Annotated in this window: 81 protein-coding genes (2 of these 81 running past the window's edge); 48 read left to right on the top strand and 33 right to left on the bottom strand. The window is 71.3% G+C overall.

Annotated elements, in window-relative coordinates; translation table 11 throughout:
* The 4 genes in view from MRB58_RS21430 to MRB58_RS21415 are tightly spaced (each overlapping or abutting the next) and all read left to right on the top strand, a layout consistent with a single transcriptional unit that may run on beyond the window.
* Positions 1 to 991, top strand: the 3' portion of a protein-coding gene (locus MRB58_RS21430; protein WP_244779112.1) for an efflux RND transporter periplasmic adaptor subunit. The gene continues 128 nt to the left of window position 1, outside the view; only the last 991 of its 1,119 coding nucleotides appear in the window; its start codon lies off the left edge, out of view; it ends in the stop codon at positions 989 to 991.
* Positions 988 to 2,055 (top strand): efflux RND transporter periplasmic adaptor subunit, encoded by a 1,068-nt coding sequence (locus MRB58_RS21425; protein ID WP_244779111.1) that lies wholly within the window; start codon positions 988 to 990, stop codon positions 2,053 to 2,055. The genes MRB58_RS21430 and MRB58_RS21425 overlap by 4 nt, the downstream gene beginning before the upstream one ends.
* Positions 2,052 to 5,207 (top strand): efflux RND transporter permease subunit, encoded by a 3,156-nt coding sequence (locus MRB58_RS21420; protein WP_256461690.1) that lies wholly within the window; start codon positions 2,052 to 2,054, stop codon positions 5,205 to 5,207. The genes MRB58_RS21425 and MRB58_RS21420 overlap by 4 nt, the downstream gene beginning before the upstream one ends.
* A complete protein-coding gene (locus MRB58_RS21415) occupies positions 5,204 to 5,998 on the top strand; it encodes an SDR family NAD(P)-dependent oxidoreductase (RefSeq protein ID WP_244779110.1) in 795 nt (264 codons plus the stop codon). The genes MRB58_RS21420 and MRB58_RS21415 overlap by 4 nt, the downstream gene beginning before the upstream one ends.
* 35 nt (positions 5,999 to 6,033) lie before the next feature.
* Here MRB58_RS21415 and MRB58_RS21410 read toward each other — a convergent pair whose 3' ends face one another.
* Positions 6,034 to 7,743 carry a thiamine pyrophosphate-requiring protein gene (locus MRB58_RS21410; RefSeq protein WP_244779109.1) on the bottom strand — a complete coding sequence of 570 codons (1,710 nt, stop codon included), beginning with the start codon at positions 7,741 to 7,743 and terminating at the stop codon, positions 6,034 to 6,036.
* Between the two features lie 253 nt (positions 7,744 to 7,996).
* Between MRB58_RS21410 and MRB58_RS21405 the strand changes: the two genes are divergently transcribed.
* Entirely contained in the window at positions 7,997 to 10,678 is a 2,682-nt protein-coding gene (locus MRB58_RS21405; RefSeq protein WP_244779108.1) for a hypothetical protein, read from the top strand.
* A 12-nt stretch (positions 10,679 to 10,690) separates the two neighbouring features.
* Here the strand turns inward: MRB58_RS21405 and MRB58_RS21400 are convergent, their stop codons facing one another.
* The 11 genes from MRB58_RS21400 to MRB58_RS21350 form a co-directional block, all read right to left on the bottom strand.
* A complete protein-coding gene (locus MRB58_RS21400) occupies positions 10,691 to 11,107 on the bottom strand; it encodes a SufE family protein (protein WP_244779107.1) in 417 nt (138 codons plus the stop codon).
* A 62-nt stretch (positions 11,108 to 11,169) separates the two neighbouring features.
* Entirely contained in the window at positions 11,170 to 11,943 is a 774-nt protein-coding gene (locus tag MRB58_RS21395) for a DUF6456 domain-containing protein (RefSeq protein WP_244779106.1), read from the bottom strand.
* On the bottom strand, positions 11,940 to 12,344 hold the full coding sequence (locus MRB58_RS21390) for a helix-turn-helix domain-containing protein (RefSeq protein WP_244779105.1): 405 nt from the start codon (positions 12,342 to 12,344) through the stop codon (positions 11,940 to 11,942). The genes MRB58_RS21395 and MRB58_RS21390 overlap by 4 nt, the downstream gene beginning before the upstream one ends.
* Before the next feature lie 777 nt (positions 12,345 to 13,121).
* Positions 13,122 to 13,565 (bottom strand): MucR family transcriptional regulator, encoded by a 444-nt coding sequence (locus MRB58_RS21385; protein WP_244779104.1) that lies wholly within the window; start codon positions 13,563 to 13,565, stop codon positions 13,122 to 13,124.
* Between the two features lie 244 nt (positions 13,566 to 13,809).
* Positions 13,810 to 14,163 carry a monovalent cation/H(+) antiporter subunit G gene (gene mnhG, locus MRB58_RS21380; RefSeq protein WP_244779103.1) on the bottom strand — a complete coding sequence of 118 codons (354 nt, stop codon included), beginning with the start codon at positions 14,161 to 14,163 and terminating at the stop codon, positions 13,810 to 13,812.
* Entirely contained in the window at positions 14,160 to 14,483 is a 324-nt protein-coding gene (locus MRB58_RS21375; RefSeq protein WP_244779102.1) for a cation:proton antiporter, read from the bottom strand. The genes mnhG and MRB58_RS21375 overlap by 4 nt, the downstream gene beginning before the upstream one ends.
* Positions 14,480 to 14,956: a Na+/H+ antiporter subunit E gene (locus MRB58_RS21370; protein ID WP_244779101.1), complete on the bottom strand. Its 477-nt coding sequence runs from the start codon at positions 14,954 to 14,956 to the stop codon at positions 14,480 to 14,482. The genes MRB58_RS21375 and MRB58_RS21370 overlap by 4 nt, the downstream gene beginning before the upstream one ends.
* A gap of 1 nt (position 14,957) precedes the next feature.
* A complete protein-coding gene (locus MRB58_RS21365; RefSeq protein WP_244779100.1) occupies positions 14,958 to 16,547 on the bottom strand; it encodes a proton-conducting transporter membrane subunit in 1,590 nt (529 codons plus the stop codon).
* 4 nt (positions 16,548 to 16,551) lie between these two features.
* The gene (locus tag MRB58_RS21360) at positions 16,552 to 17,148 is read right to left on the bottom strand and encodes a Na+/H+ antiporter subunit C (RefSeq protein WP_256461689.1); all 597 of its coding nucleotides are present in this window, start codon (positions 17,146 to 17,148) and stop codon (positions 16,552 to 16,554) included.
* A complete protein-coding gene (locus tag MRB58_RS21355; RefSeq protein ID WP_244779099.1) occupies positions 17,148 to 17,564 on the bottom strand; it encodes a Na(+)/H(+) antiporter subunit B in 417 nt (138 codons plus the stop codon). Before MRB58_RS21355 ends, MRB58_RS21360 begins: the two co-directional genes overlap by 1 nt.
* Positions 17,561 to 19,915: a putative monovalent cation/H+ antiporter subunit A gene (locus MRB58_RS21350; RefSeq protein WP_244782069.1), complete on the bottom strand. Its 2,355-nt coding sequence runs from the start codon at positions 19,913 to 19,915 to the stop codon at positions 17,561 to 17,563. The genes MRB58_RS21355 and MRB58_RS21350 overlap by 4 nt, the downstream gene beginning before the upstream one ends.
* A 140-nt stretch (positions 19,916 to 20,055) precedes the next feature.
* Between MRB58_RS21350 and msrB the strand changes: the two genes are divergently transcribed.
* The 4 genes from msrB to MRB58_RS21330 all read left to right on the top strand — a co-directional run bounded on the left by msrB (position 20,056) and on the right by MRB58_RS21330 (position 24,974).
* A complete protein-coding gene (gene msrB, locus MRB58_RS21345) occupies positions 20,056 to 20,472 on the top strand; it encodes a peptide-methionine (R)-S-oxide reductase MsrB (RefSeq protein ID WP_244779098.1) in 417 nt (138 codons plus the stop codon).
* Positions 20,472 to 22,586: a S9 family peptidase gene (locus MRB58_RS21340; RefSeq protein ID WP_244779097.1), complete on the top strand. Its 2,115-nt coding sequence runs from the start codon at positions 20,472 to 20,474 to the stop codon at positions 22,584 to 22,586. The genes msrB and MRB58_RS21340 overlap by 1 nt, the downstream gene beginning before the upstream one ends.
* Positions 22,587 to 22,639: 53 nt before the next feature.
* On the top strand, positions 22,640 to 22,936 hold the full coding sequence (locus MRB58_RS21335) for a hypothetical protein (RefSeq protein WP_244779096.1): 297 nt from the start codon (positions 22,640 to 22,642) through the stop codon (positions 22,934 to 22,936).
* A 406-nt stretch (positions 22,937 to 23,342) separates the two neighbouring features.
* Complete coding sequence (locus MRB58_RS21330; protein WP_244779095.1) at positions 23,343 to 24,974, top strand: hypothetical protein; 1,632 nt, start codon at positions 23,343 to 23,345, stop codon at positions 24,972 to 24,974.
* Positions 24,975 to 25,058: 84 nt separating this feature from the next.
* Here MRB58_RS21330 and MRB58_RS21325 read toward each other — a convergent pair whose 3' ends face one another.
* Entirely contained in the window at positions 25,059 to 25,655 is a 597-nt protein-coding gene (locus MRB58_RS21325) for a superoxide dismutase (protein ID WP_244779094.1), read from the bottom strand.
* A gap of 217 nt (positions 25,656 to 25,872) precedes the next feature.
* Positions 25,873 to 26,727, bottom strand: coding sequence for a branched-chain amino acid aminotransferase (locus MRB58_RS21320; protein WP_244779093.1), 855 nt, complete (start codon positions 26,725 to 26,727; stop codon positions 25,873 to 25,875).
* Between the two features lie 142 nt (positions 26,728 to 26,869).
* Here MRB58_RS21320 and MRB58_RS21315 point away from each other — a divergent pair, with 142 nt between their 5' ends.
* Positions 26,870 to 27,526 carry a haloacid dehalogenase type II gene (locus tag MRB58_RS21315; protein ID WP_244779092.1) on the top strand — a complete coding sequence of 219 codons (657 nt, stop codon included), beginning with the start codon at positions 26,870 to 26,872 and terminating at the stop codon, positions 27,524 to 27,526.
* 43 nt (positions 27,527 to 27,569) lie between these two features.
* Here MRB58_RS21315 and MRB58_RS21310 read toward each other — a convergent pair whose 3' ends face one another.
* The 14 genes from MRB58_RS21310 to MRB58_RS21245 form a co-directional block, all read right to left on the bottom strand.
* Complete coding sequence (locus tag MRB58_RS21310; RefSeq protein ID WP_244779091.1) at positions 27,570 to 28,214, bottom strand: HdeD family acid-resistance protein; 645 nt, start codon at positions 28,212 to 28,214, stop codon at positions 27,570 to 27,572.
* Between the two features lie 200 nt (positions 28,215 to 28,414).
* Entirely contained in the window at positions 28,415 to 29,137 is a 723-nt protein-coding gene (gene flgF / locus MRB58_RS21305) for a flagellar basal-body rod protein FlgF (protein ID WP_244779090.1), read from the bottom strand.
* Positions 29,138 to 29,923, bottom strand: a complete 786-nt coding sequence (locus MRB58_RS21300) for a DUF1217 domain-containing protein (protein ID WP_244779089.1) — start codon at positions 29,921 to 29,923, stop codon at positions 29,138 to 29,140.
* 165 nt (positions 29,924 to 30,088) lie between these two features.
* On the bottom strand, positions 30,089 to 30,850 hold the full coding sequence (locus MRB58_RS21295; protein ID WP_244779088.1) for an alpha/beta fold hydrolase: 762 nt from the start codon (positions 30,848 to 30,850) through the stop codon (positions 30,089 to 30,091).
* Between the two features lie 37 nt (positions 30,851 to 30,887).
* On the bottom strand, positions 30,888 to 31,925 hold the full coding sequence (locus tag MRB58_RS21290) for a patatin-like phospholipase family protein (protein ID WP_244779087.1): 1,038 nt from the start codon (positions 31,923 to 31,925) through the stop codon (positions 30,888 to 30,890).
* Positions 31,922 to 38,149, bottom strand: a complete 6,228-nt coding sequence (locus tag MRB58_RS21285) for an SDR family NAD(P)-dependent oxidoreductase (protein ID WP_244779086.1) — start codon at positions 38,147 to 38,149, stop codon at positions 31,922 to 31,924. The genes MRB58_RS21290 and MRB58_RS21285 overlap by 4 nt, the downstream gene beginning before the upstream one ends.
* On the bottom strand, positions 38,146 to 45,828 hold the full coding sequence (locus MRB58_RS21280) for a type I polyketide synthase (protein WP_244779085.1): 7,683 nt from the start codon (positions 45,826 to 45,828) through the stop codon (positions 38,146 to 38,148). The genes MRB58_RS21285 and MRB58_RS21280 overlap by 4 nt, the downstream gene beginning before the upstream one ends.
* Positions 45,825 to 53,756 carry a non-ribosomal peptide synthetase gene (locus MRB58_RS21275; RefSeq protein ID WP_244779084.1) on the bottom strand — a complete coding sequence of 2,644 codons (7,932 nt, stop codon included), beginning with the start codon at positions 53,754 to 53,756 and terminating at the stop codon, positions 45,825 to 45,827. The genes MRB58_RS21280 and MRB58_RS21275 overlap by 4 nt, the downstream gene beginning before the upstream one ends.
* A gap of 139 nt (positions 53,757 to 53,895) precedes the next feature.
* Positions 53,896 to 59,484 (bottom strand): type I polyketide synthase, encoded by a 5,589-nt coding sequence (locus MRB58_RS21270; RefSeq protein WP_244779083.1) that lies wholly within the window; start codon positions 59,482 to 59,484, stop codon positions 53,896 to 53,898.
* Positions 59,481 to 65,657, bottom strand: a complete 6,177-nt coding sequence (locus tag MRB58_RS21265) for an SDR family NAD(P)-dependent oxidoreductase (protein WP_244779082.1) — start codon at positions 65,655 to 65,657, stop codon at positions 59,481 to 59,483. Before MRB58_RS21265 ends, MRB58_RS21270 begins: the two co-directional genes overlap by 4 nt.
* Positions 65,658 to 65,699: 42 nt before the next feature.
* Positions 65,700 to 67,457, bottom strand: coding sequence for an AMP-binding protein (locus MRB58_RS21260; RefSeq protein WP_244779081.1), 1,758 nt, complete (start codon positions 67,455 to 67,457; stop codon positions 65,700 to 65,702).
* 159 nt (positions 67,458 to 67,616) lie between these two features.
* Positions 67,617 to 68,354 (bottom strand): 4'-phosphopantetheinyl transferase superfamily protein, encoded by a 738-nt coding sequence (locus tag MRB58_RS21255; RefSeq protein ID WP_244779080.1) that lies wholly within the window; start codon positions 68,352 to 68,354, stop codon positions 67,617 to 67,619.
* The gene (locus MRB58_RS21250; protein ID WP_244779079.1) at positions 68,332 to 69,549 is read right to left on the bottom strand and encodes a nucleotide disphospho-sugar-binding domain-containing protein; all 1,218 of its coding nucleotides are present in this window, start codon (positions 69,547 to 69,549) and stop codon (positions 68,332 to 68,334) included. Before MRB58_RS21250 ends, MRB58_RS21255 begins: the two co-directional genes overlap by 23 nt.
* A gap of 60 nt (positions 69,550 to 69,609) precedes the next feature.
* Positions 69,610 to 70,848, bottom strand: a complete 1,239-nt coding sequence (locus MRB58_RS21245; RefSeq protein WP_244779078.1) for a glycosyltransferase — start codon at positions 70,846 to 70,848, stop codon at positions 69,610 to 69,612.
* A 245-nt stretch (positions 70,849 to 71,093) separates the two neighbouring features.
* On the opposite strand from MRB58_RS21245, the gene MRB58_RS21240 reads away from it, so the two are divergent.
* Complete coding sequence (locus tag MRB58_RS21240) at positions 71,094 to 71,807, top strand: alpha/beta fold hydrolase (RefSeq protein WP_244779077.1); 714 nt, start codon at positions 71,094 to 71,096, stop codon at positions 71,805 to 71,807.
* Entirely contained in the window at positions 71,804 to 73,387 is a 1,584-nt protein-coding gene (locus MRB58_RS21235; RefSeq protein WP_244779076.1) for an MFS transporter, read from the top strand. The genes MRB58_RS21240 and MRB58_RS21235 overlap by 4 nt, the downstream gene beginning before the upstream one ends.
* A gap of 15 nt (positions 73,388 to 73,402) precedes the next feature.
* Here the strand turns inward: MRB58_RS21235 and MRB58_RS21230 are convergent, their stop codons facing one another.
* Together MRB58_RS21230 and MRB58_RS21225 are read right to left on the bottom strand one after the other, a co-directional pair.
* The gene (locus MRB58_RS21230; protein WP_244779075.1) at positions 73,403 to 74,365 is read right to left on the bottom strand and encodes a patatin-like phospholipase family protein; all 963 of its coding nucleotides are present in this window, start codon (positions 74,363 to 74,365) and stop codon (positions 73,403 to 73,405) included.
* 58 nt (positions 74,366 to 74,423) lie between these two features.
* On the bottom strand, positions 74,424 to 76,091 hold the full coding sequence (locus tag MRB58_RS21225) for an AarF/ABC1/UbiB kinase family protein (RefSeq protein ID WP_244779074.1): 1,668 nt from the start codon (positions 76,089 to 76,091) through the stop codon (positions 74,424 to 74,426).
* Between the two features lie 545 nt (positions 76,092 to 76,636).
* Here MRB58_RS21225 and MRB58_RS21220 point away from each other — a divergent pair.
* From MRB58_RS21220 to fliP, 18 genes are all read left to right on the top strand, one after another.
* The gene (locus MRB58_RS21220) at positions 76,637 to 77,389 is read left to right on the top strand and encodes a thioesterase II family protein (protein ID WP_244779073.1); all 753 of its coding nucleotides are present in this window, start codon (positions 76,637 to 76,639) and stop codon (positions 77,387 to 77,389) included.
* A gap of 436 nt (positions 77,390 to 77,825) precedes the next feature.
* On the top strand, positions 77,826 to 78,722 hold the full coding sequence (gene motA, locus MRB58_RS21215; RefSeq protein WP_244779072.1) for a flagellar motor stator protein MotA: 897 nt from the start codon (positions 77,826 to 77,828) through the stop codon (positions 78,720 to 78,722).
* Positions 78,723 to 78,730: 8 nt separating this feature from the next.
* Positions 78,731 to 79,654 (top strand): flagellar motor switch protein FliM, encoded by a 924-nt coding sequence (locus MRB58_RS21210; protein ID WP_244779071.1) that lies wholly within the window; start codon positions 78,731 to 78,733, stop codon positions 79,652 to 79,654.
* Complete coding sequence (locus MRB58_RS21205; protein ID WP_244779070.1) at positions 79,635 to 80,654, top strand: hypothetical protein; 1,020 nt, start codon at positions 79,635 to 79,637, stop codon at positions 80,652 to 80,654. Before MRB58_RS21210 ends, MRB58_RS21205 begins: the two co-directional genes overlap by 20 nt.
* Positions 80,655 to 80,748: 94 nt before the next feature.
* Positions 80,749 to 81,066, top strand: coding sequence for a flagellar motor switch protein FliN (gene fliN / locus MRB58_RS21200; protein ID WP_371747211.1), 318 nt, complete (start codon positions 80,749 to 80,751; stop codon positions 81,064 to 81,066).
* Positions 81,067 to 81,069: 3 nt separating this feature from the next.
* Positions 81,070 to 82,116 carry a flagellar motor switch protein FliG gene (locus tag MRB58_RS21195; protein WP_244779068.1) on the top strand — a complete coding sequence of 349 codons (1,047 nt, stop codon included), beginning with the start codon at positions 81,070 to 81,072 and terminating at the stop codon, positions 82,114 to 82,116.
* A 125-nt stretch (positions 82,117 to 82,241) separates the two neighbouring features.
* Positions 82,242 to 83,336 carry a flagellar biosynthesis protein FlhB gene (gene flhB, locus MRB58_RS21190; protein ID WP_244779067.1) on the top strand — a complete coding sequence of 365 codons (1,095 nt, stop codon included), beginning with the start codon at positions 82,242 to 82,244 and terminating at the stop codon, positions 83,334 to 83,336.
* A gap of 137 nt (positions 83,337 to 83,473) precedes the next feature.
* Complete coding sequence (locus MRB58_RS21185; RefSeq protein WP_244779066.1) at positions 83,474 to 84,079, top strand: sugar O-acetyltransferase; 606 nt, start codon at positions 83,474 to 83,476, stop codon at positions 84,077 to 84,079.
* Between the two features lie 144 nt (positions 84,080 to 84,223).
* A complete protein-coding gene (locus MRB58_RS21180) occupies positions 84,224 to 84,643 on the top strand; it encodes a flagellar basal body protein (protein WP_244779065.1) in 420 nt (139 codons plus the stop codon).
* Positions 84,640 to 85,071: a flagellar basal body rod protein FlgC gene (flgC, locus tag MRB58_RS21175; protein WP_244779064.1), complete on the top strand. Its 432-nt coding sequence runs from the start codon at positions 84,640 to 84,642 to the stop codon at positions 85,069 to 85,071. Before MRB58_RS21180 ends, flgC begins: the two co-directional genes overlap by 4 nt.
* Positions 85,068 to 85,364, top strand: a complete 297-nt coding sequence (locus tag MRB58_RS21170; protein WP_244779063.1) for a flagellar hook-basal body complex protein FliE — start codon at positions 85,068 to 85,070, stop codon at positions 85,362 to 85,364. Before flgC ends, MRB58_RS21170 begins: the two co-directional genes overlap by 4 nt.
* Before the next feature lie 94 nt (positions 85,365 to 85,458).
* A complete protein-coding gene (gene flgG / locus MRB58_RS21165) occupies positions 85,459 to 86,247 on the top strand; it encodes a flagellar basal-body rod protein FlgG (RefSeq protein ID WP_244779062.1) in 789 nt (262 codons plus the stop codon).
* Positions 86,247 to 86,726, top strand: a complete 480-nt coding sequence (gene flgA / locus MRB58_RS21160) for a flagellar basal body P-ring formation chaperone FlgA (RefSeq protein WP_244779061.1) — start codon at positions 86,247 to 86,249, stop codon at positions 86,724 to 86,726. The genes flgG and flgA overlap by 1 nt, the downstream gene beginning before the upstream one ends.
* On the top strand, positions 86,723 to 87,838 hold the full coding sequence (flgI, locus tag MRB58_RS21155; protein ID WP_244779060.1) for a flagellar basal body P-ring protein FlgI: 1,116 nt from the start codon (positions 86,723 to 86,725) through the stop codon (positions 87,836 to 87,838). The genes flgA and flgI overlap by 4 nt, the downstream gene beginning before the upstream one ends.
* The gene (locus tag MRB58_RS21150) at positions 87,835 to 88,332 is read left to right on the top strand and encodes a MotE family protein (protein ID WP_244779059.1); all 498 of its coding nucleotides are present in this window, start codon (positions 87,835 to 87,837) and stop codon (positions 88,330 to 88,332) included. The genes flgI and MRB58_RS21150 overlap by 4 nt, the downstream gene beginning before the upstream one ends.
* Complete coding sequence (locus tag MRB58_RS21145; RefSeq protein ID WP_244779058.1) at positions 88,329 to 89,039, top strand: flagellar basal body L-ring protein FlgH; 711 nt, start codon at positions 88,329 to 88,331, stop codon at positions 89,037 to 89,039. Before MRB58_RS21150 ends, MRB58_RS21145 begins: the two co-directional genes overlap by 4 nt.
* Positions 89,039 to 89,548 carry a flagellar basal body-associated FliL family protein gene (locus MRB58_RS21140; RefSeq protein WP_244779057.1) on the top strand — a complete coding sequence of 170 codons (510 nt, stop codon included), beginning with the start codon at positions 89,039 to 89,041 and terminating at the stop codon, positions 89,546 to 89,548. Before MRB58_RS21145 ends, MRB58_RS21140 begins: the two co-directional genes overlap by 1 nt.
* A 16-nt stretch (positions 89,549 to 89,564) precedes the next feature.
* Positions 89,565 to 90,317, top strand: coding sequence for a flagellar type III secretion system pore protein FliP (gene fliP / locus MRB58_RS21135; protein ID WP_244779056.1), 753 nt, complete (start codon positions 89,565 to 89,567; stop codon positions 90,315 to 90,317).
* Between the two features lie 42 nt (positions 90,318 to 90,359).
* On the opposite strand, the gene MRB58_RS21130 is transcribed toward fliP, so the two are convergent.
* The gene (locus tag MRB58_RS21130; RefSeq protein ID WP_244779055.1) at positions 90,360 to 91,124 is read right to left on the bottom strand and encodes an SDR family NAD(P)-dependent oxidoreductase; all 765 of its coding nucleotides are present in this window, start codon (positions 91,122 to 91,124) and stop codon (positions 90,360 to 90,362) included.
* Positions 91,125 to 91,452: 328 nt separating this feature from the next.
* Between MRB58_RS21130 and MRB58_RS21125 the strand changes: the two genes are divergently transcribed.
* The 13 genes from MRB58_RS21125 to MRB58_RS21065 all read left to right on the top strand — a co-directional run bounded on the left by MRB58_RS21125 (position 91,453) and on the right by MRB58_RS21065 (position 107,605).
* Complete coding sequence (locus tag MRB58_RS21125) at positions 91,453 to 92,346, top strand: flagellin (RefSeq protein WP_244779054.1); 894 nt, start codon at positions 91,453 to 91,455, stop codon at positions 92,344 to 92,346.
* Between the two features lie 193 nt (positions 92,347 to 92,539).
* A complete protein-coding gene (locus MRB58_RS21120; RefSeq protein ID WP_244779053.1) occupies positions 92,540 to 92,773 on the top strand; it encodes a hypothetical protein in 234 nt (77 codons plus the stop codon).
* Between the two features lie 277 nt (positions 92,774 to 93,050).
* A complete protein-coding gene (locus tag MRB58_RS21115) occupies positions 93,051 to 93,308 on the top strand; it encodes a hypothetical protein (RefSeq protein WP_244779052.1) in 258 nt (85 codons plus the stop codon).
* 64 nt (positions 93,309 to 93,372) lie between these two features.
* A complete protein-coding gene (locus tag MRB58_RS21110) occupies positions 93,373 to 94,278 on the top strand; it encodes a flagellin (protein ID WP_244779051.1) in 906 nt (301 codons plus the stop codon).
* A gap of 267 nt (positions 94,279 to 94,545) precedes the next feature.
* Positions 94,546 to 95,478: a flagellin gene (locus tag MRB58_RS21105; RefSeq protein WP_244779050.1), complete on the top strand. Its 933-nt coding sequence runs from the start codon at positions 94,546 to 94,548 to the stop codon at positions 95,476 to 95,478.
* 258 nt (positions 95,479 to 95,736) lie between these two features.
* Positions 95,737 to 96,732: a flagellin gene (locus MRB58_RS21100; protein ID WP_244779049.1), complete on the top strand. Its 996-nt coding sequence runs from the start codon at positions 95,737 to 95,739 to the stop codon at positions 96,730 to 96,732.
* A gap of 252 nt (positions 96,733 to 96,984) precedes the next feature.
* The gene (locus MRB58_RS21095; protein ID WP_244779048.1) at positions 96,985 to 97,938 is read left to right on the top strand and encodes a flagellin; all 954 of its coding nucleotides are present in this window, start codon (positions 96,985 to 96,987) and stop codon (positions 97,936 to 97,938) included.
* Between the two features lie 260 nt (positions 97,939 to 98,198).
* Positions 98,199 to 99,158, top strand: coding sequence for a flagellin (locus MRB58_RS21090; protein WP_244779047.1), 960 nt, complete (start codon positions 98,199 to 98,201; stop codon positions 99,156 to 99,158).
* A 367-nt stretch (positions 99,159 to 99,525) separates the two neighbouring features.
* A complete protein-coding gene (gene fliF, locus MRB58_RS21085) occupies positions 99,526 to 101,142 on the top strand; it encodes a flagellar basal-body MS-ring/collar protein FliF (protein ID WP_244779046.1) in 1,617 nt (538 codons plus the stop codon).
* A complete protein-coding gene (locus MRB58_RS21080; RefSeq protein WP_244779045.1) occupies positions 101,139 to 102,077 on the top strand; it encodes a hypothetical protein in 939 nt (312 codons plus the stop codon). Before fliF ends, MRB58_RS21080 begins: the two co-directional genes overlap by 4 nt.
* Complete coding sequence (locus tag MRB58_RS21075; RefSeq protein WP_244779044.1) at positions 102,067 to 103,449, top strand: flagellar motor protein MotB; 1,383 nt, start codon at positions 102,067 to 102,069, stop codon at positions 103,447 to 103,449. The genes MRB58_RS21080 and MRB58_RS21075 overlap by 11 nt, the downstream gene beginning before the upstream one ends.
* Complete coding sequence (locus MRB58_RS21070; protein WP_244779043.1) at positions 103,446 to 105,923, top strand: hypothetical protein; 2,478 nt, start codon at positions 103,446 to 103,448, stop codon at positions 105,921 to 105,923. Before MRB58_RS21075 ends, MRB58_RS21070 begins: the two co-directional genes overlap by 4 nt.
* On the top strand, positions 105,920 to 107,605 hold the full coding sequence (locus tag MRB58_RS21065) for a flagellar hook-length control protein FliK (RefSeq protein WP_244779042.1): 1,686 nt from the start codon (positions 105,920 to 105,922) through the stop codon (positions 107,603 to 107,605). The genes MRB58_RS21070 and MRB58_RS21065 overlap by 4 nt, the downstream gene beginning before the upstream one ends.
* A gap of 146 nt (positions 107,606 to 107,751) precedes the next feature.
* On the opposite strand, the gene MRB58_RS21060 is transcribed toward MRB58_RS21065, so the two are convergent.
* A complete protein-coding gene (locus MRB58_RS21060) occupies positions 107,752 to 109,932 on the bottom strand; it encodes a mechanosensitive ion channel family protein (RefSeq protein ID WP_244779041.1) in 2,181 nt (726 codons plus the stop codon).
* A 144-nt stretch (positions 109,933 to 110,076) separates the two neighbouring features.
* Between MRB58_RS21060 and MRB58_RS21055 the strand changes: the two genes are divergently transcribed.
* From MRB58_RS21055 to MRB58_RS21035, 5 genes are all read left to right on the top strand, one after another.
* A complete protein-coding gene (locus tag MRB58_RS21055) occupies positions 110,077 to 110,631 on the top strand; it encodes a deaminase (protein WP_371747307.1) in 555 nt (184 codons plus the stop codon).
* Between the two features lie 62 nt (positions 110,632 to 110,693).
* The gene (gene purL / locus MRB58_RS21050; protein WP_244779039.1) at positions 110,694 to 112,874 is read left to right on the top strand and encodes a phosphoribosylformylglycinamidine synthase subunit PurL; all 2,181 of its coding nucleotides are present in this window, start codon (positions 110,694 to 110,696) and stop codon (positions 112,872 to 112,874) included.
* Positions 112,875 to 112,932: 58 nt separating this feature from the next.
* Positions 112,933 to 113,169: a BolA family protein gene (locus MRB58_RS21045; protein WP_244779038.1), complete on the top strand. Its 237-nt coding sequence runs from the start codon at positions 112,933 to 112,935 to the stop codon at positions 113,167 to 113,169.
* A 233-nt stretch (positions 113,170 to 113,402) separates the two neighbouring features.
* Complete coding sequence (gene grxD / locus MRB58_RS21040; protein ID WP_244779037.1) at positions 113,403 to 113,741, top strand: Grx4 family monothiol glutaredoxin; 339 nt, start codon at positions 113,403 to 113,405, stop codon at positions 113,739 to 113,741.
* Between the two features lie 66 nt (positions 113,742 to 113,807).
* A complete protein-coding gene (locus tag MRB58_RS21035; protein WP_244779036.1) occupies positions 113,808 to 114,656 on the top strand; it encodes a hypothetical protein in 849 nt (282 codons plus the stop codon).
* Here MRB58_RS21035 and MRB58_RS21030 read toward each other — a convergent pair.
* On the bottom strand, positions 114,628 to 115,343 hold the 3' portion of the coding sequence (locus MRB58_RS21030; RefSeq protein ID WP_244779035.1) for a hypothetical protein. Its footprint extends 583 nt past the window's final position; 716 of the gene's 1,299 nt are visible here — the last part of the coding sequence; its start codon lies off the right edge, out of view; it ends in the stop codon at positions 114,628 to 114,630. The genes MRB58_RS21035 and MRB58_RS21030 overlap by 29 nt on opposite strands.

Raw genomic sequence — 115,343 nt, 5'->3', positions numbered from 1 at the left:
GGAGCCGCTGGTGGTCGAATTCGTGACGGTGGAGACGAGGCCGGTCTCGACCCGCTACGAGGCCACCGGAGAAGTCGCCGCGCGCGAGACCATCAGCGCCGCCTTCCCGGACGGGGGCCGCGTGGTGGAGGTCCATTTCGACGAGGGCGACCGGGTGAAGGCCGGCACGGTGCTCGCCCGGATCGACGATACGCAGCAGCGCGAGAGCCTCAACGCCGCCCAGGCGACGCTGCGTGCCGAAGAGGCGACCCTCTCGGAGGCGAAGGCCGACGAGGCGCGCCAGGCCCGCTTGCTGGACCGCGGCTTCACCACCCGCGCCACCCGCGACACCGCGTTGCAGACATTGCGCGCCGCCCAGAGCGCCGTCGCCCAGGCACGCGCCGAGGTCGAGCAGGCGCAGACCGACCTCGACGATACCGTGCTCAAAGCCCCGGTCGACGCCGTCGTCACCGACCGCACGGCCGAGGAGGGGCAGGTGCTAGGCGCCGCCGAGGCCGCCTTCACCCTCGCCCCCCAAGGCCAGCTCGACGCGGTCTTCGACGTGCCCGATTCGCTCTTTATCGACCCGCCCGCCCGCTTCGATATCTCGCTGCGCCTCATCGAGGATCCGGCCGTCGAGATGACCGGCGAGGTGCGCGAGGTCTCCCCCCTCGTCAACGAGGAGACCGGCGCGGTGGAGATCACCGTCACGATCACCGACCCGCCCGCCGGCGTTCAGATCGGCGCGCCGATCCGTGGGGCGATCACCCTTCCGGCGCGCCCCGTCATCCAGCTCCCCTGGACGGCGCTGACCGCCACGGACAGCGGTCTTGCGGTCTGGATCGTCGGCGACGACGAGACCGTCTCGCTGCGCAACATCGAGGTGAGCCGCTTCGAGACCGGGCGCTTCACGGTCGCCGCCGGCCTCGAAGTCGGTGAAACGGTGGTCGGCGAGGGGTCGAGCTTCGTCTTTCCCGGCCGGCACGTCGTCGCCGCGCAGGTGCGGCCGTGAGGGCCGCGCTCGCCGCCCTGGCGGTGGCCGCGCTGACGCTGGCCGGCTGCCAGGAGGAGCACGAGGCCGCACCGACGCCGCCGCGCCCCGTCATCTCCGAGATCCTCAGCCTCGCCCCGCTCGACACCTCCTCCTGGGTGGGCACGATCGCCCCGCGCATCGAGACCGATCTCGCCTTCCAGGTCACCGGCCGCGTCGTCGAACGCCTCGTCGACGTCGGCGACGTCGTCTCCCGCGGCGAGGTCGTCGCCCGGCTCGACATCGAGGAGCTGACCGCGGCCGAGCGGTCCGCCGAGGCGAGCCTCGCCCAGGCCGAGGCGCAGTTCGTCAGCGCCCGCGACAATGCGGGCCGCACCCGCCAGCTCTTCGAACGCGAAGTCGAATCCCAGGCCAACGTCGAGGATGCCGACCAGCAGGTCGCGGTGGCGCGCTCGCAGGTGGAGCGGGCCCGCGCCCAGCTCGCCCAGGCCCGCGACCGGCGCGAGGACGCCACGCTCGAGGCCAGCATGAACGGCGTCGTGACCCGCGCCCCCGTCTCCGCCGGCGCCACCGTCTCCGCCGGCCAGGCCGTCCTGCGCCTCGCCGGCACCGAAGACCTCGAGGCCGTCATCGACCTCTCCGAGCCCGCCCTCGCCACCATCGACGACGACGCCGCCTTCGTGGTCGCGCTGGAGGCGGCGCGCGACGTGACCACCGTCGGCCGCCTGGATTCGGTCGAGCCGGTCGCCGAGGAATCCACCCGCACCCGCCGCGTCCACATCGCGCTGGACGATGCGCCGCCCGCCTTCCGCCTCGGCTCCCTCATCTCCGCCCGGCTGAAGACGGAGGCCGACGCCGTCCTCTCCCTGCCCACCGCGGCGCTCTTCGAGCGGGACGGCGCGACGATGGCGTGGCGGGTCGAGCGGCCGGCCGGCATCGTCCACGCGGTGCCGGTGGAATTGGGCGCCACCTACGGCCCGCGCACGCAGCTCGCCGGCGGCCTCGCCGAGGGCGACGAGGTCATCACCCGCGGGGTTCACAGCCTCGAGGACGGCGCGAGCGTCGGCGAGAGGATTGCACAGTGAAGGGTTTCAACCTGTCCGACTGGGCTCTGCGGCATCGTTCGCTGGTCTGGTACTTCATGATCGCCTCGCTGATCGCCGGGGCGATGGCCTATATGTCGCTCGGCCGGGCCGAGGACCCGAACTTCACCATCAAGACGATGGTGATCGCCGCCGCCCTCCCCGGCGCCAGCATCGATCAGACGCTGAACCAGGTCACCGACCGCATCGAGCGGGAGCTGGAAGACCTCGACGAACTGGACGTCTCCCGCTCCATCACCACCCCCGGCCAGACGGTCGTCTACGTCGACCTGTTGCCGACCACGCCCGCCAAGGAGATCCCCGGGATCTGGCAGCGCGTGCGCAACATGATGAACGACATTCGCGGCGAGTTCCCCGAGGAATTCTCCGGCTTCCAGTTCAACGACACGTTCGGCGACGTATTCGGCAACCTCTACGCCTTCACCGCCGACGGCTTCTCCCGGCGCGAGCTGCGCGACTATGTCGAGGACGTGCGTATCCGTCTCCAGGGCCTCGCCGACGCGGGCAAGATCGAGATGTTCGGCGAGCGCGACGAGCGCATCTTCCTGGAGTTCTCGCCCGCCCGCCTCGCCGCCTTCGGCATCGACCGCGACCAGGTGATCGAGACGCTCTCGGCGCAGAACGCCATCGTCCAGTCCGGCGTCATCAATGCCGGACCGGAGCGCGTGCTGGTGCGCGTCGGGGGCCAGTTCTCCAGCGAGGACAGCCTGGAGGCCGTCAACCTGCGCGTCGACGGGCGATTCTATCGCCTGACCGATATCGCCGAGATCCGCCGCGGCTACGTCGACCCGCCGGAAAACATCTTCCGCCTGGACGGCCGGGAGGCCATCGGCCTCGCCGTCGGCATGCGTGACGGGGCCAACATCCTGGAGTACGGCGAGGCGCTGCAGGCCGAGCTCGACGCCGCGGTGGCCGATCTGCCGGTCGGCATAAGGGTGACCCAGGTCGCCAACCAGCCCCATGTCGTCGACGAGGCGGTCGGCCACTTCGTCCAGGCGCTGATCGAGGCGGTGGCGATCGTCCTTCTGGTGAGCTTCGTCAGCCTCGGCGTGCGGGCCGGCCTCGTCGTCACGCTGACGATCCCGCTGGTCCTCGCCATCACCTTCCTCGTGATGCAGCAATACGGCATCGTCCTGCAACGCATCTCGCTGGGCGCGCTGATCATCGCGCTCGGCCTGTTGGTGGACGACGCGATGATCGCCATCGAGACGATGATCTCGCGCCTGGAGGTCGGCGAGAGTCTCGAGAAGGCCGCGTCCTACGCCTGGACGTCGATCGCCTTCCCGATGCTGTCCGGCACGCTCGTCACCGTCGCCGGCTTCATTCCGATCGGCCTCAACAACTCCAACGCGGGCGAGTTCACCTTCTCGCTCTTCATCGTCATCGCCGTGTCGCTGCTCGTCTCGTGGATCGTCGCGGTGCTGTTCGCGCCGCTGATCGGCGTCACCATGCTGCCCAAGAAGCTGAAGCACGCGCACCAGCCGCCGGGCCGGGTTCGCCGCACTTTCCAGCGCGTCCTGCTGCTGGCGATGCGCTTCCGCTGGATCACCATCGTCACCACGGTCGCCCTTTTCGCGGCCTCGGTCGTGGGCATGTCCCAGGTGCAGCAGCAGTTCTTTCCCACCTCGGACCGGCCGGAGGTGATCATCGACGTCACCTTGCCGCGCAACAGCTCCATCGCCGGCACCGACGCGGTGATGCAGCGCCTGGAGGCCTACCTCGCCGAGCAGGAGGAGGTGGAGTTCTTCACCACCTATGTGGGCCAGAGCGCGCCCCGCTTCATCCTCTCCTACGACGTGCAGACCGCCGGCCCCTACATGGGCCAGATCGTGGTGCAGACCGCCTCGGTCGAGGCCCGCGACCGGCTGAAGGCCAAGGTCGACAAGCTGGGGCTGGAGGAGATCCCCGGCGCCGACGTCTTCGTCAAGAACCTCGAGGTCGGCCCGCCGGTCGGGCGGCCGGTGCAGTATCGCCTCTCCGGCCCGAATCCGGAGGTCGTGCGCAAGCATGCCCGCGATCTCGCCTCGCTGATGGGCGCCGACCCGCATCTGAAGGACGTCGTCCTCGACTGGGAGGAGCCCGCCCGCGTCATCCGCGTGGAGATCGTGCAGGACAAGGCGCGCCAGCTCGGCGTCTCGCCGCGGGAGATCGCACAGTCCCTCCAGGCCGTCTATGAAGGCGTGACGGTGACCGAGCTGCGCGACGACATCTACCTCGTCGACATCGTCGGCCGCGGGGCGGAGGCGGAGCGCACGTCGGTGGAATCGCTCTACGACCTGCAGATCGCCCGGTCGGATGGCGATTCCATCCCCCTGTCGAGCCTCGCCGCCTTCCGCTTCGACTCCGAGCCCCCGATCGTCCAGCAGCGCAACCGCCGGCCGACGATCACCGCCAAGGCGTCCGTCGCCACCGCCGACCAGCCCGCCGCCATCGTCACCCTGTTGGCGGACAAGATCGCCGCCTTCCAGGCGGACCTTCCGACCGGTTACCACGTCGAGGTCGGAGGAGCGGTGGAGGAGAGCGCGGAGTCGCAAGGGCCGATCGCCGCCGTGGTGCCGTTGATGGTGGTCATCATGCTGACCCTCATCATGTTGCAGATGCAGGGCTTCCGCCTCGGCTTCATCGTGCTGTGTGCGGCGCCGCTGGGGCTCATCGGCGTGGTCGCCGCGTTGCTGCCCTCCGGCACGCCGCTGGGCTTCGTCGCCATCCTCGGCGTCCTGGCGCTCGTCGGCATCCTGATCCGCAACTCGCTGATCCTGATCCATGAGGTGGAGGTGATCCACGCCTCCGGCGCGTCGCGCTGGGAGGCGGTGTTCCGCGCCTCGGACTCGCGCGCCCGGCCGATCGCCCTGACCGCCGCCGCCGCGAGCCTGGCGCTGATCCCCATCGCCCGGCAGATCTTCTGGGGGCCGATGGCGGTGGCGATGATGGGCGGCATCATCGCCGGCACGGCGATCACGCTCCTCTTTATCCCCGCGCTCTACCTGGCGGTCTTCCGCGTCCCGCGCGAGGATCCGGGCGAGACGATCGCCCACGCCGACGAACCGGTGACCCCGCCCCGCGACGGCCCCGACGCCGCGCCGAGCGAGGCCCCCACCGCTCCGGGCGCGACACCCGCATCGGAAACGCCATGACCCGTCCTGCCGACGCACCGGATCCCGCTCCGCTCGCCGTGGTCACCGGGGGCGCCGGCGGCATCGGCCGCCACCTCGTCGGCGCGCTCACCGAGGCGGGATACCGCGTGGCCTTCACCCACCACGCGACCCCGCACGAGGCCGCCGCGGCCGCCGCCGAAGAGACCGCGCGTGGTCACGACGTCGCCGCCTATGCCTGCGATGCCGGCGATGAGACGCAGGTCGCCCGCTTCTATGACGCCCTGGAGCGCGACTACGCGGCCGCGCCCGCCCTCCTCGTCAACAATGCCGGCGTGCAGGTCCTGGCGCCGCTCCTCGACCTCGCCGTCGACGATTGGGACCGCGTCGTGCGCACCCATTTGCGCGGCACCTTCCTCAACACCCAGTCGGCGGCCCGCGCCATGGTCGCCCACGAGCAACCCGGCGCGATCGTCAACATCGGCTCCGGTTGCAACAAGCTCGCCTTCCCCGGCCTCGTCGGCTACACCGCGGCCAAGGGCGGGATCGAGCAATTCACCAAGGTCGCCGCCGTCGAGCTGGGCCCGCACGGCATCCGCGTCAACTGCGTCGCGCCCGGCGCCATCGAGGTCGACCGCACCGCCGGCAGCACCGCGGATTACGGCGCCAAGTGGGGCGCGGTCACGCCGCTGCGCCGCGTCGGTCGCCCGGCCGACATCGCCGGTCCGGTGCTCTTCTTCGCGTCCCCGGCCGCGAGCTACGTCACCGGGCAGACCTTGTGGGTCGACGGCGGCGTCTTCTCGCGGCCCGTGTGGCCCGAGGCGGAGGGCTGAGGCCGCCCCCCGACGCCCCCTTTCCGGCGAACCGCTCAGTCCGGCAGCACCGCCACGTCGAGGAGGGCCTGCCGGCCCCGGTCGGCCGCGGCCAGCGCCTCGGCGAGCGCGGCCGGGAGCGCGGCCGGGTCCGTCACCCGGCGGGTAAAGGCGCGGCTCGCTTCGGCCGTCTTGCAGAAGTCGGGGCTCGGTTTCAGCGCCGTCAGCGGCATCTGGTTGGCGCTCGCCGCGACACCGTCCGGGTACATCCCGGTCACCGACGCGCGCACCGCGCCCCACTCCTCGTTGTTGAGGATCACCACCACCACGCCGAGCCCCAGCGCCTCCGCCACCTGGTGGCAGGCGGTGGGGTTGGCGAACATGTACGACCCGTCGCCCATCGTCGCCATGCACGTGCGCTCCGGATCGGCGAGCTTGGCCCCCATCGCCGCCGGGAAGCTCCAGCCCAGGCCACCCGAATGCGGCTCCTGGAACCACGATCGCGGCTCGCTGCGCGGCAGGAAGCCGAGCTTGGTGCCCAGCTCGGAGAACACCGAGGACGTGCGCCCCGCCAGCGCCTCGCCCAAACAGTGGCTGACATAGGCCTTCGTCATGCCGCGCTCGACGTCCGCGGTCGCCGCCGTCACCAGCCGTTCGCGCATCGCCGCCGTCGTCTCCGCCAGGCGCTGGCGCCGGGCCGCCACCTTCGGGCCGCGCGCCATGTCCTGCATCTGGGAGACCAGCGCCGGGATCGTGTCGGCGCTCTCGCCGCGCAGTGCGATGTCGGAGCGGAAGTTGCGCACCGGGAAACGCGAGAACAGCGGGTCGGGGCCGATGTTGATGACCGTCGCGGCATGGGGCGCGGGGTGGATGTCCGGCCACCACGGCGCCAGTGCATCGAGGATGACGACGACGTCCGCCTCGGCAAGCCACGGCCCCGGGTCGGCGCCGACGTGGCAGGGATGGTCCGTCGCGATCGCGAGGTGCGTCGCCCACCAGGAGGAGACGGCGATGCCCCACTCCTCCGCCCATGCGGCGAACTCGGCGAAGCTCGCCTCGTCGCCCGCGCCGCGCTGGGCGATCACCAATGGCGCCTCGGCCGCCGCGATCGCCGCCGCGGCGGCCTTCACCGCCTCCGGATCCGGCGCCACCCGCACCGGCGTCATCGTGGGCGGTGCGTCGAGCGCGGCGGTCTCGACCGGCTCGCACAGCACCTCGCGCGGGAGCGACAGGTAGACCGGGCCCCTCGGGGTCGACATGGCGATGGCGTGGGCGCGGTCCAGCAACGGACCGATCTGCTCGGGGAAGCGCAGCTCGTAGTCCCACTTGGAGGCCTCGCGCACCAGCGCCGTCTGGTCACGCATCTCCTGGCCCCAGGCGATCGGGACCGTGCGCGCGCCGAACCGCCCCCCCTCCGTCACCGGCGTGCGGCCGGACATCATGATCATCGGGATGTGCTCGCACGCGGCGTTGATCGCCCCGGTGGCGCCGTTGGAGAGGCCGACATTGGTGTGCAGCATCACCGCCTGCGGCTCGCCGGTGACGAGGTAATAGCCGTGCGCCATCCCCATCGCAGCGTGTTCGTGCGGGATGACCAGCGCCAGCGGCAGGTCCGCGTCTTGCGCCGCCGCTTCCGCCAGGCCCTCGATCACCGGCGGGAAGTCGGTGCCGGAGTTGGCGAACACCACCTCCACCCCGAGCGCCTTCAGCCGCGCGAAGATCGCGCCGCCTGCCGTCATCCGCCCTGCACCATGATGCGCAGCCATGGATCCTCCCACCGTCTCGCCTCTTGGAGCGCGCCGGCCGCACTGGCCGATGGCGCTCGCGGTGAATTGGGCACACTTGGCCGCCGCGAACCACCCCCCGGCGCCGCACCCCGAGAATCGCCCCAAGAAAGGCTTGCGCGAGGCAACCGGCCTACGCCAAGTATCGCCCCGTCGCCGGACGGCCGCGCCTCGTCGGCGGGGCCGACCCGCAGCGCCCTGTCGCCCCGCTCGATGACAGATTGGAGCCCCCCGGATGAAGGCCGCCCGCTGGTTGAAGTTCTCGCGCCGGCGCCGGACGCCGACCCGCGAAGAGGCTGAGCGCGCGCTCGTCGCCAAGGCCTTCGACGCCGAGTTCTACCTCGCCACCAACCCCGACGTCGCCGCCTCCGGCGCCGACCCGCTGCGCCATTTCCTGGGCCACGGCTGGAAGGAGGGCCGCAGCCCGTCGCCCAGCTTCTCGATCGCCGACTACAAGGCCCTCTACCCCGACGTCGCCTCCTCCGGCACCAACCCGTTCGTCCACTACCTGCGCCATGGCCGCGCCGAGGGCCGCATCGGCCGCAAGGTCGCCGACCCGACGCCGGACGTGGCCGAACTGCGCGACCTCGTCGCCCGCCACTTCGACGTCGAGCATTATGTCGCCCGCAATCGCGACGTGGCCGCCTCGGACGCCGACCCGCTCGACCATTTCCTGCGAACCGGCTGGCGTGAGGGCCGGAATCCGACGCCCGACTTCTCCCTCGCCGATTATGCCGCCGAGCACCCGGTCGTCGCCCGCAGCGGCCTCAACCCGTTCGTGCATCACCTCGTCTTCGGCGAGATCCAGGACAGCGATACGCCGGGCAACGCCGACCCGACCCCCGAAGAGCAGAAGACGCTGCTGCGCGACCATTTCAATCCGCGCTTCTACCGGATGCGCTACGGGGGGCTGGAGGGCGCCGAGGAGGATCCGCTCGACCACTTCATGCGCCGCGGCTGGCGCGAGGGGCGCGACCCGACGCCCGAGTTCTCGGTCGCGCTCCACCTCGCTCGCCACCCCCGGCTCAGCGGCGGCGGCCTCAACCCCTTCGTCCACCATCTCGACGCGGAGGCCGCTCGCGCGCGGCTGCGCGAGAAGGCCGCCGAGTTCGCCGGCTACGACGAGAAACGCCGCCGCAAGCTGATCGCCCGCGAGTTCGACGCCGCCTACTACCGCGCCAACACCCCCGGCCTCGGCCGCAAGGGCGATGCGGTCAAGCACTACGTGCGGCGCGGCTGGAAGGCCGGCCGCGATCCGGCCCCGTGGTTCTCCGTCGCCGGCTATCTCGACGCCAATCCCGATGTCGCCGCGGCGGGGCTGGAGCCGTTCGCGCATTATATCGCGGTCGGCCGGGCGGAGGGGCGCCGTGCGCCGCGCACCCCGGAGGGCGACCGGCAGGCGATGCTCGAGGGGCGGGAGGCGATCGCCGAGGTGTTCGACGCCGCCTTCTACCGGGGTATCAATCGCGACGTCGGCGAGGAGATCGACCCCGTCGCCCACTATGTGGAGTATGGCTGGCGCGAGGGGCGCGACCCGGCGCCGTGGTTCTCCACCACCGGCTACCTCGACCTCAACAGCGACGTCGCCGAAGCCGACCTCAACCCCTTCGTGCATTATGTCACGCGGGGACGCGACGAAGGCCGCACCATCCGCCGCCCCTTCAACCGCTGGCAGGCGACCAGCGCCCGGCCCGACGGCCTCCCCCCGCTTCCCGCCTACCCGGCCGCCGAGACGCTGCTGCCTCCTGCGATCATCACCCGCCGCATCATCGAGGCGGTGGGCGTGGAGGGCGTGCTGCTGGTTTCGATCAGCGACACCGACCCCGCCGACGCGACGGCGAGCGCGGCAACCGCGCTGCAAGCCGAGGCGGCCACGGCCCGAGCGCGGAACACGCCCTACCTGAATGCCCACCCCGAGGCGCCGCGGGCCGGGTTCGCCCAGCGCGCCGACGACCCGGTCCTGCGCCTGCTGCTCGGCGGCGCGCTGGTCGGCTCGTGCAAGACCTCCTCGCTGATCGAGGCGCTGACGGCGCTGCGCTACTCCATCACGGTCGACGCCGTCGTCCACGGCCTCGCCGGGCATCATCCGGAGCGGCTGGCGGGATATTTCGGCCTCTCCGGCGGGCGGCGGATGATGTGGGTGCACGACTATTGGCTCGCCTGCCCCTGCCGCCGGCTCCTCAATCCGGACGGACGCGTGAGCAACCCGGTGACCGCCGAGCCGGCGCACCGCTGCCGGTTCGACAAGGGCCGCAGCGAGCACAAGCGGCGCGTCTCGGCCTTCCTGGCGGAGACGCGGTTCGCGGTGCTGGCGCCCTCGCTGGCCGCCAAGCGCAACGCCAAGCGCGTGCCGGTGGCCGACCCGCAGCTCATCCGCGTCGCACCGCAGCTGGCGCTGGAGCCGGGCGAGCCGCGCACGCGGGCGCCGGTGAGCGGGCCGCTGCGCGTCGCCTTCGCCGCCGACCCGCTCGACGACTGCGCCTGGCCGCTGTTCCAGGAGTTGGCCCGCCGCCACGCCTTCGACGGCGGCCACACCTTCCTCACGCTCGCCCCGCGGCCGGATCTGCCGCACTTCATCACCGCGGCGCACGTCGACGGCGCCACGCCGGAGGCGCTGGCCGACGCACTCGTCGCGGCGGAGGTGGACGTGGTTTTGGTCGCGCCGGGCTGGCCGGTGCCGCTGTCGCGCGCGGCGCATTGCGCGCTGGCGGCGGGGTGCGCGATCGTCGGCATCGACGGTTCGGGCAACGCCGCGGACATGGCGGCCCGCGCCGCACATCACCTCGTGCTGCCGACGGACGAGGCCATCGTCGAGGCGTTCGCCAGCGGCGCCGTGGCCGAGATGGTGGCCCAGCACCGTGCGAGCCCGCCCGCGTCGGCGGCGCTCGTCCTCGCCCCCGCCCCGTTCGGGGCTTGAGCGGGCGGCCGGCTACGCCGCTTCGGCCGCGAGGCGGGCGGCGTCGGCGCGGATGCGCTTGACCATGGAATTGAGACCGTTGGAGCGCTGCGGGGTCAAATGCTCCGACAATTGCAGGCGCGACAGGAACGCCTGCACGTCGAGCGCGGGCACCTCGGCCGCGGGCCGGCCGGCGTAGTAGCCGATCAGGATCGCCACCAGGCCCCGCACGATCATCGCGTCACTGTCGCCCTGGACGACCAGCTTGCCGCCCTCCAGTCCCGTGCGCAGCCACACCTGGGAGACGCAGCCCTCCACCTTCGTCGCCGCGGTCTTCAGAGCGTCCGGGAACTCGGGCAGCTCGCGCCCCAGCTCGATGACGTACCGGTAGCGCTCCTCCCAGTCGTCGATCAGCTCGAATGCCTCGGCGATGTCGTCTGCGTTCGTCATAGCGGCCCTCCAACTGTCCTACATGGGGGAACGCGGCGCCGATGTCAGGAGGAAAAAATCGCTCAGGCGCTCGGGCGGTAGCCGTCCGCGCCCCAGTGGACCAGCCCGGCCCGCGCCGCGCCCGAGACGGACGGCGCCATGCCGTAATGCTGCGCCAGCCGGTCGAGCGCCAGGCGCAGGATCACCTTGCCGCACCGCGCCGGCCAGCCGTGCTGCTTCTCGACCATTTCCAGCCCCCGCTCCTCGCAGCAGACCTCGTAGAGCACCGAGGACATCTCCGGCCCCACCGCGTCCAAGGCCTCGCGCACGCGGCGCTGCGCGTCGTGCGCCGCCTCGCTGACGGTGAGCCGGTCGCGCGGCCCGTCGCCATGCACGCCGGACAGGTCCCACGACTGGGTGACCCGCTCGCGCCGCAGCGCCCGCTCGTGATCCATCGCCAGCCGCCGCCCCGCCTCCAACTGCATGCGCGAGATCATCGGCGCCCCGTTGCGGTCCCGCCGCGTCGCCAACCAGCCGAGCGGGCTCTCCGCCGCGTTGGCCGTCACCGTGATGGCGTCCCGCGTGCGCGTCTCGACCACCATCTCGCGGTGCTGGGCGGTGAACTGATCCTCCGGCACCGCCGCCAGCGCCCGGCGCAGGTACATCTCCCCCGCGCGGCTGCGCCGCACCGCGCCGCGGTCCACGGCGATGAGATCCTCCGACAGGAGCGTGTCGACGGTTTCGGCGGCGACGCTGAGGGGGGGAGCGTTGACCGAACCCGGCAGCAGCAGCGAACCATCGTGCTGCAAGGTGACGTTTTGTTTACCGAGGCGACGCAGAATGGTGACGTTGCTCATTCCAGGTTCCCTTCCACGGTCTGGCGACAAAATTCCATCGCGGTGATCCACGAGTGGAGCTGCTCCTCCACGGTGGACACGACCGCGTCGATGTGCGGGCAGTCGCGCCGGTCCTCGACCACGCGGCAAGCGTGTGCGGCCGTTGTGCGGTCGCGGCAGAACACCGCCCCGGCCTCCGTCAGCGACCAGCCGAACGTGACGTGCGCACAGTACATCGAAATCTGCCGCGCAAAGGCGACCGGCGCTGTCCGCCTCGTTTTCGCCGCGAGTTCGTCGACGGGAAGATTGAGCGCGGCTGCGACCGTCAATTCAATCATACGTCGTACGGTACGCCGATCTATGGTTTTGCGCGGGTATCCCAGCGGTTGTGATTTGATGACCGCCAACTCGTGTGTATGCATTAGCTCGGCCTTTCGCCCTTCCCCTCGAAGGCGGACTGCTGCCCTGCCGTCAGCTCAATCTAAAGTTGGAATGGAAAACGGGGATAACATGAATTACCGGGCAAATAACTTTTGGCCGCTTGCGTTAATCATGCTAGCTGCCGGCGCCTCGGGATGACTGCGATCCTATCCCCGCCAACTTCCGGTCACATAATCTGCGCATTCCTTCATACAACGAGGAATTGCAATGGCCGAGCCCCAATTCGCATCGAGTTCGTTACACCCTGAGATTGTATCGCTCGCAGGGCCGCTGCCGCACGCGGCGAAAGGCGATCCGGCAGGCGCTGCGGCGGCGGCGCTCGAGCGTCCCCTCGCCTGGTTGCGGCGGGAGCTGCGGCGCGAACGTGCGCGGGGGCGGTGCGGGCACTGGACTTACGACCTCGCCCGCCACCTGGCGCTGTTGCAGGACGTGCGACGGGCGGAGGGTCATCCGGGCAGCCCGAGGGGGGTGGAGGCGCCGTCCGAGGCGGGGACAAAGCGGCGCGGCGGCCGGCTCCAGATCGGGCGCGGCGGGGAATGTGCGCGGGGTCGGGGTGGCGAAACCGCGTCCCGGACGGGTTGTTACACGCCCACCTTCTGCGTTTCGGCGTAGGCACGCGCGCCGGGCCGTGGGCGGTCGGCAGCGCGTCTGCGACGGAGCGTCACAGCAAAACGGGGGCCACGGCGGGCCCCCGATATTTCGTCAGCCGGCGCGTGTCGGCCGACACCTGCGGGCAGACGGTGCCCCGCGGGACCGTCTCAGGACGCGGCGGCCTTGCGGCCGCGCGGCGCGGGCTTCTTGCGCTGCTGGCCGAGGCCCATGCGCTTGGCGAGCTCGGAACGCGCCGCGGCGTAGTTCGGCGCCACCATCGGATAGTCGACCGGGAGGTTCCAGCGCTCGCGGTATTCTTCCGGGGACAAGTTATAGTGCGTCCGCAGATGCCGCTTCAGCGATTTGAACTTCTTCCCGTCCTCCAGGCACACCAGATAGTCCGGCGTGATGGATTTCTTGACGGGGACGGCAGGCTTCAGCGGCTCCGGCTCAGGCTCGGGCTCGCCGCCGTTGGTCTTCTGCAACGCGGCGTACACATCGCCGATCAGGTTCGGAAGGTCGTGTGAGGCAACGGAATTATTGCTCACGTACGCGGACACAATCTCTGCCGCCAGATCGATAAGATTCGAGTCTTGCACCGGTTCTGACATTTGCCACTCATTCTTATAAAGGAGCGTCTAGACCGTCAGACTGGGGAGTGGGACGGCGACTGCGTTTGACGCCGTGATATTTATTCCACATGAAACCGGCCCGCAAGATCACCGCGGCAAGATTTCCAAAATTGATTTCGTTTATACGGAAACTGAACTGAGGCCCGACTTGCTCGATAAGATCCGTGCAGAATTGTTGGATCTTGAACTAGTCCTTGGTTGGTTCCTGTCCCCCGATACCGCTTCAGGTTGGGTGATATTCGGTCCCTTCACGCTCAGACAAAGCATCGTGCTTTGTCTGCGCACAGGGCTTGTATCCGGCCGTATAAGCAGCTTTCGCCAGCAAATGTGCGGAAACTGGGGCGGTTAACAAAAAGAATACGAATCCGGCCATCGCCCGCAGCACCACATCCGTCTCCCCGAAGAAGACGGCAAGAGCGGCAAACAGTCCGCCGACGCCGACGGTTCCCGCCTTACTCGCGGCATGCATGCGCATGTAAAGATCGTCGAGCCGCAGCAGCCCGATCGCAGCAACCAACACGAAAAACGCGCCGATCACACACAAAATACCGGCGATATAGGGCACGAATGTGCTCACGGCGCGTCTCCCTTGCGTCCCATGGTCGGCGAATGGATCGAGATGTCGCCCCGGCGATGGAGGAAGCGGGCCAGCGCCACGGTCGACAGGAAGCCCACCAGGCCCAGCGCGATCGCGATGTCGACATAGATCGAGAAGCCGGTGCGGATCCCGAAGGCGATGATGAAGCCCACTGCCGCGTTCACCAAGAGATCGAGCGCCAGCACCCGGTCCGGCAGGCTGGGACCGATGACGATCCGCACGACGATCAGAACGATCGCGACCGACAACATCGCCAAGGACGCGACGTAGCAGATCTGAAGAAATCCCTCCCCGGTCATGCTGCGAATACCCTCTTGATATGCTTCTCGAAGCTCGCCTTCGTGTCGCGCACCACCGCCTCGGGGTCCGGCGCGTCGATGGCGTGGATGTACAAGGTGGACTGGTCGTCCGAGACGTCGACCGACAGCGTCCCCGGCGTCAGCGTGATCATGTTGGCGAGCAAGGTGATCTCGGCCGGCGACATCACGTCGAGCGGATAGGCGATGATCGCCGGTTGCAGTTCGCGCGAGGGCGACAGCACGATCGCCGCCACGTTCACCGACGACTTGATCAGCTCGAAGACGAAGATCAGCGCCAGCCGCACCGCCAGCAGAGCACGCAGGAAGTGGTGGCTCGTGCCGGTCTCGTTGCGGATCATCGCCAGCGCCAGACCGCCCAGCACGAAGCCGAAGGCGAGGTTGGCGAAGCCGAAGTGCCCCGTCATTCCGACCCAGGCGAAGGCCAGGAACACGTTGAGAAGGATCGTCGACATCCTAGTGCGCCTCCAACACGCGGCTGACATAGGTCGACGGATCGAGGAGCCCGGCGACACCCTCGCGCGCCGGGTCGATCACCATCTGCGGCAAGAGCCCCAACAGCACCACGAGCGCCGCCAGCAGCATGATCGCTCCGCTTCCGACCCGCCCGTCCGCCTCGACCACCGCGCCGTCGGCCGGCTTGAGGAAGGTGAGCGCCCAGGCCTTGCCCGCCGTCACCGTCGTCAGGAAGCCCGACAGGATGACCCCGACGACCCCGGCGATCCCGAGCGCGCCCGCCGTGTCCAGCGAGGCCTGCACCAGCATCAGCTTAGGCCAGAAGCCGGAGAACGGCGGCAGGCCCGCCGCGGCGAAGGCGAACACCAGGAAGAGCCCCGCCACCACGCTGGAGCGGGCATAGATGCCGGCGCCGACCAGCGTCGCCCCGCCGCCGAGCCGCTCCGCCGCGCCGACCGCGAGGAAGATGCCCGTCATCGCCAGGATCGAGTGGACGGCGTAGACGACCGCGCCCGTCAGCCCGTCCGCGGTGCCGAGGCCGAAGCCGATCAGCATCACACCGATGCCCGACACCACCAGGAACGCCGCCATGCGCCGCAGGTTGGTCTGCGCCAGCGCACCGAGGCCGCCCAGGATCGCGGTCGCCACGCCGAGCCAGCCGATCAGCGGCAGGTAGACCTCGCCCTTGTCGCCGAAGAGCATGATCATCACCCGCAGCAGCGAGTAGATGCCCACCTTCGTCAGCAGCCCGGCGAAGATCGCCGCCACCACGACGCGCGGCGTATGATAGGACGCCGGCAGCCAGAAATGCAGCGGGAACGCCGCCGCCTTCATGGCGAACGCCATCACGAACAACGCCCCCACCGTGGCGAACGGGCCACCCTCGGCCTCGGCGATGACGCCGCGAATGTCGGCCATGTTGAGCGTGCCGGTGAAGCCGTAGAGCACGCCGACCGCGATGAGGAAGATCGTCGTCGCGATCAGGTTGAGGACGCCGTATTTCACCGCGCCGTCCAGCTGCAGGCGTTCCCCGCCCAGGATCAGCAGGCCGAACGAGGACACCAGGAACACCTCGAACCAGACGTAGAGGTTGAAGATATCCCCGGTGGAGAAGGTCCCGCATACCCCCGCGATCAGCAGGCAGTAGAAGGTGTAGAAGCCGAACGTGGTGCGCCCTTCGTCGATATCGCTGCGGGCATAGCCGATGCCGACGAGACCGACGACGCACGTCGCCAGCACGAACAGCGCGCCCAGCCGGTCGACCGTGACGACGATCCCGAACGGCGGCAGCCAGTTGCCGGCCGCCATCACCTGCGGGCCGTCCTGCGCCACGACGACGTTGAGGAGCGCGGCGCAGATCGTCGCCAGCGCCAGCGCCGCCAGCGCGATCGACCCCTGCCATGACGTGCGGTCGCGCAGGACCAGCGTGATCGCCGAGCCCAGCATCGGCAGGAGGATCGGCAGCACCGTCAGCCACGCGGTGATCGGCGTGTCGCCGGCGAGCATGGAATCGGCGCGCGCCCCCGGCGATGCGGCGGACGCGGCGGACGGGAGGAGCACTCCCGCCGCGAGAAGAACCAAGAGCCGCATACCGTCAGTACCCAAGCGGAGGTCGAACCGACCCGCCCTCGGCGACCTGCATGTCGTCGACATTGTCGGTGTCGAGCGACTGGTAGGCGCGCAAGGTCAGGACGAGCAGGAAGGCAAAGATCGAGAACGAGATCACGATGGCGGTGAGGATCAGCGCCTGCGGCAGCGGGTTGGCCGTGCCGCCCAGCGCGTCGGTCACGGTGCCGGCGGCCTGCGCCATCGCCTGGACGGTGTCACTGCCGCCGGTGTCGACCGGGGAGAACCCGTCGATCACCGAGCCGCCGCCGCTGGCCGCGCCATGCGCATCGACCGCCGTGGACGTCGCGTCCGCGGCCGTCGGCTGCACCGCGGTCGCGGCCGCACCGGCGCCGGTATGGCCCTTGGCGACCGCCTCGCCCAGCGTCTCCACCGTGCCGTGCCGCGCCTGTGCCAGGACGGGGGGCGCCGGCCCGGTGAGCCGCCCGGCGGTGAAGATCAACAGGTTCACGGCATTGCCGAAGATCGACACGCCCAGAAGGATCCGCACCAGATGCGACGACAGCATCAGGTAGATCGAGGCCGAGAAGAACAGGCCGACGAGAATGCAGAAGATCGGCTCCATCAGTCGCCCCCCTCTTCCAGCGTCAGCCCGATCGAGGCGATGGATCCGACGACGACGAAATAGACCCCGATGTCGAACACCAGGACCGTGGAGAGCGGGATCTCGATCCCCTCGATGGTGGGGATCCACCACAGCCCCGTCAGCACCGGCCGCGCCGCCAGCATCGAGGCGAGCCCCGAGAGCGCCGACAGCAAGAGCCCGAACCCGGCGAGCGCGTTGGGGTGGACGACGATGGCGCGCCGCACGGTCCCGACGCCCGCGCCGATGCCGTAGATCGCCAGCGCCGAGGCCGCGATCAGCCCGCCGATGAAGCCGCCGCCCGGCTGGTTGTGGCCGCGCAGCAGCACGAACACCGAGAACAGGATCATCAGCGCCGCCAGGAACGGCGCGATGGTGCGAAGGATCAGGGAGTTCATGCCGACACCTCGGAGGCTGGCGCCGATCCGGACCGCTCGGCGGGAGGCGAAGGGTCGCGGCCGGGAAGCGGCGCCAGACGTAGGAGCGCGAAGATCGCCAGGCCTGCCGCCATCACGACGGCGATCTCACCCAGCGTATCGAGTGCGCGGAAGTCCACCAGGATGACGTTCACGACATTGCGGCCGTGTGCCACCTCGTAGGCATACTTCAGGTAAAACTCCGAGAGGCGCATGTCGAGCGGCTGGCGCACCACGCCGTAGAGCAGCACCGCGAACCCCACCCCGCAGGCGATGGCGATGCCCGCGTCCTTGGCCATGTGGCCCGGCAGGCGGTGATCCGTCGTGTCGAGGTCGAGCCGCGTCATCACGAGGGCGAGGATGATGACCGACAGCGTCTCCACCATGAACTGCGTGAACGAGAGGTCCGGCGCACCGTAGAGCATGAAGATCAGCGCCACCATCACGCCCTGCACGCCCAGCGAGATGATCGCGACCAGCCGGCTCTTGGCGACGATGACGATGCCCAGCCCCGCCACCGCCGTCGCCAGCACCACGAAGTAATGCGGCTCGGAGAGGTCGGTGGGCCAGACGAAGCTCGGCAGTCCGTCGATCGCCAGCGGCGCCAGCAACGCGACGGCGAGGACGACGAAGGTCATCGTCACATATCGCTGCATGATTCCGGGCTGGGCGATACGCGTCACCCGGTACGCCAGCCCCACCAGCCCGCCGAGGAGCTGATCGAACCCGCGGTCCGGGCCCCAGCCGACGGCGTCCAGGATCCCGGCGACGAGCTTGCGCAGCGGCACGTAGATCAGGAACAGCAGGAATCCGGTCCCCACCGTCACCAGCGTCAGGATCACCGGCGGGTAGAGCCCGGTGGGCCACAGGTGCAGGTGCAGCTCGCTCGCGTGGCCGGCGACGGCACTCGTCATCGGGCCGATGATCCACTCCACGGCGAGTTCGAGGCCCAGCGCCGCGGCGAGCGCGGTGACCCCGAGGACGACCGGCCCCAGCCACAGCGACGGCGGCCCCTCGTGCGGCTTCTTCGGCATCGTTCCGGGGCGCTTGAAGAACGGCACCAGCACCATGCCGGCGATGCAGAACATCAGCGCGTTGCCGGCGACGGCGACGATCGTGGCGACCGACACCCCGCCGATTTGCCACAGCCCGTCGTACATCACCTCCTTGGCGACGAAGCCGATCATCGGCGGCAGACCCGCCATCGACAGGCAGCCCAGCAGCGCGGCGACGAAGGTGACGGGCATCTTGCCCACCAGCCCGCCGAGCTGGCGGATGTCGCGCGTGCCGGTCTCATGGTCGATGCAGCCGGCGACCATGAAGAGCGCCCCCTTGAAGAGCGCATGGGCGACGAGGTAGGCGACCGCGCCGGCGATGGCATACTCGCTCCCCATCCCCGTCAGCATGACGAGAAGGCCGAGCGAGGCGACCGTGGTGTAGGCCAGGATCTGTTTCAGGTCCGTCTGCCGGACGCCCAGGATCACGCCGGTCAGGAAGGTCGCCCCGCCGAACAGCGGCAGCACGGTCCCCCAGAGCGCGGTGTCGCCCAGCACCGGGGCGAAGCGCATCAGGACGAAGACGCCCGCCTTCACCATGGTGGCCGAGTGCAGGTAGGCCGAGACCGGGGTCGGCGCTTCCATGGCGTTCGGCAACCAGGAGTGGAACGGCACCTGCGCCGACTTGGTGAACGCCCCGAGGCATACGAGAATGAAGATCGCCGTGTAGGCCGGCGCGTCGCGCAGGACGTCCGGCGAGGCGAGCAGCCCGGTGACCGACGTTTCACCCGAGACGAGACGGATGAGGACGAGGCCGGCCAGGAGCGCCAGCCCGCCCCCGCCGGTGATCACCAGCGCCTGCACCGCCGCGCGCCGGGCCGGCTCGCGGGTATGATCGAAGCCGATCAGCAGGAACGAGGTGATCGACGTCAGCTCGTAGAAGACGAAGAGCGAGATCAGGTCGTCTGCGACGACAAGCCCCAGCATCGCCCCCATGAAAAGGAGCAAAAACGCCAGGAATCGACCCTGGTGATGGTGCCCGGCGAGGTAGCCGCCGGCGTAAATCACGATGAACGTCCCGATTCCCGTCACCAGGAGCGCGAACGTCAGCGACAGGCCGTCGATCATCTGGGCGTAGCGCACGCCGAGGGAGGGCGCCCAGTCGACCCCCGCCGTCAGCGTCTCCCCGTGGGCCACGAGCGGGACCATCGAGGCATAGCCGAGGAACAGGATCGCGGGCACGATCGCGAGAATCCAGGCCGCTTTCGCGCCCATTTTGTGGACGAGCGTCGGCGCGAGGGCTGCGGCCGCAAAGGGTGCGAGCGCTAGCCACAGCATCAAGTCGGCAGGGACAGTCAAACAGCAGGCTCCGTCGGTGGGGCAACGCGATCACGCACGAAAGATCACATGCGGCGGCTGGCCACTACAAGATCACGTCGCGCGGCGCATATGCATGACGAACGTGATGGAGCACAAGTATGTCCACGCCAAGCGACGCAACGAAAGTCCAAAAAACAGACGCAGAATGGCGCAGTCAGCTGACGCCGGAGCAATACCGTGTCACCCGCCGTCATGGAACCGAGCGCGCCTATACAAGCCCTCTCAACGAGGAGAAGCGCACTGGAACCTATACGTGTGTGTGCTGCGGCGAACCGCTGTTCCGGTCGGAGGCGAAATTCGAGTCCGGCACCGGCTGGCCCAGCTTCTTCGAGCCGATCGCCGACTCCGCCGTCGAGGACCACGAGGATCGCGCCCTCTTCATGCGCCGGACCGAGAACCGGTGCGCGCGGTGCGACGCACATCTCGGCCATGTGTTTCCCGATGGGCCTCGACCAACCGGCCTGCGGTATTGCATGAACGGTACGGCCCTCAACTTCGAACCCGACGAGTCCTGATGCTCGACAAGCGCGCAGCCGAACCGCCCACCGCGGAGCGGCGTCCCGTCACCGTCACCCACCACGGCGTGACGCTCGAAGACCCCTACGCATGGTTGCGCGCCGACAATTGGCGCGAGGTGATGGCGGATCCGTCCGTCCTCGCCTCGGATATCCACGGATATCTCACCGCCGAGAATTCCTACACCGATGCCGTCCTCGCCCCGGCCGAGGCGCTGCGCGAATCGCTGGTGAAGGAATTGCGCGGGCGCATCGCCGAGGACGACTGGTCCGTCCCCACCCCGGACGGCCAGTACGCCTACGGCATGACATACGTGGAGGGCGACGAGCACCCGCGCCTCATCCGCATGCTGCGCCACGTCGGCGAGGCGGTCGCGGCGGACGCCCCGCCGCGGGAGGGTGACCCCACCGAGGTGCTGCTCGACGCCAACCGCGAGGCGGAGAGTGCGGGCTACTTCCGCCTCGGCTCCGCGGCCCATTCCCCGGCCCAGACCCACCTCGCCTGGACGTCGGACCGCTCCGGCGGCGAGCTCTTCACCCTCGCCCTGCGCGATCTGGCCACCGGAGAGGACACCGTCCTCCACGAGCGCGTGACCCCCTCGGTCACCATCGCCGGCGACAACGCGACGGTGCTGGCGATCGAGGTGGACGACAATCACCGCCCCGCCAAGGTGCTGGCGCTGGAGCCGGGCACGCCCGCCCGCACCCTCTACGAGGAGACCGACCCCGGCTTCTTCGTCTCGGTCGGGCGCACGCTGTCGGGCCGCTTCATCGTGATCGACAGCCACGACCACCAGACGTCCGAGATCCGCCTGATCGACGCCTATGACCCGCTGTCCCCCGCAGTCGTGGTCGCCCCGCGCCTCGAGGAGGAGGAGTACGACGTCGCGCACATCGACGATCAGCTCTTCATCCGCACCAACCGCGACGCGCGCGACTTCCGCATCGTGCGCGCCCCGCTCGACGATCCGCGCCGCGAGAACTGGGAGGACATCGTCCCCCATCGGCCGGGCATCCTGATCGTCGACATGATCGTCTTCCAGGACTTCCTCGTCTGGCTGGAGAGGGAGAACGCGCTCCCCCGCATCGTCATCCGCCGCCTCGCCGACGGCGACGAGCACCAGATCGCATTCGACGAGGAGGCCTATTCGCTCGGCATCTCCGAAGGCTACGAGTTCCAGACCAACTGCCTGCGCTTCAACTACTCGTCCATGACCACCCCGACCGAGGTGTGGGACTACGACATGGCCACCCGCGAGCGGCGCCTTCGCAAGCAGCAGGCGATCCCCTCCGGCCACGACCCCTCGCAGTACGTCACGCGCCGCCTGATGGCCCCGGCGCCCGACGGCGAGCTGGTCCCGGTCAGCCTCTACCACCGGGCCGACACGCCGATCGACGGGACCGCGCCGTGCCTGCTCTACGGCTACGGCTCCTACGGCATCACCATCCCCGCCTCCTTCTCGGCCAACTCGCTCAGCCTGGTGGACCGGGGCTTCGTCTACGCCATCGCCCACGTGCGCGGCGGCATGGACAAGGGGTTCGACTGGTACGACCGCGGCCGGCGCGCCCACAAGGAGAACACCTTCGCCGACTTCGTCGCCGCCGCCGACCACCTGATCGCCGAAGGCTACACCGCCAAGGGCAAGATCGCGGCGCAAGGCGGCTCGGCCGGGGGCATGCTGATGGGCGTGGTCGCCAACCGCGCGCCGGACCGCTTCGGCGCCATCGTCGCCGAGGTCCCGTTCGTCGACGTGCTGACGACGATGCTCGACGACACGCTCCCCCTCACCCCGCCCGAGTGGCCGGAATGGGGCGACCCGATCCGCGACCCGGTCGCCTTCAACCGCATGAAGGGCTACTCCCCGGTCGACAACGTCACCGCCCAGGCCTACCCGGATATCCTGGTGCTGGCCGGCGTCTCGGATCCGCGGGTCACCTACTGGGAGCCGGCCAAGTGGGTCGCACGGCTGCGTCACGAGGCCACCAACGCGCCCCTGATCCTGCTGAAGACCAACATGGAGGCCGGGCATGGCGGCGCCTCCGGCCGGTTCAAGCGGCTGGACGAGGTGGCGCTGGTCCAAGCGTTCGTGCTGCAGGTCCTCGGCAAGGTGTGATAGGCGAGAGTCCGGAAGGCATTGAACGCGCCGCGACAACAAGGATCGGACCGATGACACGCGTGACCATCAGCCTCGTCGCCGCCGCCGGCCTCGTGGCGGTGACCGCCTGCGCCCCGGCGCGGGGCGACTGGGTCTATCAATGGCGCGAAGCGACGCCCCAATGCAGGGACCACCCCGACGCGCCCGTCATCGGCCGCGCGGCCGGCATGGTCGGCTTCGAGCCGACCCGCTCGGCGTCGTTCGTCGGCTGCTTCCCGTCGATGGACGCGTGCTATGCGTGGCTCGGTCCACTCAGCGGCCGCTTCGGCGGGCGCATCTTCATCACCCGCTGCGACCCGCGCACCTGAGGCGCCGGGCCGCGGTCCCCGCCCCCGGCGACCGCGATGCCCGATGCCGAGAGCTGGAGCGAGGGCGGGAGCGGCAGCGGCACTCGCCTCTGCCGGGCGCCGCGAAATACCTTCGATTTTAGTCGAACCATAGTAATATCGCGAGATGTCGAGGGAATTCTCGATGCGGTCTGCCCCGACCTCCGCAATCTCCGCGCGATAACTCCACTTTATTGCGGAAGCAAAGCATATAACCTTTCATTAGGATGCAGGCTGTGTTTTAAAATATGGCGCCTGAGCGGGCGGTCGTCACTCCGGCGTGGGGATTCGGCCGCTCCCCTGCCGCATTGTCCTCCCACCCCGTCAGATGTGGTGGAAATAGACGTTGCATGAATGCCGTCTATGTCGCCGCGATTTGGATCATTCCATGCCTTCCATCCGATTTGCAAAGCTCTCTGCGCCCCGATTCGATTCCCTCGGTGACGGCAATCGCTTCACCTTCGACGACCTCGACGGGCTGCGCAGCTCGCGCCTGCTGCGGGACACCAATTTCATGGCCGTCGTCGGTGACGACGATGCGACCTTCGAGCCCGGCGAGACCGCCTTCAAGCTCGCCGACGTCGGCTTCGGCGGCCGTCTCCTCGGCCTCGACGCGACCGCCCTCGCCGATGCCAGCGACCCGGTCGCCATCTCCGCCCACGGCATGGCGAACCGCTTCAAGATAGGCGACCTGACCGACCACGTGCGCTACACCGACGACGGCTTCGGCGTCGCCAGCCGCGGCGAGCGTGGCGACGCGCGGACCACCATGAGCAACGGCGAGAGCATCAGCTTCGACTCCGGCGCCCTCAATCAGACCGAGCTGCTGCGCTTCACCGTCGAGCTGCCGGGCGACGGCGGCACCGTCGACCTCGCCCTCGACGTCGACGGCAACGTCATCACCGGCCCCCAGGGCCTCGTCGACGGGTATCTCTTCGGCGTCGCGCCGGTGGCCGACGCCCTCTTGACGATCCCCGGCCTGACCGACGGCGACGTGGTCGAGATCGACCCGCTGGCGAAGGAGATCCGCGTCGACGGCGTCGCGCTCGACAGCGACACGACGGCCTTCTTCGAGGCGTTCGCGGATGGCGATTCGCGCCAGCTCACCGTCGGCAATCTGGGTGACCAGGAGGCCTCGATCCGCGACGTCTCGCTCGCCGTCACCAGCCCCTACACGCTTCAGATCGACGACGAGCGCAGCGCGCTCACCGTCGGCGGCCCGGTCGAAGAGGTCGAGGCCCAGACGATCTCCGGCACGCTCAACCTGTCCGCCGGCCTCAACGGGAACCAGATCGTCGACTCCACCGTGCAATCCGCCACGATCCAGGCCGCGTTCGACGAGACCGCCACGGTCGGATTCGAGGAGGAGGTCGATCTCGGCAGCATCTCCGATTACAACCTCGGCGGAGCGGCCGTCAGCGCATCCATCGCGCTCGACACCATCGCCATCGATTTCGACTACACGATCGTATCCCTGCCGCCGGCCGATCCCAGCGACGTGCCGGCCATCGTCCTCGAGATCTCGTCGCTGGAAATCGTGCTGGACGGCTCCGTCTCCGGCGATCTCGCGCTGGAGTTTCCGGACGACATCCGCCTCCCACCCTTCCTGGGCGGCGGCATCCTGTTCAACTTCCCCGACGACTTCTCGACCGGGGTGGAGGAGGATTTCTCCATCACCCTCACCGCCGATCAGGAGCTGGAGCTGGGCAACGATGCGGCCGTGGCGGGTGAATTCGACTCGGAAGGCCGACTGACGTCGATCGGCGTGCCGTTCGGCACCACCTTGGCGGAGGCCGGCATCACCAGCGACAACGCCTCCATCGATTTCACCGGCCTCTTCGGTGATATCGACATCCCCGGCGCATCCGACGACATCCAGAATATCGTCGACGCGGTGCTGGGCGAACTCGACGACCTGATCTTCGAGGCTGTGGAGGGCGAAGTCACCGACCTCCTGGGCGACATCGAACTCGGCGGCCAGCTGCTGACCGTCGGCGCGCCCGACCTCGCGATCCTCTGACCGGATCCTCTGACCGACAGTGGCGGCGCATAAAAAAACGGCCGGACCCTCGGGTCCGGCCGTTTCCGTGTCCGGCGGTAAGGCTTACGCCTTGCCCATCAGCTCCGTGGCATATTCCCAGTTGACGAGGTTGTCGAACCACGCCTCGAGGTACTTCGGCCGCGCGTTGCGGTAGTCGATGTAGTAGGAGTGCTCCCACACGTCGACGCCCAGGATCGGCGTCGCGCCGTGGACCAGCGGGTTCTCGCCATTGGGCGTCTTCATGATCTCGAGCTTGCCGTCTTTCACGGCGATCCAGGCCCAGCCCGAACCGAACTGGCCGGCACCGGCGGCGAGGAAGTCCGCGCGGGCCTTGTCGTAGCCGCCTAGGTCGCTGTCGATCTTGGAGGCGAGTTCGGAGGGCATCGTGCCCTTGCCGCCGTTCGGCGTCATCCACTTCCAGAAATGGATGTGGTTGTAGTGCTGTCCGGCGTTATTGAAGAGACCGGCGTTGGTGCCGAAGCTCTTCTTCACGATCTCCTCCAGCGACTCGTTCTCGAGGCCGGAGCCCTCGAGCAGCTTGGAGCCGTTGGTCACATACGCCTGGTGGTGCTTGTCGTGGTGAAACTCGAGCGTCTCGGCAGACATGTAGGGCGCCAGAGCGTCGTACGCGTAGGGAAGTTCGGGAAGTGTGAAGGCCAAGGTTCGTCCTCCGGCTGGTTGCGATCGTGGCGTGACGCCGGGTCGGCATCACGCCGTCATTAACGCGACACCTAGTCCAAGCGCGCCGTCATTCAACGCCATGTGCATTGATCGACTCGCTAGACAAAGCGGTCGCCGCCCTCTTTGGGCGCTCAGGCGGGGCGTGTCGAGGGGCTTTTGCGCCGAACGTGGCGGGGTTCCGCCCCTCGTCGTGGTGTCAGGCGTGTGCGTAGTCCCAATAGAGGCGGCGCGCCTTCTCGAACACCGGACCCGGTTGCAGGTCGCGGTCCTCGATCCGCGTCACCGGCAGCACCTTGCCCATGTTGCCGGTGGAGAAGATCTCGTCCGCGTCCATGAAGTCGGCCACGGAGAGGGTCGTCGCCTCCACGCGGTGCCCGGCGGCCTCCAGCAGCGCCATCGTGCGGGTGCGGGTGATGCCGGCGAGGAAGGTCCGGTTCTCGCGCGGGGTCACCACCGTCCCGTCCTTGACCATGAAGACGTTGGACGAGCCCAGTTCGGCGACGTTGCCCAGCATGTCGAGGACGAGGGCATTGTCGAACCCCTTCTCCTTGGCACGCAGGATGGCGCGGGCGTTGTTGGGATAGAGGCAGCCCGCCTTGGCGTTGGTCGGCATCGTCTCGATCGTCGGCCTGCGGAAGGGGGAGACGGTGATCGCGTAGCTCTTCACCTCCGGCATCGGCGCCTCGTAGAGGCACAGGAGGAAGCGCGTCGAATCGGCATCCGGCGCCACGGCCGACGAGCCGCCCTGCTCGGCCCAATACATCGGGCGGATATAGAGCGGCGTGCCGGACGGGAACTTCTTCACCCCCTCCAGCGTCAGCTCCGTCATCTCGCCCACGCTCATGGTCGGCTTCAAGAGCAGCGCCGTCGCCGAGGCGTTCACGCGCTCCAGATGCAGATCGAGATCAGGCGTGACCCCCTCGAACGCGCGCGCGCCGTCGAATACCGACGATCCCAGCCAGAACGCGTGCGAACGCGGGCCGAGGATGCCGGGATTCCCCTCGTGCCATCCACCGTCGAACCAAGTCCAAGTCTGCGACCAGTCAGCCATTTGAGCCCTCCAATGGCACTGGTTTAAGCGCTGGTCTGCGCGATGGAAAGCATGGATGACAGGGCGAGCGCGTGACACAGTGGCGGGACGGGTGGGCGGAGTGGACCGCCCGAACCCGCACGACCGGGTTGGGAGGAAGCGGATGCATCAGGTCTACGTCTTCGACGCGTACGGCACGCTGTTCGACGTTCACGCGGCAGTGCGCCGGTACAAGGACGACGTCGGCCCGGACGCGGACCAGCTCTCGGCCATCTGGCGCCAGAAGCAGCTGGAATATTCCTGGGTGCGCAGCCTCGCCGGCCGCTACCGCGATTTCTGGGCGCTGACCGAGGACGCGCTCGACACCGCGTTCCGCAGCGTTCCCAGTGCCCCGCGCACCATGCGCGAGACCCTGCTCGACGCCTACCGCGAGCTCGACGCCTATCCGGAGGTGATCGACGTGCTGACCCAGCTGCGCGAGGCCGGCGCCAAGACCGCGATCCTCTCCAACGGCAATCAGGCGATGCTGGAGCTCGCGGTGAGAGGCGCGCGCATCGGCGGCCTGCTGGACGATATCCTGTCGGTGGACCCGCTGGAGGTCTACAAGCCCCTGCCCGCGGTCTACGAGCTGGTGACCACCCGCTTTCGCCTCTTCCCCGAGGCGGTGTCGTTCCAGTCGTCCAACCGCTGGGACATCGCCGGCGCCACCGCGTTCGGTTTCCGCACCGTGTGGATCAACCGCGGCGGCGCGCCGGACGAATATGCCGACATGGCCCCCGCGGTCACGCTGTCGTCGTTGACGGGGCTGGCGACCGTCTGACGGAGGAGCCGCCGCGCCCGTCCGGGCCGGCGGCTCGCAAGGTTCACGCGGCCGCGGTCGGCCCGGTGAGTTCGTTCACCTTCTTCGCCGTCAGCGCCAGGCCGGCGAGCGCGACGCCCTGGGTCAGGAACTCCAGCGCAATGAACAGGCCGATGATCCAGCCCCAGTCGCGGAACCAGGCGGCCGCGGCCTCGGGCGTGGCGAGCTGCGTGGCGTCCGGGAAGTCCACCAGGCCGAAGATCATGATGCCGAGCACGACCGAGATCGCCCCCGTCAGGCCGAGCCAGACGACCGCGGCGCCGCCGCCCCGGATCTGGAAGGCCATGATGACGCGCAGCACGCCCGTCACGATGAAGGTGGCGCCGATCAGCAGCGTCAGCCACCAGGCCGACTGTACCGGCATGGCGATCAGCACCACGCCGGCGACGAGGTAGAGCAGGCCCAGCAACAGGTGCGCGCCGAAGCTCTTCCAGCCCTTGTATTTGAACGCGTCGAACACCTGTGCGATGCCGCCGATGATGGCCAGCACGCCGAACCAGACCACGCCCACGATGGTGAGCGCGTAGGTCATGAACAGGCCGACGATGCCCAGAACCGCCATGAGGATGCCCAGCCCCAGCATCCATTTCCAATTGAGTGTGAGATTGCCGTAGAGCGGATCTCGCGCGACGACGTCGGTGCTGCTCATGGAGTGCCCCATTTTGATAACCTTAGTGTTATCGAGATGATGGGCAAAGTGGGCCGATCCCGCCAGCGGAAATCGGCGGAACGGTGCATGAAACGTCACGCGGCTATGCGGCATTCGCCCGCTCGGCCCCGCGCGGCGCGGCCGGGCGGGACTTGAGCGGGGGCATTTGGAGGGGCGGCCGGGCGACGAACCGGGGCCGGCTACTCGGCGCCCAGCGTGCGCACGGCGCGCTGCAAGGTCTCCTCGCGGTCGGCGACGGCGGTGGTCGAGTGGTCGAACGCGCGCTGCACCTCGATCAGCTCGGAGATGGCCTGGATGGCGTTGACGTTGGAGCCCTCGCGGTACCCCTGCCGCACGCCGTTGGCCAGCCGGTCGACGACGGGCTCGGCCTGCACGTCGGTCAGCACCGCGGTGTCGCCGTAGCGGGTCAGGTCGGCGTCGGCGGCGATGGTGAAGAGGCCGAGGACACCCACCTGGCGCCCGCCCTGCGTCATCGTGCCGTCGGCGCCGATGATCACCTCGCCGCCGGCCGGCTCCAGCTGGATCGGCGCGCCGCCTTCGTCCATCACACCGTAACCGGTGAGTGTCCTCAAGTCGCCTTCGGGGCTGATCGAGAACCGGCCGTCGCGGGTGTAGGCGACGCCGGAGGGTGTCTCGACACCGAACCAACCGTCGCCGAAGATCGCCACGTCGAGCGGATTGCCGGTCAGCTCGATCGGCCCGGCCGAGCGGTCGATGTGCATCTCGCCGACCGCAGCGAAGTTCACCCGGTCGGCCCGATAGTCGCTGAGGACGGTGTCGAAGTTGACCGTTTCGGCCCGGAAGCCTCCGGTCCGCATGTTGGCGACATTGTTCGCCACCGTCGCAAGTCGCGTCTCCATGGCCTTCTGGCCGGACAACGACACATAAAGTTCAGATGCCACTCAGGCACCTCCAAGTCGTAGGGATGAGAGGGACATGGCCAGGTCCAGCGAGATCGTCGGCATGGACGACCCGCCCCCGGCGAAGAGGGTCAGGATGGGATCGCTGGCGACGTTCTCCGTCGCGTCCCAAAGGGCGGTGAAGCGGGTGAGGAACTGCTGCAACGCCTGGGGATCGGTGAAGTCGATGCCGTCCAGGCGCTCCTTGATGACGGCCGCCTGCTTGTCGATGTCGGCGCCGGAGAACGCGGCCGGCAGGCCCAGCGCGGTCCGCACGACCTTGCTCATCGCCTTGTCGGCGAGGATGTCGTAGGCGGAGTTGATGTCGCCGGCCATCCGCTCGAAGTAGAGCGCCAGCCGCACGCCCTCGCCGTCGAGCACGCCGGCGGTCTCCTCCAGCTGCTGGCGCACGAATTTGTCGACCACCGCCTGCCCGGTCGCCGTGCGCTTCATCGTCAGGTCGCCGAAGGACTCGAAGTCGAACGCGCGGGCGAACTCCTGGATCCGCGGGTCGGTGGTGCGGTTGCCGAGCGAGCGGGGATCGCTCATCCCCTCCTCGAGGATCTTGCGCATGTAGCCCTTGGCGAAGGCCATCTCTTCCAGGCCGAAGGCCTTCATCGCGGTCGTGAAGAGGCGAGTGTTCTCCAGGAACTCGTCGATCGAGCCGACCGACTGGTAGTTCTCCAGGTAGTACTCGGACTCCAGCTTCACCGACCCCTGCTTCGCCGTGATCTCGAGCTGGCGGTCGAGGTTGTTGGAAATCAGCCGATAGCTCAGTGCGACGGACATCGCTCGTCCTCCAGTTGCGCGCCGCCACGACGCACACCTCTCGCGCACGGCACGGCGGAACTCTCGCCGATCGCAGTTGCGTGAGGCTGGAGACGGGCCGGGGGCCGCGCTTCCCGTCGCCGCGAGCGTGGTGCGGCTGCGATCCGGGAGGCGGGCCGGCAGGCGTCAGCCCAGGAAAGCCCGCAGGACGGCGTTGAACCGCTCCGGCACCTCGAAATAGGCCGAGTGGCCGGTCCCGGGGATGACCTCCATCCTGGCCGAGGGGAAGTGCGCGACCATGCCCTCTAGCGCCGCGGGGGGCCAGATCGGGTCCTCCTCGCCGGCGATGATGAGCACCGGGCAGGCGATCTGGGCGAGGCGCTCGGGCGGCAGCATCACCTCCGGCGAGAAGAGCTTGGCGACCACCGCCCGGTCGAGCGGCGCGTTGGCGGCCGAGAGGGACTGGTAGAGATTGGCTTTGCTGGGCATGGCGGCGGCGAACGCGGCGCTCAGTGCCAGCGAGACCGGTCCACGCTCGTCCATCCGCCGCGTGCTCTCGATGTAGGACTGAACCGCCGGCATGTGGACGACCCCGCCCGGCGTGGCGCACATCACCAGCCGCTCCACCCGTTCCGGCCGCTCCAGCGCGAGGCGCACGCCGCTCCACCCGCCGAGCGATTGGCAAACGACCGTCGCCCGCTCCACGCCCGCCCGGTCGAGGACCGCCGCCGCGTCGGCCGCGAGGCGCTGCGGCACCGCCTCCACCGGCAGCGGCCCCGAGCGGCCGAACCCGGCGAGATCGTAGGCGACGACCCGGTGCGAGGGGGCGAACGCCCCCGCCTGCTGCCACCACACCGCCGCGTTGCCGCCGGCGCCGTGGATGAAGAGCAGCCCCGGCCCCTCCCCCTCGGCCACGAAGTGCAACCCGTCTCCGCCAGCGACGCTCATGCTCGCTCCCTTCCCGGCTCGGACAACGCCGCCGCCCTCAGGCGTCCGGCGCGCCCACTGTCGAGACGCTCGCCTCCGGCGCCCCGGTGGTGCGGATCCAGGACAACGAGGTCAGAATGTCGAAGTTGGTATCGAGTTCGGTGGTGACGTCGGTGCGGTCCCAGAAGGCGCCCTCGTAGACCTTCGGCTCGATGCGCACATAACGCGCGCCGAGGAGCTGACGGGCCTGCGTGTTCACCGCGTCGACGCCGGCCTGGATGAAGAGATCCATCAGCATCAGCGGATTGATCGGATCCAGCATCCACTGCCGGTAGCCCCAATCGGCCGAGCCGTCGCGCAGATCGGGCTCCAGGTGCGTGCGATCGCCCGAGAGGTTGCGCGGCACGCCCAGCGACAGGACGGTGATGTCGGCCAGGTCCTGCTGCGTCAGCGAGTGGGTGAGCGCCATCATCGCCGGGTTGTTGGCGAAGATGCCCCCGTCGATATAGCCGGGCCCGATGCCCGTCACGCTCTGGTGGATCGGGTACTGAATCGGCATCGCCATCGTGCGCAGCGCGACGTCGACGATCAGCTCGCTGGCGCCCGGGTCGCCCGGCATGTTGGTGAACACACGGGTCGACCAGCGGCGGTGAGGCAGCACCGCCTCGGTTCCGGGACGGGTGATCTCGATGTGCGTGTCGATCGCGTCGAGCTGGAAGGCCGGGATCAGGACCGGGCGCTTCAGGTCCGACAGCAGGGCCGCCTCGCCGAAGGTCTCGTCGCAGAACGCCTTGATCTTGCTCTGGTTCATCGCCGCGGAGGTGCCCATCAGCATGCCCGCCAGCTCGATCGGCCCGGACGGGCCCTGGTTGCGCACCTCGTCCTCGAACCGCAGGATCGCCTCCAGCGCGACGACGGGGTCCTCGAACCAGGCGAGCAGCATCGCGTTCATCGCGCCCGACGACGTGCCGGCGAAGAGGTCGACGTCCTTGAGGAATGTCTTGCCCAAGGTTTCGGCGCGGCGCTCGATGTCGGACAAGAACACACCGGCCCGCCCGGCATTGCCGCCGTCCATCGCCAAGATACGGTAGGTCATTTCCTGGGTCCTTCCCATCGCTTCATTGTGTCGCCGCCCCGTTCGGGTGCGGTGGTGGAAGAGCTCTGCGCCGCGAGAACCTGTCCGAGCGCCGCCGCGAGGCCGGCGGCATCGTCGGGATCGAGCACGATAGACATATGGCTCCCGGCCACGGCGACCACGTCGACCGAGCCGGCGAACCGGGTGAGGTCGGCGACGGTCGGGTCCGCGCCCCGCGGCCGCGAACGATCGGCACGGAAGAGGACGACGCGGCCGCCGTAACGGCCGGGCCGATAGCGGATCGCGGCCATGGTGTTGAGGTTGAAGAGCCGCAGCGAGCGGACAAGCTCGCCGAGGACGCGCGGCCGCAGATCGCGCATCCGCGCCGGCAGGACGAGGCCGATCATGCGCGCCAGCACCGTCAGCTCGGCCCAGGAGCGCGGCCAGCGGACTTGCGCCATGTAGCGGGCCACCATCGCGAGACCCTTGGCGGCGCGCACCGGGGCCGGGCCTCGCACCGGGTTGTCGCTCTCCATCAGCCCGCAGTCGAACAGGGCGACGAGGTCGACGGCACCGCCCGCCGCTTCCACCTGCCGCGCCATCTCGAATGCGACCGGTCCGCCGGACGACCACGCCGCCAGCCGGAGCGGCCCCTGCGGCACGACCTGCCGCGCGGCCTCGACATAGTGCGCCGCCAGAGCCTCGACGGTGCGCAGCGGCCGCTCGCCGTCGACGAGGCCGACGGCCTGGAAGCCGTAGAAGGGCTGGCCCACGCCGAGGTGGCCGGCGAGAAGGAGGTAGCAGAGCGGACTGCCGCCGGCGGGATGGACGCAGAAGATCGGCGCCCCGCCGCCCTCGCCCTGCAACGGTACGACACAACCGGGCAACGGCGGGCGGGCCGCCGCCCCGTCGAGCGCCGCCGCCATCCCGGCGATCGTCGGCGCGCCGAAGACCGCCCGCAGCGGCAGCTCGCGCCCGAACTCCTTGCGGATCCGCAGCATCAGCCGGGCCGCCACCAGCGAGTGGCCGCCGACGGCGAAGAAGTCCTCGTCCCGGCCCACGCCGCCCCGGCCCAAGAGATCGGCCCAGATGGCGGCGAGCCGGCGCTCGGTCTCGGAGCGCGGCGCCCCGTCGTCTCCGCCGACGGCGCGGCCGTCGGCCCGCGCCAGTGCCGCCCGGTCGACCTCGCCGTCCGCCGCGCGCGCGATCGCGTCCACCGCCAGGAGCCGGACCGGCACCGCGGCGCCGAACCGGTCGGTGGGCGCCACACCGGCGGCCCGTTCCGTTTCGCCGGCGACGTAGACGGTGAGTTCCTCGAGCCCGCGCGGCGGCTCCACCAGACGGTCGCGGAGGTTGGGGTTGGTCCCGTCGAGGCCGATGACGAGGGCGGTGTCGCCTCCGGCCATCGCCGCGGCCAGCGACGCGAGCCCGTCGCCCGTGGCGATCGGCAGGAAGCCGCGTGCCGAGGCGAACTCGGCGAGGCCGAAGCGCTCGGCCATCGGGCTCGCCTCCCACTGGCTCCAATGCACGGCGAGAGCCTGGCCGCCGGCCGCGACCCGCTGCCGCGCCACGGCATCGAGTGCGGCGTTGGCGGCCGCATAGGCCCCTGCGCCCGCCCCACCGAACACGGCGTTGACCGAGCCGAACAGCGTCAACGCCACGTCCGGCCGCGCGGCGAAGATCTCCGCCAGATGGAGCGCCCCGGCGACCTTGGCGGCCAGCGCGGGGCGGAGCGTCGCCTCCGACTCCTCGGCGAGGGCGCGCCCGTCGGCCGCTCCGGCGAGGTGGAAGACCCCGTCGAGCGCACCGCCCGCCCGTTCCACTTCGGCGATCGCCTGCGAGAGCGCTGCCCGGTCGGCGAGGTCGGCCGCGCGGTAGACCACGCCCGGGCCCGGCGGCGGGGCGCTCTCGGCCGGCCGCCGGCCCAGCGCCACGACCGACGCGTCGCACCGCTCCACGAGCCATCGGCACAGGGCGCGGCCGATCGCCCCGTTGCCGCCGGTGACGAGATAGCGCCCCCCGCGAACCAGCGGCGCGGCGAGGTTGCGCGCCGGGTCCACCCGCTCCAGCCGCGGCACGAGACGCGCCCCGTCGCGCCAGGCGACCTCCGGCGCGTCCATCACGCTCTCCAGCGCCTCTATGACCGGTGCCGCCGGAGCGTCCGCCGGAAGGTCGAGCAGGGTGACGGCGACTTCCGGGATCTCATGGGCGAGGCTGCGAAGCGCCACCCGCAGGGCCGCCGCGGGCGGAGCCGGCACCACCCCGCCCGCCGCCAACGCGCCCCGCGTCACGACCACGAGCCGGCGCCCGGCGAGCCCGTCGCGCACCGCGTTCAACCGCTGCGCCAATGCCGCGACCCGCGCCACTGCGCGCACCACGTCCGCACACTGCGCGCCCGGCGCGTCCATGCCGGCCAGCATCACCGCATCGGCCGGCGCCGCGGCGAGCACGGCGCCGAGATCCGCAGCGCGGTCGGCCACGGGGACGGCCTGCCATGGGCCACGCTCGGCCCAGGCGGCACGCACGGGGTCGAGCCACGCCGGCACGTCCAGCGCGATCAGCGTCCCGGGGGACCCGCCAGGGGTTGCGACGCGCGGGCGCCATGTCTCGCGGTAGAACCAGGCCGGGACCGTGGCACCGGCGGCCGGCGCGAGCGCGTCGAGGCGCGCCTTCAGCCGGGTGCGCTGGATCTTGCCGCTCGTGGTCTTGGGAAAGTCCTCGCGGGCGATGGGCACCACGTGGCGCGGGTCGATGCCGAGGCGGGAGGCGACGGCGCCGCGCACCCTTCGGGCGACCACCGCCGCGTCGCAACCCTCCTCGACCACGAAGAAGACCGCGAGCCCCTCGCTGCCGGTCTCCTCGCTCGGCGCGGCGGTGGCGGCGGCGAAGGTCGGCGCGACCCCCGCCACGGCGTTCACGACGTCCTCCACCTCGTAGCAGTAGAAGTTGGCGCCGTTGACGACGATCGTTTCCTTCTCACGCCCGGTCAGCGCCAGGCCCCCGTCCACGATCACGCCGAGGTCGCCCGAGTTGAACCAACCGTCGCCGACGAAGGCTTGCGCGTCCGCCTCCGGGTTGGCGACGTAGCCCGGCGTCACCACCGCCCCGCGGATCTGGAAGCGACCGATCACGCCCTCCGGCAGCGTCGCCCCGGCGGCGTCGGCGATGCGGATCTCGACGCCCGGCACCGGTCCGCCCAACCGCACGAACGCCGCCTCCGGCTCCCCGTCGACCGGCACGCGCAGCACCCCGCCCAACGACGCTTTGGCGGCGCGGATCAGCGAGGCCGACCCGCGATAGCCGTTCTCGTAGGTCATGCATGTGCACGCCTCGGCCATGCCGAAGGCGGGTTGCATCGCCGTCCTGCTTAGCCCGAACGGGGCGACGGCGGCGAGGAAATCCTCGATCACCGGTGCCGTCACCTGCTCGCCGGCGTTCATGAGGTGACGCACGGTGGAGAGATCGAACCGGGCCTCCGGCGCTGCTGCGAGTGCCGTCGTCACCAGCTTGAAGCCGAAGTTGGGCGCCCAGGTCCGCGTCGCGCGGTAACGCGCGATGGCGCGGAGCCAGTGCAGCGGGTCGGCGATCACGTCGCCGGTCACCAGCTCCACCTGCTCGCAGCCGAGGTAGGTGTCCTTCAGGTGGCACGTCAGCAGCGGCACGACATGGTCGAGCGGTAACCAGTTGACGTCGACGTCGCCGGCATGGTCGCCGCACACGGCGATATCGCCGTGGATGTGGGCGACGACGCCGCCGTGGGTCACCTTTATGATCTTCGGCACCCCCGTCGACCCCGACGAGAGCTGCAGGAAGAGGACGTCCTCGGGGGCTGCCGGGTGCGGCACGGCCGGCTCCGCGGCGGCGAGATCTTCGAGCACAAGCACTGCGAGCGGCTCGCCGCCGGTATGCGCCGCGGCCTCGGCGAGCGGCGCCGCCAGATCCGCCGGCGCCAGGATCGGCGGCCGGTCCAGCAGGCGCCACGCGTTGGTGAGCTTCAGCACGGTGCCGCCGGGCTGCGCGTAGGTGGCGCTGACGGCGATCGTCACCGGCCGCAGGCCCGCCAGCACAGCGCCCCAGAAGGCCGGGAAATAGCGCCGGTGCTCGGCGACCTGCAGGATCACCGGATCGCCCGGCTTGAGGCCGCGCGCGGCCAGCCCGCCGGCGATCCGCAGCGCTTCGGCGAGGAGGTCCGCGTAGGAGAGCCGCGTCTCGGCGCCCGCGGCGTCGAGAGCGACGATGCCGCGGCCCGGCCAGTCCGCGGCGGTGCGCGACAGAGCCTCGGTCAGCGTGCGCGGGGCGTCCGGCGGCAGCACGAGCGGGCCGCCGGCGGCGTAGGCCGGCCGGCCTTCGGCGACGGGCGCGCCGCATTCGGCCGCCGGCCGCACCCGTGCGCGCGGGGTGAGCGCCGGGAGTTCGGCGGTGCCGGGCGCGAAGCTGCGCGGCCGCACGGCGACGGCAGCGTCGATGCCGGCCGCCCGCATCGCCGTCTCCACGCGGCGGGCGAGGGCATCGTCCACCACCGGAAGGCGTGCGAGGGCGGCTTCATCGGCCGTCCCGCGGGCATCGAGCGGGATGGCGGTGACCGGGAGGATGTGCTCCGGACGCGACCAGGGGGCGAGACGCTCGGCCAGCGCCGCGGCGAAACCGGGCGGCAAGGTCGCCGCGCGCGGCACCACGGCGAGGACGAGGACGTTGCGGCCCGTGGCCTCGCGGCGCACGAGCGCGGCGGCATCGGCCACACCCGCCAGCGCGCGCGCTGCGGCCACGACCGCGTCGAGGTCGACGAGCCGTCCGTCGACGAAGCGGCGTCGCCCCGCCATGGCGACGAGCTCGATCTCCTGATCGGCGCGGCGGCGGCGCACGACGAGATCGGTCGCTCGGCCGTCGACCGTCAGCGTTCCCGGCACGCCCGCCGGCACCGCGCCACCGCGGCGATCGACGATCTGCACCGCCCCGCCCGTCGGTCGGCCGAGCGCGGCCCCCGCGTCGTCCTGCGCCGAGGCCTGGCGGGCGAGGACCGGCCCGCCCGCCTGCGGCCAGGCGAGCACGCAGGTGAGCGCGACGCCCGCCTCGATCAGTGGCGCCAGCACCGCGGGAGCGAGCGGCTCGCCGCAGAGCGCGATCCGCCGCAACCCGCCTGCGCCGGGGCCGAGCTGCGCCAGCGTCGACGGGGTCAGATGGGCCGCGGTGATCGCCCGCCCGCCGATCCATGCCGCGAGCGCCTGCGGCCCGGCGCTCGGGGCGACGACCACCGTCGCGCCGGCGGCGAGCGGCCACAGCAGCTCCAGCAGCAGCGCGTCGGCGTGGAGGGAGGCGGCGAAGGGCACCCGGTCGCCGGGCCCGAGCGGCAGGATCGCGGCCGCGCCGTCGAGCTGCGCCGCGATCCGTCCGGCCCCGACCGCGACCGGTGCCTCCCCCGGCCAGACGACGGCGAAGATCCCCCCGTCCACGGCGGCGGGCCGTGTGCCGGCGCCAGCGAGGGCGGCCCCGGCGAGAACGGTCCCAGCGCGTGCGGCCGCATCGCTTCCGGCCGCGTCGCCGGTCTCGACGCGAGGCGGCGTGCCGTCCGCGCCGGGCGAGGTCGCCGCCGGTCGAGCCGGCGTGTCCACCGTGCGAGGCGGTGAGGCGGCGGCGTCGACGGATGCGGCCCCCGTGCGAGGCGATGCGGCGTCCGCTAGAGGCCGCATGTCTTCCGCAACGGAGGGGCCGGCCTCGATCCGCGAGGGCGTCGCGCCGCCCGGCGACGCTTGTCGGGCGCCCGACGGCGCGGCGTAGGGCGATGGCAGTGCGATCCGCGGTACGCCGTCCGGCACCGGAGCGCCGCCGTCGGCGACGATCGCGGCCACGGGCGGGGTGCGGGCGAGCTGCTTCGCCCGGCGCAGGGGCGCGTCGTCCGCCTCCAGCGGCAGCCAGGCTGCCCCGCGGCGCGCCACCGCCAGGATCGCCACGGCAAGGCCGACCCCACGCGGCAGCGCCAGCGCGACGACGTCGCCCTCTCCCACCCCCGCATCGGCGAGGGACGCGGCGAGCGCCTCCGCCGCATCGACCAGCGCCGCGGCGGTGAGCGACCGGCTGCCGTCCTCGACGGCGACCGCCCGGGGCGACGCGGCGGCGACGGCGGCGACGCGCTCCCACACCCCGCGCGCCGGAACGGCCGCCTCGGCCGCCCGGCGCTCGCGCATCAGCCGTGCGAGCCGCGCCCGCTTGTCCGCCGCGTCCGAGGATGGGGCGGAGGCGACCGTCATTTCGCGCTCGCCTCGTCCGGTTGCAGCTCGCGCAGCAGCCGCTCGACCTCTTCGTCGGAGAGGTGTTCCAGCTCTTCGGCGAGCGTATCGACCTCGCTCACCGCCTCGGCCGCCAGCGGGAGCGCCGAGACCGGAGCCGCCCCGTCGGCCAGCGCCCCACGCAGCAACGCCTCGTAGTGGCGGGCGAACGAGGCGACCGTCTCGGCGTCGAACAGGTCGGCGTCGTAGATCCATTGGAACGAGAGCCGCCCGTCCGCCAGCTCCCACACGTGCACCTCGAGGTCGAAGCGCGCCGCGCCCGTCTCCGCCTCCCAACGCGCCGACATCGTCAGCCCCTCGATCTCCAGCTCCGCCTTGCCCGCGTCACGCTGCAATACGAAGATGACGTCCGTGAACGGGTTGCGGCCGACCGCGCGCGGTGGCGCCAGCGCCTCGACGAGATAGTCGAACGGGATGTCCTGGTGGGCCAGCGCCTCGGCGACGACATCGCGCTCCTGCGCGAGAAGGTCGAGGAAGGACGGGTCACCGGCGAGATCGGCACGCAGCGGCACCATGTTGGCGAAGAAGCCGATCACCCCCTCGACCTCCGGCCGCACCCGCCCCGCGGCGATCGTACCGACGAGGACGTCGGTGTCCCCCGTCAGCCGGTGCAGGAGCGCGGTGAAGGCGCTCAGAAGCGCGGTGAAGAGCGTCGCGCGTTCCGCCCGCGCCATCGCCTTCACGCGCTCGGCGGTCGCCGCGTCGATCTCGGCGGCGGTGGTGGCGCCGCGGCGCAGCTCGGCCTCGCGGCGGGAGCGGTCGAACGGGAGCGGCGGATCCGGCAGCGGCGCGGCGAGCCGGCGGCCCCAAAAAGCGAGCCCCTCCTGCGCGCGCGGGCCGGCGAGCTGGTCGATCTGCCAGCGCGCGAAATCGCGGTAGCGCACCGGCAGGACCGGCAGCGCCGCTGCGGTCGTCTCGCCGCCGACCGCCCCGGCGCCGTAGAGCGCGGCGAACTCCTCGGCGAAGATCCCTTGCGACCACCCATCGGTGACGATGTGGTGCATGGTGACGAGGGCCCGGTGCACCTCGGGTGCCAGCCGCACGAGGCGCACCGCCATCAACGGCCCGGCCGCGAGGTCGAAGACGCGGCGCGCCTCCTGCGCGGCGACACGGTCGAGTGCGGCCTCGCGCGCCGGCGCGTCCAGAGCTGAGAGGTCGACCGGGTCGACCCCGATTTCGGCCCCGTCGACCACCCGCTGCACCGGCTCTCCGTCCACCACCGGAAACACCGTGCGAAGCGCTTCGTGCCGCGCCACGATGGTGGCGATCGCCGCATCGAACGCCTCCCGGCGCAGCGGACCCACGAGGTCGATGCCGACGGTGAAGGAATAGAACGGCGAATCCGGGTCCATCGTCGCCAGGAACCACATCCGGCGCTGCGCGAAGGAGAGCGGTGCGTCGCCGTCCCCGCCGCGTGGGATCGAAGCGCGCGCGCCGGCCTGCGCGCCGGGCTCCGCCGCGCCGAGCCCGTCGCTCAGCAGCACCAGCAGGCGGGCGATGGTGGGATCGGCCAGCAGCGCGTCGATCGGGAGGTCCACGCCGAGGTCGCTGCGGACCCGGTTGCGCAGCTGGATGCCGACCAGCGAATCGAGCCCCACCTCCTGGAGCGAGCGGTCGAACGCGAGCGGCTCGGACGCGTCGAGCATCAAGAGCGCGGCGAGGAGATCGGTCAGGTAGGTCGCGAGGCGGGCGGCGCGGTCGGGGCCGGTGGCGGCGAGCACGTCCTCGCGCAGCGCCGCGGTGCGCGCGGTCTCGGCCCGCTCGCGGCTCACCTCCTCGCGCACATCGGCAAAGAAGGGCACCGCGGCGCGCTCGGCCGGCGTGCCGTCGAGGAAGTCGGCCAGGCCGTAGGGGACGACGGCGATCGCCGGCTCGGCGCGGCCGAGGAGCCGCTCCAGCATGGCGGCGCCGGCCTCGGGCGTCAGCATCGCGCCGCCGAGCCGGTCCGTCGTGCCGGCGGCCATGCCGACTTCGGCCCACGGCCCCCAGTCGATCGCCAGTGCCGGCAGGCCCTCGGCGCGGCGCCAGGCGGCGAGCGCATCGAGGAAGGTGTTGGCGGCGCAATAGTTCGCCTGTCCCGGCGCCCCGAGCAGCCCCGTCAACGAGCCGTAGAGCACGAAGACGTCGAGCGCGCTGGCGCGGGTCGCGGCGTGGAGGTTGAAGGCGCCGGCCACCTTCGGCGCCATCACCGCACGAAAGCGCTCCATGCCGAGCGTCGTGACGAGGCTGTCGTCGAGCCCGCCGGCGAGGTGGAAGACCCCCCGCAGCGGCGCCTCGCCGGCGTCGATCCCGGCCACCAGCCGGGTGACGGCGGCGCCGTCGGCGACGTCGAGCCGGGCGAGGGTCACCGTTGCGCCGGCGTCCGCGAGGCGCGCCAGCTCGGCCTCCGCCGCGGCGCCGGGCGCGGAGCGGCCGACGAGGGTCAAATGCCGCGCGCCCTTCTCCACCAGGAAGCGGGCGAGATGCAGGCCGAGCCCGCCGAGGCCGCCGGTGACGAGGTAGGTCCCGGCCGGGTCGGCGGCGAAGGCCCGCGCCGCCGGCGTCGTCTCGCGCTCCGGCGTCAGCACCACCTTGCCGATGTGGCGGGTGGTCTGCATGAAGGCCATCGCCTCGGGCAGCCGCTCGGCCGCGAACGGGGTGGTCGGCGGCGGAGCGATGGCGCCGGCGGCCATCCGCTCCAGCGGCTCGGCCAGCATGCGGCGCAGCAATGCCGGGTCGTCGCGCGACAGGGCGTCGAAGTCGACCACATGATAGGCGGCGTCGGGGCGCGCGGCAGCCATCTCCGTCGCGGTCCAGATGTCGCGCCGGCCGATCTCCACGAACCGCCCGCCCTGTGCCAGTGCGGCGAGGTTGGCCTCCATCAGCTCCGCCGGGAGGGAGTCGAGGATCACGTCGACACCGGCGCCGCCGGTGGCCGCCCGCACCACGTCGGCAAAGTCGCCGGAGCGGGAGGACGCGATGTGAGCGATGCCCATCCGGCGCAGGATCTCGTGCTTGGCCGGACTGGCGGTGGCGATCACCTCGGCACCCAGATGGCGTGCGACGGCGAGCGCCATCAGCCCCACGCCGCCGGTCGCGGAGTGGATCAGCACGGTCTCGCCCCGCTTCAGCCCGGCGAGGTGCGTCAGCCCGTACCACGCCGTCAGCGTCACCACGGGGAGCCCCGCCGCGGCGACGAGGTCGACCCCCGTGGGGGCGGCGAAGACGGAGCCTGCCGCGACCGTGACGTGACTGGCGAAGCTCCCCTGCGCGATGGCGACCACCGCGTCGCCCACGGCGAGATCGTCCACACCGGGACCGACGCGGACGACGCGGCCGGCGCATTCGCTCCCCGAGAGGCCGAGGTCGCCGGGGTAGAGGCCCATCGCGCCCAGCACATCGCGATAGTTGAGGCCCATCGCGGCGACCTCGATCTCCACCTCCCCGGCGGCCGGGGCGCGGCGCTCCAGCGCCCGGGCGGACACGGCGGCGAACCCCTCGCCGGCCCCGCTGACGAGGCGGAACGGGCCGGCCGGCAGCGTCACGCGCCCCGCCGTCAGCCGCGTGAAGCGGGCGGCGCGGCGGCGCGCCCCCCGCCAGGCGACTTCGGTCTCGCCGTCCGGCGCACGGATCTCGCGCGTCAGCCGCTCCACGGCGCCGCCCGGCTCGTCGTCCGCCGGGTCGAGGTCGACGAGCGTGAGCGCCAATTCCGGGAACTCGTGGCCGATCGCGCGGGCCATGCCGGCGAGCGGCGCCGCGGCGAGCCCCGCGGCCGAGGGCGCGAGGCTCGCCGCACCGCGGGTGACGACGGTGATGCGCACTGCCGCGCTGCGCTCGGCGGCGACGACGGCCTGGACGAGCGCCAGGAGCGCCGCGACGCCCACCTCCGCGGCCGCCAGCATCCCCGCCCCGTCGTCGACCGGCGCCGGCTCGACGACGAGCACCACGGCCTCCACCTGCGCCAGCCCGTCCGCCTCGGGGACGGCGGACACCACTGCCGCGCCGAGCGCCGCGGCCAGTTCCGCGGCGACAGGTCCGGCCCCGACGACCAGCGTCGGCCGCTCCACCGGCGGCACGGCGAGGTCCGGCGGCGCGTCACGCCAGGCGAGGACGTGGGTGCGCTCGGCCATGGCGGCGGCATCGCTCCCGAGCACCGTCTCGCGGCTCACCTTGCGCGATTCCAGCCCCTCGATCACGGCGACGACGACCCCGTCCGGTCCGGTCAGCACCATGTCGGCGAGGTGCCGCCCGCCCTCGCCCGTGTCGCGGATCGTGGCGGTGCCGGTGAGGGCCGCCGGCACCGGGCCGAAGACGGCGAGCCGCTCCAGCCCGACCGGCAGGTAGGTGCCCTCGCCGATCGTCCCGGTGAACACCACGCCGATCGCCTGGAAGCAGGCGTCGAGCAGCGCCGGGTGCAGGGTGAAGGGTTCGGCCGGACCGGCGGCGGCCGGCAGGTGGATCTGTGCCCGCACCACACCGTCGCCGGCCTCGATCGCCCTCACCCCGCGGAAGGCCGCGCCATAGTCGAGCCCGCGCTCGGCATAGGCGGCGTAGACGGCCGCGGGATCGATCGGCGCCCCGGCGGCATGGGGCGGCGGCGCGGCCCGCGGGTGCGAGGCGGGCGCGCGGGCGAGGCGGCCTCTGGCATGGAGCGTATCGTCCTCCTCGCCGAGGCTGTAGACGGCGAAGTCGAACCGCCCGCCGTCGACCGGTACCAGGGCGGTCTGCACCAAGGTCGGCCCCTCGCCGAGGGCGAGCGCGGCGCGGAAGGCGACGTCCCGCACCTCGACCGGCCCCTCGCCCCATTCGGCGCGGGCGGCGGCGAGTGCGGCCTCGAGGAAGCCGGTCGCCGGCACCACCGGAGCGCCGAACACGCGGTGGTCGGCGAGGAAGGCCGGCTCGTCGGCCGCCAGCACCGTCTCGTGACGGACCTCCCGCGCGCCGGGCGTGCGCAGGCGCGTTCCCAGGAGCGGGTGCGTCCCGGCGGCGCGGCGGCGGATCGGGGCGGCGGCGGACGGCTCGACCCAGAACCGGCGCCGCTCGAAGACGGTGCCGGGCAGCTCCACCCGGCGTCGGCGCCACGGCGCGTGGAAGTTCGCCCAGTCCACCGCCGCCCCGGCGACGTGCAGGCTTGCGAGCGAGCCGAACATCACCTCTTCGTCGAGATCCGGGCGCGTCAGGCTGGGGAGCCACCGCGTGGTTTCGGCGTCCGCCGTCCCCTCCAGAGCCTCGCGGCCCAGCGCGGTCAGCACCGGCTTGGGGCCGATCTCCAGGAAGGTGCAGATGCCGGCGCCGTAGAGCGCGTCCACCGCGTCGCCGAACCGCACCGGGGCCATCACGTGGCGCACCCAGTAGGCCGGATCCGCCAGCTCCGCCCCGGCGAGCGCACCGGTGACGTTGGAGACGATCGGGATCGTCGGCGCCCGGTAGGTGATGGTGCCGGCGAGCGCACGGAACGGCTCCAGCATCGGCGCCATCAGCGGCGAATGGAACGCGTGCGACACCGTGAGCGGCCGTGTCCTCACCCCCTCCGCCGCCAATGCCGCGGCGATCGCCTCGACGCTCGCCGCTGCCCCCGACAGGACGAGGCTGCGCGGGCCGTTGACGGCGGCGATGGCGACGCCCTCGTGGGCGGCGATGTGGCGGACGACGCTCGCCTCGTCGGTGGCCACCGAGACCATCGCGCCCTCGCGCGGCAGGTCCTGCATCAGCCGCCCGCGGGCCGAGGCAAGGGTCAACCCGTCCTCGAACGAGAACACGCCCGCGACCGCCGCCGCCGCGATCTCGCCGACGCTGTGGCCCGCGACCATCGCCGGCGCGATCCCCCAGGCGCGCCAGGTCGTGGCGAGCGCATATTCCAGCACGTAGAGCGCGACCTGCGTCGCGTGCGTGGCGTCGAGCCGCTGCATGTCGCCGCCGGCTGCGAAGACGAGGTCGGGCAGCGGCGCGCCGAGCGTGTCCCGCAATATGGCCGACGCCCGGTCGACCACCGCGCGGAATCGCGGCTCGGCCGCGTACAGCGCCCGCCCCATGCCCACGTATTGCGACCCCTGCCCGGTGAACAGGAAGGCGATGCGCGGCGGTTCGCCGGACGCCATGCCGGCGACCCCCGCCCCACCGTCCGCGAACGCGGCGAGCCGGCCCGCGACGTCCGCCGCATCGGCCCCCACCACGGCGAGGCGATGGGGAAAATGCCGCCGGCCGGTGGCGGCGGTGAACGCGGCGTCCCCGAGCGGCGGCGCGTCCGGGGCGGCAAGGCGCGCGGCATGCGCCTGGGCGAGCGCCTTCAGCGACGCCTCGCTGCGCGCCGAGAGGACGTAGGGCTGGCGGGTGCGGTCGGTGGCCGCCGCCGGCGCCTCCGGCGCGTCCGGCGCCTCCTCCAGGACGACGTGGACGTTGGTGCCACCGATCCCGAACGAGTTGACGCCGGCGCGGCGCGGATGGTCGCCCCGCGGCCAGTCGGCCAGCCTGTCGACCACGCGGAACGGGCTGGCGGCGAAATCGATGTCGGGATTGGGGGCGGCGTAGTGCAGGTTGGCAGGGATCTGCCGGTGCTTCAGCGCCAGCACCGCCTTGATGAGCCCGGCCACCCCCGCCGCCGACTCGAGGTGCCCCACGTTGGTCTTCGCCGAACCGATGCCGCAATAGCCCGTGCGCGCGGACGTCGCCCGGAACGCCCGCGTCAGCGCCCGAACCTCGATGGGGTCGCCGATCGGCGTCGCGGTGCCGTGCGCCTCGACATAGTCGATCGTGTCGGCCGAGACGTCCGCCGCCGTCAGCGCCGCGGCGATGACGCGCGACTGACCGTCGACGCTGGGCGCGGCAAAGCCCACCTTGTGGTCGCCGTCGTTGTTGAGCGCGGTGCCACGGATGACGGCGTGGATGTGGTCGCCGTCCGCCTCGGCCTCCTCCAGCCGTCGCAGGACGACGATGCCGACGCCGGAGCCGAACAGCGTCCCCGATGCGCCCGCGTCGAAGGTGCGGCAATGGCCGTCGTGGGAGAGGATGCTGCCCTCCTCGTAGAGGTAGCCGCTCGCGACCGGCACGCGCACCGTCGCCCCGCCGGCGAGCGCCATGTCGCACTGGTGGGTCAGCAGCGACTCGCACGCGAGCGAAACGGCGGCGAGTGCGGTGGAGCAGGCCGTCTGCACCGTGACCGCCGGCCCGTCGAGGCCGAGCTTGTAGGCGACGCGCGTCGCCAGATAGTCCTTGTCGTTGCCCAGCACCGTCTGCAGCGAATCGGTGTGGCCCTCGCCCGGCTTCAGGTTGAACAGAAGGTAGGACGAGATGCTGGATCCGCCGTAGATGCCGATGCGTCCGTCGAACTCGGAGGCGATCCGGCCGGCATTCTCCAGCGCCAGCCACGCGTGCTCCAGGAAGAGGCGGTGCTGCGGGTCCATCAGCTCGGCCTCCTTCGGGCTGATGCCGAAGAAGGCGGCGTCGAACATGTCGACGTCCGTCAGCGCGGGTGCCGCGCGGACGTAGTTGGGGTGACGCAACAGCGCAGGGGCGACGCCGGCGGCGAGCAGCTCCTCGTCGGTGTAGAAGGTGATCCCCTCGCGGCCCTCCACCAGCAGGCGCCAGAACGCGGCGATGTCGGGCGCGCCGGGGAACCGGCCGCTCATGCCCGTGATCGCGATGGCGTCGTCGAGTTGGCTCACGTCGGTCGTCCGGTCTCTGGCTTGCGGGAGAGCGCGCGTTTGCGCCGCTCGGTGCGTGCCCTGGCGGCGCGCGCGTCGATCTCGTCGCGCTCGGTTTCGGCGAGCGTGTCGGAGGTTCCACCGGCCGCCATCATCGCCGCCAAGGAGGCGACGGTGGGGTTCTGGAACATGTCGATCAGCGCCAGCGCCGCTCCGTGCTCGGCCTTCAGGCGGCGATGGAGTTGGACGAGGTGCAGCGAGTTGGCGCCGAGGTCGAAGAAGTTCGCCTCTGGCGCGACGGACGGCTGCTCCAGGATCTCGGCCATGACGGCGGCGATCGCCGCCTCCACCGCGCCGCCCGCCGCCCCCGTCGCTACCGGCGCCGCCGGAGCGGCGGGCGCCGGCACGGCGAGAGCGCCACGATCGACCTTGCCGTTGGCCGTCAGCGGCAGCGCGTCGCGGAAGACGAACGTCGCCGGGACCATGTAGGCCGGAAGCTTGCGCCGCGCCCAGGCCTTCATCGCTTCGGCCGGGTCCGCCGGCGCCGGATGCGCACGGCCCCACTGCGCGGCCCATGCCGGGTCCACGACGCCGCCGACGAAGCCGTGCACCACGACCTCGCCCTCGACACCGAGGCGTGCCGTGAGCGCCGCCTCGTCAACGTGGCCGATGGGGCAGAGGCCGATATCCTCGCGCGGCGCCGCGTCCATCAGCGCCTGCCCCGCATACCCGGCCTCCAGCAAGGCGAAGTCGCGGGCGAGCCCGCCATAGAGCGGGCGGATGGCATCGAGCCGGCCCACTAGGAACACCGCGAACGCCGCCGCCTCGTGCAATGCGCGACTGGCACCGGGGAAGACGCCGGCGACGTCTCCCGCTCCAAGGTGCACCAGGGCATGGCGGACCGGGTCGAGGTAGTAGAGCCCCCCGTCGAGCCCTTCCGCCATGCCGGCCTTCACGGCGACATAGCACTGCACCGGGTTGAGGCTGGAGGCCGACGGGTAGCGGAACTTTGGCAGCGGCGCGCCGTCGATCTCGATCCCCTGGAGGCTCGCCAGCAGGGCGCCGAATGCCGCCAGCGGGACCGGCGTATCGAGGAAGCGGCGGTGGCTCTGCCGCGCGAGGAAGGCCGCCCGTCGCGTCGCGTCCACGGCGCCACCGGGCAGCGCGACGACGGTCTCGCCCGTCCCGGTCGGACGCTGGCCGAGGCGGCGCATCTGGAAGTCCATCCGCGCGAGCGGGTCGGTCAGGACCCCCTCGGCGAGGTCGCCGAAATCGTCCGGCACGGCGGGCGCCATGACGACGTGGGCGACCAGCCGGCGATGGCCGGCGCGGTCGGCCGGAGCGGATACGGCGGCGGCGGCGACATCCGGGTGGGCGGCGAGCGCAGCCTCGATCTCGCCCAGCTCGATGCGGTATCCGCTCACCTTCACCTGCGCGTCGCGGCGGCCGAGAAACTCGATCACGCCACCCTCGACATAACGCCCGAAGTCGCCGGTGCGGTAGAGCCGCTCACCCGTCGCGGGGTGAATGACGAAGCTGGCGGCAGTCTTCTCGGCGTCCTTCCAATAACCCTGCGCGAGACCGGCGCCGCCGATGTAGAGTTCGCCCGCAACGTAATCCGGCACCGGCGCCATGTCCCGCCCCAGGACGTGAAACACCTGGTTGGCGAGCGGCTTGCCGTAGGGGATGCCGGCGCGCGCCGGGTCGACGTCGTCCGCCGGGTGCGCGATCGACCAGACTGCCGCCTCCGTCGCCCCGCCGAGGCTGACCACGGCCGCCTCCCCGAGCGCGCGGATGCGGCCGGGGAGCGTGACCGGGATCCAGTCGCCGCTCAACAGGACGAGCCGCAGCGAGGCCGGCCAGGACGCGGGGTCCATCTCGGCGGTCTCGACCAGCATCTGCATCAGTGCCGGGACGCTGTTCCACAGGGTCACCCGGTGGCGTTGCGCCAGATGTGCCCAGGCCGCGGGATCGCGCGCGATCTCGGGCGCCGGCAGGACCAGCGCCCCGCCCGCACCCAGCACGCCGAAGATGTCGTAGACCGAGAGGTCGAACCCCAGCGCCGAGAGTGCGAGCACGCGGTCCTCGGGGCCGACGCGCCAGCGCGCGTTGATGTCGGCGAGGGTGTTCCAGGCCGCGCGATGGTCCAGCATGACGCCCTTGGGGAGCCCGGTGGATCCGGAGGTGAAGATCACGTAGGCGAGATCGTCGACATTGTCCGGAGCGGGCGGGCTCGCTCCCGTCCCGCGGAGCCGGTCGACCGCGATGCGGGTGACGCCGCCCGGCCAGGCGACCGCGAGAGTGGACTGCGTCAGCGCGAGGTCGACGTCCCCGTGCGCCAGCAGGTAGGCGATGCGCTCGCCCGGCAGGTCGGGGTCGACCGGGAGGTAGGCAGCGCCCGCGCGGAGGACGCCCAGCACCGCCGCGACCTGCTCCCATCCCTTGCGCGCCAGCACCGCCACGAGCCGGCCCGGCCCCGCCCCCGCGGCGACGAGCCGGGCGGCGATCTCGGCCGATCGTGCGGCGAGCTCGCCGTAGGTCATGGTGCGCTCGCCGTCGATCAGCGCGGTGCGCTCCGGTGCCTCGGCGGCGCGGGCGAGGAATCCCGCTTCCAGGCGCTGCACGGGCAGCGGTGCGGCGGTGGCGTTGGCGGCCGCGCGCGCGGCGAGCTGGGCCGCCGGGACCAGCGGTCCGACCGGCGCGGCCCATGCGGCGGGCGTTTGCGCGAGACGTTCGACGAGACCGGCATAGGCGGCGAACATCGCGTCCAGCAGACCGGCGGGGAAGATCTCTTCGACGGCGTCCCAGTTGAGGACGAGCGCGCCGTTCCACTCCATCACCTGATGATCGAGCCAGACCTGCGGGGTCTGCGCCACCGAGGTCACGAGGTCGCCGAAGCGGGTCGGCGCGGCGCCCTCCTCCAGGTCGAGGACGCTGGTGAAGACCACCGGCATCTGCGCCGCGGTGCCGCTCTTGCGGCTCTGGGCGAGCGCGCGCAGCACGTCGACGCCGCCGAAGGCGCGGTGGTCGAGATCGCTCCAGAGCCGGCGCTGAACCGCCCGCGCGCGGTCGGCGAAGGGCAGCGTCTCGGCGCAGTCCACCGCGACGAGCGTCAAGGTCGTGAAGTCGCCGACGAGGCGAGCGACGTCGTCGTGGAGCGGCGTGCGGTCGAAGGTGGTGAGGTTGACGGTGAGGCGCGGGTCGTCCGACCAGCGGGCCAGAACCTCGCCGAACGCGGCGAGCAGTGCGGCGGAGACGGAGACCCCCGCCTCACCCGCCGCGCGCCGCAGCCCCGCCCAGGCCGGCGCCGCGACGAGATGGGTGCGCCGCCGGAAGGTCGGCGTCGCGACGGTGGCAGGGTTCTTCGCCAGCGGGAGCTGCGGCGCGGCGGGGAGATCCTCCAGCCGCGACAGCCAATAGGCCTCCGCCGCCGCCCGCGCCGCCGCGTCGCCCGCGCCGCGAACCGCGGTGACGTAGTCGCGAAAGGTGATCGCGGGCGCCGGCGCCGCGAAGGCACCGCGCGCCATGAACTCCGCCCACTCGCGGAACAGCACCAGGAGGCTCGTCGCATCGGCGATCAGCGCGTCCATGGAGATGTGCAGCCGCACCGCCCCGCCGGCGAGCCGCGAGGCGCCGATCTCGAACAGCGGCCAGGTGTCGAACGGCATCACCGCGTCGATCATGCGGGCGCGGCGCGCGGCGAGATCGGCCTCGGGATCGGCGGCGTCGGTCAGGTCGTGCGTGTCGAAGCCGTAACGCGGGACCTCGGGGAGGACGCGCTGCCGGCCGTCGTCGTCCACCACCGCGCGCAGCATGTCGTGCCGGACGACGAGGCGGTTCCACCCCTCCTCCAGGCGCGCGACGTCCCAGTCGCGGTCCTCCAGCTCCAGGTAGATCCGCGTCGAGGTGTTGCCGAGGTCGAAGGCGGCGTTGCGGCCCAGCCAATAGGCCTCCTGGATGTCGGTCAGCGCGAATGGCTCGTGTCGGGCGGCGGCGGCGTGGATGACGGTCGCGGCAGCCGCCGGCGCGGCGGCCTCGGCCGCGTCGACCTCGCGGGCCAGGCGCGCGACGGTGGGCGCCTCGAACAGGGTGCGGATCGGCAACGCAACGGCGAAGTCCGCGCGGATGCGAGCGATCAGCCGCGTCGCGAGCAGCGAGTGGCCGCCGAGCGCGAAGAAATTCTCCTCGCAGCCGACCGGACGGTTCAGAAGCTCCGCCCAGAGGCTGGCGAGCCGCGCCTCGGTCGGCGTCGCCGGGGGACGCCGGTCGGTAGCGCGGGCGGCCGGCACCGGCAGCGCACGGCGGTCGAGCTTGCCGTTGGCGGTGGTCGGCAGGCGGTCGAGGAGGATCACCTCGCTCGGCACCATCACCTCCGGCAGCCGCGTCCGCAGCGCCGCCAGCAGCAAGTCGGGATCGAGCGGGCCGGGATCGAGCGGGCCGGCGGGTCCGGCGACGAGTGCGGCGACCGGTCCGGGCGGGGCATGGGGCGCGAGCCCCGGCCGGCGAGCGTAGACGTAGAAATTGGTGCCGGCGTCGTCCTCCAGCTGCCAGTCCCGCTCGACCGTGACGGCGAAGCCGCGGCCCTCCAGCAACGCCACGACGCGGGCGAGCCGCCCGTCAAGGTCGTGCACCTCCACCGCGACCTGCGCGACCTTCGGCCAATCGGCCTCGCTCAGGCCGGCGAGCACGTCCGCCTCGGCCTTCTCGACGTTGATCTTCAGCAGATCGACCCGTTCCAACCCCTCACGCGCGATCACCGCGGAGAGCGTCTCCAGCGGCACGCTCAGCGTCTCGGCCCGGAAGCGATCGTCGAGCAGTTCACCCAGCAGCGTGCCGAGGCCATGCGCCTCGTAGTCGGCGCCGTCGTGCTTACGCACGAAGGATTCCACCACCGCGCGGTCGTCGGCAGCGTCGGCGTAGAGGCCGGAAAGGATCGAGAAGCCGGGATAGAAAGTGAACTCGGCCGCGCCCGCCGTGGCGGCGATGGCGTGGCGATGCACCCTCGCGCGGGCGCCGTAGCGCGCCGTGTTGGCCGCCGCGAGATCGGCGACCGCGGGGTTGGGCTCGAACGCGTGGATCGTGACGCCGGGCGCGGCGAAGTGCGCCGCCAGCGAAAAGAGGCCGATATTGGCGCCGACGTCGAGCACCGTCGCTCCCGCCGGCAGACCGATGCCGTGTTTGAAGTAGGCGTTTTGTTCGAACATTTCCTCGTAGAGGAAGTCCGTCTCGTTGCGGTTCAGTTCGGCGACCATCAGCCCGTTGGGCAGGCGCCGCGCCGGGGGCTCCGCCCGCGCCGCCGCCACAACGTAGGCCACGAGACGCCGTGCCTCGCCCTCGCCCAGCGTCACCACCGCGGCGTCCTCGACGCCCGGCACCGCCCGCAGCGCGGCGACGATCTCGCCCGGCTCGATACGGTGGCCGCGCAGCTTCACCTGGTCGTCGATCCGGCCGGCGAAGGCGAGCGTTCCGTCCAGGCGCCACCGCACCCCGTCGCCGGTGCGGTAGACCCGCACGCCATCGTGCTCGATGAACCTATCCGCGGTCGCCGCCGCGTCGCCGACATAGCCGGCCGCGACCCCGGCACCGCCGATCATCAGCTCGCCCACCACGCCGACCGGAACCGGCCGCAGCGCCGCGTCCACCACGTGCGCGGTGACATTGGCGAGCGGGGCGCCGATGACGGGCTCACCGCCGGTGATCTCGGCGACGGTGGCGTCGACGGTGGTCTCGGTGGGGCCGTACATGTTGAAGGCGCGGAACGGGGCGCGCGCGAGCGCCTCCCACAGCGCCGGGTCGATCGCCTCGCCACCGACGAGGACGCGCTGCAACGTGGCGACCTCGGCCAGCCCGGCGTCCATCAGCGCCGCCACGTGGAGCGGCGTCGCGTCCAGCACGTCGATGCGGCGCTCGCCGAGCCAGGCGACGAAGGCGGGCGGATCGGTCCGCACCCCGTCGGGCACGATGTCGAGCGTGTGGCCGGCGGTCAGCTGGACGAGTTGCTTGACCGAGGTGTCGAACGAGAGCGGACCGTTGACGGCGACACGCCACGTCCGCCGCGCCGGCGCCTCCAGCCGCATCGCCAGCGCGCCGGCGAGGTGGGCAAGGTTGCGGTGCGTCACCGAGACGAGCCGCGGCGTCCCGCTCGAGCCGGACGTGAACATCATGTAGGCCGGGTCGTCCAGGGTGGCGCGCGCGGCGACGCCGGCGGCGGCCGGCTCGTCCCGGTCGACCCGCAGCGTGGCACCTTCGACGAGGGCGTCGGTGTCCCCGTCCGTCAGGACGAGGCGGCCGGCGACGGCGGCGACGGCGGCCGCGATCCGCGAACGCGGCCATCCGGTGTCGAGCGCGACGTAGGCGGCGCCGAGGCGCCAGCAGGCGAGGATCGCGGCGATCTGGTCGACGCCGCGCGGGAGCACCATCGCCACCCCCTCGCCCGCCACGACGCCGCGCGCGGCGAGCCGACCGGCCAGCGCCCCGGCCTTCGCGTCGAGCTCGGCGAAGGTGAGCCGGGTGCCGGCGTGGTGCACCGCCGGGGCGTGCGGGCTGCGGGCGAGCGCCTGCGCGAACGCCGCGTCCAGTGGCGCGAGGTCGACCGGGCGTGCGGTATCGTTCCATGCGGCGATGGCGGCGACGTCGGCGGTGTCGGCGATGGAAAGGTCGGCGAGCGGGCGGTCCGGGGCGGAGACGAGACGGTCCAGCAGGGTGCGGTAGCGTTCGGCGAACCAGGCGATCTCGGTGTCGGTGAAGAGGTCGCCGGCATACTCGAACGTGCCCAGCAGCGGCCCCTCGGTCTCCTTGACGGAGAGGCCGAGATCGAACTTGGAGGTGCCCGGATCGATCTCGACATAGTCGACCGAGAGGCCGGCCGGCTCCATCGCCTCCGGCAGGCGCTGCAGGTCGAACATCACGCTCGCCAGCGGCCGGCCGGTGACGGTGCCGGCCCCGCGCAGGTCGGCCATCAGCGCCTGGAACGGGTAGCGGTGGTGACTCTGCGCCTCCAGGACGCGGGCCTGCGCGTGACGCACGAGGTCGCGGAAGGTGGACTGCGGGGCGACGTCGAGGCGCAGCAGCACCGTGTTGATGAAGAGGCCGGCCACCGGCGCGAGGTCGGGCCCGTCGCGCACCGTCATCGGCGCCGCGATCAACACCTCCTCCTGGCCGGCGTGGCGCGCCAGCAGCAGCGCCAAGGCGGCGCCCATGGTGGTGAAGAGGGTCGCGTTCTCGCCGCGCGCGAAGGTGCGCAGGCGGCCGGCGAGGTCGGCGGCGATCGTCAGTCTGGCGTGCCCGCCCCGCCCGGAGGCGACGGTGCGCGGGCGCCGGCCGTAGGGCAGTGGCGGCAGCGGCAGATCGCCGGCGAGCCGCTCGGCCCAGTACGACCGGTCGGCGTCGAGGGCGCCGTTCGCCAGTGCGGCACGCTCGTCCGCGGCGAAGTCGGCATATTGGAGGGGGAGCGCCGGCAGGGCCGCCTCGCGCCCCTCCGCCATCGCCCCATAAACCGTGAACGCCTCGCGAAAGACCAGGACGGCGGACCAACCGTCGAGCACAACATGGTGGACGACCAGGGCGAGGAGCGCCGCCTGCGGCTCGGTCCGCACCAGGCGCAGACGAAGGAGCGGCGCACCGTCGAGCGCGAAGGGGGTACGGATCGCCTCGCGCACGATGGCCCGCGCATGCGCCTCGCGGGCCTCCGCGGTGGTGCCGGCGGCGTCCTCGGCCAGGATCGTCACCGGCTGCGGCGGCTCGACGACCTGGGTCAGGCCGGCCTCGGTCGCGACGAACCGGGTGCGCAGGATCTCGTGCCGGCGCACCACCTCACCGAACGCGGCGGCCATGCGCGCCACGTCGAGCGCGCCGCGCACGCGCAGCACCACGGCCTCGTTATAGTGGGGGCTGTCCGGTGCGAGCGACTGCTCGAACCACAGCCGCTCCTGGGCGAAGGATGCCGGCAACGGGGAGCCGTCGCGCACACGCAAGGGCGCGGGCGCCGGCGAACCGGGGCTCGCCCGGCCGCTCTCGGCAAGGCGCCGCGCCAGCAACGCCCGCTGCTCGGGCGACAGACGCGATAGACGGGCCGCGATCTCGCTAATCTCAAGCCACCTCTCGTTCGCCGGAGAGCATGGCGGCGACCACGTCCGCCGGCAGGCTCTCCACCTCGGCCACCAGCGCGGCCAGCTCCTCGTCCGCCATCAGCGCGGCGTCGACCCGCTCGGTGATCTCGTCCACCGTGCCGGTGAAGAGCTGCACCATGGTCAAGGCGACGCCGAAGCGCACGCGGATGCGGTTGCGCAGCTCGACGGCCATGATCGAATCCATCCCGAACGCCGTCACCGGACGGCGGCGGTGCACCTGATCCGGGTCCAGCTTGAGGACGGCGGCGACCATCTCCGCCACCCGCGCGCCGATCGCCTGCCGCCGCTCCGCCTCGGGAAGGAGCACCAGCTCCAGGACCCCGCCGTCGCCGCCTGCGCCGCCCGCCGCCGGGCCGTCCGCCCCCGTCGCCGCCCCAGTCGCCGCCCCCGCGGCGAGCGTGCGGGTGAGCACGGAGGCCGCCGCGCGCGACCAATCGGCCTTGACGACCACCGACTGCGTCCACCCCGCTGCGAGCTGCCGGCCGAGCGCCTCCATGCCCTCTTCCGGCAGGATGTCGCCCACGCCGGCGATCGCCGCGTGGTCCTTCAGCGCGCGCCTGGCATAGAGGCCGACCTCGCCCCACGGACCCCAGTTGACCACGCTGGCCGGAAGTCCCGCGGCACGGCGGGCGAAGGCGAGGCCGTCCTCGAAGGCGTTAGCCGCGGCGTAATTGGCCTGGCCGATCTGGCCCAGGATCGACGTCGCCGACGCGTAGACGACGAAATGGTCGAGCGGCAGGACACGGCTCGCCCGGTCGAGCGCCAGCGTCCCGTCGACCTTGGGGCGCATCACCGTATCGAAGTCGCCCGGTGCGAGGTTGGCGAGGAGCTTGTCGTCGATGCCGCCGGCGGCGTGGACGATACCGCGGATCGGCGGGCGCAGCTCGGCCTCCCAGCGCGCCAGGAGCGCCCCGAGGGCCGCTTCGTCGGCGATGTCCATCGCCTCGACGTGCACGGATTTGCCGGCCCCCTCCAGCGCCCGCACCGCGGCGACGCGCTCCGCCTCCGGCGTGGCCGGGGCGAGCCTCGCCCACGTGCGGCGCGGCGGCAGCGGAGTGCGGTTCAGCATCAGGAAATGCTGCGCGCCGTTCTGCGCCATCCACCGCGCGGTGACGAGGCCGAGGCCGGTCAGCCCGCCGGTGACGAGGTAGGTCGCGTCGGGCCGGAAGGGCACCGCGGCGCGGCCGGGCGCGTGGAGCCGCTCCAGCCGGGCCGCGTGGCGCACGCCGCCGCGCAGCGCCACCTGCGGCGCCTCGACCGGGGCGACGATCTCCTCGACCAGCGCAGCGACGTCGCCCGCCGGCGCGGCGGGATCGAGGTCGACGAGGCCTCCCATCAGCTCGGGATGCTCGATGCCGAGGATGCGGGCGAGGCCCCACAGCGGGGCCTGGACGAGCGCCGGCGCTTCGTGCGCGGCGAGACTCTGCGCGCCGCGGGTGACGAGCCAGACCGGCGCGCGCCGGCCGATCATCGCCTGAACCTCGGCCAGCAGCGCCCCGCAGGCGCCCCGCACGGCAGCCGGCGTCGCCTCCGCCGCCGCCGCGAGATGGACGAGGCCGGCCTCCGGCGCCGCAACGAGGTGGCGGACCACCGCCTCCACCTGCTGCGGCCCGTGCGCCACACGCACGGCCCGCGCGCCGCGGGCGGCGAGCGCGGCGGCGAGGTGGTGGCCGGTGCCTTCGTTGTCGTCCGCGATCACAAAGCTCGCGACGGCGCCGGGGACGCCCTGCGCGGCCGGCTCGCGCGGCTCCGGCACCCAGGCGAGGCGGTAGCTCGCGCTCGCCATCGCCTCGGCACCGGGGGCGGCGATCTCGTCGAACCGGGTCAGCACCAGACCCGTCACCCGTGCGACGGGTGCGCCGGCGGGGTCGGTCAGGACGAGGTCGGCGGTGAGGCTGTCGGCCCCGTCCCTGGCGCCGGCGACGACGCGGGCGTGGCTCACCACCCCCTCACCCGCGCCGCCGACGACCTCGACCCGGCCGACTGCGGACGGCAGATAGGCGGTCGACGCGCCGGCACCGGAGAGGATCGCCGCGACGGACTGGAACGCGGCGTCGAGTGCGGCCGGGTGCAGCGCGTAGGACCGCGCATCCAGCGGCGCGGCGATCCGCGCCTCGGCCGTTTCCGCGCCGACCGTCAGCCGGCCGATCCCTTGGAAGGCCGGCCCGTAGACGAGACCGCGGCGGGCGAATTCCGCGTAGAACCCCGCCACGTCGATCTCGCGCCCGCCGCCGGCCGCGGCCGAGGGCCCGGACGCCGACGGCACCGCCGGGGGGGCGACGGCCGCGTTCCCGTCTGCCACGATCTGCCGCGCCGCGGCCGCGGCCGCCGGTGGGTGTGAGGCCGCAGCGCGCGAGGGGGCGCGGGCAACGGTGGCGCTCGCGTGCAACGTCCAGGTGGCGTCGGCAGCGTCCGCCGGACGGGCATGGATGGTGACGCGCGCCGCCTCGGCGCCGGTGGGTGTCAGCGTCGTCTGCACGGCCGTCGCGCCGCCGCCGCCCAGCAGCATCATGCGCTCGAAGGAGGCCTGCGTCACCGCGACGGCCTCCCAGCCGAACGCCGCACGCGCGGCGGCGGTCGCCATCTCGATGGCCGCGGCGGCCGGCAGCACCGGCATCTCGCCCACGCGGTGATCGGCGAGCCAGGTCAGCCGCCCCGGATCGAGTGACCCGGTGAAGACGTGCGCGCCGCCATGCGCCAGCGCCACATGCCGGCCGAGCAGCGGGTGGACATCCGCCCGGCCGCCGTCGCCGTGGTAGAGCTCGGGCGTCCCCAGCGCGTCGACCCAGTGGTGCCGGCGCTGCCAAGGGTAGACGGGGAGGTCCGCCAATTGCGCATCCGGCGCCACCTGGCGCGACCAGTCGACCGGCGCTCCGGCCACATGGAGCGCGCCGAGCGCGGCGGCCATCGCCGTCGGCCCGTCGGTTCCTCTGGTGAGCGAACGGACGACGACCGGCGCGCTCTGCGGATCCTCGAAGCACTGGCGCAGCGCCCCGCTGACGACCGGATGCGGGCTGACCTCGACGAACACGGTGGTGCCCCGCGCGGCAAGCCCCGCCACCGCCTCGGCGACGCGGAAGGGCTTCCTCAGATTGCCGCCCCAGTAGGCCGGGCCGAGCGCCTCGCCGGGGTGCGGCGCGGCCGTCACGGTGGAGACGAAGGGGACGCGCGCCCGGTGCGGGACGATGCCGCGCAGCTCCGCCTCCAGCTGCGGCACGAGGTCGTCCATCACCGGACTATGCGCCGGCACCTCGATGGTCTCGAGCAGGCGGCAGAAGGTGCCCTCGCCCTCCAGCTCGCGGAACAGCGCCTCCAGCGCGGGAGTTTCGCCGGCAATCACAGTGGAGTTGAAGCTCGTCATCCCGGCGACGTCCAGCCGGCCTTCGTACGGCGCCAGGGCCGCGCGCGCCGCCGCTTCGCCGAGGCCGACGACGGCGGTCGCACCCGCACCGGAGCGGGTCTTCAACAGGCGGCTGCGCGTGGTGACGACGCGAACCGCGTCTTCCGCGCAAAGCGCACCGCAGGCGTGGGCGGCGGCGACCTCGCCCATGCTCTGCCCCACGACCTCCGCCGGCTCCACGCCCCACGCCCGCCACAGCGCCACCAGCGCCGTCTGCACCGCGAAGATCAGCGGCTGGACGACGTCGATCGCGTGCCGTCGGGGCCGGTCCTCGGTGTCGGCGAGCGCCTCCAGCAGCGACCACCCGGCATAGCGCAGGAAATGCGGCTCCAGTCCCTCCAGCGCGGCGCGGAAGGCCGGTTCGCGCGCCATCAGGTCCGCCCCCATACCCACCCACTCCGACCCCTGGCCGGAGAAGACGAAGGCGATGCGGACCTCCTCGGCGGCCATCGCCCGTCCGAGCGCGGTCGCCTCGGCGGCGCTCTCGTCCTCCCCGGCGCCGACGGCCGCGAGGAGCCGCGAGCGCATCTCCCCCGCGACGCGCCCGGCCACGACCAGGCGGTGGTCGAGGTGCGAGCGGCGCAGCGCGGCGGTGTAGGCGACGTCGGCGAGCGGCGGTGCGTCCTCGGTGCTAAGGCGGGCGGCCAGGCGGCGCGCCATGTCCGCCAGCGCCTCCGGCGAGGCGGCCGAGAGCGGCACCAGGTGGACGCGGTCCGGCGCCTCGGGCCGGGCGGGCACGGCGCGCACCCCATGCGCCGGCGCTTCCTCCAGGACGACGTGCGCGTTGGTGCCGCCGAAGGAGAATCCGCTGACGCCGGCGATCACCGGTTCGTCCGCCACCGGGAACGCGCCCGGCGCCCGGTGCACCTCCACCGGGAAGGGTGCCGCGGCGATCGCCGGATTGAGGGTCTCGATGTGGAGATTGGGCGGGATTGTGCGCCGCGACATCGCGAGCGCCGTCTTGATGACGCCGGCGACCCCGGCCGCCGATTCGGTGTGGCCGATGTTGCTCTTCACCGAGCCGTAGACCACCGGCCGCCCCGCCGGCCGCCCCTCGCCCAGAACTTCCGACAGCGCTTGGATCTCGATCGCGTCGCCGACCGTGGTGCCGGTGCCGTGCGCCTCGATATATTGCACCATCCCCGGCGCGATGCCGGCGTTGGCGTAGGCCTCGCGCAGCAGGGCCACCTGCGCGCGGCCGTTGGGCGAGGCGATGCCGTTGGAGCGCCCGTCGTGGTTCACGGTGCTGCCGCGGATGACGGCATGGATGCGGTCCCCGTCGGCGATCGCCCGGTCGAGCAGCTTCAGGACGATGACCCCGGCGCCCTCCGAGCGGACCATCCCCGCGGCGTCGGCGTCGAACGTGCGGCAGCGGGCGTAGGGTGCCAGCGCCCCCATGCGCGAGAAGGAGATGTCGGGGCTCGGCAACAGGTTGGCCGCCACCCCGCCCGCCAGCGCCAGCGCCGATTCGCCCGCCCGCAGCGAGTGGCACGCGAGGTGGATCGCCACCAGCGATCCGGCGCACGCGGTGTCGAGCGACACGCTCGGGCCCTTGAGGTCGAGCACGTAGGACAGGCGGTTGGCGATGATGGCGTTGGCCGTCCCGGTCCCGGTCGCGGCGGAGATCCACGTCGGATCCGAGGTGACGAGGTGGTGGTAGTCGTTGGTGAGGACGCCCATGAAGACGCCGGTACGCGAGCGCGCCAGCGACGACGGCGCGATGCCGGCATTCTCCAGCGCCTCCCACGCCGTCTCCAGGACGAGGCGCTGGCGCGGGTCGATGAACGTCGCCTCTCGCGGGCTGATGCCCCAGAAGGCGGCGTCGAACTTGTCGAGGTCGGGGACGTAGCCGCCTTCGCGCGCCACGGTCTTGCCCGGCGCGTCCGGGTCGGGGCTGTAGAAGGCGTCGATGTTCCAGCGGTCGGCGGGGGGTGGGCCCATCGGGTCCGCACCGCTGACCAGCAGTTCCCAAAACCCCTCGAGATCCGCCGCGCCGGGGAAGCGGCACCCCATGCCGACGATGGCGACGGGGGCGCGACCGGCCCCCTCGAGGCGCTTCACTTCGGCCTTGAGGTCGCGGATCGCCTGGAGCGCGCGCTCCGAGAGCGAGGCGGGGCTGCTGCCTTGCGGAGGAGCGGTGGCGGTCACGTCGGCCTCAGATGTGTCAAGGTCGCAAGTTCCTCGAGGAGGGCCGCATCGGTCGCGCTCACCGCCTCGGCCGGACCCAGCGGGGGCATGGGCGCAGCGTCGGCGGCAGGCCGGGGCGCCGCACCGAACGTCAGCACGTCCTCCAGGAGATGGCGCGTGATGGCGTCGACCGTTGGATGGTCGAACGTCAGTGTCAACCCCAGGGAAACGCCGAGGCCGGCCTCCAGCGCGGCCTGCAACTCGATCCCCATCATCGAATCGAACCCCAGCGTCGCCAGCTCCTGGCGCGGGTCGACCGCCTCGGGCACCACCTCGAGCTCCCGCGCGACGACGCGGCGGACGTGGCCGCGCAGTACCCGCCCCCGCTCGCGCGGATCGAGCGGCTGCAGCTCGGCCAGCAGCGGCGGCGCGGCATCCGGCGCCACGGACGTAGAAGTGGACGTGGGTGCGGCGCCCGGGGGCGGCACGAGGTCGGCCAGCAGCGGCGGCGGCGGGGTGGGGCCCGCCTCGGCGAAGGCCGGCCAGTCGACCGCCAGCACCACCACCTCGGGTTCGGCGCGCAGCACCATCTCGTCCAGCATCGCGGCGGCGTCGTCCGGGTGGATCGCGGCGATCGCGTCGCCCAGCTTCACGCCCGAGCGCGCGGCCATGCCGATCTCGCCCCACGGCCCCCAGTCGAGCGCGAGGGTGCGATGGCCGGCGGCAGTGCGGGCGGCGGCGAAGGCGGCCAGCGCGGCGTTGGCGGCGGCATAGTTGGCCTGACCGGGGTTGCCGAGCACGGCGGCGGCGGAGCCGTAGAGCAGCATGAAGTCGAGCGGGTGCGTCCGGGTGAGCGCGGCCAGCAGCTCTGCGCCGGCGAGCTTGGGGCGCATCGCGGCGGCGAGCGTCGCCGCGTCCTGACGAACGAGCGCCGCGTCGCCCAGCACGCCCGCGGCGTGGACCACGCCGGCCAGCGGCCGTCCCGCCGCCTCCAGCCGCGCCAGCAGGCCGGACATTTCCGCCGCGTCGGTCACGTCGGCGCCGGCGCCCCACACCTCGGTGCCGCCCGCCCGCAATGCGGCGATCGCCTCCTGGGCGGCGGCGTCCGGCGCGGAACGGCCGAGGAGGACCACCGTCTCCCCCCCGCGTGCGGCCAGCCACGCGGCCGCATGCAGCCCCAGACCGCCGAGACCGCCGGTCACGAGATAGGACGCGCCCGGCCGCAGCAGCGCACGCGCGTCCTGGTCGATCACGATCTTGCCCACGTGGCGTGCCCGCGCCATGTGGGCGAAGGCCTGCGTGACGGCGCCGATGGGGAAGGCTTCGAGCGGCAGCGGCGCCAGCGTGCCGTCCTCGATCCGCGCCACCATCTCGCCCATCATCGCGGCGACGAGCCCCCGGTCCGCCTTCACGTCCCACAAATCGAACGCGGTGAAGCGGATGCCCCGCGGCAGGCCGGCGATGCGCGCGTCCGGCCACGGCTCCGTCTTGCCGATCTCGATGAAGTGCCCCCCGTCGGCGAGGCAGGCGATGCTGGCGGTGACGATCTCCCCGGCGAGGCTGTTGAGGACGACGTCGACCCCCTCCCCGCCGGTCGCCGCGAGGATCGCCTCGCCGAAGGTGTCGTCCCGCGAATTGTAGACGTGGCCGACACCCTGCCGGCGCAGCACCTCCCACTTGGCGGGGCTGGCGGTGGCGAAGACCTCCGCGCCGGCCCGGCGCGCCACCTGGATCGCCGCCTGCCCGACGCCGCCCGCCGCCGCATGGACGAGGACGCGCTGGCCGGGCGCGAGGCGGGCCAGCACGTCGAGCGCGTAGTGGGCGGTGATGAAGGCGAGCGGCAAGGTCGCCGCCTCGCGGAAGGACAGCGCTGCGGGCTTGGGCGCGACGAACTCGCGCCGGACCACGACACGGCCGGAGAGCGTGCCGACGGGCAGCCCCGCGACCACCGCGTCGCCCGGTGCCAGCCCGTCGACGCCCGCCCCCACTTCGGCGACGATGCCCGCGCACTCGAGGCCGTAGGGCATCCGCGCCGCCGACTCGGGTAGGCGGCCGAGATGGTGCAGCACGTCGCGAAAGTTGAGCCCGCTGGCGACGACGTCGATGGCGACCTCGCCCGGCCCCGGGGCGGACGTGTCGGCCGCCGGCAGCCGCACCGCGACCTCCCCGGCCGCTACGCCGCTCCGGGCCGCGGCGAGACGGTGGACCTGCACCCCCCCGTCGGCGCCGAGGCGGATCTCCTCGTTGCGCGCCGCCGCCGCCAGTGCCGCGACGATGCGGGCGGCGTCGGGCTGGCCGGCGATGCCCGGGCCGGCGATGTCCTGGGCGACGAGGTTCTGCCCGGCGAGGTTCTGCCCGGCGAGTGCCGGGGAGACGAGGTCCGGGGTGACCAGGTCGAGGACGACGATATCGAGCGCGGGCAATTCGCGGCGGGCGACGCGGGCGAGCCCCCACAGCGCTGCGCCGGCGACATCCATGTCCGCGCGCGGCGACTGCGCGTCGGCGGTGACGATGGCGACCCGCTCCGGCACGGAGCCCCGCCGCGCGGCCGTCTTCAACGCATCGAGGACGCCGGCCGCGCGGGTGACGCCGTCCGCCTCGCGCTGGGTGGCGACGATGACGACGCGCTGCGCCGATGCCGCGTCGGCCGGCGGCGCTCCGGCCGTGGAGACGTGCCGGCGCAGCATCTCGGCGACCGGCCCCTCGCCGAGGACGGCCCACGAGCCGGACGGAGGCGGCGCAGGTGCGGGCTCGCGCGTGACCCAGTCGAGCACGTAGGCGGCGGGGGCCTTCCCGGCCTGCCGGGCGCCGAGGGCGACGGCCCGCAGCGTCAACGCTTCGACGTGGCCGAGGACGGTGCCGGCCGCGTCGGTGAGGTGGATCGTGGCGACCGCTTCGCGCGGCGACAGTGCGGTGAGACCGACGTGGGCGGTCAGCTCCGCCGGCAGCGGCTCGGGACAGGCGTAGGCGGCGAGGCCGACCGGGAGCCACCCCCGCCCAGCCCCCAGCCGCGGCAGCAGCGGGTCGACCGCGACGAACGCCGCGTCGAGCAGCGCCGGATGCACGCGGAAGCCGAGCCCCATGTGCGAAGCGGCCGCCGGAAGCGCGATCCGCGCCGCCGCCCGGCGCCCCGCGACGCGGACCTCCACCAGGCCACGAAACGGCGCCCCGTGCGAGACGCCCGCCGCCGCCAACGCCGAATAGACCGCATCTCCCGTCACGGGCTCGTCAGCGGCCACGGCGGAGCCGGCGTCGGCGGGGCCTGGGCCCGGGCCGGGCAGCGGTGGCGGCTCGGATCGTGGGCCGAAGCGACCGGTGGCATGGAGCCTCCAGCCGTCACCGTCTTTGGCGTAGAGCTCGAAGCCGGCGTCCGGGGCGATCACGGTCTGGAGGGCGAGGTCCGGACCGGCGGGAACGGGTTCGCGCAGGCGCAGGTCCAGCAGCGCCTCGCCGACCCCGGCGGCACGGCCGGCGCCGGCGAGGATATCGCAGATCGCCGCCCCCGCCACCGTGGGCCGGCCGCGGACGGTGTGCGCGGCGAGGAGCGCGCCGTCCGCCGCCGACAGGTGGGTGCGGACATAGCGGCTGCTCGCCGCCGCGACATCGACCACTTCCTCACGCACGGCGGGCACGGACGCGACCGTGCGTCCGCGCGGCAGGCCGCAGGGGATGCGCTCGAACGGGTAGGTCGGCAGCGCGACGCGGCAGCCGCGCCGCAGAACCGACGCCCAGTCGATCGCGGCGCCAGCGCGGTAGAGCGCGGCGAGCCTCGCGACCACGGCCTCGCCCGAGCCTTCGCCACCGGGAACGATGAGCGTCTCCGGGACGAGCCGGGTTGCCGCCTCGCCGAAGGGCAGCGCCTGCGCAAACGGCATCGCGGTCGGCGCCGACGCCGGGTCGCCCGGCGATGCGGCGGCATGATCGGCCCAGAAATAGGGGCTGGCGAGTTCACCGGTGACGGCCCGGCCCAGGAATCCCGAGACGACCGCGAGCGACGGCCGCGCCAGCCGCCCCCGGCGCGCCGCCTCGGCGAAGCGGGGGCGGAGCGCGGCGCCCTCGGCCGGCGCCTCCCCCGGAGCCGGACGCGCGGCGAGGAGCGCCACCATCGCCGCGAGGTCCATCGCACCGGCGACGACGGCCGCGGCATATTCTCCGAGGCCGACGCCGATCAGCACCGCCGGTGCCACCCCCGCCCGCATCCAGTAGCGCGCCCAGGCGACGGCGAGGCAGACCTGTGCCACCGCGCCGTCTTCCACGCGTTCCAGCGGCCGGCCGAGGACGGGGACGAGCCCGGCGTCGATCTCGCCGAGGATCGTTGCGCCGAGCGGTTCGGCGGCGAGCACCGCGGCGGCGGCGGCCCGGTCGTCCCAGCCGGCGAAGACGAAGGCGGCGGCGGGCTGCGTCCGCGGCGCCTCGAGGATCCGCGGGCCGGCGGCGAGCGCGGCGGCCAGCTCGGCGTTGCTGCGGGCGGTGACGGCGAGGCGCACCGGGTGATGGCTGCGCCCGGCGCCCGCGCTCCAGGCGATATCGGCCAGCTCCGGCGCTCCCGGCCGCGCCAGCATCGCGCGATAGGCCGCGACGAGCCGCGTCACGCCCGCCGTGCTGCGGGCCGACAGGACGACCGGATGCGGCCGGCCCACCGCGTCGGCCCCGCCCGCGAAGCCCGGTGCGGTCAGGTCCGCCGTCTCCCGGTCCGCCGTCTGCTGGTCCGTCGTCGCCGGGTCCGCCGTCGCCGGCGGCGGGGACGGTGCGGCGGCCGCGCCAGCGCCGATGCCGTGCCGCGCCTGGGGCCGGGAGCGCGCGGTCGCGGGCTGACTGCCGGGGGCCTCAGCCGTCGCAGGGGGCGCCTCCAGCACCATGTGGACGTTGGTGCCGCTCATGCCGAAGGCGCTGACGGCGGCGAGCGGCGGACGTCCCGCGCGCCCCTCCAGCGGGGTCGGCGTGTCGACGATGCGGACCGGTACGCGGTCCCAGGCGACGTGCGGGTTGGGCGCGCCGATGCGGATGTTCGGCGGCACCGCGCCGTGCGCCAGCGCCAGCGCCAGCTTGGCGAAACCCGCGACCCCCGCCGCCGCCTCCAGGTGGCCGATGTTGGATTTCACCGTGCCCACCTTGAGCGGCACCGAGCGGCCCTCGCCCAATGCCGCCGCCAGCGCGCGGATCTCGATGGGATCGCCCAGCGCCGTCCCGGTCCCGTGCGCCTCCACATAGTCGATCTCGCCGGGGGCGACGCCGGCGTCGGTAAGGGCGGCACGGATGACCGCCTCCTGCGCGGCGGGGTTGGGGGCGGAGAGGCCGTTGGACCGTCCGTCGTGGTTCACCGCCGAGCCGCGCACCAGGGCGATGATGCGGTCGCCGTCGGCGCGCGCGTCGGAAAGGCGCTTCAGCACCACGACGCCGGCGCCCTCGCCGCGCACGTAGCCGTCCGCCGCGGCCGCGAACGCATGGCACGCGCCGCTGGGCGAGAGTGCCCGCAGCTGGCACAGGCTCACCGTCACCTCCGGCGACAGCGCCAGGTTGACGCCGCCCGCCAGCGCCGCCTCGCACTCCCCCGCCCACAGCGCGCGACAGGCGAGATGGATCGCCAGCAGCGCCGAGGAGCAGGCGGTGTCCACCGTCATCGCCGGGCCGTGCAGATCGAAGTGGTAAGCGATACGGCCGGCCAACAGCCCGCGCAGCACACTGAGGCTGGTGTGACCGTCGATCGCGTCGACATCGCGGTCGTAGAGGCGGGACTGGGCGTAGTCGTCGGAAAAGGCGCCGACGAAGGTGCCCACGTCGCGCCCGGCGATCGCGGCAGGGGCGATGGCGGCGTTCTCCAGCGCCTCCCACGCGACCTCCAGCAGGAGGCGCTGCTGCGGGTCGCTGGCGGCCGCGTCCCGCCGGCCGATCCCGAAGAGGTCGGCGTCGAAGGCGTCGACCTCGCCCAGTGCGCCGAGGTGGCGGGTGTAGAGCTTGCCCGGACGGCCCGGCTGGGGGTCGTAGAGCGCGCCGAGGTCGCCCCGCCCTTGCGGGTCCGGGGCGATGCCGTCGCCCCCCGCCATCAGGAAGCGCCAGTAGGCGTCCGCACCCTCGGTCGCACTGCCGGCCGGGCCGCCCGCCGGGAAGCGGCAGCCGATGCCAACGACCGCGATCGGCTCTCGGCTCGTGGCCTCGACGCCGTACGGCGACGGCGGGCGATCGGCGCTCGGCATGTCGCGGGACCCTCGTTCGTTCGGGCGCAACGGAAGCGTGCTCTAGCTCTGATTACGCCGCTCGGCGATCGCCGAGGCAAGTGTGTTGAGCGACGGATATTGCCACACCAAAGTCGGGTCGAGGTCGAGTTGCAGCGAGGCGCCCAAGTCCCGCGCCAACGCTACGCCCAGGATCGAATCGACCCCGTACTCCACGAACGGCCGCTCCGGATCGAGCGCGGCGGCCTCGATGTCGAGCCGCTCGGCGAGCCAGCCGCTGACAAAGTCCGCCACGCTCAGCTCCGCCGCCGTCCCGTCGCGCGCCGCAGCCGCCGCCGCCGCCTCCGCGCGCAGCACCCGCTTGAGGACCTTTCCGGTGGGGCTCTTGGGAAGCTCCGCGGCGAACTCGACCAGGCTCGGCACCTTGAAGGGCGCCAGCCGCCGGCGGCAGATCTCCATGACGGCGTCCGCGCCGATGTCCGCCCCGGGCCGGCGCACCACGCGCGCCCTCACCTCCTCGCCGAGATAGGGCTCCGCCGCGCCGTAGACCGCGACCTCGGCCACGCCCGAATGCTCGTAGACGACATTCTCCACCTCGGCCGGGTAGACGTTTTCGCCGCCGACGATGATCATGTCCTTCACCCGGTCCTCCACGGTGAAGAAGCCGTCGGCGTCCATGCGGCCGATGTCGCCGGAGTGCAGCCAGCCGTCCCGGATGGCGGCCGCGGTCTCCTGCGGCCGGTTCCAGTATCCGAGCATCACGTTGGGCCCGCGGATCACGATCTCGCCCACCGAACCGGCGCCCAGCGGCGCGCCGCTTTCAGGGTCGACGATGCGCATCTCCACCTCGTCGATCGGCACGCCGACGGTGCCGGGACGCGGCCCGTCGAGGTGGTTGTAGCTGGCGAAGGGGGAACTCTCGCTGAGGCCGTAACCCTGGTGGATCGGGGCGCCGAACCGGGCCAGCCAACGGTCCTCCAGCGCACGCGGCAGCGCGGCGGCGGCGCAGAACCAGTAGCGCACCGAAGCCAGATGCTCCGGCTCCAGCCGATCGTAAAGGGCGAGGAAGGTGGACGGGACGCCGAAGACCATCGTCACCCGTTCCTCGCTCAGCGCCGCCAGCACCGCGTCCGGCGCGAAGCGGCGTTGCAGCACCAGGCTCGCTCCGGCGGCGACCGCGGCGTGCATGATCGCGTTCTGACCGAAGCAGTGGTGCAGCGGCAGGAACAACAGCAGCCGGTCCTGCGCCCCGACCCCCATGTAGCGCACCTTGGACCGGGCCACGAAGTCGACATTGCGGTGCGAGAGGACGACGCCCTTGGGCACGCCCGTGGTCCCCGAGGAGTAGACGATGGCGGCCGGCGCCTCCGGGGCGACGGGGACGGGCGCGGCCAGCGGCACGGCGGACGCCATCGGCGCGTCGAGGCCGTCCGGACCCGCGTCGTCCACCAGCACGAGGCGCACCGCCTCTCCCAAGGCGCCGGCGAGGCGCCCGCCCTGCTCGGCGGTGGTGAGAACCACCTTGGCGCCGCTGTCGCGCATGACGTGAAGCGCTTCGTCGAGGCTGGACGCGGCGCCGATCGACACCGCGATCCCGCCCAGCGCCAACGTGCCGTAGTAGCCGACCATGAAGTGTGGGCAGTTGGGCAAGAAAAGCGCGACACGATCGCCCTGTCCGACGCCACATTCGCGCAACAGACCAGCCATTGCCACCGCCTGTCGAAGAAGATCGTGATAAGTGATCCGCGCGCCATCAAAAAGAACGGCCGGTCGGTCCGGCAGGCCGGCGCCGACATCGAACAACGCTGTTGCCGCATTCATACGTCGCACCGCCCGTCACGTTTGTAGATTTATTGAAAACGCAAGTCTTCGAAGTGCGTTCTTCTTTTTCAACGGCATCGATGATTAATGCTACTAATCGCCCCAACTCAAGTCAATCTGCCATCGCCGCAATTGCGCCGCGCAAAAATGAAAAAGACGTTAGATTTTCGCATCCAAGGCCGCCTCGCGACCGGGGCGCAGCGTCACCCGCGCGTCCGCACAGCGCAGCGCCAGCGTCACCTGCAGCCCGGGCCGCAAGGCGAGATCGTGGAGCGACCAGCGGGCCGCGTCGTCACCGTCGAGCCGCAGGAGCCGGGCCGGGCCGTGCGCCGCGACCCGCACCTCGATGCTCTCCAGCGGCCGCGACAGACCGGTGCCGAGCGCTTTGACCACCGCCTCCTTCGCGGTCCACACGCGCATCAACGCATCCGGGCGCCGCGCCGCGGCGAGCGCGCCGTAGGCCGCGAACTCCGCCGCGCCCATGATGTGGCGCGCCACGCCGTCGCCGTCGTCGAGCCGCCGTCGCCGTTCCGCATCGACCCCGACGGGATGCGTGGCGCACAGCGCGACGACGACGTCGTCCTCGGTGTCGGTGAGGTTGAAGTGGAGAGCGGCGGGGGGCACGAGGGCGGGCTTGCCCTGCGCCCCTTCGACGAAGGCCACGCCGGCGGCAGGGACGCCGATGCGCGCCGCGATCGCTCGCCGCAGCATGCCGCGGCGCAGCACGAAGCGGCGCTTCAGACGAGGGAAGGCGTAGCGCTCCGCGCGCGCCCGCTCGTCCGGCGACAGGACCGCCGCGCAGGCCCCCAGCTCTCCGCCCAGCGCCGCGAGGTCTACATGTAGCACCTCGACCGTGGCGCGGGCGGCGGCGGGGTCAGGCGGCGGCGACTGCGCCACCCTCGATCTCGCCCACGAGCTGCAGGAAGGCCGCGCCGGGGTCGATCGCGGCGAGCTGCGGCGCGATGGCTTCGGCCGCCCGGCGGTACCGCGGCTGGCCGAGGATGCGGTTGGCCAAGGTGCGCACGCTCGCCGCGCTCACCTTGGTCTCGTCCTCGAGATGCTCGCCCAGGCCGAGGCGGGTGAACATGCGCGCCGTCATCAGTTGGTCGAGATTGGCCGGAAGCGACAGGATCGGCCGCCCCACCCTCAGGATCGGATGCACCGGCATGCACCCCCCGCTGCACACCACGAGGTCCGCCCGCTCGGCCGCCTGGTCGGCCGGTAGAAAATCGGTCGTATAGAGCCACGGCGGCTCGGACGGGATGTCACGGCGCCCGGCGGTGGCGACGAGCGCGGTCACGCCCTCGGCCCGCAGCGCGGTGACGACCGCGTCCAGCAGCCGCGGCTCGCCGGACGAACCGAGGTTGACCGCGACCACCGGCCGATCGGCGGGAACCGCGTCCCACCACGGCGGCAGCGGCGTCTCGGCCGACCACACGATCGGTCCGATGAAGCGGTGCGTCGGCGGAGCGCCCTCGGTCGGCGTGATCGAGGGGACGTCCGGGTGGAGGACGTAGTCGGCGTCGGTGAAGAGGTCGTGGATGTCGATGCTGGCGACGGGGAGGCCGTATTTGGCACGCACCGTGTTGTAGGGGAGCGTGTAGTAGGCGGAGCCGAGGGGGAAGAGCGCCTCGAACACCGCCTCGAACGAGCGCCGGCCGAGGACGCCGTGCAGCGGGTGGACGGCCGGCGTCATCGGCTCGCGGCTGAACGGGCTCCAGTGGGCGTTGATGACGGCGGCATAGGGCACCCCCGCCAGCCGCGCCGAGATCGCCAGCGACTGGCGCATGTCGCCCACGACGAGGTCCGGCCGGGTGAGGCCGATCAGCCTGAGGTCCTGCTGGACGTAGCGGTCGAGGATCGCGGTGTCGAACACGGGGGCGGAATATTTCAGCCGCTCGGCGGCGACGTGCGCCGGAAAGGCCGACGTCAGCGGAATCGTCCGGAAGGGAAGCGGGCCGAGGATCGCCTCGAAGCGCCGGTCGAAGGCGAACTCGACGTGGTGGCCGGCCGCGGCGGCCGCGCGTGCCAGCACCATCGGGCGCACCACATGCGACAGCGTCACCGCCTCGCCGATGAACAGAATTCGCATCTTCGCTCAGCTCTCGCGCCGGGACCCACGGCACCGGCGTCCTCCCTGCATCGCCCCAGCCTACGCCGCGATCTCGTGCGCCGCGACCTGGAACACGGCGTCGACGAAATCCACCATCGCCGCGCCGCTGTGGTAGCGGGCCATCATCGTGGCGACCCCCTGCGCGGCCTGGGCGTAGGCGGGTTCGGCGAGGATGCGCAGCACCGCGCCGCGGACCGCTTCGGCCGACGGGTCGCTGCCGTGCAGCAGGTCGCCCGCCCCCAGCGCGGCGATGGCGTGCGCGTACGCGACCGATTCCTCCGGCTCCGGCACCACGAAGACCGGCGTTCCGGCGGCGAGGCTCTGCTGGATGATGGTCGTGTCGGCGTTGGTGACGACGAGGCTGGCACGGCGCTGCATCTCGCTGCTGCGGATGGTGTCGGCCGCGAAGACGCCGATCCGCCCGGCGACGACGGGATTGTCCGGCGTGGTCGAGGCGACGATGGTGACGCCCGCCCCCTCGAGCCCGTCCAGCACGGCCGCCGCGGCGCTGTGCTCGTCGAACGAGGAGAGATTGACCCAGACGATCCGCCGGTCGGGCGGCAGGCCGTCCCACCAGGTGGGGAGCGGCGCGTGCGGGTGGCTCGGCCACAAGACCGGTCCGATGAACCGGTGCGTCGGCGGGATCTCGTTCATCGGCACGATCTCGGGCACGTTCGGATAGATGACGAGGTCGGCGTCGGTGTAGCTCTGCCGCACGTCGCTGTGCCAGCCGGCGATGCCGTGGTTGAGGCGGGTCATGTTGCCGGGAAGCGCGTGGACGAACATTCCCATCGGCACCAGGAGGTCCATCAGCGTCTGCGCCGGGCCGCGGCCCAGCTCGCGCAGGAGCGGCACCTGCGGCAGCTCGAACGGCAGCGCGCAGGCCGCGCTGAACGTCGCGTCGACGATCACCGCGAAGCGGACGCCCAGACTGCGCGCGCTCACCGGCAGCGAGGGCCGCATGTCGCCGATCACCAGGTCCGGGGCGACGGTGCGCATCAGGCGGATGTCCTCGCGCACGTAGGCTTCCAGCATGGCGACGTCGAACAACGGCAGCAGGGCGCGCCAGCGGGCCTTGCGTTCCTCGCGCGCCATGGCCGGGCGCAGCGGGATGAGGCGGAACGGCAGGTCGCCGACGATCTTGCGGCAGGCCGGGTCGGCGGCGAGGACGACGGTGTAACCCGCCTCGTGCAACGCCCGGCCGAGGGTGGCGAGACGGGCGGCGTTGGACAATCGTAGCGGTTCGGCCACCAGGAGAATGCGTTTCTGACGCGCCACGGTTCGACCTCCGCCGATGTCGATCTCTGCGCAGCAAGTAGAACCATGTCCTCGCAGCGGGGGCGAGTGAAATTTTGACGTGCGTTCAAGACGCAAGTGCCGGCGGTGGGGGAAACGTCCGCCCCTCTGCTCTCCCCGCCCCACGTCGGACGCCGTGCGAGGGCGGCGCGACTTGAAATCCGGCGGCAGGCGTGCCCAATGTCGAGGCCGCACCCGGCCCTCTGGTCGCAACACGAAGAGACGGCATGGCGACCTTCGTTCTCACGCATGGTGCCTGGCACGGCGGTTGGTGCTGGCGCCGGCTCGCCGATGCCTTGATCGGCGACGGGCACCGCGTCTTCTGCCCCACGCTGACCGGGCTGGGCGAGCGGGCGCATCTCCTCGGCCCATCCGTCACGTTGGACACCCACATCGCCGACGTCACGGGCCTCATCACCGCCGAGGAGCTGTCCGACGTCGTGCTCGTGGGTCACAGCTACGGCGGCGCGGTGGTGACGGCGGTGGCGGACCGGATGGCCGACCGCCTCGCCGCCCTCGTCTTCCTCGACGCCTACATCGCGACCGACGGCCGCTCGATCATCGACGCGGATCCGCCCGAACGCCAGGAGGCGATCCTGAAGCACGTGGTCGCCACCCCCGCCGGCGACGTGCTGATGCCGGCGCCGGCGAGCTTCTACGCCCTGGCGAGCGAGGCCGACGTCGCCTGGGTGGATCGGCGGCAGACGCCTCACCCCGTCGCGACCTACACCCAGCCGGTGGCGCTCGGCGGCGCGTGGCGCACCGTGCCGCGCCTCGCCTACATCGCCACGACCCGTTTCGGGCTCGACGATTTCCGCGCCATCTCCGCCGGCCTCGCCGGCGACGACGCCTTCGTGCGGGCCGAGATCGCCACCGGGCACGACGCGATGATCGACGCGCCGGGCGAACTCGCCAGCCTGATCGAGCGCCTCGTCCTGTGACTGGACCCGCCTCCGCCACACCGCCCGCCTCCCCGCCCGCCGCCCCCGCCGAAGCGCACGACGCCAGCCACGACGGCCCCGGCCGGGCGCGCTTCGTCATCGCGCTCACCGGGTTGATGATGGTGCTGGCGATGAGCACGCTCGACGGCAACATCGTCGGCCCGGCGCTGCCGCGCATCGTCTCCGACCTCGGCGGCGTGTCGCATCTGTCCTGGGTGATGACGGCCTTCCTGCTGACCGCCACCATCACCACGCCGCTCTACGGCAAGCTGAGCGACATGTTCGGCCGCCGTCCGCTCTTCACGGTGGCGATCGCCCTCTTCCTGGCCGGGTCGATCCTCTCCGCGCTGGCGACGAACATGGCGATGCTGATCATCGGCCGCGCCATCCAGGGACTGGGCGGCGGCGGGCTGATGACGCTGACCCAGATCACCATGTCCGACCTGGTGCCGCCGAGCCGGCGGGCCAGCTATCAGGGCCTGTTCGGCGCCGTATTCACCGGTTGCAGCATGATCGGCCCGCCGCTGGGCGGCCTCATCACGCAGTGGCTGTCCTGGCGCTGGATCTTCTACGTCAACGTCCCGGTGGGGCTGATGGGGATCACGCTGTTGTGGATCGGCCTCAGCCGCGGCACCGCGAGCCGGCGCCAGCGGATCGACTATGGCGGTATCATCGTCGTCGCGGTGGCGACGGCCGCGGCGCTCTTCGCCCTTTCCCTCGGCGGCGACGTCTACGGTTGGACCTCGCCGGTCATCCTCGGCCTCTTCATCGGCTCGGGCCTCCTCTTCATGGCCCTCGTCAACGTGGAGCGCCGCGCCGACAACCCGATCATCGAGATGAGCCTTTTCCGCAACGACATCTTCACCGTGGCCACCGCCGTCGCGGCGTTGGTGTCGACCGCGGTGGCGGGGGCGATGGCGTTCGTGCCGCTCTTCCTGCAACTCGTCCTCGGGATGACGCCGACCGCTTCGGGGCTGATGGTGACGCCGATGGTCGCCGCGCTCCTCGTCGGCATGCTTCTGGGCGGGCGCCTGGTGACGCGGCGGGGGCGCTATCGCATTTTCGCCGTCATCGGCACGTCCATCGCCATGGCGTCGATGACGATGCTCGCCGTGCTGGCATTTCTCGGCGTCGGCGCGGTGCCGCTGATCGGCGCGCTCACCGGGCTGGGGCTGGGGCTCGGCCTCACGATGCCGGGGATCACCGTGGCGTTGCAGAACGCGGTCGACCCCGGCCAGATCGGCGTCGCGACGTCGACGGCCAACTTCATTCGCACCTTGGGCTCGGCCTTCGGCGTCGGCCTCGCGGGCGCGATCATCACCGCCCACGCCACCAGCCGGACCGACCGGGGCGAGCACGCCGGCCTGATCGCGGCGATCCTCGATCAGGGGAGCGAGGCGCTGAAGGGCAGCTCCGGCGCGGCGCGCGAGGCCGTGATCGCCAGCTACCGGCACGGCGTGTCGCTCACCTTCGCGGCCTGCGCGGCGTTGACGATCGCGGCCTTCCTGATCGTCCTCTTCCTGCGGGACAAGCCGCTGCGCACGCGCAACGCACCGCCGCCCGGCACCAAGTCCGTCTGACGGCGAGGCGGCCGCTCAGGCTTCGCCCGGCGCAAACCAGCCGATGCGGTCGAGATGGAGGACGGTGCTCTCCACGTCGATCTCCTGTGCCACCAGCTCCTGCTCGAAGGCGAACTGAGCGGCGGTGATGTCCGGGCGGGGGCGGGTGTCGCGCGTCAGCACCGGGTTGAGGCGCACGAAGCGGTCCTCGAGAATGCGGCTGAGCTGGTAGTCCGTCGCCTGGCGGTTGAGGTCGAGCACCAGGTTGAGGAAGGCCATCGGGTCGTTCGGATCCAATAGCCACGTCCCGTAGCCGACGTCGCCGCGCGGCAGGTCGATGAAGTGGTTGGCCTCCCCCTGCCCGATCGACAGGATCTGCACTTCCTCTAGCTCTGCGCCCAGGAAGTCGTGCGCGGCACCCAGCGCGATCAGCGCCGGGTTGTTGGCATAGAGGCCGCCGTCGGCGTGACCCTGGTAGGCCGGTTGCAGCATCGGGATCGAACTCGACCGCAGCACCACGTCGACGAGGCGCGTCTTGTGCACGAACGGCTCAGAGAGATTGTGGTAGACGCGGATGGTCCAGCGCCGCAGCCGCTGGTTGGGCGCCTCGTTGTCGAGCTCGACGGTCGGGATGACGACGCGCCGCCGTGTCTCGCTGATACGCGTGTCGCCCAGCACCCCCAGCATCTCGCGGTAGAGCAGTTCATGCGTCAGGAAGGCGTTGACGCCGGAGATCGCACCCAGCGTGCGCGGACTGAGCGGGCTGGTCCCCTCCAGCGGGTTCCAGGCGCGGAACACCTCGAGCGCGTCGGCCAGCCCCTCCTGCGGCGTCTCGCGCAGGCTCATCATCGCGGCCGCGGCGCTGCCCGCGGAGGTACCGCTGAAGACGTCGACCGTGTCCAGGAGGCCGGGGCGCAGTGCCTCGAGCCGCGCCAACAACAGGCACATCACCAGCGGGCGATACCCGCCGTCCATCGCGAGGACCCTCAGCTTCCCCATCGCCCTCTCCCGTCGTCGTCCCGCGCACTCTCCCGCGCGCCGTCCGCGCGCGGTGCCCTCATCGGATCCCCCGCAACACCGCCACGGCCGCCAACAGGACCGCGCCGAGGACGAGGGCGCCACCGGTGCCGATATCGCTGCGCGCCAGCAGCACCGCGCTCACCATCAATCCGCCGAACAGCACCGCCACGCTCAGCCGGTTCGTCGCCCGTGCCAGGGCGCGCACGTCCTTGTGACGGTTCGCGTCCTCGACACGGATCGTCAGTTTGCCGCGCTCCAGCCGGGTCAGCATCCCGTCGAGCCGGGTCGGCAGGCGCGCCATGAACATCACGAGGCGCTTCAGCTGGTCGGGCGACGGGCGCCACTCGTCCGCCAGCAGCCGCTGGACCATCGGCACGAAGCGCTCGGCGGGGTCGAACGTCGGGTCGATCCGCGTCACCGTGCCGGCGCACACGCCCATGGCGCGGAAAATGAACAGAAGGTCCGCCTTCAGCTTCATCGGCGATTGGAACAGCAGCGACTGATAGCTGGAGAACAGCTTCTGATACTGGTCGAAATCGCCCTCGCGCACCTGGCCCACGAACGCGGACGGAAACTTCTGCAACACCTGCTCGATGAGCGCCTCCAGCTCGTCGAGGTCGGTGTCCGGCATGAGGATGTCACCCTCGATGTAGGACTGGACGATGGTGTAGGCGTCGCGCGTTCCCATGCCGATCGCGTAGGTGCGGAACGAACGGCGATATTGTTCGGGGATCGCGACCGCCATGCCGAAGTCGATGAAAACGAGCTGAAAAGGCCGGTTGGGAACGTACGGGATCGGCAGGCGCTGCGCGGGCGGGAAGGTCGGCGCCCACTTGGCCGGATCCTCGCCGTCCACCGGCAGCGGGCGAACGAAGAGGTTGCCCGGATGCGGATCGCAGTGGATGAAGAAGTTGAGGTAGAGCTGCTCGAGGTAGCTGTCCATCAGCTTGGTGGCGACGCGGCGACGCTCGATCCCCGTCGCCTCGAACCCGGCGACGTCCTGGACCGAGAACCAGGCGACGTCCTCCATGGTGATGGTGCGCCGGCCGGACCAGACGGGAAAGATCTCGGGCGTGGCGACCTCGGGATCGGCGGCGAAGTCGGCGGCGAAGCGGCGCGCGTTCTCGGCCTCGATGGTGAGGTCCAGCTCGTCGCGCGTGACGGAGACGAATTCGTCGGCCAGCACGTCGATGTCGACACGGCGGCGCACCGGACCAATGAAGCGCAGGCGGCGGATGGAGCGGCCGACCACCTTCAGGTCGCTCTCGACCACCTCCTCGATCCCCGGCCGCAGCACCTTGACGACCACGGGCCGCCCGTTGGCGAGGCGCGCCCGGTGCGCCTGGGCGAGCGAGGCCGCGCCGAGGGCCACCGGCTCGAACACCGGGAAGACCTCGCCCAGCGGCCGGCCGAACTCGGCCTCGAGCTGGGCCACCACATCGGCGAGCGGCGCGGGCGGCACCGCATCGTGCAATTCGGCGAGGATGTCCGTCACCTCCGCCGGCAGCAGGTCGACGCGCGAGGAGACGAACTGGCCGAGCTTGATGAGGACGCCGCCCAGCGCCTCCGCATCGCGCCGGAACCGGGTGGCGAGGGCGGCCCAGCGCGGCGTCGCCGGCCGGCGGAAGCGCCGCAGCGGCCCGCGCGCCAGGATGATGTCCCACCACACGATGTGCAGGCCGATGTGCAGGAAGAGCCGCCGCACCGCGCGGTTGCGCGCGCGCCCGGTCGGCCGCGGCGTCCCCGGCGATAGAGGCGGTACCGGCGGCGGCGGCGCGGCAATGGGGAGCCGCGCCCGCACCTCGGCGATCCGCGGCCCGGCCCCCGGCGGAGGCGTCTCGGGCGACGTCCGGGCGGGACGGTCGGACCGGGTCACAGGCATCGCGCGACGCACGTTGCGCGGGCGTCGCCGCCGGCTTCGCCGCGAGCGGTGGAGACGGAACGGCACGGCCGAGAAGATGGGGCGCGGTCGGCAGCGGTCACGCGATCACGCCTCATCGACCCGTGTGCATTCCGGGAGCGACCCGGCCGGTCGTCCGGCCCGTGACGGGCGCCCCCGCGGCGGCCGACGCGGCGCTGGGCGGCCGCGCCGTCGTGGCGCCCGGCCGGCCCCCGAGGGCAGACATTGAAATCACGGCGATTCTTTCATAGGGCTGCCGGGCGGCGGGCTCGAGGAAAGAAGGGATCGGCTTCGGTGTTGTCATATGTTTGGGCAGCGTTTGCAAGCAACGCCCGCACGATGTTGGCGCCATGAGCGCCGATCCCGCCGCCTGGTTCCTCTCGGGCGTGGACGACGACGCGCCCATCCGCCTCTTCTGCCTCCCCTTCGCCGGGGGGAGCGCCGCGGCCTACGTGCGCTGGCGCACCGTCGTGGACAAGCGCATCGCCGTGGTACCGGTGCAGCTCCCCGGACGCGGCGCCCGCATCCGCGAGGAGCCGCTCGAGCGGATGGACGACCTCGCCGACCAGCTGGCCGCCGCGATCGCCCCGCACGCGGGTCGGCCCTACGCCCTCTTCGGCCACAGTATGGGCGCGCAGCTGGCGTTCGCGACCGCCCGCGCCCTGCGCCGCGAGGGGCACCCGCCGCCGCAGGCGCTGTTCCTCTCCGGCCGACGCGCGCCGCAGTGCCGCGGCCCGCGCACCCCGCTGCACGTCCTCACCGACGACGAGCTGAAGAGCGAGCTGCGCGCCCTCGGCGGCACGCCCGCCGCCGTCATGGAGGATGACGAGCTGCTCGACCTGATGCTGCCGGTGGTGCGGGCCGACCTGAAGGCGGTGGAGACGCACACCCACCGCCCCGAACCGCCGCTCGACTGTCCGATCCGGATGTTCGGCGGCACGCGCGATTCGATCCCGCGCGAGGACCTCGTCGCCTGGGCCGAGCACACCGCGGCAGGCTTCGAGCTGACGATGTATCCGGGCGGGCACTTCTTCATCAACGAGCATCACCCGGCGATGTTGCGCATCATAGGCGAGGCGCTGTCCGCCACGTCGCCCATGTAGCCGCTCGGCGCCGACGTGGGTCCGCAAGCCGGCTTCGCTGATTTCGCGACACTGCGGGACTGAACACCAAGCCCCGCCCCAGCCACACCTGCGATCCTGCGGTGGGGCCGGTCCGCCGATCCGCCGTCGCGGACCCGTCTCGCCCCCCTTTGTGGCACCTCGCGGGGTGCCCCCGCCGGAGCGCGCCGCCCGCGGCCATCGCCCCGGCTCCGATCGATCCGGGCGACGAGCCGCGCCGCCACCCGGATCGACGCCGCCGCGCACCGTGCCGGCGCACCGGAACCACGATCCGCAACCGATGCAAGTGCCTCCCCTCCCGAGCCGGCGTCGGACGCACGAAAAATCGGCCCGCCGCCTGCGGCGAACAGCCGATCTCCCAGCCTCGCGCCAGATAACAGGCATACGCCTTTAGCGTGCAACCACGGGAGATGAACTCTTGGCAGTCATACTGGGTCTCGTCATCGGCATCGGATCGATGCTGGGTGGCTTCATGGCGATGGGCGGCCACGTCGACGTGCTATGGCAGCCGTTCGAGGTGCTCATCATCTTCGGTCTCGCCGCTGGTATCTTCATCATCGCCAACCCCGCGCCGATGATCAAAAAGACCGGCTCGGCGATCGTGCAGGCGTCCTCCGGCAAGGCGCCCAAGCGCAAGGAACTCCTGGAATTGCTGGGCTGCCTGTTCGCGCTGATGCGCGACCTGAAGGCCAAGCCCCGCAACGAAGTCGAGGCACACGTCGACAATCCGGAGGAGTCGGAGCTCTTCAAGAAGTTCCCGGCCATCCTCAAGGACAAGATGCTCCTCAACTTCATCTGCGACTACGTGCGGCTGATACTCATCGGCAACGCCCGCGGCTTCGAGATCGAGGCGCTGATGGATCAGGAGATCGCCACGATCCGCAAGGACAAGCAGAAGCCGGCGCTGGCGCTGGGCGAGATCGCCGACGCGCTCCCGGCGATCGGCATCGTCGCCGCGGTGCTCGGCATCGTGAAGGCGATGGGGGCGATCGACCAATCGCCGGAGATCCTGGGCGGGCTGATCGCCTCGGCGCTCGTCGGCACCTTCCTGGGCATCCTGTCGTCGTACGCGTTCTTCGCGCCGATGTCCTCGAAGATCAAAACCATCGCCGAGAAGCAGATGAAGCCGTACCTCATCACCAAGCAGGCGCTGCTGGCCTACATCAACGGCGCCATGCCGCAGATCGCCCTGGAGCACGGCCGCAAGACCATCGAGACCTCGTCCCGCCCGACCATCGACGAGGTGGAATCCGAGGCACTCGGCAACGGTCCGGCCAACGACGAAGGTCGCCGCGCCACTGACAAGGCCGCGTGAGGGCAACCATGAGCAACGTGTCCACCGAGGTGTCCGACCGCCTGCTCGATGCCGCCGGCATCCAGCTCGATCGGCTCCCGATGCTACCGGTCATCTTCGACCGGGTCGCCAATTCCTGCGCCGAGCAGATGCGCGCCGTCGCCGCCTCGCCCTGCTACTTCTCCGTGCTCGATCTCGAGCAGGGACGCATCGGCGAGATCCTGGAGCCCTACGAGGCGAACGCGGTCACCGCGATCCTCGAGGTTCCGGAGTGGGACTCGGAGGTGGTGCTCGGTTTCGACCGCGACTTCATCTTCACGATCGCCGAAGTGATGTTCGGCGCCGACGGGCAGGAGATGCCCGAGGAAGACGGCCGCACCTTCTCCAACATCGAGATGAAGGTGTGCGCCAAACTCGCCGAGCTGGTGTGCGACGTGCTCACCCAGTCCTTCTCGGTGGTCACCAAGGCGACCTTCCGGGTGGAGCGGCTGGAAACGCGCATGCACTTCGCCGTGATCGGCCGGCGCACCGCGCAGGCCGCCGCCGCCAAGTTCCTGGTGCAGGCGATCAACCGCGGCGGCGAGATGTTCATCATCCTGCCCTATGCGGGCTTGCAGATGGTGCGCCGCTCGCTCGGCTCGGCCGCCACCGAGGTCGGCGGCACGCGCGACCCGGACTGGGTGCGCCAGATGCGCGCCGGCGTCACCCGCGCCGACGTGAGGCTGCGCGCGATCCTCGACGAGCAGAGCATCACGCTCGGCGAGATCACCCAGCTCAAACCCGGCGATCTCATCCAGCTGTCCGCGACGCCCAAGTCGCCGGTGAAGCTAGAGGCCAACCAACAGGCCCTGTTCTGGTGTCAGCTGGGACAGGCGGACGGTGTCTACAAACTGCGCGTCGAAGATGTATTCGATCCGGAACAGGAGTTTATCGGTGATCTCCTCAATAGTTGACGTCATCCTCCTTGCAGCACTGGCCGGAACCACCGGTGCCGTGCTCCTGATGTACCGCCGCCTCCAGCGGTTCGATGCCTTGCAGAACGCGGCGGCGAAAGAGTTCGCCCGCTCCTCCGAGGCCCTGGACCGCGCCCGCGAAGCCATGAGCAAACTCTCCGACGAAGGCGGGCAGATGGCCATCACCCTGGTCGACCGCCTCAACGAGGCCCGCGTGGTGATGAACGAGATCGACGCGGCGACGCTGCGGACCCGCGAGACCTACGTCGAGATCGCGGAGTTCGAGCGCAGCCACCCGCCGGCCCCGATCCCCGCGCCGGCTGCCGCCGCCCCTGTGGCAGACGTCGCGCCCGCCCCGGCCGACCTCGTCGTCGACGAGGAGGACGAGGTGTCCGCCGACGCGCGCCGCACCGTCCCGGCCGCCATCCGCATCCGCGACGCGGCGCGGGCCCGGATCGCCGCCGCCCGGCAGAAGGCGGTGGAGGCCCAGGCCGCCGCCCCCGTCGCGCCCCGCGCCCCGCGCCCGCACCACGAACTCGGCACGGCCGCGGCCGCGGCGCCCACCAACGCCGCTGCCACCGGGGCGCCCAAGCCGGCGGATCCCGCGCCACAGGCGGTCACCCGTGCGCCCCGTCCAGCGCCGAGCCATGCCGAAACGGCTCTGGCCTCCCGCCCCAAGGCCGGATCGGCCAGCGCGGTGCCACTGCCGGCCGCCAAGGCCGTGCGCGCCAGCCTGGCCAAGACCGAGGCGAGCCGCCCGGCCACCACCACGGCCACGGCCGCGGCCGGCAGCGGCGGCGCCGCGCGTGCCGCAGAGCGGCCCAAGCCGAACGGCCCGATCATGATGCTGGTCAAGGACCGCGAAGGCCTCGCCGCATCCCCTGCCGGGGACGAGACCCAGGAGCACAGCGCCGAATTCGAGGCCGCGATGGCCGCGATGAACGGGCGTCAGTACACCTGGTCGGAACTCGCCACCGCGGCGGCGCAGCGCTCCGCCTGAGCGAGCCGGCGCCGCCCCGGCCCCCGAACCGATCTCATGGAGGGCTCGCTGACAGAGCCCTCACACGCCATGTTTTCCTGCAATGAGGACAATGATGTCTGACGGCGAGAGCACTCCCACGCCCCCCAATCCGGCCGCCAACGGCTCCTCTGAACCCTCGATCGACACCATCCTGCGCATCCCGGTGAACATGCAGGTCGTGCTGGGTTCGGCCACCATGCCGGTCGCCAACTTGATGAAGCTCGGCCGTGGCCAGGTCGTCGCGCTCGACCACCGGGTCGGCGAGCCGGTCGACATCGTCGTCAACGGCCGCGTCATCGCCCGCGGCGAAGTGGTGGTGGTGGACGACGACTCCTCGCGCTTCGGCGTGTCGCTCACCGAGATTGTCGGCCCGGCCGGCGGCGAGGGGTAACCGATGCCCGCCGCCGCCGCCGCTGCCACCGCACAAGCGCCCGCGCTCCCCATGCGGCCGCTGTCCAATGTCGAGAAGGTGGCCACCGTTCTCATGACCATGGGTCAGCAGGCGGCCGGCGAGGTGATGAAACACCTCGAGCCGTCGGAGCTTCGCACGGTGACCCATGCGATGGCCGAGCTGCGACCGGTCCCGGTCCACCAGATCGAGCAGCTCGTCGAGGAGTTCCTGACCCAGTTCGGCATCGGCACCAATATCGTCGGCGATTCGTCGATGGTGCAGAAGATGCTGGAGGGGATCCTGCCGCCCGAGCAGATCCAGGACATCATCTCGGAGATGGAAGGGCGGGTAAACCAATCCATCTGGGACAAGATGAGCGGCCTCTCGGAAGGCTCGCTGGTGCCCTACCTCCTCAACGAGCACCCGCAGACCGCCGCGCTCATCCTCACCAAGCTCGCCCCGCCCACCGCCGCGAAGGTGATGAGCGAGTTCCCCAAGGAGCTGCGCGATTCGGTCGCCCGGCGCATGCTGACCACCAAAGCCGTCGTCGAGGATGCGCTGAAGCTGGTGGAGAAGGCCCTCTACGAGGACTTCATGGTCAACCTCTCGCTCTCGGGCGGGGGCGACAGCCATGCCAGGATGGCCGACATCATCAACAAGATGGACCGCGAACACATGGAGGCCCTGCTCGACGGGCTGGGCAACACGCACCCCAAGTCCGCCGAGATCCTGCGTTCGCTGCTCTTCACGTTCGACGACATCATCAAGCTGGCCCCCAAGGCGCTCACCACGTTGTTCGACAACATCGACAACACGGACCTCGTCATGGCGCTCAAGGGGACGGATGCGCAGTTCCGCAGCCAGGTGCTGTCCTGCCTCGCGGCACGGACGCGGCGCATGGTCGAGCAGGAGCTGGCCTCCGGCGAGGCGGCGACCGGGCGCGAGGTCAACGAGGCGCGGCGCAAGATCACCGACCTCGCCCTCGCGATGGGTCAGCGTGGCGAGATCGACCTGTCCACCGGGGACGAGGACGGGGGCCTGTTGCAGTAGGCCCCCTCCGGCCCGGCCACCCCGCCGGGTGCGGTCGATGAACGGCCGCATGTGTAGCGCACACCACCTCGCAGGGTGTTCCGCCGATGACCGGCGGCGCGCTCTGCCCGGCCGGGAGAGGGCGAATGGCGGACCAACCCGACAGCTCCGAAAAGACAGAAGACGCGACCCCGAAGAAGATCGAGGACTCGCTCAAGAAGGGGCAGACGCCGTTCTCCAAGGAGGCGCCGGCCTTCGCCTCGCTCCTCGGCATCCTCACCGTGCTCGGCGTCATGGTGAGCGACCAGACGCGCGATCTGATGGCGGCGATGTCGCGCCTGATGGACAACGCCGCCAGCTACGACCTGGGCCAGGGCGCGGACGTCACCGCGCTCTTCCTCGACGTCTACCGGTCGGCGGCGATCTTCGTGCTGCCGATCGTCACGCTCCTCGCCGTCTTCGGACTCGCGGCAGGGTTTGCCCAATCCTCGCCACGCATTGTGGGCGAGCGCGTCCGGCCGAAGCTGGAGCGCATCTCCATCAAATCCGGGGCGAAGCGCATCTTCGGGAGCCAGAGCGTCGTGGAATTCCTCCGCTCTCTGTTCAAGTTCGCGATGATCGGCAGCATCGCCTTCCTGCTCCTGCGCAGCGAGGTGCCGATGGTGATCCGCGCCGTGTTCGTGGACCCCACGCTGCTGCCCTCGCAGATCCTGTCGATCTCGATCCGCCTCCTGTCCACCATCTGCGCGGCGACGATCATCCTGGTGGCCGCCGACCTCACCTGGACGCGCATGAAGTGGCGGCGCGACCTGAAGATGACGCGCCGCGAGGTGAAGGACGAGCTGAAGCAGTCGGAGGGCGATCCGATCCTCAAGGCGCGCATGCGCTCGGCGCAGAAGGACCGCTCGCGCCGGCGGATGCTGACCGCGGTGCCGCAGTCGACCGTCGTCATCGCCAACCCGACGCACTATGCCGTCGCCCTCGCATACCAGCGGGCGGCCGGCGGGGCACCGAAGGTGGTGGCCAAGGGGGTCGACGCGGTGGCGCTGAAGATCCGCGAGCTGGCGGAGGGGGCGGAGGTCCCGGTGGTGGAGAACCCGCCGCTCGCCCGCGCGCTCTACTATGCGGTGGAGGTGGACCGGTTCATCCCCGAGGACTTCTACCGCGCCGTCGCCCAGGTTCTCTACTACATCTACTCCAAGGACGGCGACGCCGCCGCCGCCGCCCGGCCGGCCTTCTGATGCATGCCGGCGCGTCCGCGCTCGCTTGCAGGTCCGGAGCCCCAGCGCGCCCCCGCCTCGCCGCACCCATGCGCGCGCTCCCTGGAGCTGCGCCCGCGCCTGCGCTAGGATGATCCCCCGCAGGCCCCTCCCCGCCCATGACGATGCCTCCACGCGACCCACGAGCCGAGCCCTCGCCCTCTGCCGCACCGTCGAGCGAGCGGGAGAAGATGCTGGCGGGCGCGCCCTACCTCGCCAGCGACCCCGAGCTGTCGGCGCTCTACGCCGCGGCGCAGGGCCTGGTCACGACGTTCAACGGCATCCGCGCCGACGATACGCCCGCGCTGACGGCCGTGTTGTCGCGGCTCCTCGGCCGGCTCGGCGCGGGGGCGGTGGTGCGGCCCAGCTTCCGCTGCGACTACGGCGTCCACATCGCGATCGGCCCCGCAACCTTCGTCAATTACGATTGCGTCTTTCTCGACTGCGCGTGGATCACCATCGGCACCGAGGTGCAGATCGCGCCGGGCGTCCACCTCTACACCGCGACGCACCCGCTGGACGCGGCGACCCGCCGCTCCGGCCTGGAATTGGCACGGCCGATCACCATCGGCGACGGCGCCTGGCTGGGCGGGCGCGTGGTGGTGTGCCCGGGCGTGACGATCGGCGAGAACACCGTCGTCGCCGCCGGCAGCGTGGTGACGAAAGATCTGCCGCCCGGCGTGCTGGCCGCGGGCAGCCCCTGCCGGGTGATCCGCCCGCTCTGACCGCGGGCCGGCCCGCGGCCGGCCGCCGGCGACGCCGTGATTTCCGCCGATCGCGGCATAGCTGCTAGCGCCCATCCAGCCCCGCACAAGCAGCTATCCGTACGGTGCCCCCGTTCCTTGATGAACGGAGCCCCGAATCCGACCATGACCGTTGGAGCCATCCCCCAAGCATCCGCGGCGATTGGGCCGCTGTACGTGATGGACCTCGCCAGCCGCAAAGCCAACTGGGCCACCGTCCGGCAGGCCGCGATCGCTGGCAATATCGCGAACTCGAACACCCCCGGCTACAAGGCGCGCGACATCGACTCCTTCGTCGCCAAGAGCGACAAGACGCAGCTTCAGATGGCTGCGACGCGTCGCGATCACATGACCATCTCGCCGACCCGCCTCAGCGCCGGCGACCTCTCCCGCCAGGACGGGTGGGACATGAAACACTCGGCCAACAACGTCTCGTTGGACGAGCAGCTGATGATGGCGGACGAGACCGCCCGCGACCATCAGCTCTCGTTGCAGGTGATGGGCACGTTCCATCGCATGCTGCTCACCTCGGTGAGCTTCCGATGACGGGCGGTGCCGATCCGCTGGCCATGGTGTCCCGCCTGTCGGGCGCCGGCCTCGAAGCGCAGTCATACCGGCTGCGCGTCGTGTCGGAAAACATCGCCAACGTGCAATCCACCGGCGCCACGCCGGGGGCGGACCCCTACCAGCGCAAGACGATCGTCTTCGGCGCCGAGCTCGACCGCGACATCGGCGCGCTGTCGGTCCGGGTGAAGAAGACCGCGCTGGACGATGCCCCCTTCGTCCTGGAGCACGACCCCAACCACCCGGCGGCGGACGCGGACGGCAACGTCAAGCGGCCGAACGTGAACCTTCTGACCGAGATGGCGGACATGCGCGAGGCCAACCTCTCCTACGAGGCCAACCTCCAGATGATGAAGCGTGCCCGCTCGATGATCAACCAGACCATTGACCTCCTGAGGAGCGGCTCATGATGAACGTCTCCCCCATCGGCGGCGCCGAAACCGGCGTCCGCCCGATCGATCCGACCGGCGGCGGCGCCACCGTCGGCGACAGCTTCGAATCGATGTTCGCCAAGATCGCCACCAACGCGCGCGACGCGATGCGCGCCGGCGAGGCGGCGGCGATCTCCGGTGTCAGCGGCGACAGCTCCGTGCAGGAGGTCGTCCAGTCGCTGATGTCGGCCGAGGAGCACCTGCGGGCGGCGGTGGCCGTGCGCGACCGCGTGGTCTCCGCCTACCAGGAAATCGCTCGGATGCAGATCTAGGCCGCCCGGCGCGCCTCGATTTCGCAGCCAGGATCCGCCGGGACCGCCCGGCGGCCCATTCCCCCATTCGCCACGCATTTGAAGGAGCGCCGCCATGAAGGCTCTCGCCATCGCCGCGACCGGCATGAGCGCACAGCAGACGAACCTCGAGGTGATCGCCAACAACGTGGCGAACATCAACACGACCGGCTTCAAGCGCTCGCGCGCCGAGTTCGCCGACCTGCTCTACCAGACCGACCGTGCCCAGGGCGTACCCAACCGCGGCGGCGAGCTGCCGGTGCCGGAAGGCGCGCGCATCGGCCTGGGCGTGCGCACCATCGCGGTGCGCAACCTGCACGAACAGGGTTCGCTGAAGCAGACCAGCAACCCGCTCGACGTCGCCATCAACGGCCGCGGCTGGTTCCAGATCACCGGCCCGGACGGCGAGACGCTCTACACCCGCGCCGGCTCCTTCAATCTCGGCCCCGACGGCGAGATCATCACCCTCGACGGCTACCAGGTGGATCCCGGCATCACCGTGCCGCAGGAGACGGTCAAGGTCATCATCAACCAGTCGGGCGAGGTCTACGCGCACCTGCACAACCAGGTCGACCCGCAGCTGCTGGGGCAGATCAGCGTGGCGACCTTCGCCAACGACGCGGGCCTCTACGCGCTGGGCGACAACCTCTTCCGCGAGACGCCGGCCTCCGGCCAGCCGACGCTCGGCTTCCCCGGCGAGGACGGCTTCGGCGCGGTGCAGCAGGGGTACCTCGAGGCCTCCAACGTGGACGCGGTGAAGGAGATCACCGAACTGATCTCGGCCCAGCGCGCCTACGAAATGAACTCCAAGGTGATCCAGACCGCCGACGAGATGGCCTCCACCGTCGCCAAGGGCATTCGCTGATGATCGCCGCGCGGACGCTTCTCCCGATCGGCGGCGCCGCGCTGGCGCTCGCCCTCGCCTTCACGCCGGCGGCGGCCACGGACCAGTCCGGCGGCCTGCTGCCGGTGCCGGCCGTCACCATCAATCGCGGCGAGGTCGTCTCGCCGGAGATGCTGACGGAAAAGCACTTCTACTTCGATCCCAACCGCCCGCTGGCGGTGCTGACCGACCCGTCGCTCGCCCTCGGGCGGCAGGCGCGGCGCACCCTGCGTGCCGGCAAGCCCATCCCGCTCAACGCTTTCCAGAGCGCCAAGCTGGTCTTCCGCGGCACGCCCACCGAGGCGCGTTTCCGCATGGGCAACCTCACCATCACGACCACCGTCCTGCCCCAGGACGACGGCGGCGCCGGCGATATCGTGCGGGCCCGCAACCTCGATTCCAACCGGATCATCTCCGGCGTGGTCGGCATGGACGGCGCGATCGAGGTGTCGGCCCCATGACGCGCCTCCTCACCCTCTTCGCCGCGGTGCTGGCGCTCGTGCTGACCGCAGGCGCTCCCGGCGCCGCGGACGGCTCGCGCATCAAGGACATCACCACCGTCCAGGGCGTGCGCGACAACCAGCTGATCGGCTACGGCCTCGTCATCGGCCTGCAAGGGACCGGCGACACGCTGCGCAACGCCCCCTTCACCGAGCAGGCGCTGAAATCCATGCTCGACCGGATGGGAGTCGCGGTGCGCGGCGTGCCGCTGCGCGCGCAGAACGTCGCCGCCGTCACCGTCACCGCCACGTTGCCGCCCTTCGTCGGCGTCGGCTCGCGGATCGACGTCGCGGTCTCCTCGATCGGCGACGCTACGTCGCTGCGCGGCGGCACGCTCGTCGTCACCCCGCTGACGGGCGGCGACGGCCAAGTCTACGCCGTGGCGCAGGGCCAGGTGCAGACCTCCGGCGTCAACGTCGAGGGTGAGGCGGCGCAGCTGACCCAAGGCGTCGCCACCGCCGGGCGCGTGCCCAACGGCGCGCTGGTGGAGCGGCGGGTTCCGGGCACGCTCGTCGGCATCGACAAGCTGGTGCTGGAGCTCAACAACCCCGATTATCGCACCGCCGCCAAGATCGCCGACGCCATCAACGAGTACACGCAGCGCCGCTGGGGTGCGCGCATCGCCGCCGAGCGGGACCTGCGGACCGTCGTCCTCAACAAGCCCGCCAGCGTCGGCGCCACGCGCTTCCTCGCCGAGATCGGCCAACTCGCGGTGCAGACCGACGCGCCGGCCCGCGTGGTCGTCGACCAGGCGACCGGCACCGTCGTCATCGGCGCCAACGTGCGGGTCTCCACCGTCGCCCTCGCGCACGGCAACCTGACCCTGCGCGTCGCCGAGAGCCCGACCGTCGTGCAGCCCGATCCGTTCTCCTACGGCGAGACCGCGGTCGAGCCCAACACCTTCGTCTCGGCCGAAGAGGAAGGCGGCAAGATCGCCATCGTCGACGGCACCGATCTCCAGACGCTGGTGCACGGCCTCAACCGCATCGGCCTCAAGCCGACGGACATCATCTCGATCCTTCAAACCATCAAGACCGCAGGCGCCCTTCAAGCGGAGCTGATCGTCCAATGACCCATCCCCTGACCCACGGAGCCAGTGCGGTGGCGCTGGCGATCGCCCTCCTCGCCACCCCCTTCGCCGCCCCCGGTGCGCGCGCGCAGGACTCGGCCGCCGCCGCCTACTGCACCAACCTCGCCGACGAGGCCGGCGACGCCCGCTTCGCCCGCAAGCTCGCCCGCCTGCAAGAGGCCGAGGACCAGGTGAACGCCCGCCTCCAGGCGCTGGAGGCCAAGCGCCAGGAGTACGAGAGCTGGCTGTCGCGCCGCGAGAAGTTCCTCAAGCTCGCCGAGGAGAACCTCGTCGCGATCTACGCCGGCATGCGGCCCGACGCGGCCTCCGCCCAGCTCGCCGAAATGCACGAGCTGCAGGCCGCGGCGGTGATCGCCAAGGTCTCGCCGCGCACCGCCAGCGCCATCCTCAACGAGATGGAGGCCGCCAAGGCCGCGCGCATCGCCGCGATCATGGCCGGCCTGTCGCGCGACGATATCGAGGGGATGCCATCGTGAGACGCGCCATCCTCTTCGGCGCCACGGCGATCACGCTCGCCGGGTGCGCGGACGGCACGCCGATGGTGAAGCCGCCGCTCACCCCGGTCGGCTCCGGCCTCGAGGCGACGCGGGTGCCGATGTCCAGCGCGATCGAGGTCGCGGGGCTGGGCGATCCGACCTCGCTTTACGGCCGGCGCACGCGCGAGCTGCTGACCGACGTGCGCGCCAGCAACGTGGGCGACACGCTCACCGTGGTGATCCAGCTCGACGACCGCGCCTCGTTCGACAATGAATCCGAGCGCACCCGCGAGTCCGACGCCGACCTCGACTTCGGCCTCGACGTGACCGGCCAGGGCTTCGACGGGCCGGAGGGGTCGGCCTCGGCCGCCCTCATCGGCGGCGTCGGCTCCACGTCCAACTACAAGGGCACGGGCGCGATCGACCGTTCCGAGAAGTTGCGCCTGCGGGTGGCGGTGGTGGTGAAGGAGGTGCTGCCCAACGGCAACATCTTCATCTCCGGCAGCCAGGAGATCCGCGTCAACGACGAGCTTCGCGAGCTGACCGTCGCCGGGATCGTCAACCCGCTCGACGTCACCCGGCTCAACACCGTGGACTACGAGCGCATTGCCGAGGCCCGCATCTCCTACGGCGGCCGCGGCCGCCAGAGCGAGGTCCAATCCCCCAACTGGGGTCAGCAGATCTACGACAGAGTGGTGCCCTTCTGATGGAAGACGACGTCACGGCAGATGAACTGGCGACTGACGACGGCAAGAAAAAAGGCGGCATGATGGGGACGATCCTCGCCGCCGTTGTCGTCACGCTGATGGGCGGCGCCGCGGGCGCGGGCCTCGGAATGATGCAGGTGGACACCATCGCCACCGTCGCCACCAAGCGCGCCAACGAGGCCCCGGTCGAAAAGCCGGCCCTCGCCTGGAGCAAGGAGACGACGGTGACGCGGCTTCAGCCGATGATCACCAACCTCGCCTCGCCGCCCGGCGCGCGCATCCGCCTCGAAACGGCGATGGTGTTCGACGTCGCCGCGGTGGAGGACGTGGAGCGCATGAAGGCGACGCTCTCCACCGACCTCATCGCCTTCCTGCGCACGGTGTCGCTGGGCGAGCTGATCGGCGCCTCGGCCTACAACCACCTGCGCGACGACCTCAACGAGCGCGTCCGCGCCGCCTCCAGCGGCACGGTCAACGAACTCCTGATCGAGACCATGGTCCTCCAATAAGGATTGGTACCGGAAAATGACTTTCCGCCTTGCGCGTCATGTGCTTATCGCCGCCATGATGGCGACCCCGCTCGTCCTCGTCGCCGGCGCCGCCGCCGCCCAGCAGCTCGACCTGTCGGAGCTCTTGCCGGCCGGTGGCGGCTCGGCCTCGGGCCGCATCATCCAGTTCGTCGCGCTCATCACGATCCTGTCGCTGGCGCCCGGACTCCTCATCATGGTGACGAGTTTCACGCGGATGATCGTGGCGCTGTCGTTCCTGCGCACCGGCCTCGGCCTGCAGACGACGCCGGCCAACGTGGTGGTCATCTCGCTGGCCCTCTTCATGACCTTCTACGTCATGGGTCCGGTGTTCGACCGGGCCTGGGAGGACGGCGTCAAGCCGCTGACGCAGAACGAGATCTCCGAGGAGGAGGCCTACACCCGCGTCACCGAGCCGTTTCGCGAGTTCATGCTGCAACACGTTCGCGCGCGCGACCTGGAGCTCTTCGCCGACCTCGCCGGCGTGTCGCCGACATCTGAGAAGGTGACGGAGCTGCGCACACTGGTGCCGGCCTTCATGATCTCCGAGCTGCGCCGCGGCTTCGAGATCGGCTTCCTGGTGCTTCTGCCGTTCCTGGTGATCGACCTCATCGTCGCAACGCTCATCATGTCGATGGGCATGATGATGATGCCGCCCACGGTGATCGCGCTGCCGTTCAAGATCCTGTTCTTCGTCCTGATCGACGGGTGGAACCTCATCGTCGGCTCGCTGGTGCGCTCCTTCGTGTAGGCTGGGCCGCGGGGTCGGACCAGCGCCCCGCGGCCCCCGCACTCACCCCAGCGGCGGCTGGCCGTTGGAGGCCGACAGGCCGCCGTCCACGGGCAGGACGACACCGTTGACGAAGCCGGCGTCTGCCGACGCCAGGAAGGTGATCACCGCCGCCACTTCCGCCGGCTCCGCGCCGCGGCCCAGCGGGATGCGCTCGGCGAACTTGCCCATCTTCTCCTTGTCGCGGCGCAGGTCGTCGGCCATGTCGGTCATCGTCAGCGTGGGTGCCACGGCGTTCACGCGCACGCCGCTGCGGCTGGCGTCGAGGGCGAGCGCACGCGTCATGTTGGAGACCGCACCCTTGGCCGCGTTGTAGGCGAACATGCCCCAGTCTCCGCCCAGGCCCGAGACGGACGACGTGTTGACCACGTTGCCCTTCGAGGCCTTGAGCGAGGCCCAGGCGGCGCGCGTGGCGTAGAACACACCGTCGACGTCGATCGCCATCGCCTTGCGGTACTCGTCGATGTCGATCTGGTCGATCATGCCCATGGTGGCGACGCCGGCGTTGTTCACCAGGACGTCGACCGCGCCGAAGGTCTCCAGCGTCGTCTTCACCATGCGCTGCGCGTCGTCCCAGTCGGAGATGTCGGCGACGACGACCAGCGAGGGCGCCCCGGCGAGGCCGGCCTGCACGCTCTCCAGCTTGCGTTCCGTGCGGCCGACGAGAACGACGTTGGCGCCCTCCTTCGCGAACCGCTCGACCGTCGCCGCGCCGATGCCGGACCCGGCGCCGGTGACGATCACGGTCTTGCCTTGGAAACGGGTCATGTTGGCTCCTTCCTGTGGCGCCCGCGGCGGGCGCCGATCGCAGGGCCAACCGCCGGCCGCGCGCTGGCGTTCCCGGGACGCAGGGTCGCCCCGCCTGGGACGCCCGGCCGCTTGCGTGAGCCACGCGGTGCGCCCATGGCGAACGCAACACAGAAATAGCTTTACGCGATCCCAAATTTACCCAGCTTCGAGAAAGGTCGCTCGCCTATACAGTGGGTGTGCGCAGGTTGGCGGCGCAAACAGTCAAGCCCGCCAATGACATGAGGTCCACCCTGCGAGCCAGTACGGCATGTTTCACCTCAGTTTGTATTGCGTAGAGGACGAAACAATGACCAGCATTCTCACCAACGCCGGTGCCATCTCCGCCCTTCGGAACCTGCAGACCGTCAACGCCTCGCTCGAGAAGACCAACGAGCGGATCGGGACGGGCCTGCGCGTGAACTCCGCGGCCGACAATGCGACCTATTGGAAGCTTGCGACCACGGCGCGGTCGGAGAACGCCATCGACGAGGCGCTGCGCGACTCGCTCGGTGTCGGCAAGGCGCTGATGGGGACCGTCGAAGCGACCATGGAAGCGACGGTGACGGAACTTCAGGACCTCCAGACGCTGCTCACCACGGCACGTCAGGCCGGCACTGACCGCACCTCGATCCAGAGCGAGATCAACGGCATCGTCAGCCGTCTCGTCGCTCTCGCCGCGACGGAACCGATGGACGGTGTGACGCTGTTCACCGAAGACCCGGCCACGAACAGCGACATCACCTACCTGACCTCGGTCAACCACTCCGCGACCACCTCGTTCGGATCGATCACCGTCGATACGGACAAGTTCATCCTGACCGACGACACGACCACGAACGGTATCCTCAACCCGGGTGCGACCACGATCAACTCGCTCAGCGGCACCACGATCAGCGCGCTGACCGACGCCAATGCCGCGGCGACGATCGACCCGTATCTCGGCATTGTGGACGGAGCCATCGCCGCGGCGATCTCCGGTGCTCAGGAAGCGGGTGCTGCTCTGTCGGCTCTCGAGTCGGCCGAGAACTACCTGAACTCCATGATCGACGCCCGCACGGTCGCCATCGGCGATCTGGTGGACGCCAACATGGAGCAAGAGTCCACGAAGCTTCGCGCCCTGCAGACGCAGCAGCAGCTCGCCATCGAGTCGCTGTCGATCGCCAACTCGCAGAGCGCGTCGATTCTCGGCCTCTTCCGCTAAAATCCTTCACACTCGAAGGAAAGGGTCGCCCTCGGGCGGCCCTTTTTTTGTGTCCGCGCGAAGGCTTTCGCGAAGCTGATATTCGTGGCCCCTCGCCTGCCGGCCGCCGGGCGACGCGCTAGTTCGTGGATCGAGGGCGGTGGGGACGCGCCGCGGGGCACCCCAGCCGCGCAACCGACGGGAGGCACCGCGCATGACACGGATCGACGATTGCACCTGGTCCCCGGCCGACGACGGCCTCGACGAGCCGTGCCCGGAGCGCGACACCGTCGGCCGCCATGTCGGCGCGGGCGCGCTCCGGGCGATGCGCAGCGCTCTCGGCCGCTGGGCCGGCGCGGTGGGCGAGCCGCACTCCGCCACGCCCGCGGCCCGCGACGGGTTCGACGCGGTGGTGTGCGACCGCTCCGAGCGCTCCTACCGGTTCTGACCTCGCGCCCGGCCGGGGAATCGGCGACGCGGCGGGGGCGCGCCGCTACGCGAAAACTGAAAGCGACGCGAATCGGCGGTTTTTCGCGGTCCGCGGCAGGCTCGAACGAGGGGATTCGCGTTTGGTAGTAGGAGCCGGGCCGTGTGGGTCCCGGCATCTGTCCCCGGTGCGCCATGACGGCGGGTCGGTTCGTACCGAGTTCGGCTTTGCCCTCGCCGCCGCACTGCCCATCGTGCGTCGGTCAGCCTCCAATGTATCGAGTAGAGGAAGCTTCGCGATGAGACGCTTTCATCCCCCCGGCCCGTTGCTGGCCATGTCGGCGGCCAACGACAACGCCGCCCCCATCACACGGGACCTGCCGACCCCGCTCGCCCGGCGGGGCACGTCCGCGTGCGGCACGGCCATCGCCGTGGCGCCAGGTGTCCTGGAAGAATTGCGCAACCTCAATGCCCACCGCGTCCGCTACGCCGAAGCCCTCGCCGGCCTCGTCGCCACGCGGACGCGGCTGGAGGAGACGCTGGGCGAATTCCGGTAGGCGGCGGCAGGGCGAGCGAACTCGGACGAATCGGCTCGGGACAGAACGAAGCAGGATGCAGGTTATGACGACCATCTATTCCAACGTCAGCGCGCTCTCCACGTTGCGCGAGATCAATTCCGCGCTGGAGACCACCTCCGAGCGCATCGCCACCAGCCGGCGCATCAACACCGCCAGCGACGGCGCGGCGCTGTGGGCCATCGCCCGCACGCTGGAGAACGACATCTCGATGTCCTCCACGATCACCGAGCAGCTCGGGGTGGCCGACGCGACGCTGAGCGCGGCCTCCGCCGGCCTCACGTCGGCCAACGGAACGTTGCAGGACATCCGCGACAACCTCGTCCTCGCGCGGGCCAACGGCGCCGACCGTGCGACCCTCCAGACCGAGATCGACGGCCTGATCTCCACCCTCCAGGCCACGGCCACGCAGGCCGACGTCGGCAACGTGGAGATCCTCAACCAGAGCGCCTCGGGCAGCTACCAGGCGGTGAAGTCGTTCGTGGCCAACGTCCACAGCTCGGGCGGCTCCACCACGGTCAGCGAGATCGACCTCGACGTGCGCGGCGTCGCCCTCCTCAACGCCAACGCGGACGTCGGCATCCTGGAGGAATCGCGCACGGTGAACGGCACCACCTCCACCGTCCTCGCCATCGACGTCTCCGCCCTCACCGACGCGGCCGGCGACATCCAGACCATCGACGACCTGATCGCCATCGTCGACGCGGCGATGAGCGACGTGACCGACGCCGGGGCGATGGTGGGCGCGGCAATCAACCAGGTGGAATCGCACGGGGCCATGGTGAGCGCGATGGCGAGCGCGCGCGAGGAGGCGCTCAACACCCTCGTCGGCGCCGACCTCGAGGCGGAGGCCGCCAAGCAGGAGGCCTTGCTGGTGCGCCAGCAGCTCGCCATCGAGGCGCTGGCGATTTCCAACTCCTCGCTGTCGACGATGCTGCAACTCTTCCGATAGGTGTTTTTTATCGTCGGACGCGCCCCGGTGCGGCGCGTTCGACACAATGCCAGCTTGGGTTCACGCAACTGTGCGATTGTCGGCAGACGGTCGCCACAGGTGCGCGCCTGGTCAGATCCGTGCAAGCCGACGCCGGTATGAAAAGGCTCAAGCAGGTTGGTCGGGCGATCGCCCGTCTCGGATCCTCACCGAAGCCAAAGGCATGACGCCGCCCTGCCCGAGCCGGCCCCGCGGCATGTCTTTTCCAGAGCTTCACGAGGAAAGACGATGACGAGCCTCCTGACCAATACCGCGGCGATGGTCGCGCTTCAGACTCTCAATCAAATCAACAGGTCGCTCAACACGACCAACAACCGCGTGTCGACGGGCCTGCGCATCGCGCAAGCGGCCGATTCCGCGGCCTATTGGGCGATCGCCACCACAACCGACTCCGACAACGGCGCCCTGTCGGCCGTGCGTGACGCACTGGCGATCGGCAAGTCCACGCTCGATGTCGCCTACAGCGGCCTCGAGAGCAATCGCGACTCGCTGCAGAAGCTCAAGGAACTTCTGGTCTCGGGTCGCCAGCCGGGCGTCAATCGCGCCAATATCCAGACCGAGGTCGACGGTCTGATCACCGACATGGTGAACAAGGCCGGCGCGGCGGTCATCAACGAGCAGAACTTCCTCGAGGCCGATTCCACCGGCAACACGATCAAGGCCATCGTCGCCTCATTCGAGCGCTCGTCGGCCGGCATCGCGATCTCCACGATCGACCTCGACATCGCCAGCCTCATCATGGTCGACACCGGCGCCACCGCCGGCATCCTCGACCAGACGCGCACCATCGGCGCCGCCGGCCCGCAGCAGTTCGCCAACTCGATCCTCAGCCTCGCCGGCACGACGATCAGCAACATCACCGACTCGGTGGACGACCTCGCCCTCTTGGAGAACATCATCACCGCGGTCGACAATGCGCTGACCGAGGTGATCTCGGCGCAGAATACCGTGGGTGTGAACCTCGCCCGTGCCGAGAGCCAGGAGACGTTCGTCGCCGCGCTGATGGATGCCAACGAGCGCGCCGTCGGCGCCCTGATCGACGCCAACATGGAGGAGGAATCGACCAAGCTGCGCGCGCTGCAGACCCAGCAGCAGCTCTCGGTCGAGTCGCTGGCCATCGCCAACGCCTCCGCGCAGAACGTTCTCGCCCTCTTCCAGTAAGGGCGTCCCCTGAGCGCAGCGAGGGCCGTGCCTCACCCGCGAGGCGCGGCCCTTTGCGTTTGCCCCACACTGACGCGGCCCCGCGCCGCCCCAGACATGCTCAAGGCCGGCACCAGCAAGAGCGCTTAAGTCTTCCCGCGCAGCAGGTTGGACGGACGCACCGCCCCCGCGCACGCGCGCCGCGATCCCCAAAGGCATGAAGCCGCCCTGCCCCCGCCGACCGTCGGCATGTCTTTTCTCGAACGCAAAGGAAAGACGATGACGAGCCTTCTTACCAACACCGCGGCGATGGTCGCGCTCCAGACCCTCAACCAGATCAACTCGTCGCTCAATACGACGAACAACCGTGTGTCGACGGGCCTGCGCATCGCCCAGGCGTCCGACTCGGCCGCCTACTGGGCGATCGCCACCACCACCGACTCCGACAACGGCGCCCTCGGCACCGTCAACGACGCGCTGGCCATCGGCAAGTCGACGCTGGACGTCGTCTACAACGGCCTCGAATCGACGCGCGAGTCGTTGCAGAAGCTGAAGGAGCTTCTGGTCTCCGCACGCCAGCCGGGCGTCGACCGCCAGAACGTGCAGGTCGAAATCGACGGCCTCATCACCGACATGGTGAACAAGGCCGGCGCCTCGGTCATCAACGAGCAGAACTTCCTCTCCGTCGACACCGATGCCGCCGACTACAACGCCACCAAGGCCGTGGTCGCCTCGTTCGAGCGTGCCGCCTCCGGAATCTCGCTGTCGACCATCGACCTCGACATCACCAACGTGATCCTCGTCGATGCCGACTCCAGCGACGACGGGCACGACGGCCTCCTCGACAAGGATCGTGCGGCGGCCGGCATCGCCCAGGTCACCGACTCGGGCGGCGACACGCACGACGGCATCATGGCGCTGCGCTCCTATGTGGCGGCGGGTCCGGTGGACGTCGCCCCGATCGGCGATCTGACCGATTCGGCGGCCGATCTCACCATCCTGGAGGGCTTCATCTCCGGTGTCGACGCGGTGTTGGTGGACGTCATCTCCGCTCAGAACACGGTGGGTGTGAACCTCGCCCGCGCCGAGAGCCAGCAGACCTTCATCTCCGCGCTGATGGACGCCAACGAGCGCGCCGTCGGTGCGCTGATCGACGCCAACATGGAGGAAGAGTCCACCAAGCTGCGCGCGCTGCAGACCCAGCAGCAGCTCTCGGTCGAGTCGCTCTCCATCGCCAACGCCTCGGCGCAGAACGTCCTCGCCCTCTTCCGCTAATCACCCTCGATCGCACGACAGAGCCGCGCTCCCACACCGGGAGCGCGGCTTTTTTGATTCATTTTCGATGTCCGACCAGTATCCCCTCACCGTATCCCAGGCCCGGCCCAGCGTCGTGACCTAGCACTACGCTCACAGCAGGTTGGTTCGACGCGCGCCCCGCACGGGGTCTGCCGTGTGTCCAAAGGTATGAGGCCGCCCTGCCAACGCCGAGCGTCGGCATGTCTTTCTCACGTAGTCAAAGGAAAGACGATGACGAGCCTACTCACGAACACCGCGGCCATGGTCGCGCTGCAGACCCTCAACCAGATCAACTCATCGCTCAACACGACGAACAACCGTGTCTCGACCGGCCTGCGCATCGCCCAGGCCCAGGACTCGGCCGCCTATTGGGCGATCGCGACCACCACGGCGTCCGACAATGGGGCCCTCGGCGCCGTCACCGACGCGCTCTCGATCGGCATCTCGACGCTCGACGTCGTCTACAACGGCCTCGAAACCACGCGCGACAGCCTACAGAAGATGAAGGAGCTGATGGTCTCGGCGCGGCAGCCGGGCGTCAACCGCACCAACGTCTCGGTCGAGCTCGCCGGCCTCATCACCGACATGGCCAACAAGGCCGGCGCCTCGGTGATCAACGAGCAGAACTTCCTCGAAGTCGACATGGACACCTACAACGCCACGAAGGCCGTCGTGGCCTCGTTCGAGCGTTCGGCCGCCGGGATCTCCATTTCCACCATCGACCTCGACATCTCCTCGATCATCCTCGTCGACACCGACTCTGGCGTTGATGGCGAGGGGGGCATCCTCGACAAGGATCGCACCACCGACTCGGCCGGCAACGTCTACGGGTCGGGCAACACCTACCAGATCGACGGGCTCGCCCCGCTGGTGGCCGCCGTGACCGATTCGGTGGCCGACCTTGCCGAACTGGAGGAGATGATCGATTCGGTCGATCAGGCGCTGGTCGAGGTGATCGCCGCGCAGAACACGGTCGGTGTGAACCTCGCCCGCGCCGAGTCGCAGAAGACGTTCGTCGATGCGCTGATGGATGCCAACGATCGCGCCGTCGGCTCGCTGATCGACGCCAACATGGAGGAAGAATCCACCAAGCTGCGTGCGTTGCAGACTCAGCAGCAGCTCTCGGTCGAATCGCTCTCCATCGCCAACGCCTCGGCGCAGAACGTCCTCGCCCTCTTCCGCTAAGGCGCGGCTCCCACGTGACGTTTCAGAGGCCGCACCCCGCCGGGGTGCGGCCTTTCTTCGTTTACGAGGCGGGCGCCGGGGGCACCGGGCGCGGCCAGTCCCGCGTCAGCGTCCAGGCGTAGATAGACAGCGGCTGCAGGTTGGTCGGGCGTCCCATTCGCCCGTAACACGGCGCGTGCGCCGCCTTTGCCAAAGGAATGCTTCCGCCCTGCTCCAGCCGATCGTCGGCATGTCTTTCTCACTCGATCAAAGGAAAGACGATGACGAGCCTACTCACGAACACCGCGGCCATGGTCGCGCTGCAGACCCTCAACCAGATCAACTCCTCGCTCAACACGACCAATAACCGGGTCTCGACCGGTCTGCGCATCGCCCAGGCCCAGGACTCGGCGGCCTATTGGGCGATCGCCACCACGACCGCGTCCGACAACGGCGCGCTGTCGTCGGTCAAGGACGCGCTGGCCATCGGCCGCTCGACCCTCGACGTCATGTACAACGGCCTGGAATCGACCCGCGAGAGCCTTCAGAAGATGAAGGAACTCCTGGTGTCGGCGCGTCAGCCGGGCGTCGACCGGACCAACGTGCAGGTCGAAATCGACGGCCTTCTCACCGACATGCAGAACAAGGCCGGCGCCTCGGTCATCAACGAGCAGAACTTCCTGGCCGTTGATTCCTCGGCGGCGTCCTGGAACGCCACGAAGGCGGTGGTCGCCTCCTTCGAGCGTTCCTCTGCCGGGATCTCGATCTCCACGATCGACCTCGACATCTCCAACCTGACGCTGACCGACGACCACGCCACGGCCGCCTCGAAGATCGGTATCCTCGACCAGGCCCGCGGTGTCGCCGCCACGACCGGCCCGTCCGTGCTGGCCGCTGACGCCACGGTCACCGTCCTCGACGTCGACATCAGCGCGCTGACCGACTCGATCGACGACCTGCAGCGTCTGGAGCAGTTCATCAGCCTCGTCGACGCGGCGCTGACGGACACCATCTCGGCGCAGAACACGGTGGGTGTGAACCTCGCCCGTGCCGAGAGCCAGTCGACCTTCGTGGACGCCCTGATGGACGCCAACGAGCGTGCTGTGGGCGCCCTGATCGACGCCAACATGGAAGAGGAATCGACCAAGCTGCGTGCGCTGCAGACCCAGCAGCAGCTCTCGGTGGAGTCGCTGTCGATCGCCAACGCGGCGGCGCAGAACGTCCTGGCGCTCTTCCGCTAAGCGTCCCCACGACCCGGACCGCGCGGGGCCTCTCGCGCGGTCCACCCCCTCCACGCCCGTCCCCCGGCCCGCCAGATCGGCGCGAGGCCGTGAGACCGCCGGGATGAGATCTCCCCCGCCGCTACCGCGCGACCCATGCCGGCTCGGCCCCTGGCCCGGTGCGCCCTCGTCGCGGCCCGCCCGCCCCCTGGTGCCGGAGAACCACACCCGGCCGCGCCGCCCGGACGCTGCGCCGGGGCCACTCCCCCCGCCGCAAGATACGCGACAGGCATATCAGCCACATTGACCCTGCAACGGCCCGGATCGTGCGGATGTTTTCGCGCCGGCCGTCACGTTCAGCAATCTGTTATCGCCATGAGGAGGGCCGATGACCGGCCGCGAACACGTCGATCGGGTGCTCACCAACTTGCGGGAGTTGGGACCCAGACGCCTTGCCGCCCTCGCCGCCATCGCCATCGCGACGCTCGTCGTCGTGGGGGTCGGCGCGAGTTATCTCGCCAAGCCTCAACGTGAGATCCTTTATACCGGCCTCGATCGGGAGGACATCACACGCATCGGCAACGTGCTGTCGGGCGCGAACATCAGCTACGACGTCTCGCCCGATGGCAGCGCCGTGCTGGTGAACTACGCCGACACCGCGACCGCCCGGATGATGCTCGCCGAAAACGGCCTGCCCCGCTCCCCCAACGCCGGCTACGAGCTCTTCGACGACATGAGCTCCTTCGGCCTCACCTCCTTCATGCAGGAGGTCACCCGCGTCCGGGCGCTGGAGGGCGAGCTTGCCCGCACCATCCAGGAGATGCAGGGCGTCACCGCCGCGCGCGTCCACCTCGTCATGTCCGACCGCGGCTCGTTCCGCCGCCAGCAGCGGCCCGCGTCCGCCTCGGTCGTGATCCGGACCGACGGCGCCAAGGGCGACGCCTCCGCCGATGCGATCCGGCACCTCGTCGCCGGTGCGATCCCGTCGATGGAGATCGGCTCGGTCACGGTGCTCGACACGCGCGGCGCCGTGCTCGCCTCGGGCGACGACCCGGCCAACCAATCCACCGGGCGCCTGGCGCGACTGCAGAAGGACACCAACTCGGGCCTGGAAGAGCAGATCCGCAAGACCCTGGTGCCGTTCCTGGGCGTGCAGAACTTCACCGTCTCGGTCACCTCGCAGCTCAACATCGACAAGACGACCGAGGCGGAGACGATCTACGACCCCGAAAGCCGGGTCGAACGGTCGGTCCGCACGGTCAAGGAAGAGCAGTCGGCCCGCAACCGCAACATCGACCAGCCGGTCACCGTGCAGCAGAACATTCCCCAGGAAGAGCTGCCGACCGCCGGGGGCGCCGATGCGACGGAAGACCAGAGCCGCCGCGAGGAGCTGACCAACTACGAGATCTCCAGCCGCCGTGTGGAGCGGGTGCGCGACGGCTTCGCCATCGAGAAGCTCTCCATCGCGGTGCTCGTCAACCAGGACCGTCTGGCGGCCAACGCGGCCATCGAGAACGGGCCGACGGTGGAGGCGCAGATCGCCGACATCCAGGCGCTGGTGGCGACCGCGGCGGGCCTCTCGGTCGACCGTGGGGACGAATTGAAGGTGGCGACGATCCCGTTCGCGCCGGAGAGCGACCTGCTCGAACCGCTCGAGGCGGAAGGGTTCCTGGCGATCCTCAACCGTCAGCTCGGCACGGTGGTCAACGCGGCGATCATCCTCATCGTGGCGATCCTGCTGATCTGGTTCGGCCTGCGCCCGGCGATCCGCGCCCTCACCGCCCGCAACGACGCACCGGCGATGACGCAGCTCCTGGAGACCCAGTCCGACGACGGCGCCGAGCGCAGACCCACCGACGAGGACGAAGAGCGCAACTTCATCGAAGAGTTGAAGGCCAGCGCCCACAAGTCGCCGCAGAAGCGCCTGGAGCAGGTCGTCGAGTACGACTCGCTCAAGACCGCCAAGCTGCTGCGCCAGTGGCTGATGCAGGCTGAGGCGGCATGATGCGCTCCTTCGCCGACACCCTCCCGACGCTCCGCGACAGCGGGGCGTCCAAGACCGCCCCGCCGGCCGTGAAGGAGACCCCCCGCTTCAACCCGGTCTTCCTGAAGAAGGCGGTCACCGCCCTGTCCCAGAACGCGGCGCCCGACGCCGCGGACGAGGCGGAGGCCGAGCCCAACGTCGCCGACATCCGCCGCGAGCTGCTGCGCCGGCAGGGCCTCGGCGAGCAGGCTTCGCCAGAAGACGCGGACGGTGCCCCGGTCGATGCGGCCGCCCCCACCGTGCTGCCGACCCACCGTGCCGAGCGGACCGGCGGCGCGCAGGCCCCCGGCGCCACCAGGCAGCCCGGACCACCCCGCCCCGCCGCCGCCGTCGTCCCCCCGTTCATCGCCACGTCCTCGGGCCGGTCGCAGATCTCGTTGCAGGACCAGATCGCGGAAGCGGTGGCCGAGGCCAAGCGCGAGGCCGAGGCGGACAAGGCCGCGGCGGTGGAATTTGCGCGGAAGGTGGAGCGGGACGTCGCCTCGCGTGCCGTCGCCGAGGCGCGCCAGACCTGGTGCCGCGAGGAAGGCGAGGCCTTCGCCGCGCGCTGCAACGAAGCGTTCGACGCGCTGCACCAGCGCCTGTCCGACGCATTCGGCCGCGCCCTCGCGCCCATCGTCGAGGGCGAGATCCGCGACGCCGCGGTGCGCCGCTTCGCCGCCATGCTGGACGACCTCGTCGGCGGCTCGGCGGCCTCGCCATCTCTCACCGTGCGCGGGTCCGGCCAGCTCCTGAATGCGCTGAAGCAAGCCTCGGGCGAGGCCGGCGTCGCATTCGAGGAGATCGAGGGCGCGACGGAGCTGGCGGTCACAGTCGACGAGACGACGCTTCGCACGACCATTGGCGCGTGGGCGGAAACGCTCGCCAGGACACTCGGTGGGGACGATGTCGAATAATCCTCAGGAACTCATCATCCTCAAACGGATCGAAGAGGTCGCGGACGCGAAGAAAGGCGGCGCCTGGAAGGTCGCCCACGCCGACTTCATGACCGCGATGATGGCCTTCTTCCTCATCATGTGGCTCGTCAACGCCACGGACGAGGAGATCAAGAAGTCCATCGCCAACTACTTCAATCCGATGAACCTCATGGCCTCGCCGACCGACGTGCAAGGCATCAACGACCCGACGAAGGACACCCAGCCCCCCGCCTCCGGCGACGAGGCCGGACAGCCGGTCGGCGATCGGCCGATGGGCTCCAACTCGCCCGGCGACGGCGGCAGCGCCAGCGGCGGCGGCAACGTCGAGATCGGCAACGACAAGCGGATGGATTCCTCCGGCGTCAACCAGGAGAACGCCGGCGCTGTGTTCCACGACCCCTACGCCATGATGACCTCCGCCGCGGCCGAGGTCGCGCCCGACGACCCCGTCGCGGTCGACGTGCCGCAGGCCAACCTCGGCGCCGAGGGCAACACCGACATGTCGCAGCAGCCGCGCGACCCGTTCGACCCGGCCTACTGGCAGACGACCTCGCCCCGGCCCGCCCGTTCCGTGCGCCCCGGCCCGAACGACACCCCCGGCGCCGTGCCCGACCAGGCCGACATCGACGCCGCCGACCGCACGCCGACCGAGGCCGCCGGGCCCGCCTCGCCCGACACGCCGCACGAGTCGGCGCCGGCCGACGCCGTCCCCGGCCAGCCCGCGATCGCCGCCAACAATCCGCCGCAGGACGCACAGGCGCCCTCCGTCGGTCCGCGCTCGCGCCTCGCCGAGGCCGTCCTCGCCGCCTATGGCGACGAAACCGCCAGCGCCGCGGCGGCCGGGGCCCAGCCCGCCGTGCAGGACCAGGCGCCCGACACCCCCGACCCGCGCGCCCAGAGCCTCGCCCAGGCCGCGCAAGGGATCGCCGCCGCCCTGTCCGACCTCGACGCCGACATCGGCGTCACCGCCGGCGACACCAGCGTCCTCATCTCGCTGACCGACGACGGGCCGTTCTCGATGTTCGCGATCGGCTCGGCCGAGCCCAACCGGCAGACCGAGCAGCTCTTCGCCCGCGTCGCCCAGGCGCTGGCGGACCGGCCCGGCAAGATCGTCGTGCGCGGCCATACCGACGCGCGCCCGTTCTCCTCCGGGTCGTCCGACAACTGGCTGCTCTCCTTCGAGCGCGCCTACGCCACCAAGCAGGCCCTGGTGGCCAACGGCGTCGGCGAAGATCGCATTTCGCGTGTCGAGGGACTGGCCGACCGCGAACTGTCGAACGCCGACGACCCCTTCGCGGACGAAAACCGCCGCATCGAGATCCTCTACGAGCCGGCCGAGGTGACCCCGTGACCCGACTGTCCTATCGACTGGCGCTCAGCACCGCGATCGTCACGCAGCTCTTGGCGGTCGCCCCGGCCTCGGCCGAGACCGACCCGCTGAGCGTCAACCGCACGCATCCCGGCCACATGGCCTGGGCCCCGCCGGAGGACGGCCGGCCGATGGACCTGCGCCCCGGCTCGCGGGGCGACGGCGCGCGCGCCGCCGAGCAGATCGTCGGCCAGGCCGAAGCACCGGCCGCCGGCGTCGCCGAAATGCTGGGCAAGGACACGCCGAAACCGCGGCGGCGCAAGGACCGGGTGGACTTCGAGCCGCGGTTCGCCATCGACGCACCGTCGCGGCGGCCGCGCTACGAGGCGCCGGCGCACCGGCGGGACCGCGCCACCGTCACCCAAGTCCAGACCGGTGCGAGCGACGTGCGCGAGGAGAGCGTCTCCAGCGGCATGATGCGTCCGCGCCGCGAACGCGGTGAGACCGCCGCCGACCTCGCCCGCCGGACCGAGCTGCCCGTCACCATGCCCGTGCCGCTGATCCCGGTGCCCGTCCCGGCGCCGCCGCGGCCGCGCGGAGCCGGCGAGATGCGCCCCATGGCGGACGACGCGCCGGCGCTCCCCAGCGCCGCGCCCGGCGCGCTCGCCACCGCCGCACCGCGCCCCTCGTTCATGCCCCGGCCGCACCCGTTGCGCCCCTGGGGGCCCATCGCCACGATCGCCACCGCCGCGGCGGTCGCCGATCAGGCCGCGATCGCCGCCGACGAGGCCGTCTCCGACGCGATGAACGCGCCGCCCCCGCACCGGGCCACCGCCGAGGAACTGGCCGCCCGCGTTCCCACGCCCGGCGCCGGGCCGGACACGCGCGACCTCTCCGTCGCGTCCTCCGACGCGCGCTCGCCGAACGGCGACGGCGCGCCGGCCCAGTCCGTTTCCAGCAGCGAGGCCGCCGATGGCATCCCTTTGGACGACGCTGAGCCGAACGTTGCGTCGCTGGCTGACGTGGCCGACCCGGACGCGCTCGAACCCGAGCTGCCCGCCGACGAGCCGGCCGTCGCCCCCGAAGCGGCCGAAGACGCGAGCGAGGACAGCGACGACGAAGCATCCGCCGCGACAGAGCAAGCGGATCGCGAAGTCGCCGAAGCAGGCGAGGATGGCGCGCAGGGCGATGGCGATGTTGACGGCGCGAGCGCACGCGCTGACGACGACGGAGATCACGAGGGCGATCGCGACGGCGAGGCGGAAGAGCCGCCCGCGCGGGTAGACAACACCCCGATCCCGCCCGGACCGACCCCCTTCCAGCTCGTGCGCATGATGACGGCGCTGCAAGACGACATCGCCCGCGGCTCGTCGACCGCCTTGCAGGCGCAGCGCGTTCTGGGGCGGCGCATCGGCGAGCGTTTCCGCGCCTCGGCACCGCGCGAATGGGCCGACCCCGCCAACGGACGTGCCCTCGTCACCTACGCGCTGTCGGGCGGCGATCCCTCGGTCGTGCGCGACGTCGTCGGGGATGCCTGGCTGGAGGGAGAGTTCGTCGCCCTCGCCAAGGGCGCGCTCGCCTTTATCGAGGGCCGCGAGGAGGACGCCAAGCACCACTTCAACTCGCTGGAGGGCAGCGAGGTCGCCCGCTCGGTCCTGGGTTCGATGCGCCTCGCCCAGGCCGCGCTCGCCGTCGGTCGGGACCGCGGCCAGGCGATGGACTTCCTGTCCGACGCGCGGCTCACGGCGCCGGGTACGCTCGTCGAGGAGGCGGCGCTGCGCCGGGCGATCCTGCTCGCCGCCGAGGACGACGACCTGACCGCCTTCGAGCACATGGTCAGCCGCTACCTGCGCAAGTTCCGCAGCTCGGTCTACGCCGGCAACTTCCGCCGCCGGCTCGCCGCGGCACTGACGCGCATGAGCTTCATCGACGATCCGGACGCCATCGCCCGGCTCGACCCGCTGTTCGAGCCGATGTCGGCGGATGGGCGGCAGGAGCTGTTCCTGCTGATCGCCCGCGCGGCGATCGAGAACGGCAGCCACGAGGCGACCCGCGCCGCCGCGACCCGCGTGCTCGAGACCGCGGTGGACGGAACGCTCGATCACGCACGCGCCGAACTCTACCGGGCTGCCGCGGAGATTGTCGTCTCCGACCGACTGGAAGGGGCGACGGAGGTGTTGCAACGGCTGCGCAACGTCGAGCTGCCAGAAGACGACCGGTCGCTCCTGGAGGCCGCGCTGCGGCTGTCGCAGACGGTGGTCACGCTGCCGGAGCCGTCGCTCGATGTTCCGCTGACGGCGGAGACGCCGATGATCGCCTCGCATGGCGGCGAGGCCGGCGCCAAGGGCAACCGCGCGGACGCCGCGCCGGACGAGGCCATGGAGGCCGATATCGTCTCCGCCGACGCGCCGGAGGAATTGGACGAGGACGACCCGCTCGGTCCCCCTCTGGAGGTGGAGCGCCGCGTAGCCGCCGCCATCTCGTCGATCGACACCCTTTTGGAGAATGGTCAATGACCCGGATCGTCCCCGACGCGAACGTCGCCGCACCGCATCTGAGCGCGCGCACCGGCAAGGCCGGGGTGGACCTGTCGCTCGCCTTCCAGCAGGCGCTGGCCGCCGCGCTCGGCGAGGACACCGGCGGCCAGGCCCTCACTCCCGGCGAAACCCCGGCCGAGACCGCGCCGGAGGCCGAGCCCCGCGCGCCGGAGGGCAAGCCCGCGCGGGTCGACCTCGCCAGCCTCCTCGCCGCGAAGGGAGCGACCCGGCCCGAGCCGGCGGCCGAAGACACCGGTGAGAGCGCGGCCGAACGCCTCGCCAAGGCGAGCGCGCGGATCGCCAGCCGCGCCGAGGCCGCCCGGGCCGGGCAGGCCCCGTCCGGCGCCCCCGCGACCGACCCCGGCCGCGGGGAGCCGCATCGCCGCAGCCCCCACCCCGGCGAGGCCGAAAGCCCCACGCGCGACCAGCCGGGCGGCGAGCGCGCCGCCACCGTGCGCAACGACGCGGCCGCCGCCATCGGCGCCGCCTTCGCCCGTCAGCCCACGGCCGCCGCACGCGGCTTCGCCGGTGCGGTGCGCGACGACGCACCGCACCGGCCCGCGGCCGCGCGCACCGTGCACCAGCCCTTGCATGAGGACGCGCCGGCGGACCCGCGCCGCGCGCTGCTGCGCGGCGATGGCCGCACCACGCCGAGCGGCCTGCGCGGCGATGCCGCCGACGACGGGACCGCCCCACGCAATCACCCCGTCACCACGGGCGAGACACCGCGCATGGCGGGACGCGCCGGCCAGCGTGGCGAGGCGGGCTCGGCCCGCGCCGCCCCCGCCGAGGCGCCGCGTGCCGCCGCCCGGCTCGATCTCGCGGCCAAGGACGAGACCGCCGACCGGCCGCGCTTCGAGACCGCACGCCAGGGCGTGCGGGCCGAGCGGGCCGAGCCGCTCTTCTCACGCACCGGCGCGCGCGCCGAAATCGTCGCCAACACCGCGCCCATCGCGGTGGAAAGCCTCGACCAGCAACAGCAGCATCGCCGCCGCGCGCCGCTCCTGCGGGCGGCCGAGTCGAGCCCCGTGCATGACAGCCTCAACGCCACCGTGACGCGGCGCGAGACCCACTTCGCCCCCGTGATGATGCCGCAGCGCGACCGTGGCCTCGGCGCCGCGCCGCGGACCACGGGCATTGATACCCCGCCCCCCGTGAACGACGCCTCGGCGCCCTCGTCCGAGAGCCGCGCCGCGACGGAGCAGCTGGGCCGCCTGATCGAGCGGACCCTCCCCGAACTGCGCGGCGCCGAGATGCGCGCGCCCACGCCGACGCAGCTGATGGACGCCGCGGCACGGCCCCAGGCACAGCAGGCGCAGGGTCCGGTGCGCGTGGTCGAGCTGCACCTCCAGCCGGCCACGCTCGGCTCGCTGACGGTGACGATGCGTCTGTCGGCCGGCGGCCTGAAGGTCAACGTCGTGACGAGTGTGCGCGAGACGGCCGCTCGCCTCGGCGACGACCGCGCCGAGCTGACCCAGCTCATTCGCCGCGCCGGCTACGAGGCGACGGAGATCACGGTCGAGCCCGCGTCGGCCCCGCAGGGTGGCGGCTCTGGCGAGGACAACGCCCCCTCCGGCGGCGAGCGGCGCGATCCGGAGGAGCGCCGCGCCACACGCCGACCCGTGGACGAGACGCGGACCCGGCGCACCATCCACGTCTGAGCGCCCGCATCCGAGCGCTCTCGCCTGATCGCCCATATCCGACCGTCCACGCCCGATCGCGGCGGGGGCCCCCATCGCGCCGGGGCGAGAAGCCCGGCGGCGCCGAGCGGGCCGCCGCGGCGTAAGAGGGGTGATCGCCGGGCGCGCTACCAGGCGGCGGTGTCGACGACGCCCTTCGGCGCAGCGTCGACCGCGCCCTCGCGCACGGCACCGAGCGCGGCCTGGCGGCGCGTTTCTTCGTCGCTCGCGTCGGCGACGCGGACCGTCACCTCGCGGTGCGCGAACCGGATGCCGTTTTCGGTGAAGACGTCGCGGACCCGCTGGTAGACGTGCCGGCGCAGGACGAACTGGTCGCCCGGCTTGGTCTTGAACTTGATGCGCAGAATCATCGCCGAATCGTCCATCTGGATGACGCCCTGGCTCTTCGGCGGCTCCAGGAAGAGGTGCCCGTATTCCGGGTTCTCGGCCATCTCCAGCCCCAGCTTCTTGACCAGCTTGCGCACCTGCTCGACGTCGGTGTCGTAGGTCAGCCGTACCGGCAGCTTCATGATGACCCAGTCGCGCGAGTAGTTGGTGAGCTGCTTGATCTCGCCGAACGGGATCGTGTGCAGCGGCCCGGAGTGGTGGCGCAGCTGGAACGAGCGCACCGAGATCTTCTCCACCATCCCCGCCGTGCCGCTCACCTCCACGTATTCGCCGCGGCGAAAGGCATCGTCGAGCAGGAAGAAGGCGCCGGAGAACATATCGCGGATGAGGGCTTGCGCGCCGAAGCCGATCGCGAGGCCGGCCACCCCCGCCCCGGCGAAGAGCGGCGCCACACTGACCCCCATGACGCTGAGGAAAACCATCACCGACACCGCCAGGATGACGAACGCCATCAGGTTGCGGAAGATCGGCAGCAGCGTCTCCAGTCGCGTCGCGCCGGGGCCCATCCCCTCGCCCTCGCTCTCCACCGCCGGGCCGTGCGCCTCCTGCTCGGCCTCCAGCCGCGCGTTGACGAAGTTCCGCACCGCCCCCCAGCCGACCCAGGCGAGGAGCAGCATCAGCGCCAGCGCGAGGCCGACTTCGTAGGCCTCGCCCCACGGCGTGCCGTAGACGCGCCAGAGCGCCCCCAGGAGCGCGAACGCGGCGATCGCCGCAACGCCGCGCGCGAACCCCTCGTAAAGCCCGGTCCAGGCCGATGCGGCGATGGTCGGTGCGAGGCGGCGGTCATGGAAGAGGAGGAGCACGCCCAGGACGAAGAGGCCGAAGGCGATCGCCAGCACCGGTGCTGTCGCCGGGCCGATGATCAGGCGGTTGCGCGTGGTGATCTCGCCGATGTTCACCAGCCACGCTCCGGCGAGATAGGTGAGCGCCAGCGCCGGCCACGCCAGGGCGATGGTGCGCCGCACCGCGCCCGGCGGTTCGGCCGCCCCGAGGATCGCCGCGCGGACCGCCTGCCGGTGGGCAAGGATGGGTAGGGCGAACATCACCACGCTCACCGTCGGCGCCAGCACCAGGAGGAGCTGGTGGCTGCGCGGCTCCAGCGGAAAATAGGCGAGCCAGAAGCAGAACCAGCTGACGGCGATCCCCAGCAGCCCCGCCAGCGACAGTTGACGGTAGAGGCTGCGAGCGAAGGGATCACCGAGGGGAACGATGCGTGCCGCGCCGTTGCCGGGTGCCAGGATCGCCACCAGAATCGCCCGCAGCACCAGAAAGGCACCGAGCGCTGCGACCACATGCAGCCCCGTCACCTGCACGGGCGAGCGCACGGGTTGCGCCAGCAGCGTGACCAGGGCGCCGGTGGCGGTGAGCGCCGCCGTCGCGGCGAGGCTGCGGGCGAAGGCGCCCATCGTCCACAGGATGCGCCCCTCCCGCCTGTCCAGCGGTGTGGTGCCGATGGTGCGCCAGAGCCGGCCCAGGAAGCGCTCGGTCAGGAGGAAGGCGAGCGCCCCGGCCCCGACCGCCACCGCCGCCAGGAGCAACGCCGGTCCGGTCCACGCCAGCGAGCCGCCGCCGGCCGCCTCCATCGCCCGCACGATACGGTCGGGAGCGCTGGGCGCCTCGGCGAAGATGGTCTTCAGCCCGATCCACCCGGCGCTGATCGCTTCGCCGACCTCGCCGATGTCCGGCCCGCCCGCCCCCGCGGCGGCCGGCACCTCCGCCGGCGGCGCGATGAGCACGGTATATCCCGCGCCGCGCAGGGTCGTCAGCGCGGCGTCGACGTCGCTGGGGGCGGCGGCCGGCGGGGGGGTGACGGGCGAGCCGGGCCGGATCTGGGCGACAGCGGCCGAACTCAGGAGGAGGAACGCCAGGAGAGCCGTTGCCGCGAGCCTCGTCCGTGCCATGATGCCCGCCTCCGTTCGGACGGCATTTTGTGCCAACCGCACGACCCAGCGCAACAAACCAACCGTGCCGTGCCGATGTCATCCTCTCCCGATCCGACCGTTCGCCTGACCGACCCGCGCCTCGCCGCCCGCTGCCTGGAGGCGATGGAACGGGATGTCCTGCCCCTGACGGCGGCCAGCGTCACGCGCGGCAACAAGGTGTTCGGCGCCGCCCTCCTCGAAAAGCGCGATCTTTCGACCGCGATGGCCGAGACCAACAACGAGATCGAGAACCCCCTCTGGCACGGCGAGGTGCACCTCCTGAAGCGCTTCCACGAGCGCCCCGAGATCGGCCGGCGCGACCCGCGCGACTTCGTCTTCCTGTCGACCCACGAGCCGTGCCCGATGTGCCTGGCCGCCATCACATGGGCCGGCTTCGACGAGATCGTCTACTTCTTCACCTACGAGGACTCGCGCGACACCTTCGCCATCCCGCACGACCTGAGGATCATGGCCGAGGTGTTCGGCGTCGCGGACGGGGCCTACCGGCGCGACAACGCCTTCTGGTCCGCACGCAGCGTCGCGGAGCTGATCGCGGCGCGCCCGGCGGACGAGACCGCGCGCCTCGCCGCGCAGGCGGAGCGGATCCGCGCGTGCTACGACGACCTCTCGGCGCAGTATCAGGCCAGCAAATCGGGCAACACCATCCCGCTGGCGTGAGCGACACTTGACGGGCGGTGCGCCTCACCGTACGCGCGGCTCGTTGCGAAGCGGGGGACAGGATGTCCGTAGAGATCACGCCGGACCTTGTCCGCGCCCACGGCCTCACGCCCGAGGAGTACGAGCGCTTCTGCGAGCTGATCGGCCGCACGCCGACCTTGACCGAGCTCGGCATCGTCTCGGCCATGTGGAACGAGCACTGCTCCTACAAGTCCTCACGCATCCACCTGCGCACGATGCCCACCAGCGGCCCCCAGGTGATCCACGGCCCCGGCGAGAACGCCGGCGTGGTCGACATCGGCGACGGGCTCGCCGTGGTCTTCAAGATGGAGAGCCACAACCACCCCTCCTACATCGAGCCCTACCAGGGCGCGACGACGGGCGTCGGCGGTATCCTGCGCGACGTCTTCACCATGGGCGCGCGGCCGATCGCCTGCCTCAACGCCATTCGCTTCGGCGCGCCGGACCATCCCAAGACGCGCCACCTCGTGTCGGGCGTCGTCGCAGGCATCGGCGGCTACGGCAACGCCTTCGGCGTGCCGACCGTGGGCGGAGAGATGGAATTCGACGCCAGCTACAACGGCAACCCGCTCGTCAACGCGATGGCCGTCGGCATCGCACGGCAGGACGCGATCTTCCTCTCCAAGGCCGAGGGCGTCGGCCGGCCGATCGTCTACCTCGGCTCCAAGACGGGGCGCGACGGCATCCACGGCGCGACCATGGCCTCCGCCTCGTTCGACTCGGACGACCAGTCCGAGCGTTCCACCGTGCAGGTCGGCGACCCCTACGCCGAGAAGCGGCTCCTCGAAGCCTGCCTCGAACTGATGCAGACCGGCGCCGTCATCGCCATCCAGGACATGGGCGCGGCCGGGCTCACCTCCTCCGCGGTGGAGATGGGGGCCAAAGGCAACCTCGGCGTCCGCCTCGACCTCGACAACGTGCCCTGCCGCGAGACGGGGATGACCGCCTACGAGATGATGCTCTCGGAAAGCCAGGAGCGCATGCTCATGGTGCTCGATCCGGAGCATTGGGACGAGGCGCGCGCCATCTTCGAGAAGTGGGAGCTGGAGAGCGCCATCGTCGGCGAGACGACCGACGACCTGAGGTTCCGCGTCTGGCACAACGGCGTCGAGGAAGCGAACCTTCCCATCAAGGAGCTGGGCGACGAAGCGCCGATCTACGACCGCCCCTGGACCGAGCCCGCCGCCCCGCCAGCCCTCACCGATGACGATCTCGCCCCGCCCGTCGACCTCGGCGACACGCTGATGGCGCTGATCGGCAGCCCCAACGGCTGCTCGCGCCGCTGGGTGTGGGAGCAGTACGACCACGTGATCTCGGGCAACGTCGTCGGCGGCCCCGGCGGTGACGCCGCGGTGGTGCGCATCGGCGACGGTCCGGTGGCGCTGGCGATGACGGTCGACGTCTCGCCCCGCTATTGCCGGGCCGACCCGTTCGAGGGGGGCAAGCAGGCGGTCGCCGAAGCGTGGCGCAACCTCACGGCCGTCGGCGCGACGCCGCTGGCACTGACCGACAATCTCAACTTTGGCGCCGCGACGGTGCCGGAGATCATGGGCCAGTTCGTGCGCGCCATCCACGGCATCGGCGAGGCGGCCCGCGACCTGGAGTTCCCGGTCGTCTCCGGCAACGTCTCCCTTTACAACCAGACCGACGGGCAATCCATCCTGCCCACCCCGGCGATCGGCGGCGTCGGCCGCCTCGCCGACGTGACGCGCCGTGCGACGCTGGCCTGGGCGGCCGGCGACACGATCTTCCTCGTCGGCGGCCACGGCGAGCATCTCGGCCAGTCGCTCTACCTCGACGTCGTCAAGAACTCGCGCAACGGCCGGCCGCCCAGCGTCGACCTCGCGCTCGAGCGCAAGCACGGCGATCTGGTGCGCCACGTCATCGCCGAGGGGATCGTCACCGCCTGCCACGACGTGTCGTCCGGCGGCCTCGGCACCGCGCTCGCCGAGATGGCGATGGTCTCCGGCGTCGGCGCACGGGTCGATGTCCCGGCCCCGGCGCACGTCCACCTCTTCGCCGAGGACCAGGGGCGCTACGTGCTCGCCACCGCCGACACCGACGGGCTCCTCATGGCGGCCGGCAAGGCGGGCATCGCGATCGCGCCCATCGGCCTCGTCGGCGGCACCACGCTCGATGTGCCGGGCGCCTTCTCGATCCCGATCGAGGCGCTGCGCGAGGTGCACGAGGCCTTTCTGCCGAACCTGATGGCTCAGCCATGAATTGTATCCCCTGACGCCCGGCCCTATTCTAAACCCCGACGCGACGGAGATAATCTTTATGGCGATGGACGCTCACCAGATCGAACGCCTCATTCGTGAGGCGTTGCCCGACGCCACGGTCGAAATCCGCGACCTGGCCGGCGACGGGGATCATTACGCGGCCGTCGTGGTCTCGGAGGAATTCCGGGGCAAGACCCGCGTCATGCAGCACAAGCTGGTCTACGACGCCCTCAAAGGGCGGATGGGCGGGGAACTGCACGCCCTCGCGCTGCAGACCTCTGCGCCGCAGCCCTGATCCCCGAGCGCTGCGAACTGGACGGGGCGCGGCCCCCCCTCTACACTCTCGCCCCGGAGCGCTTACCTGTGAGACCGAGGGCCGGTCCGCCGCCGGAACGCCTCCGACGCGAGCGGACCGCATGCGACCGGCGGCCGGCCTGCCCCCAGGCGGCATCCACCGACCCATCGACGACGACCTGCGCTACTACCAGCGAACCGGAGCGGATACGCCGCTCGAACAGGATTGATACCATGACCGACGCGCACTCCACGATCGACACCGCGGTGAAGAGCCACGACGTGATGCTCTTCATGAAGGGCACCAAGCAATTTCCGCAGTGCGGCTTCTCCGGCCAGGTCGTCCAGATTCTCGACTATCTCGGCGTCGACTACACGACGATGAACGTGCTCGAGGACGACGGCATCCGCAACGGCATCAAGGAATACTCCAACTGGCCGACGATCCCGCAGCTCTACGTCAAGGGCGAGTTCATCGGCGGGTGCGACATCATCCGCGAGATGTTCCAGGCCGGCGAGTTGCAGTCGCACATGAGCGACAACGGCATCCCCATGCGCGACACGGCGGCCTGACCGCCTCACCTTCTCGCCGTGGGGCCGGCGGACGGCCGCCCCACGGCCCTTCCCCGGATTGACGCCTTGACCACCGACCGGACGCCTTTGCGTGAGGATCTCGAAACGCGGGGCATTCGCACCTGCCCGGTCTTCCACGTCGGCCGCTGCGGCAGCACCGTGCTGCAGCAGATGCTCCTCAAGCACGGCGCCATCTTCGCCGATACCGAGATCTACGGCGTCTACGCCCGCGAGGTCGGCGGGACGACCGACGCCGCGTTCGAGGCGTTCACGCGCGAACGCGTCGCCATCCAGACGCGCGGCTTGCCGCCCGGCACGGCCTACCTCTTCGAGGTGAAGTTCTTCCCGACGCTCGACCTGGCGCGGGTCTCCTACGACCTTCCCTCCTACCTCGACGTTCTGATCCGCGACTTCGGCACCCGCGACGCGATCGTGCTGGAGCGGCGCAACGTGCTGCGGCGAATCGTGTCGACCCATATCGCCTCCTCGCGCGGCCGCTTCTTCGACGCCGCCGGCGCGGCCATCGAGCTGCCCCGCATCGCCCTGCCGCTGCGGGGCCTGTGGTTCGGCGACGCGACGTACGACCTCGTCGACCTCATCGCCGCGATCGAGGGCGAGTACGCCGCGCTGCGCCGCGAGCTGGCCGCCCGGAACATCGCCCCCCTCTCGGTCACCTACGAGGACGACATCGAGGCCGACCCCGGCGCCGCCTACGCCAAGGTGTGCCGCGCCTTCGGGGTGGCACCGGTGGACGTCGCGCCGCGCTTCTCGCGCATCAACACCGCGCCGCTGAGCCGGACGCTGAGCAACTTCGACGCCGTCGCCGCCGCCCTGGCCGGAACCCCCTACGCGTGGATGCTCGGCGAGGTGACGCCGCGGCCGGCGGCTACGGCTGCCGCAGGCTCGCCTCGCTGAGGCCCGCGTCGGCGTGGCCGAGGTCCGGCCGGCAGTTCGTGCCGCCGGCGACCGAGAGCAGCGCCAGCGCGTCGTAGGTGGGGCGCGCGAGGTCGACGGTCAGCGATCCGGTGCGGGCGTACGTGGCCAACGCCTCGGCTGTGCGGCGCCCCCAGAGCCCGTCCACCGGCCCCGGCGCGCACCCCACCAGCACCAGCGCCGCCTGGATCTCGCGTGTCAGCAGGCCGGCCCGGTCGGGCACCACCTGCGAATCCTCGTGGACGACGCGGAAGGTCGCCCCCAGCCGGTGCAGTTTGACGCTGTATTGCAGCGTCCCCTGCAAGGTCGCGCCGGTCGCCGGGTTCGCCGCATCGAGCTCGGCCTCCCCCACCAGCGTGCAGGAGGCACCGCCGGACGTGCAGGTGACGGACGGCGCGCCGGTCTTCGTTAACGTGTAGTGCGGCCAGCGCTCGGCGTAGGCGGCGCGGCGGCGAATCAGCTCCGCCCGCGACACGCGCTCGCCGAACGAGTCCACCTGGTCGGCATAGATGCGGCCGGCGAGCGTGCGCAGCGCGGTGGGCGGCGCGTTGGCGCTCGAGAAGTAGAAGTCGAGAAACTGCTTGGCCCGCGTCACCGCCTCCTCGTGCCGCTCGTCGCGGCGGCGGGCCATCCGCTCGGCGAGGTCGTGGCGGGACGGCGTGGCCGCGG

This window comes from Acuticoccus sp. I52.16.1 (assembly GCF_022865125.1).
Lineage (GTDB): Bacteria > Pseudomonadota > Alphaproteobacteria > Rhizobiales > Amorphaceae > Acuticoccus.
This window is presented reverse-complemented; position numbering and strand designations above follow the sequence as displayed.

Excerpts from the sequence above, each read along its gene's own strand:
- MRB58_RS21415 (WP_244779110.1), top strand. The coding sequence starts at position 5,204 with ATGACCCGTCCTGCCGACGCACCGGATCCCGCTCCGCTCGCCGTGGTC.
- MRB58_RS21410 (WP_244779109.1), bottom strand. The coding sequence starts at position 7,743 with ATGGCTGCGCATCATGGTGCAGGGCGGATGACGGCAGGCGGCGCGATC.
- MRB58_RS21405 (WP_244779108.1), top strand. The coding sequence starts at position 7,997 with ATGAAGGCCGCCCGCTGGTTGAAGTTCTCGCGCCGGCGCCGGACGCCG.
- MRB58_RS21400 (WP_244779107.1), bottom strand. The coding sequence starts at position 11,107 with ATGACGAACGCAGACGACATCGCCGAGGCATTCGAGCTGATCGACGAC.
- MRB58_RS21395 (WP_244779106.1), bottom strand. The coding sequence starts at position 11,943 with ATGAGCAACGTCACCATTCTGCGTCGCCTCGGTAAACAAAACGTCACC.
- MRB58_RS21390 (WP_244779105.1), bottom strand. The coding sequence starts at position 12,344 with ATGCATACACACGAGTTGGCGGTCATCAAATCACAACCGCTGGGATAC.
- MRB58_RS21385 (WP_244779104.1), bottom strand. The coding sequence starts at position 13,565 with ATGTCAGAACCGGTGCAAGACTCGAATCTTATCGATCTGGCGGCAGAG.
- MRB58_RS21375 (WP_244779102.1), bottom strand. The coding sequence starts at position 14,483 with ATGACCGGGGAGGGATTTCTTCAGATCTGCTACGTCGCGTCCTTGGCG.
- MRB58_RS21370 (WP_244779101.1), bottom strand. The coding sequence starts at position 14,956 with ATGTCGACGATCCTTCTCAACGTGTTCCTGGCCTTCGCCTGGGTCGGA.
- MRB58_RS21365 (WP_244779100.1), bottom strand. The coding sequence starts at position 16,547 with ATGCGGCTCTTGGTTCTTCTCGCGGCGGGAGTGCTCCTCCCGTCCGCC.
- MRB58_RS21360 (WP_256461689.1), bottom strand. The coding sequence starts at position 17,148 with ATGGAGCCGATCTTCTGCATTCTCGTCGGCCTGTTCTTCTCGGCCTCG.
- MRB58_RS21355 (WP_244779099.1), bottom strand. The coding sequence starts at position 17,564 with ATGAACTCCCTGATCCTTCGCACCATCGCGCCGTTCCTGGCGGCGCTG.
- MRB58_RS21350 (WP_244782069.1), bottom strand. The coding sequence starts at position 19,915 with ATGCTGTGGCTAGCGCTCGCACCCTTTGCGGCCGCAGCCCTCGCGCCG.
- msrB (WP_244779098.1), top strand. The coding sequence starts at position 20,056 with ATGTCCACGCCAAGCGACGCAACGAAAGTCCAAAAAACAGACGCAGAA.
- MRB58_RS21340 (WP_244779097.1), top strand. The coding sequence starts at position 20,472 with ATGCTCGACAAGCGCGCAGCCGAACCGCCCACCGCGGAGCGGCGTCCC.
- MRB58_RS21335 (WP_244779096.1), top strand. The coding sequence starts at position 22,640 with ATGACACGCGTGACCATCAGCCTCGTCGCCGCCGCCGGCCTCGTGGCG.
- MRB58_RS21330 (WP_244779095.1), top strand. The coding sequence starts at position 23,343 with ATGCCTTCCATCCGATTTGCAAAGCTCTCTGCGCCCCGATTCGATTCC.
- MRB58_RS21320 (WP_244779093.1), bottom strand. The coding sequence starts at position 26,727 with ATGGCTGACTGGTCGCAGACTTGGACTTGGTTCGACGGTGGATGGCAC.
- MRB58_RS21315 (WP_244779092.1), top strand. The coding sequence starts at position 26,870 with ATGCATCAGGTCTACGTCTTCGACGCGTACGGCACGCTGTTCGACGTT.
- MRB58_RS21310 (WP_244779091.1), bottom strand. The coding sequence starts at position 28,214 with ATGAGCAGCACCGACGTCGTCGCGCGAGATCCGCTCTACGGCAATCTC.
- MRB58_RS21300 (WP_244779089.1), bottom strand. The coding sequence starts at position 29,923 with ATGTCCGTCGCACTGAGCTATCGGCTGATTTCCAACAACCTCGACCGC.
- MRB58_RS21295 (WP_244779088.1), bottom strand. The coding sequence starts at position 30,850 with ATGAGCGTCGCTGGCGGAGACGGGTTGCACTTCGTGGCCGAGGGGGAG.
- MRB58_RS21290 (WP_244779087.1), bottom strand. The coding sequence starts at position 31,925 with ATGACCTACCGTATCTTGGCGATGGACGGCGGCAATGCCGGGCGGGCC.
- MRB58_RS21285 (WP_244779086.1), bottom strand. The coding sequence starts at position 38,149 with ATGACGGTCGCCTCCGCCCCATCCTCGGACGCGGCGGACAAGCGGGCG.
- MRB58_RS21265 (WP_244779082.1), bottom strand. The coding sequence starts at position 65,657 with ATGCCGAGCGCCGATCGCCCGCCGTCGCCGTACGGCGTCGAGGCCACG.
- MRB58_RS21260 (WP_244779081.1), bottom strand. The coding sequence starts at position 67,457 with ATGAATGCGGCAACAGCGTTGTTCGATGTCGGCGCCGGCCTGCCGGAC.
- MRB58_RS21250 (WP_244779079.1), bottom strand. The coding sequence starts at position 69,549 with ATGCGAATTCTGTTCATCGGCGAGGCGGTGACGCTGTCGCATGTGGTG.
- MRB58_RS21240 (WP_244779077.1), top strand. The coding sequence starts at position 71,094 with ATGGCGACCTTCGTTCTCACGCATGGTGCCTGGCACGGCGGTTGGTGC.
- MRB58_RS21230 (WP_244779075.1), bottom strand. The coding sequence starts at position 74,365 with ATGGGGAAGCTGAGGGTCCTCGCGATGGACGGCGGGTATCGCCCGCTG.
- MRB58_RS21220 (WP_244779073.1), top strand. The coding sequence starts at position 76,637 with ATGAGCGCCGATCCCGCCGCCTGGTTCCTCTCGGGCGTGGACGACGAC.
- MRB58_RS21210 (WP_244779071.1), top strand. The coding sequence starts at position 78,731 with ATGAGCAACGTGTCCACCGAGGTGTCCGACCGCCTGCTCGATGCCGCC.
- fliN (WP_371747211.1), top strand. The coding sequence starts at position 80,749 with ATGTCTGACGGCGAGAGCACTCCCACGCCCCCCAATCCGGCCGCCAAC.
- MRB58_RS21195 (WP_244779068.1), top strand. The coding sequence starts at position 81,070 with ATGCCCGCCGCCGCCGCCGCTGCCACCGCACAAGCGCCCGCGCTCCCC.
- flhB (WP_244779067.1), top strand. The coding sequence starts at position 82,242 with ATGGCGGACCAACCCGACAGCTCCGAAAAGACAGAAGACGCGACCCCG.
- MRB58_RS21185 (WP_244779066.1), top strand. The coding sequence starts at position 83,474 with ATGACGATGCCTCCACGCGACCCACGAGCCGAGCCCTCGCCCTCTGCC.
- MRB58_RS21180 (WP_244779065.1), top strand. The coding sequence starts at position 84,224 with ATGACCGTTGGAGCCATCCCCCAAGCATCCGCGGCGATTGGGCCGCTG.
- flgC (WP_244779064.1), top strand. The coding sequence starts at position 84,640 with ATGACGGGCGGTGCCGATCCGCTGGCCATGGTGTCCCGCCTGTCGGGC.
- MRB58_RS21170 (WP_244779063.1), top strand. The coding sequence starts at position 85,068 with ATGATGAACGTCTCCCCCATCGGCGGCGCCGAAACCGGCGTCCGCCCG.
- flgG (WP_244779062.1), top strand. The coding sequence starts at position 85,459 with ATGAAGGCTCTCGCCATCGCCGCGACCGGCATGAGCGCACAGCAGACG.
- flgA (WP_244779061.1), top strand. The coding sequence starts at position 86,247 with ATGATCGCCGCGCGGACGCTTCTCCCGATCGGCGGCGCCGCGCTGGCG.
- flgI (WP_244779060.1), top strand. The coding sequence starts at position 86,723 with ATGACGCGCCTCCTCACCCTCTTCGCCGCGGTGCTGGCGCTCGTGCTG.
- MRB58_RS21150 (WP_244779059.1), top strand. The coding sequence starts at position 87,835 with ATGACCCATCCCCTGACCCACGGAGCCAGTGCGGTGGCGCTGGCGATC.
- MRB58_RS21140 (WP_244779057.1), top strand. The coding sequence starts at position 89,039 with ATGGAAGACGACGTCACGGCAGATGAACTGGCGACTGACGACGGCAAG.
- fliP (WP_244779056.1), top strand. The coding sequence starts at position 89,565 with ATGACTTTCCGCCTTGCGCGTCATGTGCTTATCGCCGCCATGATGGCG.
- MRB58_RS21130 (WP_244779055.1), bottom strand. The coding sequence starts at position 91,124 with ATGACCCGTTTCCAAGGCAAGACCGTGATCGTCACCGGCGCCGGGTCC.
- MRB58_RS21125 (WP_244779054.1), top strand. The coding sequence starts at position 91,453 with ATGACCAGCATTCTCACCAACGCCGGTGCCATCTCCGCCCTTCGGAAC.
- MRB58_RS21120 (WP_244779053.1), top strand. The coding sequence starts at position 92,540 with ATGACACGGATCGACGATTGCACCTGGTCCCCGGCCGACGACGGCCTC.
- MRB58_RS21115 (WP_244779052.1), top strand. The coding sequence starts at position 93,051 with ATGAGACGCTTTCATCCCCCCGGCCCGTTGCTGGCCATGTCGGCGGCC.
- MRB58_RS21110 (WP_244779051.1), top strand. The coding sequence starts at position 93,373 with ATGACGACCATCTATTCCAACGTCAGCGCGCTCTCCACGTTGCGCGAG.
- MRB58_RS21105 (WP_244779050.1), top strand. The coding sequence starts at position 94,546 with ATGACGAGCCTCCTGACCAATACCGCGGCGATGGTCGCGCTTCAGACT.
- MRB58_RS21100 (WP_244779049.1), top strand. The coding sequence starts at position 95,737 with ATGACGAGCCTTCTTACCAACACCGCGGCGATGGTCGCGCTCCAGACC.
- MRB58_RS21095 (WP_244779048.1), top strand. The coding sequence starts at position 96,985 with ATGACGAGCCTACTCACGAACACCGCGGCCATGGTCGCGCTGCAGACC.
- MRB58_RS21090 (WP_244779047.1), top strand. The coding sequence starts at position 98,199 with ATGACGAGCCTACTCACGAACACCGCGGCCATGGTCGCGCTGCAGACC.
- fliF (WP_244779046.1), top strand. The coding sequence starts at position 99,526 with ATGACCGGCCGCGAACACGTCGATCGGGTGCTCACCAACTTGCGGGAG.
- MRB58_RS21080 (WP_244779045.1), top strand. The coding sequence starts at position 101,139 with ATGATGCGCTCCTTCGCCGACACCCTCCCGACGCTCCGCGACAGCGGG.
- MRB58_RS21075 (WP_244779044.1), top strand. The coding sequence starts at position 102,067 with ATGTCGAATAATCCTCAGGAACTCATCATCCTCAAACGGATCGAAGAG.
- MRB58_RS21065 (WP_244779042.1), top strand. The coding sequence starts at position 105,920 with ATGACCCGGATCGTCCCCGACGCGAACGTCGCCGCACCGCATCTGAGC.
- MRB58_RS21060 (WP_244779041.1), bottom strand. The coding sequence starts at position 109,932 with ATGGCACGGACGAGGCTCGCGGCAACGGCTCTCCTGGCGTTCCTCCTC.
- MRB58_RS21055 (WP_371747307.1), top strand. The coding sequence starts at position 110,077 with ATGGAACGGGATGTCCTGCCCCTGACGGCGGCCAGCGTCACGCGCGGC.
- purL (WP_244779039.1), top strand. The coding sequence starts at position 110,694 with ATGTCCGTAGAGATCACGCCGGACCTTGTCCGCGCCCACGGCCTCACG.
- MRB58_RS21045 (WP_244779038.1), top strand. The coding sequence starts at position 112,933 with ATGGCGATGGACGCTCACCAGATCGAACGCCTCATTCGTGAGGCGTTG.
- grxD (WP_244779037.1), top strand. The coding sequence starts at position 113,403 with ATGACCGACGCGCACTCCACGATCGACACCGCGGTGAAGAGCCACGAC.